General features: G+C 71.2%; 103 protein-coding genes, 1 tRNA gene and 5 pseudogenes (1 of these 109 cut by a window edge). 37 read left to right on the top strand and 72 right to left on the bottom strand.

Features of this window, described 5'->3' with window-relative positions:
* The 4 genes from ACFYMM_RS11640 to ACFYMM_RS11625 form a co-directional block, all read left to right on the top strand.
* Positions 1-1,349 carry the 3' portion of an aspartate aminotransferase family protein gene (locus tag ACFYMM_RS11640; RefSeq protein WP_388385644.1) on the top strand. The gene continues 7 nt to the left of window position 1, outside the view, so the window shows 1,349 of its 1,356 coding nt (coding positions 8-1,356); its start codon lies beyond the left edge, outside the window; it ends in the stop codon at positions 1,347-1,349.
* Between the two features lie 111 nt (positions 1,350-1,460).
* Positions 1,461-2,153, top strand: coding sequence for a GntR family transcriptional regulator (locus ACFYMM_RS11635; protein WP_388385643.1), 693 nt, complete (start codon positions 1,461-1,463; stop codon positions 2,151-2,153).
* 52 nt (positions 2,154-2,205) lie between these two features.
* Positions 2,206-4,668 (top strand): dolichyl-phosphate beta-glucosyltransferase, encoded by a 2,463-nt coding sequence (locus tag ACFYMM_RS11630; protein ID WP_388385642.1) that lies wholly within the window; start codon positions 2,206-2,208, stop codon positions 4,666-4,668.
* Between the two features lie 79 nt (positions 4,669-4,747).
* Entirely contained in the window at positions 4,748-5,398 is a 651-nt protein-coding gene (locus ACFYMM_RS11625; RefSeq protein WP_388385641.1) for a hypothetical protein, read from the top strand.
* Positions 5,399-5,504: 106 nt separating this feature from the next.
* Here ACFYMM_RS11625 and ACFYMM_RS11620 read toward each other — a convergent pair whose 3' ends face one another.
* The 3 genes from ACFYMM_RS11620 to ACFYMM_RS11610 all read right to left on the bottom strand — a co-directional run bounded on the left by ACFYMM_RS11620 (position 5,505) and on the right by ACFYMM_RS11610 (position 9,148).
* A complete protein-coding gene (locus ACFYMM_RS11620) occupies positions 5,505-7,328 on the bottom strand; it encodes a bifunctional metallophosphatase/5'-nucleotidase (protein WP_388385640.1) in 1,824 nt (607 codons plus the stop codon).
* 173 nt (positions 7,329-7,501) lie between these two features.
* Entirely contained in the window at positions 7,502-7,711 is a 210-nt protein-coding gene (locus ACFYMM_RS11615) for a hypothetical protein (RefSeq protein ID WP_388385639.1), read from the bottom strand.
* Positions 7,712-7,864: 153 nt separating this feature from the next.
* Positions 7,865-9,148, bottom strand: a complete 1,284-nt coding sequence (locus tag ACFYMM_RS11610) for an adenylosuccinate synthase (RefSeq protein ID WP_388385638.1) — start codon at positions 9,146-9,148, stop codon at positions 7,865-7,867.
* A gap of 197 nt (positions 9,149-9,345) precedes the next feature.
* On the opposite strand from ACFYMM_RS11610, the gene ACFYMM_RS11605 reads away from it, so the two are divergent.
* The gene (locus ACFYMM_RS11605; RefSeq protein ID WP_388385637.1) at positions 9,346-10,188 is read left to right on the top strand and encodes a diacylglycerol kinase; all 843 of its coding nucleotides are present in this window, start codon (positions 9,346-9,348) and stop codon (positions 10,186-10,188) included.
* On the opposite strand, the gene ACFYMM_RS11600 is transcribed toward ACFYMM_RS11605, so the two are convergent.
* Positions 10,169-10,768, bottom strand: coding sequence for a Uma2 family endonuclease (locus ACFYMM_RS11600; RefSeq protein WP_388385636.1), 600 nt, complete (start codon positions 10,766-10,768; stop codon positions 10,169-10,171). The two genes, ACFYMM_RS11605 and ACFYMM_RS11600, sit on opposite strands and share 20 nt — an antisense overlap.
* A 222-nt stretch (positions 10,769-10,990) precedes the next feature.
* Here ACFYMM_RS11600 and ACFYMM_RS11595 point away from each other — a divergent pair, with 222 nt between their 5' ends.
* Positions 10,991-12,502, top strand: coding sequence for an APC family permease (locus tag ACFYMM_RS11595; RefSeq protein ID WP_388385635.1), 1,512 nt, complete (start codon positions 10,991-10,993; stop codon positions 12,500-12,502).
* A gap of 36 nt (positions 12,503-12,538) precedes the next feature.
* On the opposite strand, the gene ACFYMM_RS11590 is transcribed toward ACFYMM_RS11595, so the two are convergent.
* Positions 12,539-13,759: a cytochrome P450 gene (locus ACFYMM_RS11590; protein WP_388385634.1), complete on the bottom strand. Its 1,221-nt coding sequence runs from the start codon at positions 13,757-13,759 to the stop codon at positions 12,539-12,541.
* A 160-nt stretch (positions 13,760-13,919) separates the two neighbouring features.
* Between ACFYMM_RS11590 and ACFYMM_RS11585 the strand changes: the two genes are divergently transcribed.
* Positions 13,920-14,240: a hypothetical protein gene (locus ACFYMM_RS11585; protein WP_388385633.1), complete on the top strand. Its 321-nt coding sequence runs from the start codon at positions 13,920-13,922 to the stop codon at positions 14,238-14,240.
* A 12-nt stretch (positions 14,241-14,252) separates the two neighbouring features.
* On the opposite strand, the gene ACFYMM_RS11580 is transcribed toward ACFYMM_RS11585, so the two are convergent.
* The 18 genes from ACFYMM_RS11580 to ACFYMM_RS11495 form a co-directional block, all read right to left on the bottom strand.
* Positions 14,253-14,918 carry a response regulator gene (locus ACFYMM_RS11580; protein ID WP_388385632.1) on the bottom strand — a complete coding sequence of 222 codons (666 nt, stop codon included), beginning with the start codon at positions 14,916-14,918 and terminating at the stop codon, positions 14,253-14,255.
* A complete protein-coding gene (locus ACFYMM_RS11575; RefSeq protein WP_388385631.1) occupies positions 14,915-16,264 on the bottom strand; it encodes a sensor histidine kinase in 1,350 nt (449 codons plus the stop codon). Before ACFYMM_RS11575 ends, ACFYMM_RS11580 begins: the two co-directional genes overlap by 4 nt.
* Positions 16,265-16,414: 150 nt before the next feature.
* Positions 16,415-17,095: a response regulator gene (locus tag ACFYMM_RS11570; RefSeq protein ID WP_388385630.1), complete on the bottom strand. Its 681-nt coding sequence runs from the start codon at positions 17,093-17,095 to the stop codon at positions 16,415-16,417.
* The gene (locus tag ACFYMM_RS11565) at positions 17,092-18,447 is read right to left on the bottom strand and encodes a sensor histidine kinase (protein ID WP_388385629.1); all 1,356 of its coding nucleotides are present in this window, start codon (positions 18,445-18,447) and stop codon (positions 17,092-17,094) included. The genes ACFYMM_RS11570 and ACFYMM_RS11565 overlap by 4 nt, the downstream gene beginning before the upstream one ends.
* A 10-nt stretch (positions 18,448-18,457) precedes the next feature.
* Complete coding sequence (locus ACFYMM_RS11560) at positions 18,458-19,684, bottom strand: acyltransferase (protein ID WP_388385794.1); 1,227 nt, start codon at positions 19,682-19,684, stop codon at positions 18,458-18,460.
* Between the two features lie 46 nt (positions 19,685-19,730).
* Positions 19,731-20,801: an alpha/beta hydrolase gene (locus ACFYMM_RS11555; protein ID WP_388385628.1), complete on the bottom strand. Its 1,071-nt coding sequence runs from the start codon at positions 20,799-20,801 to the stop codon at positions 19,731-19,733.
* Between the two features lie 222 nt (positions 20,802-21,023).
* Positions 21,024-21,935, bottom strand: coding sequence for an alpha/beta hydrolase (locus ACFYMM_RS11550; protein ID WP_388385627.1), 912 nt, complete (start codon positions 21,933-21,935; stop codon positions 21,024-21,026).
* A gap of 129 nt (positions 21,936-22,064) precedes the next feature.
* Positions 22,065-23,249: a kynureninase gene (kynU, locus tag ACFYMM_RS11545; RefSeq protein ID WP_388385626.1), complete on the bottom strand. Its 1,185-nt coding sequence runs from the start codon at positions 23,247-23,249 to the stop codon at positions 22,065-22,067.
* Positions 23,242-24,081: a tryptophan 2,3-dioxygenase family protein gene (locus ACFYMM_RS11540; protein WP_388385625.1), complete on the bottom strand. Its 840-nt coding sequence runs from the start codon at positions 24,079-24,081 to the stop codon at positions 23,242-23,244. The genes kynU and ACFYMM_RS11540 overlap by 8 nt, the downstream gene beginning before the upstream one ends.
* A 161-nt stretch (positions 24,082-24,242) precedes the next feature.
* Positions 24,243-24,656: a DUF3151 domain-containing protein gene (locus ACFYMM_RS11535; protein ID WP_388385624.1), complete on the bottom strand. Its 414-nt coding sequence runs from the start codon at positions 24,654-24,656 to the stop codon at positions 24,243-24,245.
* 890 nt (positions 24,657-25,546) lie between these two features.
* Positions 25,547-27,007: an MFS transporter gene (locus ACFYMM_RS11530; RefSeq protein WP_388385793.1), complete on the bottom strand. Its 1,461-nt coding sequence runs from the start codon at positions 27,005-27,007 to the stop codon at positions 25,547-25,549.
* 83 nt (positions 27,008-27,090) lie between these two features.
* Positions 27,091-28,113: a class II fructose-bisphosphate aldolase gene (gene fbaA / locus ACFYMM_RS11525; RefSeq protein WP_388385623.1), complete on the bottom strand. Its 1,023-nt coding sequence runs from the start codon at positions 28,111-28,113 to the stop codon at positions 27,091-27,093.
* A gap of 160 nt (positions 28,114-28,273) precedes the next feature.
* The gene (gene pyrE / locus ACFYMM_RS11520) at positions 28,274-28,846 is read right to left on the bottom strand and encodes an orotate phosphoribosyltransferase (protein ID WP_388385622.1); all 573 of its coding nucleotides are present in this window, start codon (positions 28,844-28,846) and stop codon (positions 28,274-28,276) included.
* A 10-nt stretch (positions 28,847-28,856) separates the two neighbouring features.
* Positions 28,857-29,645: an aldose 1-epimerase gene (locus ACFYMM_RS11515; protein ID WP_388385621.1), complete on the bottom strand. Its 789-nt coding sequence runs from the start codon at positions 29,643-29,645 to the stop codon at positions 28,857-28,859.
* 62 nt (positions 29,646-29,707) lie between these two features.
* Positions 29,708-30,496 (bottom strand): SRPBCC domain-containing protein, encoded by a 789-nt coding sequence (locus ACFYMM_RS11510; RefSeq protein ID WP_388385620.1) that lies wholly within the window; start codon positions 30,494-30,496, stop codon positions 29,708-29,710.
* A gap of 502 nt (positions 30,497-30,998) precedes the next feature.
* Positions 30,999-32,639, bottom strand: a complete 1,641-nt coding sequence (locus ACFYMM_RS11505; protein WP_388385619.1) for a polyamine aminopropyltransferase — start codon at positions 32,637-32,639, stop codon at positions 30,999-31,001.
* Between the two features lie 35 nt (positions 32,640-32,674).
* Entirely contained in the window at positions 32,675-33,229 is a 555-nt protein-coding gene (locus ACFYMM_RS11500; RefSeq protein WP_388385618.1) for a DUF2617 family protein, read from the bottom strand.
* Between the two features lie 371 nt (positions 33,230-33,600).
* Positions 33,601-33,897: a hypothetical protein gene (locus ACFYMM_RS11495; RefSeq protein WP_388385617.1), complete on the bottom strand. Its 297-nt coding sequence runs from the start codon at positions 33,895-33,897 to the stop codon at positions 33,601-33,603.
* A 177-nt stretch (positions 33,898-34,074) separates the two neighbouring features.
* Between ACFYMM_RS11495 and ACFYMM_RS11490 the strand changes: the two genes are divergently transcribed.
* Positions 34,075-35,241, top strand: coding sequence for a pyridoxal phosphate-dependent aminotransferase (locus ACFYMM_RS11490; RefSeq protein WP_388385616.1), 1,167 nt, complete (start codon positions 34,075-34,077; stop codon positions 35,239-35,241).
* A gap of 270 nt (positions 35,242-35,511) precedes the next feature.
* Here ACFYMM_RS11490 and ACFYMM_RS11485 read toward each other — a convergent pair whose 3' ends face one another.
* Both ACFYMM_RS11485 and ACFYMM_RS11480 read right to left on the bottom strand, forming a co-directional pair.
* Positions 35,512-35,775, bottom strand: a complete 264-nt coding sequence (locus tag ACFYMM_RS11485) for a type II toxin-antitoxin system RelE/ParE family toxin (protein ID WP_388385615.1) — start codon at positions 35,773-35,775, stop codon at positions 35,512-35,514.
* The gene (locus ACFYMM_RS11480) at positions 35,768-36,037 is read right to left on the bottom strand and encodes a type II toxin-antitoxin system Phd/YefM family antitoxin (RefSeq protein ID WP_107466709.1); all 270 of its coding nucleotides are present in this window, start codon (positions 36,035-36,037) and stop codon (positions 35,768-35,770) included. The genes ACFYMM_RS11485 and ACFYMM_RS11480 overlap by 8 nt, the downstream gene beginning before the upstream one ends.
* 101 nt (positions 36,038-36,138) lie before the next feature.
* Here ACFYMM_RS11480 and ACFYMM_RS11475 point away from each other — a divergent pair.
* A pseudogene (locus ACFYMM_RS11475) lies at positions 36,139-36,579 on the top strand (aminotransferase class I/II-fold pyridoxal phosphate-dependent enzyme); the annotation flags it as partial.
* A 322-nt stretch (positions 36,580-36,901) separates the two neighbouring features.
* Here the strand turns inward: ACFYMM_RS11475 and ACFYMM_RS11470 are convergent.
* From ACFYMM_RS11470 to ACFYMM_RS11460, 3 genes are all read right to left on the bottom strand, one after another.
* Positions 36,902-37,030, bottom strand: coding sequence for a hypothetical protein (locus ACFYMM_RS11470; protein WP_388385614.1), 129 nt, complete (start codon positions 37,028-37,030; stop codon positions 36,902-36,904).
* Between the two features lie 118 nt (positions 37,031-37,148).
* Positions 37,149-39,233, bottom strand: coding sequence for a hypothetical protein (locus ACFYMM_RS11465; protein WP_388385613.1), 2,085 nt, complete (start codon positions 39,231-39,233; stop codon positions 37,149-37,151).
* A 332-nt stretch (positions 39,234-39,565) separates the two neighbouring features.
* Positions 39,566-40,120 carry a Uma2 family endonuclease gene (locus tag ACFYMM_RS11460; RefSeq protein ID WP_388385612.1) on the bottom strand — a complete coding sequence of 185 codons (555 nt, stop codon included), beginning with the start codon at positions 40,118-40,120 and terminating at the stop codon, positions 39,566-39,568.
* Positions 40,121-40,292: 172 nt separating this feature from the next.
* On the opposite strand from ACFYMM_RS11460, the pseudogene ACFYMM_RS11455 reads away from it, so the two are divergent.
* Positions 40,293-40,751: pseudogene (locus tag ACFYMM_RS11455) on the top strand (aminotransferase class I/II-fold pyridoxal phosphate-dependent enzyme); the annotation flags it as partial.
* A gap of 169 nt (positions 40,752-40,920) precedes the next feature.
* Here ACFYMM_RS11455 and ACFYMM_RS11450 read toward each other — a convergent pair.
* Positions 40,921-41,463 carry a YbjN domain-containing protein gene (locus ACFYMM_RS11450; protein WP_388385611.1) on the bottom strand — a complete coding sequence of 181 codons (543 nt, stop codon included), beginning with the start codon at positions 41,461-41,463 and terminating at the stop codon, positions 40,921-40,923.
* Positions 41,464-41,634: 171 nt separating this feature from the next.
* A complete protein-coding gene (gene clpB / locus ACFYMM_RS11445) occupies positions 41,635-44,232 on the bottom strand; it encodes an ATP-dependent chaperone ClpB (protein ID WP_388385610.1) in 2,598 nt (865 codons plus the stop codon).
* Positions 44,233-44,362: 130 nt separating this feature from the next.
* Here clpB and ACFYMM_RS11440 point away from each other — a divergent pair, with 130 nt between their 5' ends.
* A complete protein-coding gene (locus tag ACFYMM_RS11440; RefSeq protein WP_388385609.1) occupies positions 44,363-44,776 on the top strand; it encodes a pyridoxamine 5'-phosphate oxidase family protein in 414 nt (137 codons plus the stop codon).
* A 149-nt stretch (positions 44,777-44,925) separates the two neighbouring features.
* Here the strand turns inward: ACFYMM_RS11440 and ACFYMM_RS11435 are convergent, their stop codons facing one another.
* Both ACFYMM_RS11435 and ACFYMM_RS11430 read right to left on the bottom strand, forming a co-directional pair.
* The gene (locus ACFYMM_RS11435; RefSeq protein ID WP_388385792.1) at positions 44,926-45,222 is read right to left on the bottom strand and encodes a (2Fe-2S)-binding protein; all 297 of its coding nucleotides are present in this window, start codon (positions 45,220-45,222) and stop codon (positions 44,926-44,928) included.
* A 40-nt stretch (positions 45,223-45,262) separates the two neighbouring features.
* Positions 45,263-45,427: a hypothetical protein gene (locus ACFYMM_RS11430; RefSeq protein ID WP_388385608.1), complete on the bottom strand. Its 165-nt coding sequence runs from the start codon at positions 45,425-45,427 to the stop codon at positions 45,263-45,265.
* A gap of 104 nt (positions 45,428-45,531) precedes the next feature.
* Here ACFYMM_RS11430 and ACFYMM_RS11425 point away from each other — a divergent pair, with 104 nt between their 5' ends.
* A complete protein-coding gene (locus tag ACFYMM_RS11425; protein ID WP_388385607.1) occupies positions 45,532-46,569 on the top strand; it encodes a helix-turn-helix transcriptional regulator in 1,038 nt (345 codons plus the stop codon).
* A gap of 44 nt (positions 46,570-46,613) precedes the next feature.
* Here ACFYMM_RS11425 and ACFYMM_RS11420 read toward each other — a convergent pair whose 3' ends face one another.
* From ACFYMM_RS11420 to ACFYMM_RS11390, 7 genes are all read right to left on the bottom strand, one after another.
* Positions 46,614-47,654 carry a LuxR C-terminal-related transcriptional regulator gene (locus ACFYMM_RS11420; RefSeq protein WP_388385606.1) on the bottom strand — a complete coding sequence of 347 codons (1,041 nt, stop codon included), beginning with the start codon at positions 47,652-47,654 and terminating at the stop codon, positions 46,614-46,616.
* Between the two features lie 228 nt (positions 47,655-47,882).
* Entirely contained in the window at positions 47,883-49,001 is a 1,119-nt protein-coding gene (locus ACFYMM_RS11415) for a substrate-binding domain-containing protein (protein ID WP_388385605.1), read from the bottom strand.
* A gap of 312 nt (positions 49,002-49,313) precedes the next feature.
* The gene (locus ACFYMM_RS11410; RefSeq protein ID WP_388385791.1) at positions 49,314-49,778 is read right to left on the bottom strand and encodes a heat shock protein transcriptional repressor HspR; all 465 of its coding nucleotides are present in this window, start codon (positions 49,776-49,778) and stop codon (positions 49,314-49,316) included.
* Positions 49,779-49,783: 5 nt separating this feature from the next.
* A complete protein-coding gene (dnaJ, locus tag ACFYMM_RS11405) occupies positions 49,784-50,956 on the bottom strand; it encodes a molecular chaperone DnaJ (protein WP_388385604.1) in 1,173 nt (390 codons plus the stop codon).
* Between the two features lie 33 nt (positions 50,957-50,989).
* Positions 50,990-51,655 carry a nucleotide exchange factor GrpE gene (gene grpE, locus ACFYMM_RS11400; RefSeq protein ID WP_388385603.1) on the bottom strand — a complete coding sequence of 222 codons (666 nt, stop codon included), beginning with the start codon at positions 51,653-51,655 and terminating at the stop codon, positions 50,990-50,992.
* The gene (gene dnaK / locus ACFYMM_RS11395; RefSeq protein ID WP_388385602.1) at positions 51,652-53,493 is read right to left on the bottom strand and encodes a molecular chaperone DnaK; all 1,842 of its coding nucleotides are present in this window, start codon (positions 53,491-53,493) and stop codon (positions 51,652-51,654) included. Before dnaK ends, grpE begins: the two co-directional genes overlap by 4 nt.
* A gap of 94 nt (positions 53,494-53,587) precedes the next feature.
* Positions 53,588-54,619, bottom strand: a complete 1,032-nt coding sequence (locus ACFYMM_RS11390) for an MraY family glycosyltransferase (RefSeq protein ID WP_388385601.1) — start codon at positions 54,617-54,619, stop codon at positions 53,588-53,590.
* A gap of 341 nt (positions 54,620-54,960) precedes the next feature.
* Here ACFYMM_RS11390 and ACFYMM_RS11385 point away from each other — a divergent pair, with 341 nt between their 5' ends.
* Positions 54,961-57,243, top strand: a complete 2,283-nt coding sequence (locus tag ACFYMM_RS11385; protein WP_388385600.1) for a (Fe-S)-binding protein — start codon at positions 54,961-54,963, stop codon at positions 57,241-57,243.
* A 60-nt stretch (positions 57,244-57,303) separates the two neighbouring features.
* Here the strand turns inward: ACFYMM_RS11385 and ACFYMM_RS11380 are convergent, their stop codons facing one another.
* Together ACFYMM_RS11380 and ACFYMM_RS11375 are read right to left on the bottom strand one after the other, a co-directional pair.
* Complete coding sequence (locus ACFYMM_RS11380) at positions 57,304-57,630, bottom strand: antibiotic biosynthesis monooxygenase family protein (protein WP_388385599.1); 327 nt, start codon at positions 57,628-57,630, stop codon at positions 57,304-57,306.
* Positions 57,631-57,682: 52 nt separating this feature from the next.
* Positions 57,683-58,108, bottom strand: coding sequence for a VOC family protein (locus ACFYMM_RS11375; RefSeq protein WP_388385790.1), 426 nt, complete (start codon positions 58,106-58,108; stop codon positions 57,683-57,685).
* Positions 58,109-58,437: 329 nt separating this feature from the next.
* On the opposite strand from ACFYMM_RS11375, the gene ACFYMM_RS11370 reads away from it, so the two are divergent.
* Positions 58,438-59,463 carry a YIP1 family protein gene (locus ACFYMM_RS11370; protein ID WP_388385598.1) on the top strand — a complete coding sequence of 342 codons (1,026 nt, stop codon included), beginning with the start codon at positions 58,438-58,440 and terminating at the stop codon, positions 59,461-59,463.
* A 163-nt stretch (positions 59,464-59,626) separates the two neighbouring features.
* Here ACFYMM_RS11370 and ACFYMM_RS11365 read toward each other — a convergent pair whose 3' ends face one another.
* Both ACFYMM_RS11365 and dcd read right to left on the bottom strand, forming a co-directional pair.
* Positions 59,627-60,139: a phosphoribosyltransferase gene (locus ACFYMM_RS11365; protein ID WP_388385597.1), complete on the bottom strand. Its 513-nt coding sequence runs from the start codon at positions 60,137-60,139 to the stop codon at positions 59,627-59,629.
* 13 nt (positions 60,140-60,152) lie between these two features.
* Positions 60,153-60,728, bottom strand: coding sequence for a dCTP deaminase (gene dcd / locus ACFYMM_RS11360; RefSeq protein WP_188287732.1), 576 nt, complete (start codon positions 60,726-60,728; stop codon positions 60,153-60,155).
* A 560-nt stretch (positions 60,729-61,288) separates the two neighbouring features.
* Between dcd and ACFYMM_RS11355 the strand changes: the two genes are divergently transcribed.
* Positions 61,289-61,362 (top strand) — tRNA-Gly (locus ACFYMM_RS11355).
* On the opposite strand, the gene ACFYMM_RS11350 is transcribed toward ACFYMM_RS11355, so the two are convergent.
* The 4 genes and pseudogenes from ACFYMM_RS11350 to ACFYMM_RS11335 all read right to left on the bottom strand — a co-directional run bounded on the left by ACFYMM_RS11350 (position 61,351) and on the right by ACFYMM_RS11335 (position 66,701).
* A complete protein-coding gene (locus ACFYMM_RS11350; protein ID WP_388385596.1) occupies positions 61,351-61,737 on the bottom strand; it encodes a type II toxin-antitoxin system VapC family toxin in 387 nt (128 codons plus the stop codon). The genes ACFYMM_RS11355 and ACFYMM_RS11350 overlap by 12 nt on opposite strands.
* A pseudogene (locus ACFYMM_RS11345) lies at positions 61,734-61,949 on the bottom strand (hypothetical protein); the annotation flags it as partial. The gene ACFYMM_RS11350 and the pseudogene ACFYMM_RS11345, both read right to left, overlap by 4 nt.
* 344 nt (positions 61,950-62,293) lie before the next feature.
* Positions 62,294-63,973, bottom strand: coding sequence for an RICIN domain-containing protein (locus ACFYMM_RS11340; RefSeq protein ID WP_388385595.1), 1,680 nt, complete (start codon positions 63,971-63,973; stop codon positions 62,294-62,296).
* Positions 63,974-64,292: 319 nt separating this feature from the next.
* On the bottom strand, positions 64,293-66,701 hold the full coding sequence (locus tag ACFYMM_RS11335; RefSeq protein WP_388385594.1) for a non-reducing end alpha-L-arabinofuranosidase family hydrolase: 2,409 nt from the start codon (positions 66,699-66,701) through the stop codon (positions 64,293-64,295).
* A gap of 76 nt (positions 66,702-66,777) precedes the next feature.
* Between ACFYMM_RS11335 and ACFYMM_RS11330 the strand changes: the two genes are divergently transcribed.
* On the top strand, positions 66,778-67,029 hold the full coding sequence (locus ACFYMM_RS11330) for a hypothetical protein (protein WP_388385789.1): 252 nt from the start codon (positions 66,778-66,780) through the stop codon (positions 67,027-67,029).
* A gap of 194 nt (positions 67,030-67,223) precedes the next feature.
* Here ACFYMM_RS11330 and ACFYMM_RS11325 read toward each other — a convergent pair whose 3' ends face one another.
* Positions 67,224-68,009, bottom strand: coding sequence for a hypothetical protein (locus tag ACFYMM_RS11325; protein WP_388385593.1), 786 nt, complete (start codon positions 68,007-68,009; stop codon positions 67,224-67,226).
* A complete protein-coding gene (locus tag ACFYMM_RS11320; protein ID WP_388385592.1) occupies positions 68,006-68,536 on the bottom strand; it encodes a SigE family RNA polymerase sigma factor in 531 nt (176 codons plus the stop codon). Before ACFYMM_RS11320 ends, ACFYMM_RS11325 begins: the two co-directional genes overlap by 4 nt.
* Positions 68,537-68,915: 379 nt before the next feature.
* Between ACFYMM_RS11320 and ACFYMM_RS11315 the strand changes: the two genes are divergently transcribed.
* Entirely contained in the window at positions 68,916-70,694 is a 1,779-nt protein-coding gene (locus ACFYMM_RS11315; RefSeq protein ID WP_388385591.1) for an LPXTG cell wall anchor domain-containing protein, read from the top strand.
* 824 nt (positions 70,695-71,518) lie between these two features.
* Here the strand turns inward: ACFYMM_RS11315 and ACFYMM_RS11310 are convergent.
* Positions 71,519-71,728 (bottom strand): hypothetical protein, encoded by a 210-nt coding sequence (locus ACFYMM_RS11310; RefSeq protein ID WP_388385788.1) that lies wholly within the window; start codon positions 71,726-71,728, stop codon positions 71,519-71,521.
* Positions 71,729-72,094: 366 nt separating this feature from the next.
* Positions 72,095-72,232, bottom strand: a pseudogene (locus tag ACFYMM_RS11305) (DUF2000 family protein); the annotation flags it as partial.
* A gap of 224 nt (positions 72,233-72,456) precedes the next feature.
* Here ACFYMM_RS11305 and ACFYMM_RS11300 point away from each other — a divergent pair.
* A pseudogene (locus tag ACFYMM_RS11300) lies at positions 72,457-72,606 on the top strand (transposase); the annotation flags it as partial.
* A gap of 12 nt (positions 72,607-72,618) precedes the next feature.
* On the opposite strand, the gene ACFYMM_RS11295 reads toward ACFYMM_RS11300, so the two are convergent.
* The 3 genes from ACFYMM_RS11295 to ACFYMM_RS11285 all read right to left on the bottom strand — a co-directional run bounded on the left by ACFYMM_RS11295 (position 72,619) and on the right by ACFYMM_RS11285 (position 75,483).
* The gene (locus tag ACFYMM_RS11295) at positions 72,619-74,631 is read right to left on the bottom strand and encodes an alpha/beta fold hydrolase (RefSeq protein ID WP_388385590.1); all 2,013 of its coding nucleotides are present in this window, start codon (positions 74,629-74,631) and stop codon (positions 72,619-72,621) included.
* Positions 74,632-74,806: 175 nt separating this feature from the next.
* On the bottom strand, positions 74,807-75,205 hold the full coding sequence (locus ACFYMM_RS11290; protein WP_388385589.1) for a type II toxin-antitoxin system VapC family toxin: 399 nt from the start codon (positions 75,203-75,205) through the stop codon (positions 74,807-74,809).
* Positions 75,202-75,483 carry a hypothetical protein gene (locus ACFYMM_RS11285; RefSeq protein ID WP_388385588.1) on the bottom strand — a complete coding sequence of 94 codons (282 nt, stop codon included), beginning with the start codon at positions 75,481-75,483 and terminating at the stop codon, positions 75,202-75,204. Before ACFYMM_RS11285 ends, ACFYMM_RS11290 begins: the two co-directional genes overlap by 4 nt.
* 707 nt (positions 75,484-76,190) lie before the next feature.
* Between ACFYMM_RS11285 and ACFYMM_RS11280 the strand changes: the two genes are divergently transcribed.
* Entirely contained in the window at positions 76,191-76,718 is a 528-nt protein-coding gene (locus ACFYMM_RS11280; RefSeq protein ID WP_388385587.1) for a hypothetical protein, read from the top strand.
* Positions 76,719-76,829: 111 nt separating this feature from the next.
* Here the strand turns inward: ACFYMM_RS11280 and ACFYMM_RS11275 are convergent, their stop codons facing one another.
* A complete protein-coding gene (locus ACFYMM_RS11275) occupies positions 76,830-77,447 on the bottom strand; it encodes a TetR/AcrR family transcriptional regulator (RefSeq protein WP_388385586.1) in 618 nt (205 codons plus the stop codon).
* A 68-nt stretch (positions 77,448-77,515) separates the two neighbouring features.
* Here ACFYMM_RS11275 and ACFYMM_RS11270 point away from each other — a divergent pair, with 68 nt between their 5' ends.
* The 3 genes from ACFYMM_RS11270 to ACFYMM_RS11260 all read left to right on the top strand — a co-directional run bounded on the left by ACFYMM_RS11270 (position 77,516) and on the right by ACFYMM_RS11260 (position 80,157).
* The gene (locus tag ACFYMM_RS11270) at positions 77,516-78,850 is read left to right on the top strand and encodes an alpha/beta fold hydrolase (RefSeq protein WP_388385585.1); all 1,335 of its coding nucleotides are present in this window, start codon (positions 77,516-77,518) and stop codon (positions 78,848-78,850) included.
* A 112-nt stretch (positions 78,851-78,962) separates the two neighbouring features.
* Positions 78,963-79,280: a hypothetical protein gene (locus ACFYMM_RS11265; RefSeq protein WP_388385584.1), complete on the top strand. Its 318-nt coding sequence runs from the start codon at positions 78,963-78,965 to the stop codon at positions 79,278-79,280.
* 151 nt (positions 79,281-79,431) lie between these two features.
* A complete protein-coding gene (locus ACFYMM_RS11260) occupies positions 79,432-80,157 on the top strand; it encodes a family 16 glycosylhydrolase (protein WP_388385583.1) in 726 nt (241 codons plus the stop codon).
* Positions 80,158-80,267: 110 nt separating this feature from the next.
* Here ACFYMM_RS11260 and ACFYMM_RS11255 read toward each other — a convergent pair whose 3' ends face one another.
* The 8 genes from ACFYMM_RS11255 to ACFYMM_RS11220 form a co-directional block, all read right to left on the bottom strand.
* Positions 80,268-81,470, bottom strand: coding sequence for an acyl-CoA dehydrogenase family protein (locus ACFYMM_RS11255; RefSeq protein WP_388385582.1), 1,203 nt, complete (start codon positions 81,468-81,470; stop codon positions 80,268-80,270).
* A 1-nt stretch (position 81,471) separates the two neighbouring features.
* Complete coding sequence (locus ACFYMM_RS11250) at positions 81,472-82,431, bottom strand: 3-hydroxyacyl-CoA dehydrogenase NAD-binding domain-containing protein (RefSeq protein WP_388385581.1); 960 nt, start codon at positions 82,429-82,431, stop codon at positions 81,472-81,474.
* Positions 82,428-83,174, bottom strand: coding sequence for an acetoacetate decarboxylase (locus ACFYMM_RS11245; RefSeq protein ID WP_388385580.1), 747 nt, complete (start codon positions 83,172-83,174; stop codon positions 82,428-82,430). Before ACFYMM_RS11245 ends, ACFYMM_RS11250 begins: the two co-directional genes overlap by 4 nt.
* Before the next feature lie 7 nt (positions 83,175-83,181).
* Entirely contained in the window at positions 83,182-83,958 is a 777-nt protein-coding gene (locus tag ACFYMM_RS11240; protein ID WP_388385579.1) for a crotonase/enoyl-CoA hydratase family protein, read from the bottom strand.
* 22 nt (positions 83,959-83,980) lie between these two features.
* Positions 83,981-85,159 (bottom strand): CaiB/BaiF CoA transferase family protein, encoded by a 1,179-nt coding sequence (locus ACFYMM_RS11235; RefSeq protein ID WP_388385578.1) that lies wholly within the window; start codon positions 85,157-85,159, stop codon positions 83,981-83,983.
* A gap of 143 nt (positions 85,160-85,302) precedes the next feature.
* A complete protein-coding gene (locus ACFYMM_RS11230; protein WP_388385577.1) occupies positions 85,303-86,214 on the bottom strand; it encodes a LysR family transcriptional regulator in 912 nt (303 codons plus the stop codon).
* A gap of 72 nt (positions 86,215-86,286) precedes the next feature.
* A complete protein-coding gene (locus ACFYMM_RS11225; RefSeq protein ID WP_388385576.1) occupies positions 86,287-87,810 on the bottom strand; it encodes an SDR family oxidoreductase in 1,524 nt (507 codons plus the stop codon).
* A 495-nt stretch (positions 87,811-88,305) separates the two neighbouring features.
* On the bottom strand, positions 88,306-89,214 hold the full coding sequence (locus ACFYMM_RS11220; protein ID WP_388385575.1) for a serine/threonine-protein kinase: 909 nt from the start codon (positions 89,212-89,214) through the stop codon (positions 88,306-88,308).
* Between the two features lie 131 nt (positions 89,215-89,345).
* Between ACFYMM_RS11220 and ACFYMM_RS11215 the strand changes: the two genes are divergently transcribed.
* The 3 genes from ACFYMM_RS11215 to ACFYMM_RS11205 all read left to right on the top strand — a co-directional run bounded on the left by ACFYMM_RS11215 (position 89,346) and on the right by ACFYMM_RS11205 (position 91,496).
* Positions 89,346-89,891, top strand: a complete 546-nt coding sequence (locus ACFYMM_RS11215; RefSeq protein WP_388385574.1) for an RNA polymerase sigma factor — start codon at positions 89,346-89,348, stop codon at positions 89,889-89,891.
* 10 nt (positions 89,892-89,901) lie between these two features.
* Positions 89,902-90,675: a hypothetical protein gene (locus ACFYMM_RS11210; RefSeq protein ID WP_388385573.1), complete on the top strand. Its 774-nt coding sequence runs from the start codon at positions 89,902-89,904 to the stop codon at positions 90,673-90,675.
* Positions 90,676-90,815: 140 nt separating this feature from the next.
* Positions 90,816-91,496 carry a hypothetical protein gene (locus ACFYMM_RS11205; RefSeq protein WP_388385572.1) on the top strand — a complete coding sequence of 227 codons (681 nt, stop codon included), beginning with the start codon at positions 90,816-90,818 and terminating at the stop codon, positions 91,494-91,496.
* Between the two features lie 133 nt (positions 91,497-91,629).
* On the opposite strand, the gene ACFYMM_RS11200 is transcribed toward ACFYMM_RS11205, so the two are convergent.
* Positions 91,630-92,580, bottom strand: a complete 951-nt coding sequence (locus tag ACFYMM_RS11200; protein WP_388385571.1) for a LysR family transcriptional regulator — start codon at positions 92,578-92,580, stop codon at positions 91,630-91,632.
* A 151-nt stretch (positions 92,581-92,731) separates the two neighbouring features.
* On the opposite strand from ACFYMM_RS11200, the gene ACFYMM_RS11195 reads away from it, so the two are divergent.
* Complete coding sequence (locus ACFYMM_RS11195) at positions 92,732-93,649, top strand: zinc-binding dehydrogenase (RefSeq protein ID WP_388385570.1); 918 nt, start codon at positions 92,732-92,734, stop codon at positions 93,647-93,649.
* A gap of 31 nt (positions 93,650-93,680) precedes the next feature.
* On the top strand, positions 93,681-94,109 hold the full coding sequence (locus tag ACFYMM_RS11190) for a nuclear transport factor 2 family protein (RefSeq protein WP_388385569.1): 429 nt from the start codon (positions 93,681-93,683) through the stop codon (positions 94,107-94,109).
* 99 nt (positions 94,110-94,208) lie between these two features.
* On the opposite strand, the gene ACFYMM_RS11185 is transcribed toward ACFYMM_RS11190, so the two are convergent.
* Positions 94,209-96,800 carry an alpha-L-arabinofuranosidase C-terminal domain-containing protein gene (locus ACFYMM_RS11185; protein ID WP_388385568.1) on the bottom strand — a complete coding sequence of 864 codons (2,592 nt, stop codon included), beginning with the start codon at positions 96,798-96,800 and terminating at the stop codon, positions 94,209-94,211.
* A 268-nt stretch (positions 96,801-97,068) separates the two neighbouring features.
* On the opposite strand from ACFYMM_RS11185, the gene ACFYMM_RS11180 reads away from it, so the two are divergent.
* The 3 genes from ACFYMM_RS11180 to ACFYMM_RS11170 all read left to right on the top strand — a co-directional run bounded on the left by ACFYMM_RS11180 (position 97,069) and on the right by ACFYMM_RS11170 (position 98,686).
* On the top strand, positions 97,069-97,527 hold the full coding sequence (locus tag ACFYMM_RS11180) for a cupin domain-containing protein (protein WP_388385567.1): 459 nt from the start codon (positions 97,069-97,071) through the stop codon (positions 97,525-97,527).
* 30 nt (positions 97,528-97,557) lie between these two features.
* Positions 97,558-98,364 carry an alpha/beta fold hydrolase gene (locus tag ACFYMM_RS11175; protein ID WP_388385566.1) on the top strand — a complete coding sequence of 269 codons (807 nt, stop codon included), beginning with the start codon at positions 97,558-97,560 and terminating at the stop codon, positions 98,362-98,364.
* Between the two features lie 112 nt (positions 98,365-98,476).
* Positions 98,477-98,686: a hypothetical protein gene (locus ACFYMM_RS11170; protein WP_388385565.1), complete on the top strand. Its 210-nt coding sequence runs from the start codon at positions 98,477-98,479 to the stop codon at positions 98,684-98,686.
* 112 nt (positions 98,687-98,798) lie between these two features.
* Here the strand turns inward: ACFYMM_RS11170 and ACFYMM_RS11165 are convergent, their stop codons facing one another.
* From ACFYMM_RS11165 to ACFYMM_RS11145, 5 genes are all read right to left on the bottom strand, one after another.
* Positions 98,799-100,073, bottom strand: coding sequence for a serine hydrolase domain-containing protein (locus ACFYMM_RS11165; RefSeq protein WP_388385564.1), 1,275 nt, complete (start codon positions 100,071-100,073; stop codon positions 98,799-98,801).
* A gap of 185 nt (positions 100,074-100,258) precedes the next feature.
* Entirely contained in the window at positions 100,259-101,467 is a 1,209-nt protein-coding gene (locus tag ACFYMM_RS11160) for an NAD(P)/FAD-dependent oxidoreductase (RefSeq protein ID WP_388385563.1), read from the bottom strand.
* A gap of 163 nt (positions 101,468-101,630) precedes the next feature.
* Positions 101,631-102,605, bottom strand: coding sequence for a sigma-70 family RNA polymerase sigma factor (locus tag ACFYMM_RS11155; protein WP_388385562.1), 975 nt, complete (start codon positions 102,603-102,605; stop codon positions 101,631-101,633).
* A gap of 77 nt (positions 102,606-102,682) precedes the next feature.
* A complete protein-coding gene (locus ACFYMM_RS11150; RefSeq protein ID WP_388385561.1) occupies positions 102,683-103,120 on the bottom strand; it encodes a malic enzyme-like NAD(P)-binding protein in 438 nt (145 codons plus the stop codon).
* Positions 103,121-103,130: 10 nt separating this feature from the next.
* The gene (locus tag ACFYMM_RS11145) at positions 103,131-103,667 is read right to left on the bottom strand and encodes a hypothetical protein (protein ID WP_388385560.1); all 537 of its coding nucleotides are present in this window, start codon (positions 103,665-103,667) and stop codon (positions 103,131-103,133) included.
* Positions 103,668-104,083: 416 nt separating this feature from the next.
* Here ACFYMM_RS11145 and ACFYMM_RS11140 point away from each other — a divergent pair, with 416 nt between their 5' ends.
* The 4 genes from ACFYMM_RS11140 (at position 104,084) to ACFYMM_RS11125 (ending at position 107,526) form a co-directional block, all read left to right on the top strand.
* The gene (locus tag ACFYMM_RS11140) at positions 104,084-104,287 is read left to right on the top strand and encodes a cold-shock protein (protein ID WP_388385559.1); all 204 of its coding nucleotides are present in this window, start codon (positions 104,084-104,086) and stop codon (positions 104,285-104,287) included.
* A gap of 178 nt (positions 104,288-104,465) precedes the next feature.
* The gene (locus ACFYMM_RS11135; RefSeq protein WP_388385558.1) at positions 104,466-105,971 is read left to right on the top strand and encodes a DEAD/DEAH box helicase; all 1,506 of its coding nucleotides are present in this window, start codon (positions 104,466-104,468) and stop codon (positions 105,969-105,971) included.
* 130 nt (positions 105,972-106,101) lie between these two features.
* Positions 106,102-106,425 carry an SCO5918 family protein gene (locus ACFYMM_RS11130; protein ID WP_388385557.1) on the top strand — a complete coding sequence of 108 codons (324 nt, stop codon included), beginning with the start codon at positions 106,102-106,104 and terminating at the stop codon, positions 106,423-106,425.
* A 96-nt stretch (positions 106,426-106,521) separates the two neighbouring features.
* A complete protein-coding gene (locus ACFYMM_RS11125) occupies positions 106,522-107,526 on the top strand; it encodes an NAD-dependent epimerase/dehydratase family protein (RefSeq protein WP_388385556.1) in 1,005 nt (334 codons plus the stop codon).
* On the opposite strand, the gene ACFYMM_RS11120 is transcribed toward ACFYMM_RS11125, so the two are convergent.
* Positions 107,523-108,629: a sensor histidine kinase gene (locus ACFYMM_RS11120; RefSeq protein ID WP_388385555.1), complete on the bottom strand. Its 1,107-nt coding sequence runs from the start codon at positions 108,627-108,629 to the stop codon at positions 107,523-107,525. The genes ACFYMM_RS11125 and ACFYMM_RS11120 overlap by 4 nt on opposite strands.
* Positions 108,630-108,631: 2 nt before the next feature.
* Entirely contained in the window at positions 108,632-109,366 is a 735-nt protein-coding gene (locus tag ACFYMM_RS11115; RefSeq protein ID WP_388385554.1) for a response regulator transcription factor, read from the bottom strand.
* Between the two features lie 122 nt (positions 109,367-109,488).
* Here ACFYMM_RS11115 and ACFYMM_RS11110 point away from each other — a divergent pair, with 122 nt between their 5' ends.
* The 3 genes from ACFYMM_RS11110 to ACFYMM_RS11100 are packed head-to-tail and all read left to right on the top strand — an operon-like array spanning position 109,489 to position 111,586.
* Complete coding sequence (locus tag ACFYMM_RS11110) at positions 109,489-110,211, top strand: glycosyltransferase family 2 protein (RefSeq protein WP_388385553.1); 723 nt, start codon at positions 109,489-109,491, stop codon at positions 110,209-110,211.
* Positions 110,208-110,843, top strand: a complete 636-nt coding sequence (locus ACFYMM_RS11105) for a DUF2064 domain-containing protein (protein WP_388385552.1) — start codon at positions 110,208-110,210, stop codon at positions 110,841-110,843. The genes ACFYMM_RS11110 and ACFYMM_RS11105 overlap by 4 nt, the downstream gene beginning before the upstream one ends.
* Positions 110,840-111,586 (top strand): class I SAM-dependent methyltransferase, encoded by a 747-nt coding sequence (locus ACFYMM_RS11100; protein ID WP_388385551.1) that lies wholly within the window; start codon positions 110,840-110,842, stop codon positions 111,584-111,586. Before ACFYMM_RS11105 ends, ACFYMM_RS11100 begins: the two co-directional genes overlap by 4 nt.
* Positions 111,587-111,623: the final 37 nt, after the last annotated feature.

Raw genomic sequence — 111,623 nt, 5'->3', positions numbered from 1 at the left:
CTCAGCCCAACCCTCAGGCGGGCGCCGCCGTGAAGGCCGCGGACCGCGCGCACGTGTTCCACTCCTGGTCCGCGCAGGACCTCATCGACCCGCTCGCCGTCGCCGGCGCCGAGGGGTCGTACTTCTGGGACTACGACGGCAAGCGGTACCTGGACTTCACCAGCGGGCTCGTCTTCACCAACATCGGTTACCAGCACCCGAAGGTCGTCGCGGCGATCCAGGAGCAGGCCGCGAAGATGACGACCTTCGCACCCGCGTTCGCCGTCGAGGCGCGCTCGGAGGCGGCCCGGCTGATCGCCGAACGGACGCCGGGCGACCTGGACAAGATCTTCTTCACCAACGGCGGTGCCGACGCCGTCGAGCACGCTGTGCGCATGGCCCGGCTGCACACGGGCCGGCCGAAGGTGCTGTCCGCGTACCGCTCGTACCACGGCGGCACCCAGCAGGCGATCAACATCACCGGCGACCCGCGCCGCTGGGCCTCCGACGGCGCCGCCGCCGGTGTCGTGCACTTCTGGGCGCCCTACCCGTACCGCTCCCGCTTCTACGCCGAGACCGAGGAGCAGGAGTGCGCGCGGGCCCTCGAGCACCTGGAGACGACCATCGCCTTCGAGGGGCCGGGGACGATCGCCGCGATCATCCTGGAGACCATCCCGGGCACGGCCGGGATCATGGTCCCGCCGCCCGGCTACCTGGCCGGTGTGCGCGAGCTGTGCGACAAGTACGGGATCGTCTTCGTGCTGGACGAGGTCATGGCCGGCTTCGGGCGCACCGGTGAGTGGTTCGCGGCCGACCTGTTCGGTGTCGTACCGGACCTGATGACCTTCGCCAAGGGCGTGAACAGCGGTTATGTGCCGCTGGGCGGCGTGGCCGTCTCCGGTGAGATCGCCGAGACCTTCGGGAAGCGGCCGTACCCGGGAGGGCTGACGTATTCCGGCCATCCACTGGCCTGTGCCGCCGCCGTGGCCACGATCGGCGTGATGGCGCAGGAGGGTGTCGTCGACAACGCCAGGAAGCTGGGCGCCGACGTCGTGGAGCCGGCGCTGCGGGCGCTGGCCGAGCGGCACCCGAGCGTCGGCGAGGTGCGCGGCGTGGGCATGTTCTGGGCCCTGGAGCTGGTGAAGAACAAGGAGACCAGGGAGCCGCTGGTGCCGTACAACGCGGTCGGCGAGGCGAACGCCCCCATGGCCGCGTTCGCGGCGGCCGCCAAGAAGCAGGGGCTGTGGCCGTTCGTCAACATGAACCGGACCCATGTCGTCCCGCCGTGCAACGTGAGCGAGGCCGAGCTGAAGGAGGGTCTGGCGGCCCTCGACACCGCGCTGACCGTGGCCGACGAGCACACGGAGTAATTCGGCGCGAGATTCGGGGGCGGAACCCGAACGCGTAAGGTGGCGTGCTCGTAGACATAGGCGAGTACGTGCGAGTACGTCACCCATACGCGTGAGGAGAGAGTCCCGACGATGCCCGGCAACGGCGCCGTGACCCGCAGCACCCTGCGCCAGCAGATCGCGGACGCGCTTCGCGACGAGGTGCTGGCCGGGCGGCTCCAGCCGGGCCGCGAGTTCACCGTCAAGGAGATCGCCGAGCAGTACGGGGTGTCGGCCACGCCGGTCCGCGAGGCGCTGGTCGACCTGTCCGCGCAGGGCATCCTCGACGCCGACCAGCACCGCGGCTTCCGGGTCCCCGAGTACTCGCTCGCCGACTACCGGGACATGATCGAGGCACGCAGCCTGGTCACCGACGGCATGTTCCAGGCCCTCAACGCGGGCCACCGCGCCTTCCGGGACCCGCACGACGCGCGCACGGCGGCGGCCCTCGCCACGGTCCGCCGACGCGGCGAGGAGGCCCGGCGCGCCGCCACGGCCGGGGACCTCACCATACTGATCGGTTACGACCTGCGTTTCTGGCGCGAGCTGGGCGTCCTGTTCGGCAACCCCTACCTCGGCGACTTCCTGCACCGGCTGCGGGTGCAGTCCTGGGTCTGCGCGGTCCAGCACCTGCGCCGCCTGACCGATCTGCGCGGCCACCTCTGGAACGACCACACGGCGCTGGTCGACGCCCTGACCAGGCGCGACGCTCCCGCCGCCCACGCGGTCGTGGCCGCCTACAACGCGCACTCGCTCGCGCTGATCGAGCGACTGGCCACCGGATGATCGAGCGACTGGCCACCGGATGAAGGCGATGGCGGACGGGGGGCGGAACACGATGACCGACGGGGACGGCCGGAACGGGACGACGGACGAGGTCCGGGCGGCGGAGGTGCCGGATCTCTCCGTCGTCATCCCCGCCTACAACGAGGAGCGGCGGCTCGGCCCCACCCTGGAGGCGATCACCGGCTATCTCACGGAGAACCAGGGACGCTGGGGCGAGTGGGAGGTGGTCGTCGCCGACGACGGCTCCGAGGACGGCACCCGTGAGGTCGTCACCGGCTTGGAGCATCCACGGGTCCGCCTGGTCGCCGCCCCGCGCAACCTCGGCAAGGGCCACGCCCTGCGCCTGGGGGTCGCCGCCGCCGGGGGCCGCCGGGTGCTGGTCACCGACGCCGACCTGGCCACGCCGATCGAGGAGCTGGAGCAGCTCGACAAGGCGCTCAGCGAGGGGAACACGGCCGCCATCGGCTCGCGCTCGGTACCGGGCGCCGACATAGCCGTCCGGCAGCACCGGCTGCGCGAACTGCTCGGCCGGGCCGGAAACTTCCTCATACGACGGGTCGCCGTGCCCGGTATCCGGGACACCCAGTGCGGCTTCAAGCTCTTCGAGGGCGACCGCGCCCGCGAGGCCTTCGGCGCCGCCCGGCTGAACGGCTGGGGCATCGACGTGGAGGTGCTGCGGCACTTCCACCGCCTGGGCCTGCCCGTCGCCGAGGTCCCGGTCCGCTGGAGCCACCAGCCCGGCTCCAAGGTCGGCCCGCTGGACTACGCCCGTGTGCTCACCGACCTCGCCCGGCTGCGCGCCCGCGCGCTGCGCCCCGCCGACCTCCTGGTCGCCGTCCTCTTCGTGGTCCTGTCGGTGGCCCTGTACTCGGGCCGCTTCTTCGACCCGAACCACCGCTATCTGCCCGACTCCCTCCAGGACCAGAACCAGTGGGAGTGGTTCTTCGCCGTCACCGCCGACAACGTCGCCCATCTGCGCGACCCGCTCTTCACCGACCTGCAGGGCTTCCCCGACGGCGTGAACCTGATGGCCAACACGGTGATGCTGGGCCTGACCGTGCCCCTCGCGCCGCTGACCTGGCTCGCGGGACCGGCGGTGTCGCTGAGCGTCTGCATGGCGCTGGGCCTGGCGGCCACCGCCGGCGCCTGGTACTGGCTGATCGTGAAACGGGTCGTACGGCAACGGGCCGCGGCCTTCGTCGGGGCGCTGCTGGCAGCCTTCGCCCCGCCGATGGTCAGCCACGCCAACGCGCACCCGAACTTCGTCATCCTCTTCATGATCCCGCTGATCATCGACCGGGCCCTGCGCCTGTGCACGGGCGCCCGGGTCCGCCGGGACGGGATCGTGCTCGGCCTGATGGCGACGTACCAGATCCTCCTCGGCGAGGAACCGCTGCTGCTGGCCGCGCTCGGCATGACGCTCTTCGCCGCCGCCTACAGCCTGGTGCGCCGGGATGTGGCGAAGGCGGCCTGGCGCCCGCTGGCGAAGGGCCTGCTGCTGGCCGGGGCGGTCTGTCTGCCCCTCGTCGCCTATCCGCTGTACTTCCAGTTCACGGGCCCGCAGAGCTACCACAGCGTGCTGCACGGCGACAACGCCGGCAACAGCCCCCTGTCCCTGCTCGCCTTCGCCGAACGCTCCCTGATCGCGGGCAACGCCGACACCGCGAACGCCCTCTCCCTCAACCCCACCGAGCAGAACGCGTTCTACGGCTGGCCGCTGGTCGCCGTGGCCTTCGCCATCGTCGTACGGCTGTGGGAGAACACCCTGGTCAAGGCGCTCGCCTGTACGGCGGTGGGGGCGGCGCTGCTCTCCCTGGGCTCCAGGTTCCGCCTCCCGCTCTCACAGACGGTCTACCCCGGCCCCTGGGCGCTGCTCGCCCACCAGCCGTTGTTCGAGTCGGTCATCGAGGGCCGGGTGGCGATGATCTGCGCCCCCGCGCTCGGCATGCTCATCGCCCTCGCGCTGGACCGGCTGGCGGCCACCCGGAACCTGGGCACCCAGTACATCGGGCTGCTGGGCGTGACCCTCGCGCTGCTGCCGCTGGTACCGGCGCCGCTGAAGTCGACGGAGCGGGTCCCGGTGCCGGCGTTCTTCACCGACGGGACCTGGAAGTCGTACGTCCGGCCCGGCGAGTCGCTGGTGCCGGTGCCGCTGCCGGACTCCGGCGCGGCCGAGGCGCTGCACTGGCAGACGGCGGCCGGCCTCGGCTTCCGGATCCCCGGCGGCTACTTCAACGGTCCGTACGGCGAGGAGCGTGCCGGGATCTACGGCGCCTCCCCGCGCTACACCTCCGACCTGCTGCGGGACGTCCGCTACACCGGCTCCCTCCCGGTGATCGGGAAGAACTGGCGGGCGCAGGCCAGGCTGGACCTCGCCTACTGGAAGGCGGGGGTGCTGGTGGTCGTCCCGCAGCCCAACGACGGCGCCCTGCGCACGGCGGTGACGCAGCTGACCGGGCGGCCGGGCAAGTGGACCGACGGGGTGTGGGTATGGGACCTGCACGGGAGGAGCTGAGCGACGCCGTACCGACTACTCTTCCCTGACCACCGTGCCACGCGCGCGCGTGCTGGCGTGCTGATGCGAGGAGCCTTCTTTGGCCTGTGACCTCTGGCTGGTACCACTCGTCGACGTGTTGTGCCACACCCCCGACAACCCGTTCGCCGAGGAACTCGCGCAATACAACAAGGCGCTGGCCGAGGCCGGTCTTCCGCCGGTGCCGGTGTACCAGTACATGCCGGGCCTGTCGGGTGACGTGGCGCCGGTGGCCGGTTTCGACTACGACGCGCTGCACTTCCTGCGCCGCGCGTATCTGCTGCAGGTGTGCGGTCTGCCGGTGACGCCGGTGGACGAGCTGGGCGGCGACTACGAACAGCTCCTGGAGATGTTCGAGTCGACGGCCCAGCAGTCGCATCTGGTGTGGCACTACGACCACGCGGGGGCGTACGTCCCGGTCGACTTCCCCCACCCGCTGTCGAACGACGATCTGCTGGCGGGCGGCGGCCCGCTCGGCTCCTCGCAGAGCCTGCTGCGGGAGCTGGAGCTGGTGGCGCCGACGATCGGCATCGACCCGGCGAACCCCCCGGCGCCGCCTCAGCCGCCGTCGGCCCCCACGGAGTTGGAGGAGCCGGCCGTTCCGGCGCCTTACGATCCCAGCCCCTTCGCCCGGGAACGCCATGTGTGGCTGGGCCTGCACGCGGCGGCGACGCGGAGTCTGGCGCAGGGGTCGATGATCGTGTTCAGCTGAGCCGTCCGCGGCGCCCGGCCCGGCCGCCGGGACACCGCGGACGGCTGGGACCCCGGGACAGGTCTGAGCGGACCTGTCCCAGCGCGTCTGTCCCGGCGGGACCGGCTCAGAACACCGGCGTCCCGTCCTGCGTCAGCTTCCAGTTGGTGACCGCGAAGTCGGCCGGGTCGAGCGACTTCTTCGCGGTCACGTAGTCGATCATCAGCTGGCGGATCTCGTTGGTCGAGCTGTAGGCGATCGGCGCGGCGGCGATGTGCGGGTAGCCCGAGCCGCCGTTGGCGCGGTAGTTGTTGACGGCGACCACGAAGACCTGGTCGTCGGCGACGGCGGCCCCGTTGTAGGTGAGGTTCTTGATCCTCGACCCCTCCGGCTGCGCGATGTCGATGTCGTACGAGACGCCCGACGCCGTGTCGTACATGTAGTCCCAGAAGTTGTTGGCGTTGGTGAGCGTCGCGGTGTCCACCTTGGTGCCCGCCGGCACCTGGTGGTAGTACTTCGCCGCGTACTCCAGGTAGTCCTTGAGCTGGGCGCCCGTCAGCTTCTTGCCGTAGAGGGTGTTGTCGTAGATGTAGAGGCCGGCGATGTCCTTGATGGTGACGCTGCCCTGCGGGATGTCCGCCGTGCGGCTGAAGGGCGCGGCCACCGAGATCAGCGGGAGCGCGGCGTCCGCCGCCGAGAGGCCCGCCTTCACCGTGTCGGCCTGCACCTTGTGGATGAAGTCCATGATCGGCACGTCCTTCCAGCAGGAGTCGGCGGCCGAGAGGTCCTCGGTGCAGGTGCCGACCGCCGTGTTGACGTACTTCACGACCAGTTCGTGGTCCGCCTGGAGGAGCTTCTTGATCTCCGGGTCCTCGTCCACCGTGTTGGGGTTGAGGGTCTGGGCCTTCTTGCTCGTCACCTTCCACTGGCCGTGGTGCAGTTCGAGTTCGAAGTCGAAGACGCTGAGGCGGTAGCCCCAGCAGTACGGCTCGGAGAGCAGGACGTCCTCGCCGGTCTCCGCGTTCTTCACCGTGTAGGACGGGACCTCGACGTGGGTGTGGCCGACCAGGATCGCGTCGATGCCCGGCACCTGCTCGGCGACGAGGTTCGACGCGTTCTCCACATAGGGGAGTTCGTCGCCGTAGGACGAGGAGCCGTCCAGGCCGGAGTGGTCGGTCAGGAAGACGACGTCACAGCCGAGGGCGCGCAGCCGCGGCACGTACTTCTTGGCCTGCTCGACGAGCCCCGGGAAGACCATCTTCCCGCTGACGTTGTCCTTGTCCCACAACGCGATACCGGGGTTGGTGAGGCCGAGGATGCCGACCTTGATGTCCGGGGCGCCGGGCACGCAGATGCGCTTGACGGTGTACGGGTGGAAGGCGGGCCGCAGGGTCTTGGCGTCCAGGGCGTTGGCGCCGAGCAGCGGGAAGTGACACTGCCGCTCGAACTTCCTCAGCACCTCGATGCCGTAGTTGAACTCGTGGTTGCCGAGGGCGGCGGCGTCGTAGCGCATGTGGTTCATGGCGACGGCCATCGGGTGTCTCGGGCCCTTCTTGCCGCCGGTTCCCGTGATCGGGTCGACGCGGGCGAAGTAGTAGGCGAGCGAGGTGCCCTGGATGATGTCGCCGGCGTCGACGAGCAGCACGCGCTCCTCGCCCTTGGCCTCGCGCTGCTGCTTGATGAGGGTGGCGACCCGCGCGACGCCCACGGAGTTGCCGGCCTTGTCGGTGTAGGCGGCGTCCTTGTAGTAGTCCCAGTCGAAGACGTGGCTGTGCAGGTCGGTGGTGCCGAGGATGGAGAACGACCAGGTGCGGGGCGTCTTCTGGGGCCGGTGCGAGGCGTCGGCCGCCTCCGCGGTGCCGCCGGTGACCGCTCCCGCGGCGGCGACGGCGGCACCGGTGACGGCCGACTTCTTCACGAACTCCCGGCGGTTCATGGGACTGAAGGGCATTCGAGGCTCCTGGAAAGGGTGGAGTTGACGCGAGCGGATGAACGGACCGTGCGGGGGCTACCCGCGTAGATCGTGCTCGTGCCCACTCTGCGCCGAAAACCAGGAAAAGACCATGTCCAGGTCAAGGATGGGTCAGCGGACCGCCCGGGAGAACAGTGGGAGAACAGCCGGGGTCACAGGCGGCCGACGAGCCGGATCTCCGGCGGCCACAGCACCCCGCTCGCCATCAGCAGGGACGGCCCCAGATGTATGGGGCACACCCTGAGCGGAGGCATGCCGTAGCGGGCCACCTCGAAGACGGCGGGATCGGAGCAGTCCGTACCGCCGCCGGGCCCTTCACCGCCGTACGGTCCCCGGCACCGCACGTTCCGGGGGACGCTCATACGTCCATTGTCCACCGGACACGGACACGGGGGCGGGGGCGGCCACGGGCTTGGGCACGGCCACGGCCACGGCCACGGCGAAGGACGGTCCGCCGGTCGCGCCCGGGAGCGGGCCGGCGGACTGTCCGGGCGGGCGGCGGCTGCCGCCCGCGGCTACAGGAACGAGTTGATCTCGATCGTCTCGTCCCGGCCCGGGCCCACGCCGATCGCGGAGATCGGGGCGCCGGACATCTCCTCCAGCGCCTTGACGTAATCCTGGGCGTTCTTCGGCAGATCGGAGAACGACTTCGCCTTGGTGATGTCCTCGGACCAGCCCGGCAGGGTCTCGTAGACCGGCTTCGCGTGGTGGAAGTCGGACTGTGAGTACGGGAGTTCCTCGACGCGCCGGCCGTCGATCTCGTACGCCACGCAGACCGGGATCTCCTCCCAGCCGGTCAGCACGTCGAGCTTGGTGAGGAAGAAGTCGGTCAGGCCGTTCACCCGGGTCGCGTAGCGGGCGATCACCGCGTCGAACCAGCCGCAGCGCCGGTCACGGCCCGTGGTCACGCCCCGCTCACCGCCGATGCGGCGCAGCGCCTGCCCGTCCTCGTCGAAGAGTTCGGTGGGGAAGGGCCCCGCGCCGACCCGGGTGGTGTACGCCTTCAGGATGCCGATGACCCGGCTGATCTTCGTCGGGCCGACGCCGGCGCCGGTGCAGGCACCGCCCGCCGTCGGGTTCGAGGAGGTGACGAAGGGGTACGTGCCGTGGTCGATGTCCAGCAGCGTGCCCTGGCCGCCCTCGAACAGGACGACCTTGTCGTCCTCCAGGGCCTGGTTGAGCACCAGGACCGTGTCGGCGACGAACGGCGCCAGCTTGTCGGCGTAGCCCAGCAGTTCCTCGACCACCTGGTCGACGGCGATGGCGCGCCGGTTGTAGAGCTTGGTGAGGATCTGGTTCTTGACGTCGAGGGCCGCCTCGACCTTCTGGGTCAGGATCGACTCGTCGTAGAGGTCCTGGACCCGGATGCCGACGCGGTTGATCTTGTCCGCGTACGTCGGTCCGATCCCGCGCCCGGTCGTACCGATCTTCCGCTTCCCGAGGAAGCGTTCCGTCACCTTGTCCACGGTGACGTTGTACGGCGTGATGATGTGCGCGTTACCGCTGAGCAGGAGCTTCGACGTGTCGACGCCTCGCTCGTTCAGACCGCTCAGCTCGGAGAGCAGGACCGACGGGTCGACGACGACGCCGTTTCCGATGACCGGCGTACAGCCGGGAGAGAGGATTCCGGAAGGGAGAAGGTGGAGTGCGTACTTCTGGTCACCGACCACCACCGTGTGGCCGGCGTTGTTGCCGCCCTGGTAGCGGACGACATAATCCACCGAGCCACCGAGCAGGTCGGTGGCCTTCCCCTTGCCTTCGTCACCCCACTGAGCACCGAGCAGCACAAGTGCGGGCACGCGCGTACACCCCTTCCGGGCGGGGCATGTCCAAGGTCAGGGGCGTGGGCGTAAGGTTCACCGCCGCGTGCCACCGCGACCGTCGTTGGCCGCACAACCGTCGGACCGGATGCCCCGGAATAGACGAAGCCCCTGGCGCAATAGCGCAAGGGGCTCTTGCACAAAGATGCTACCCGAGGAAGCGAGGCAGGACCGAGGTGGCGACTTTCGCGACGTCCGATCAGCTGCTGGTGATCATCGATCCGACGGCACGGCAGGCGGACGGGGAGTCCGTACGGATCGCGAAAGACGTGCTCAGCGCGGGTGCGGCGGCGAAACTGTGTCTGCCGGACGACGACGAGGAATTCGCCCGCGCGCTGCGTCGGCGGGGCTCGCGCCGGCCGGTGGTGATCGGCGACGACCGGGCGCTGGTCCGTGCCGTGACCCTGCTGCACCGGCAGCGGGAGCTTTCCGGATGCGCGCTGTCGGTGGTCCCGGTCGGTGACAGCGCCCTGGCGCGGTCCCTCGGCGTGCCCGGCGGGGCGGTGGCGGCGGCGCGGGCCGTGCTGGACGGGGCGGAGCGGCGTCTGGACCTGCTGGTCGACGACAGCGACGGGGTGGTGCTGGGGACGCTGGGGATTCCGCCGGCGTCGGCGCGGGAGGCTACCGTCGAGCCGCTGGGCGCCCCTGCGGGACACCCCTGGCTGCGTACGACGTACCGCTCCCTGGTCCGCACCCTGTCCCCCCGCCCGGCCCCTGCGGTGAGCGGCCCGGGCCCTTCCCGGCTGCGGGTGCAGGTCGACGGGGAGACGGTCGTGGACCTGGACCAGCCCGTGGAGACGGTGTCGGTGACGCCCGGGGGCCTCGGGGTGGCGGAGGTCGAGGTACGGCCCCTGTCGGTGGGCGCGGCGGCGGCACCGCTGCGCGCCTCCGGCCGCGCGGTGACGGTCACCGGCGCGGACTTCCGCTACCGGGCGGACGCGGTGGTGTCGGGACCGGTACGGAGGCGGACCTGGCGGGTGGTGGAGGGGGCCTGGGGGCTCACGTTGCCTTCAGCGTGAAGCCGGTGGTGTCCAGGATGCAGCCGAAAGGGTCGGGGATTTCCATCTTCTCGCCGAAGGACCTGCTCAGGCGTGCCTGATAGCCACGGTCCGAGGGCAGCCAGAAGACGGTGGTCCGTTCCTCCTGCATGTCGAGGAGCAAATAGACCGGGACACCCGACCTTCCGTACATCTGGGCCTTGTCCGCCAGGTCGACGTCCCTGGTCGAGTGGGAGGTCAGCTCGCCCACCAGGGAGAGGCCCTCCCCGTCCAGGCGAATGCTGTCCGTTTCGTATGTCCGTGCGTGCGCGGCATGGATGTCCGGCCCATAGGCGCGCTCGACGCCCGGGAAGACGAACAGGTCGGGGCTCCGCTCGATGATGTGGCCCTCGGGAAGGTGCGGCTCCAACTGGGCGCACACCGACCTCATGACGCGGGTGTAGTACCCCTTCGACAACGGCGACAAGATGATGTTCCGATTGATGATCTCGGCCTTGTAGCCGGCGGGCACCTTCAACTCGTCGAGGACGTCCAGCATCTCGTCGAAGCCCTCGCGGGGCTTGGGATCGCTCATCACCGGTCGCTCTGCCATCAACGTCATGATGCGCCCTCCCTCCTCCGCCGACCAGCCGGCACGTAGCGTAGCCGATCACACACGGAACGGTATCAAAATCTGCAAATCAGAGACTCCAATGGTCTGGTGACAAATATTTAACCGCCCCGACCCCTTCCCCGACCCCTCCCGCGTCCACCATCCTGCTCCATCAGGACCCACGCAGGACCCACGCAGGACCCACGGACAGGACACGGAAGGGGCCACCCGATGGCAGTGGACGAGGGCGTCGCCCCGGCGGCGGACACAGGCGACGAGGGAACGGTTCACCGGCTGAAACCCAATGCGGTCGGCCTACTGGGCGTGGTCTTCATGGCCGTCGCCACCGCCGCCCCGATCACCGCCATGACCGGGAACGTGCCCTTCATGGTGTCGTCCGGCAACGGGATCGGCGCCCCCGCCAGCTACCTCGTCGCAATGGTCGTGCTGGCAATCTTTTCCGTTGGTTTCACATCGATGGCGAAGCACATCACCTCCACCGGCGCCTTCTACGGCTTCATCTCCTACGGCCTGGGCCGAACCGCCGGACTCGCCTCCGGCCTCCTCGCGACCTTCGCGTACGTCGTGTTCGAACCGGCCCTCATCGGCATCTTCTCGACCTTCGCGACGACCACGCTGAAGGACCAGACGGGGCTCCACGTGCCCTGGTGGGCCTTCGCCTTCCTGATGCTCGCCGTCAACGCCTCCGGCACCTGGTTCGGCGTCAGCGTCGCCGAGAAGCTGCTCGTCGTCCTGCTCGGCACCGAGGTGACCGTCCTCGCCGCGATGGCGGTCTCGGTCGCCCTGCACGGCGGCGGCCCGCACGGCTTCACCTTCGCACCGGTCGACCCGGTCAACGCCTTCAAGGGCACGTCCGCCGGACTCGGCCTCTTCTTCGCCTTCTGGTCATGGGTCGGCTTCGAGTCGACGGCGATGTACGGCGAGGAGTCCCGCGACCCGAAGAAGATCATCCCCAAGGCGACGATGATCAGCGTCCTCGGTGTCGGCGTCTTCTACGTCTTCGTCTCCTGGATGGCCATCACCGGCAACGGCGAGGCGGAGGCGGTGAAGGCGGCCTCGTCCGCCAACCCGCTGGCGCTGTTCTTCAACCCGACCGAGCGCTACGTCGGCCACTGGGCCGTCGACGTCATGCAGTGGCTGATGATCACCGGCTCGCTGGCCTGCGGCATGGCCTTCCACAACTGCGCCGCCCGCTACATGTACGCCCTGGGCCGCGAGGGCGTGCTCCCCTCCCTGAAGAACACCGTCGGCCGCACCCACGCCCGGCACGGCTCCCCGCACATCGCCGGCCTGGTGCAGACGGTGGTGAGCGCCGTGCTGATCGGGGCGTTCTGGATCGCGGGCAAGGACCCGTACAACGCCCTCTACGTCCTGCTGGCCATCCTCGGCACCATGGCGATCCTGGTCGTGCAGGCCGTCTGCTCCTTCGCGGTGCTGGTGTACTTCCGCTCCCACCACCCCGAGAGCCGCCACTGGTTCCGGACCTTCACCGCACCGCTCATCGGCGGCGTCGCGATGCTCGCCGTGGTAGTGCTGCTGGTGTCGAACATGGGCGTCGCGGCCGGCACGGAGTCCGGCTCGCTGGTGCTGAAGGCGACCCCCTGGCTGGTCGCCCTGGTCGCGGCCACCGGCGTCGGGTACGCGCAGTACCTCAAACGGCGCTCCCCCCAGCGCTACGCGCTGCTCGGACGGACCGTCCTCGAGGAGACGAAGGAACGTTAGCGGCGCAGGGGCCGGGGGCCTGCGCGGGAGGGATGATCACCGCACCTCGACCCGCAGGCCCTCCAGTCCCCGGATGACGAAGTTGGGCTTGCGCTCAGGCGCTGCCGCCAGGCTCAGCGTCGGCGCCTTCTCCAGCAGGGCCGACATGGAGGCCGCCAGCTCGATACGGGCCAGCGGTGCGCCGATGCAGTAGTGGATGCCGGCGCTGAAGGAGATGTGCGGGTTCTCCGGGCGGGCCAGGTCGAGACGGTCGGGGTGGGAGAAGACAGCCGGGTCGTGGTTGGCCGAGCCGAAGAGCATGGCGATCTCCGCGCCCCGGGGGATCGTCGTGCCGTCGATCTCGATCTCGTCCAGGACCCAGCGTTCGAAGAGCTGGAGCGGGGTGTCGTAGCGCATCAGCTCCTCGACGGCGGACGGGACCAGGGAGTGGTCGGCGCGCAGGGCGGCCAGCTGGCCGGGGTTGCGGAACAGCGCCCACCAGCCGTTGACCGTGGCGTTCACGGTGGCCTCGTGACCCGCGTTCAGGAGCAGGACGCAGGTCGAGATCATCTCCTGCTCCGTCAGCCGGTCACCCTCGTCGTGTGCCGCGATCAGGCCGGAGATCAGATCCTCGCCCGGCTCCTCGCGGCGGGCCGCGATCAGCTCCCGGAGATAGTCCGAGAACTCGACCGACGCCCGCACCGCGTTCCGCGCCGCCTCCTCGGACGGGTTCAGCTCGTACATCCCGCAGATGTCCGCCGACCAGGGCCGCAGCTGCGCCCGGTCCACCTGCGGAATGCCGAGCATCTCGGCGATCACGGCCACGGGCAGCGGCTCGGCCACATCCGTCAGCAGGTCACCGCCGCCCGCCGCCACCAGCCCGGCCACCAGCTCGCCCGCCAGCCCTTCCACGTACGGCTTCAGCCGCTCCACCGTGCGGGGCGTGAACGCCTTCGAGACGAGGCGCCGGATGCGGGTGTGGTCCGGCGGCTCCAGGTCGAGCATCCCGTGGTCGTTGAGGACGTGGAACGGCTCGTGTTCCGCCGGAGGCGCCGTACGCCCGAACTCCTCGTGGCCGAAGCGGTGCTGATACGTCCGCCCCAGCCGCCGGTCCCTCAGCAGCGCCGAGACGTCCGCGTGGTGCGGGACCAGCCACTGCCCGGTGGGCTCGTAGTAGGTCACGCGCCCCGCCGCCCGCAGCTGGGCATAGGCCGGGTACGGGTCGGCGACGAATGCCGGGTCCCAGGGGTCGAACACGAGGTCGTCAAGAGCTGCCATGGACGGACGCTAGCCCGCGAGACGCCCTCCTGACCAGGGGGGTTGCCCTTGTCCTCCACCCGCCGACACGACACCCGGCCCGAGAACACCACCCATCACCCAGCGTGCCCATATGATCACAAACTCGTCATGTTGTGTGCACTCGCACGAAAGGCCTCCCATGCGCACGTTCCACCGCGCTGCCACCGTCGCCGCAGCGGTCGCAGTGCTGTCCGCCCTCGGCGCCGGCGCCGGCTTCGCCGACGACAACGATCCCCCGCAACCGGTCACCGCCGTGGCTTCCCCCCAGGTCAACGCCGTGGTCGTCTGGGTCGCCCCGCACCATGAGCCGCGCTCCGACCCGCACCGCACCCACCACCGGAAGTCGCACCACGGCCGCAAGCACGACGACCACAAGCACGGTGGCGGCAAGCACGACGACCACAAGCACGACGGCGGCAAGCACGCCAAGAAGCGCCACGGCCACAGGCACGGAGGCTGAGCCGGACGGCTCTCAGGCCGGTGTGACCAACCGTGCCTCGTAGGCGAACACCGCCGCCTGGGTCCTGTCCCGCAGGCCCAGCTTCACCAGGATCCGGCTGACGTGGGTCTTGATCGTCGACTCGGCCACCACCAGGCGCTCGGCGATCTCCGCGTTCGACAGGCCCTGGGCGATCAGGACCAGCACCTCCGTCTCCCGTTCCGTCAGATCGCCGTAGGCCGCCTGCGCCGTCGCCGTCATACGGGGGCCCTCGGCCAGCCGGGAGAACTCCGTGATCAGGCGTTTGGTCACCGAGGGAGCCAACAGCGCCTCCCCCGCCGCCACCACCCGGACCCCGTCCGCCAGTTGGCGTGCCGAGGCATCCTTCAGCAGGAATCCCGAGGCTCCCGCCCGCAGCGCCTGGTACACGTACTCGTCCAGATCGAACGTGGTCAGGACCAGCACCTTCGCCGCGCCGTCCGCCGCCACGATCTCCCGGGTCGCCTCGATGCCGTTCAGCTCGGGCATGCGGATGTCCATCAGGACGACGTCCGGGGCCAGTTCACGGACCCGGTCCACCGCCTCGCGGCCGTTGACCGCCTCACCGACGACCTCGATGTCCGGCATCGCGTTCAGCAGGACCGAGAAGCCCTCACGCACCATCATCTGGTCGTCCGCGATCAGTACGCGGATCGTCATGCCTCACCTTCACTCACGGAGGCGGCCGGCAGGAACACCGTCACCTCGTAGCCCCCGTCCTCCTGCGGGCCCGCCGTCATCTCGCCGCCGAGCATGGAGACCCGCTCCCGCATCCCCGTGATGCCGTGCCCGGCACCGGGCGAGGGTTTCACCAGGGCCGGCGCGGGCGGCGGACCGTTCACTATGCGCAGCCCCAGCCCGCCGAGGACATAGCCGATCTCCACCCGCGCGCTCGCCCCCGGCGCGTGCCGCAGCGTGTTGCTCAGAGCCTCCTGGACGATCCGGTACGCCGACAGTTCGACACCCTGGGGAAGCTCGCGCACCGCGCCCGTCACCACCTTCTCGACGTCCGGGCCCGCCTCGCGGACATTGGTGAGCAGCCCCTCCAGGTCGGCGAGCGTGGGCTGCGGGGCGTCCGGGGCCTCGTAGTCCTCCGCGCGGACGACACCGAGGACGCGGCGCAGTTCGGTCAGTGCCGCCACCGCGTTCTCCCGGATGGTGACGAAGGCCTTCTCCAGCTCCGGCGGCGGGTTCTCCACCCGGTAGGGCGCGGCCTCCGCCTGGATGGCGACCACCGACATGTGGTGGGCGACCACGTCGTGCAGCTCGCGGGCGATGGTGGTGCGCTCCTCCAGCAGCGTGCGCCGGGAACGCTCGTGCGCGGTCACCGTCTGCTGGGCGGTCACCTCCTGCTCGGCGCTGCGGCGTATGTGGTAGACGGTGACGACCAGCAGCGTTATCGCGGAGACGACCAGCATGGGACCGATGTCGGTGTTGTAGCGGTCCGCGCCGAAGAGGGAGTCGACGACCAGGCCGTACGCCGCGGTGAGCACCCACATCCAGGCCGCCGTGCGCGGACGGGTCCGGATGGCGACCACCGTGAGGACCACCAGGTGGGAGAGGAAGGTGGCGGGCAGCCACGGCCAGTTGTCCCAGGAACTGCCGCTCAGGACGGTGACGGCCGACGTGGCCGCGCAGGACAGCCAGAAGGCGCCGACCGGGCGGACCAGCGTGAGCAGGACCGGGATCAGGGCGAACAGACCGCACAGCAGGTTCCCCGGGCTGCCGGTGTTGTCGTCCGTCGCGGCTATCAGTAGCGCCGCCCCGCCGAGCGCGGTCACCGCCGCGTGCGGGATCCACGCCGCGTACTCCCGCGACCGGCCGGTGAGCTTGCCGGTCAGCGGGCCGTCGACGCTCATCCGGGGCAGCGGACGATAGGCGAAGGCGTCCTCGAACAGGTCCTGCCGCAGCCCTCGCAGGGCGTCCGCGGCCAGCCGGAACTCCGGGCTGCGCGGCCTGGCTGCCGCGCCCGGCGGTGTGGTCTGCGTGTGCGTCGTCTCGGTCACGTCCAAAACGGTAGGCGGGCGGAGGTGCCCTGGTCGTCACCACGGAGAGGGTTCTTCACGGTCCCCCTCAGGTACTACGGGTACAGGGTGGGGGAAAGACGGGGGCAAGGGTGGGGGAAAGGCCGGGGTAACGGCGGCGTGGGCGCCGGTTCAGCGGCCGCCCGGGCGGACCAGGCCCGACTCATAGGCGAAGATCGCCGCCTGGGTGCGGTCACGCAGGCCCAGCTTGACCAGGATCCGGCCCACGTGGGTCTTCACGGTCTGTTCGGCCACGACCAGGCGTTCGGCGATCTCCGCGTTGGTCAGACCCTGCGCGATCAGGGCCAGCACCTCGGTCTCGCGTTCCGTCAGGTCGCCGACGCGCTGCTTGAGCGGGGCGCGACGGGTGCCGTCCAGCCGGGAGAACTCGGCGATCAGCCGACGGGTGATGCCCGGGGCGAGCAGGGCGTCGCCGGCGGCCACCACGCGCACCGCCTCGGCGAGCTTGTCCGCGGAGGCGTCCTTGAGGAGGAACCCGGATGCTCCGGCCCGCAGGGCCTCGTACACGTACTCGTCCAGGTCGAAGGTGGTCAGCACCAGCACCTTGATGGCCGGATGGTCGACGGTGATGCGGCGGGTGGCGTCGATGCCGCCGAGTTCGGGCATGCGGATGTCCATCAGGACGACGTCCGGCGTCAGTTCGCCGACCTTCGCGATCGCGTCCAGCCCGTCCACCGCCTGCCCGATCACAGTGATGTCCGGCTGGGTGTTGAGCAGCACGGTGAAGCCCTGCCGGACCATCTGCTGGTCGTCGGCGATGAGTACGCGGATGGTGCCGGCGCCGCTCGTCATGGGGTGTGGTCTCCTGTCGGGGCCTCGGTGGTCTTCGGAACGCGGGGTGGCGGGGGCGTGACCGGTGCGCCTGCCCGGGGGAGGAACGCCGTGACCATGAAGCCGCCGTGCAGGGTCGGGGTCGCCGTGACGTGGCCGCCCAGCATCGTCGCCCGTTCCCGCATGCCCAGCAGGCCGTGGCCGCTGCCGGGGGACGGCTGGACGGGCCCCTGGGGGCGGGAGTTGACGATGCCCAGGTGGAGGCCCTCGGAGAAGTGGCTGACCTCCACCCGGACCGTGGAGCCCGGAGCGTGGCGCAGGGCGTTGCTCAGGCCCTCCTGGACGATCCGGTAGGCGGACAGTTCCACGCCGGGCGAATAGGTGCGTGGCTCGCCCTGGATGTCGGTGACGACCTCCAGGCCGGCCGCCCGGGTGTTCTCTATGAGCGCGTCCAGACGGGCGAGGTTGGGCTGCGGGGCGTCCGGGGCGGCTCCGGTGCCGGGCGCGGGCAGGGTGTACGGGGCTCCGGGACCGTCGGGATCGTCGATGTCGTCGGGGTGTTCGGAGCGCAGGACGCCCAGGACTCGGCGCAGTTCGGTCAGTGCCTCCAGGGCGTTGTTGCGGATGCCGGCGAGGTTCTCCGTCAACTCCTCGGAGGGGTTCTCCACCAGGTGGGGGGCGACCTGGGCCTGGATGGAGATCACCGACATGTGGTGGGCGACCACGTCGTGCAGCTCACGGGCGATACGGCTGCGCTCCTCCAGGAGGGTGCGGCGAGCCCGCTCCTCCGCCGTGATCGTCTCCTGCTCGACCAGTCGCGTGCGCGCCTCGCGCCGGCCGCGCAGGGTTATGCCCACCAGAACGGCCATGGAGAAGACGAAGAGGGCGATCACGCCGTTCGGGTTGTACTTGGGCGCCCCCACCGTGTTTTCGAGGGCGACGGTCGTCGCGACGGACAGGGCCACGGCGCCCACGGCTCGCTGGGTGGGGACGCGGAGAGCCAGCAGCAGCAGGACGAAGGCCTGGGCGATGACTTGGGGAGTGGCCCAGGGCCAGTCGGCACCGGGTGTGTGCGGGACGGCGAGATGGGGGCGGACGGCGAGCGCGGTGACGGTGGTGGCGCCGAGGGACAGGGCCCAGGCGGGGGCGGGGCGCCACAGGGCGAGGACGACCGCAGCGCCCTGGGCGCAACCGGCGAGGAAGGACTGGGCGCCGGCCAGGGCGTAGCCCCTGCCCATGCTGTTGCCGCCCGCCAGGGTGATGCCGAGGGCGAGCCAGCCGGTGACGAGGTAGGTGAGCAGGCGGAGCCAACGGTGCTGGAACAGCGGTTCCGTCGTGGCGCGTTGGGGCTTCTCACCGGTGGCGGCTTTCACGAGGTCAACCCTAGGCACCGCGCGAGGCCTTCGCTCGGGTCCGATGCGGACGGCGGTGGAGGTGGGCGGGTAGGTGGGGGTGGAGGCGGATCACCCGGGACGGGCGGTTGCGGGGGCGGCGGGGGCCCTGTTCGTGGTGCCGGAAGGCCGCCCAGCACAGGGCGAGGACCAGGGCGAACAGGGGCAGCCAGGCCAGCCGGGCCGCCACCCAGGTCAGGGAGTCGGGCGCGGTGTGCAGACCGGGCAGGCGGCCGTACAGGAGCAGGCCGGCCGTGGTGGTCATCAGGGCCGTCTGGTGCCACAGGAAGACGGTCATCGCCGAGAGGTTGACCAGCGCCACTCCTGCCCAGACCAGGGGGCGGCGCATCACTCGGCGCAGTCGGTCCCGCAGCAGCAGGGCCAGGCCGCACTGGGCCAGGCCGAAGGTGACGGCCGCCAGGGTCGGCGGGTCGAGGTTGGAGACGGCGGTGCCCGGGACGCCGACCATCGACGCCGGGTAGCCCGCCCAGGCGACGAGCCCGGCCGTGGCCGCCGTACCGCCGAGGAGGAGCACCCAGCCCGCGCGGCCCTCCAGTTCGCCGCGGGTCCAGGCCGCGCCGAGGGTGTACGGGACCAGCCAGCCCGCCGCCACGTTCACCCAGCCGACCCCGGAGGGGACACCGCCCAGGCCGAACCTGAGGAGGTCCACGTGCAGCACGACCGCGAGCGGCCACAGGGGGTTGAGGCGGGCGAGGAGCGGGGTGGCCGCCGTCAGGGCCGCGAAGACCAGCAGGAACCACATCGGGGACAGCGCCAGTTTCACCAGGGTGTGGACGGTCGGGAAGGAGGCGCCGGACAGCAGCAGGGCGGTCGCCGCCACCGTCCACAGCGCGAGCACCGCGACGACCGGGCGGAACAGCCGGGACAGCCGGCCGCGCAGCCACTGGCCGTACGTGGTGCCACGCGCGCGTGCCGAGGCGTAGCCACGGGTCGCCACATGGCCGCCCACCAGGAAGAACACCGCCAAGGTCTGGAACACCCAGGAGATCGGGGCCAGCCAGGGCATGGACCGCAGCGGGCTCGCCGTGTGCAGCCCGTCGTCCTGCGCGACCAGGGCCGTGACCAGCCAGTGGCCGAGAACGACGCCGAGGATCGCGAAGGCGCGCAGGGCGTCGACCGCGCGGTCCCGGGACGCGGGGGTGGCGGCGTCGACCCGGTGGGCGCCCCTGCGGATCGCCAGGGGAACCGTGCGAACGATCGCCCGAGGGAATGTGCGGGGGACGGCGTGAAGCGGTGCCGGCAGCTCAGGCACGGGTCACCTCCGAGGTCTCGCCGAGGGTGATCCGGGCCAGGTTGGCGAGGGAGGCCGAGCCAGGGGTGAAGTAGCCGCTGTGGTCGGCGTCGCCGGCGTCGAACACGCGGGCCCCGAAGGCGGGGGTGACCGGATCGGTGCCGAAGCCGACGGTGGTGCCGAAGAGGTCGACGCTGACGTGCGGGACGTGCGCCACCCAGTCGTCGCCGCCCCGGGCCGCCCAGATCCGGGCGCGGGTGTGCAGCGCGGTGGCGGAGTCGGCACCCGTGCCGGGGCTGCCGACGAGGGCGAGGTCGTCGACGGGCAGGCGGTCGGCGGCGCGCCCGCAGACGACCGAGCCGTAGGAGTGGCACAGCAGGGCGACGCGCGCCCGGCGGGGCGTCGTGGCGCGCAGCTGCCGCAGGAAGGTGCGCAGGCCGGGGGCCGCCTGTTCGGCGCGGCCCGTCGTCGTGACCGTGGTGCTGACCGTGCCCGGGGTGTCGTAGCCGAGCCATGCGACGACGGCCGGTCGGGTGCCCGGCGGGGCGCGGTGGGTGAGGTCGGAGTACAGGGCCGCCGCGGCCGTGTGGAAGCGGGCGTAGGTGTCTATCGACGTGTCGGAGCCGGGGACCAGGACGGCGATGCGGTCGGCGCGGGCCAGGTCGCCGAGGACCTCGACGGCCCGGCCGCCGCCACGGCCGTCGAAGGTCAGGAACTGACGGGAGGGGGCGGCTATCGCACGGTCCGCCGCGGCTCGGTGCGGGTCGCCGTGGGCGGCGGCCATCCGGGCGGCCTCGGCGGCGTCGGCGCGGTTCGCCGCGTAAGCCGTGCGCAGCGTGGCCGGTGTCACCGGGCCGAGTGCGGCGGGTGGCGGGGCGGGGATCTCGGGGCGGGCGGCGCCGGAGAGGGGGACCACGACGGCCGCGGTGAGGAGGGCGGCGAGGAGGGCCCGGCGCCAATGACGTCGTCGACCAGGCTGCGGCTCTGTCGTGGCCGTCGTGACCGTCGTGGCCGTCGCGGCCGTGCCCGTCGCGACCGTGCCCGTCGTGGCTGTCGCGGCCGTCGTTCCCGGCGCATGCCCCATGGTCGGCTTCCTTTCGGTCCGCCCGGCCATCGGGCTTGTCCGACAAGGAAGTTAGAAATCGGGGTGTGTCGCTCGCGTCCCGCCAGAGAGCTGTTCTTCGCCGTGGCTCTCAGGTACTACGGGTATGACCAGGGGCGCCGCAGGGGAATTCCCCAGGGGTGTTCTCGGGGGTGTTCTCAGGGGAATGCTCAGGGGAACTCTCAGGGGCGCGAACGGGCCCCTTCACCAGGCCAGTTGCGCGATCTCCTCCGCCACCACCGCGCACGCGTCCGCCGCCGGGTCGATCAGCGGGAAGTGGCCGACGCCCTCCAGCAGCGTCAGACCCACCACCTCACCGGCCTTCGCCGCCGCGTCCGCATACGCCTCGGCGACCGCCTGCGGGACGACCAGGTCGGAGCGGCCCTGCACCAGGGTGGTCGCGATGCCGGTGGGCAGCAGCAGGGCGGGGTCGGCGTACGGCCGCCGCTCGGCGAACCCGTCGTGACCGCCGAGGAGTTGCAGCGAGGCGTTGCCGCACACGTCCAGTTTCTCCGCGACCTCGAAGTCCGCGATCGGGGCGAGGGCGACCACACCGCGCAGGGGGGCCGGGCGGCCGGTGCGCCACGGGGCGTCGGCGGGCAGGACGTGCCGGGCCGCGGCCCACAGGGCGAGGTGGCCGCCCGCGGAGTGGCCGGTCAGGACGGTACGACGGGCATCGGCCTGCGGGAGCGCCGCGGCGGCCAGGGCGGGGAGGGCGTCCAGGGCGGCGGCGATGTCGTCGAAGGTGTCGGGCCAGCGGCCGGCGAGCGGGACGGCACCGTCGTCGGTCCCGTCTGCGGCCCCGTCGTCGGTACCGTCACCGACCGCGCCACCCCGGCGGTACTCCACGTTCGCCACGGCGAAGCCCCGGCCGGCGAGGTAGTCGGCGAACGGGGTGACATGCCGGCGGTCGTACCGGGCGCGCCAGGCACCGCCGTGCAGCAGCACCACCAGGGGCACGGAGGGGTGGGCCTCCGGTCCCCTGGGGGCGTAGAAGTCGATCACCTGGTCGGGGTGGTCGCCGTAGGGAGCGGTGGCGTCGGGGTCGACGGGCGGGTGCGAGAAGGCCGACGCCTCCTCGGCGGCGGCCCGGGCGGCTGCGGCCTCGTCCGGCATGCTCCAACCTCTCTACTGCACAACGGGTTTGGGGACGGTATCAGGACCGTGACGTGGGCCGACCCCACCCCGGCCGTCCGGTCCGTCCACCCCGGTCCAGCCCGGTCCACCCCGGCCCCCAAGGGGCCCCTAGCCGAGCACCTCCCCCAGCACCCGAGCCGCCCGCTCCACGTCACCGAACCCCACGTACAGCGGCGTGAACCCGAAACGCAGCACGTCGGGATGGCGGAAGTCCCCGACCACACCCCGCTCGATCAGCCGCTTCATCACGTCGCCGGCGTCCGGGCAGCGCAGGGCGACCTGGCTGCCGCGCTCCGCATGGGGCACCGGGGTCACGGACTCCACCCGGCCCTCGGGGGCGTACGCGGTCACGCACTCCAGGAAGAAGTCCGTCAGGGCCAGGGACTTGGCGCGGACGGACTCGACGGGAACTCCGTCCCAGACCTCCAGCGCCGCCTCCAGGGCCAGCATGGAGAGGATGTCGGGGGTTCCCACCCGGCCGCGCGGGGCGCCCGGCGCCGGTTCGTAGGACGGGCGCATGCCGAAGGGTTCGGCATGGGAGTTCCAGCCCGGCAGCGGGGAGTCGAAGCGGTGCTGCAGCTCCCGCCGCACGTACAGGTACGCCGGTGAACCGGGTCCGCCGTTCAGGTACTTGTAGGTGCAGCCGACCGCCAGGTCGACACCGTGCTCGTCCAGCCCCACCGGCAGCGCGCCCGCGCTGTGGCACAGGTCCCAGACCGCGAGCGCGCCGGACGCGTGGACCGCGGCGGTGAGGGAGGGCAGGTCGTGCAGGCGGCCGGTGCGGTAGTCGACGTGGTTGAGCAGGACCGCGGCCGTACGGGCGCCGAGCGCGTCCGGCACCCGCGCGGGGGTGACCGGACGTAGCGTGCGGCCGGTCAGCCGGGCCGCCGACTCGGCGATGTAGCCGTCGGTCGGGAAGGTCGTCGCGTCGACCAGGATCTCGTCGCGCTCCTCGCCCGCCATCCGCACCGCCGCCACCAGGGCCTTGAACACGTTGACACTCGTGGAGTCGCCCACCACGATCTGGCCCGGCGCCGCGCCGACGAGCGGAGCGATCCGGTCGCCGATCCGCTCGGGCGCCGTCCACCAGCCGCTCTCCTCCCAGGAGCGGATGCGCAGTTCACCCCACTGGCGGCGTACGACGTCCTCGACGCGGCCGGGGACGTTCGCGGGGAGCGCGCCGAGTGAGTTCCCGTCCAGGTAGACCACGTCGTCGAGGACGAAGTGGGCGCGCAGGGAAGCGAGCTCGTCGGCCGCGTCCAGCTTCTCCGCCGTTGCGGCCAGTTCAGACATGAGCCCTCGCCGTCCACAGCTCCGGGAAGACGTTGTTGCGGGCGCGCTTCTCCAGCCAGGCCACCCCGGCGGACCCGCCCGTGCCGGGCTTGGCGCCCATCGCGCGGCGGGTGGCGACCAGGTGGTCGTTGCGCCATCGCCAGACGAGTTCGGCGACGTCGGTCAACGCCTCGCCCAGGCGGGCGAGTTCGGCGCTCTCGTCGCCGGAGTAGATCTGCGCCCAGACGTTCTCCACGGCGTCCGAGGGGGCGTAGCGCAGGGAGACGTCGCGGTGCAGGACGGAGGCGGGGATCGCGTGGCCGCGGCGCGCGAGGAGCCGTAGCACCTCGTCGTACAGGCTCGGCTCGTGCAGCGCCTTCTCCAGCTCCGCGTGGACGCGCGGGGCGCCCCGGTGCGGGACGAGCATGGACGCGGACTTCTCGCCGAGCAGGAACTCCATGCGGCGGTACATCGCCGACTGGAAGCCGGAGCCCTCGCCGAGGGCGGACCGGTACGAGTTGAACTGGGCCGGGGTCAGCTGCGCGAGCGGCGTCCAGGAGGCGTTGAGTGCCTCCAGCTCCCGCACGGAGCGCTTCAGCGCGGCGACCGCCACCGGCACGCGGTCCTCGCGCAGCGCCTTGGCCGCGGTCTCCCACTCGTGGACGATGACCGTGAACCACAGCTCCATCACCTGGGTCGTGACCAGGAAGACCATCTCTCCGGGGTCGTCGGAGAGGGTGTGCTGGAGGTGGGTGAGCACGTCCGCCTTGACGTAGTCCTCGTACGGCGTGGTGCCCTGGAAGTCGAGATGCGGAGTCGACGGCTCTTCTGTCTCGTGAGCCTCGTGGGACATCGCTGTCTCCTGTGTAACTCTGGGTAGCGGTCCGCCCCTGCCGATGCCGGCACGGGGGCCCCGGTCCCCACGGGCATCCTCCGTATCGGGGCGGTAGATCGCAAGGCCCGTCTGCTCACAGACGGGCCTCGGCGGCAGCCCCGCGGGAGCGGCGCGGAGCGTCAGCCCAGCGTCTGGGCCGCCGTCGGCGAGGAGTCCCTCAGGAACTGCGTACAGCGCTCGAACTCCTCCTGCTCGCCGATCGCCTGTGCGGCGCGGGCGAGGCCGTGCAGGGCGCGCAGGAACCCGCGGTTCGGTTCGTGCTCCCAGGGCACCGGGCCATGGCCCTTCCAGCCACTGCGGCGCAGGGCGTCCAGGCCGCGGTGGTAGCCCGTACGGGCATAGGCGTACGACTCCACGACCGAGCCCCGCTCGAACGCCTCGTCGGCCAGCTGGGCCCAGGCGAGGGAGGAGGTCGGGTACTTGGCGGCTACGTCCGCCGGCGCGGTCCCCTGGGCGAGCAGCTCGCGGGGCTCCGGGTCGTCGGGGAGGTGAGTCGGGGGCGGGCCCCCGAGGAGGTTCTCGTGAATCGTCATGACATCCAGTCTCCTGCACGGGGCCCTCCGGGGGCTCGGCAGGCTGGAGTACGGGGCCCTCCGGGGGCTGAGCAGCGCTCGACACGAGGCCCACCGGAGGCTGAGCAGGGCTCGACACGAGACCCACCGGAGGCTGACCAGCGCTCGACACGAGACCCACCGGGGGCTCGGCAGGCTGGAGTACGGGGCCCTCCGGGGGCTGAGCAGCGCTCAACACGAGACCCACCGGAGGCTGACCAGCGCTCAACACGAGACCCACCGGAGGCTGACCAGCGCTCAACACGAGACCCACCGGAGGCTGAGCAGCACTCGGGACGGGCGTCGACGAAGGCCCGGCAGAGACCGAGGCCCCTCGGCGAGGGCCCGGCGGGGCTGGATACGGGCCCGAGGGAGGCCCCGCAGGCTGGGTGCGAGGACTCTTCGCGGGCTGGGCGCTGGGGGCGGGGGCGGGGCCAGCGGGCTGGATGCGAGGTCTACAAGAAGCCGGGCAGGCTGGATGCGCAGCCCTCGGAGCCCCGCCCAGACGGCTGCACGCCCGTGCCGCCGTCTGGGCTGACCCCACCCCCGTCGGGCCTGGTCCGCCCCCTCAGGCCTGCTCCCACCCCCGTCGGGCCTGGTCCCGCCACCCCGGCCCGATCCTTACCCCTCAGGCCTGCTCCCGACCCCGCCCGATCCCGACCCCTCAGGCCTGCTCCCGACCCCGCCCGATCCCGACCCCTCGGACCTGACCCCAACCTTCGGACCTGACCCCACCCCTCGGGCCCACTCCCACCCCTCGGGCCCACTCCCACCCCTCGGGCCCACTCCCACCCCTCGGGCCCACTCCCACCCCTCGGGCCTATTCCGACTCCCCGGGCCCGGGCCCGGGCCCGGGTCTGCCTCCCCCCGCCCTACCCCGTACGCCTTCCCTCCCCCTCCAGTGGCGGGGCCGTTACCGCGCCGTGGGTTCGGCACTCCGGGTGGCGGCAGTCGGGGGGTGGGCGGCGGATCGTCGAGGCGGCGAGGGCGGCGCCCGCCACCAGTACCGCCGCAAGGATCGGCATCGCCCGGTCGAACGCCGTGTCGAAGGCGGCGGCCGAGCGGTAGGAGTCCGGGCCCATCCCCGTCAGCAGGGGCAGCGCCGCCACCGCGACCAGGCCCGCCGCCCGGGCCGCCGCGTTGTTGATGCCGCTGGCCAGGCCCGCACGGGCGGTGTCGACGGAGGCGAGGACGGTCGCGGTCAGCGGGGCCACCAGGGTGACCATGCCGGCACCCATGACCAGCAGGGCCGGCAGCACGTCGGACAGGTAGTCGGCGTCCCGGCCCACCCTCAGCATCAGCAGCATCGCGGCCGCACACAGCAAAGGACCCACCGTGAGCGGCAGGCGCGGGCCGATCCGGTCGGCGAGGGCGCCGGAGCGGGCCGAGAACAGCAGCATCAGGGCGGTGGTGGGCAGCAGGGCCGTACCGGCCTGCAGTGGCGAGTAGCCCGCCACCACCTGGAGCTGGAGCGCCACCAGGAAGAAGAAGCCGCCGAAGGCCGCGTACACGCACAGCGTCACCAGGTTCACAGCCGTGAACTGGCGGGAGGCGAAGATGTCCGGCGGCAGCATGGGGTCGGGGCGGTGCCTCTCGACGCGGACGAACGCCACCGCCGCGGCCACCCCCGCCGACGCCGTCACGGCGACCGCCCAGGAGGCCTCCCGCGCCTCGATCAGCGCGTAGGTGAGCAGGGCCAGGGAGACGGCGCCGAGCGCGGCGCCGAGGACGTCGAAGCGGCCGTGGCTGCGGCGGTCGGCGGACTCGGGTACGTGGCGCACCGCGACCGGTACGCACAGCAGCGCGACGGGGATGTTGAGCAGGAACACCCAGCGCCAGCCGGGGCCCGCCACCAGCCAGCCGCCCAGGAACGGCCCCACGGCCGCGCCGATGCCGCCGAAGCCCGACCACAGGCCCACCGCTCGGCCCCGGTCGTCGGGGTGGAAGGAGGCCTGGATGAGGGCGAGCGAACCGGGGGTGAGCAGGGCTCCGCCGACGCCCTGCAGCGCGCGGGCGGCGACCAGGACGCCGGAGGTGGGGGCGAGCCCGCACAGCAGGGAGGCGGAGGCGAACCAGATCACGCCGAGGACGAAGATCCGGCGGCGGCCGTAGCGGTCGCCGAGCGAGCCGCCCAGCAGGATCAGACCGGCCAGCGTCAGCATGTACGCGTTCACGGTCCACTGGAGGGCGGCGAGGCTCGCGTCCAGGTCGTGGCCGATGCGTGGGAGCGCCACGTTGACGACCGTAGAGTCGAGCAGGGCCATGCTGGAGCCGAGGACCGTGGTCAGCAGGATCCACCTGCCGCGGGGCGAGGCCAGTCGGACGTCGGGCACGCTCCGGGTGTCGGGCATGCTCCAGGTATACAGCGGGCCCGGTGCCGTGGCACCGGGCCCGCCGAAATCGCCTCCCAGGAGGCTTACTTGATCTTGTTGCCCGCCGAGCGCAGGTTCTGCGTCGCCTCGACGACCCGCTCGGCCATGCCCGCCTCGGCCAGCTTGCCCCAGGTGCGCGGGTCGTAGGTCTTCTTGGAGCCGACCTCGCCGTCGACCTTCAGGACGCCGTCGTAGTTGCGGAACATGTGGTCGGCGACCGGGCGGGTGAAGGCGTACTGGGTGTCGGTGTCGAGGTTCATCTTCACGACGCCGTTGTCCAGCGCAGTGGCGATCTCCTCGGCGGTCGAGCCGGAGCCGCCGTGGAAGACGAAGTCGAACGGCGACTCCTTGCCGAACCGTGCGGCCACGCCCTCGTTCAGCTCCTTGAGGAGCTCGGGACGGAGCACGACGTTGCCGGGCTTGTACACGCCGTGGACGTTGCCGAAGGACGCGGCCAGCAGGTAGCGGCCCTTCTCGCCCAGACCCAGGGCCTCGGCGGTGCGGATCGCGTCGTCGACCGTGGTGTAGAGGGAGTCGTTGATCTCGTGGGAGACGCCGTCCTCCTCGCCGCCGGTCGGGGTGATCTCGACCTCAAGGATGATCTTGGCGGCGCGGGCCTGCTCCAGCAGCTCCCGGGCGATGTCCAGGTTGTCGGCGAGGGTCTCGGCCGAGCCGTCCCACATGTGCGACTGGAACAGCGGGGTGAGACCGGCCTCGACGCGCTTCTTCGACAGGGCGAGCAGCGGACGGACGTACCCGTCGAGCTTGTCCTTCGGGCAGTGGTCGGTGTGCAGCGCGATGTTGACGGGGTACTTCTCGGCGACGATGTGCGCGAACTCGGCGAGCGCGACGGCGCCGGTCACCATCTCCTTGCTGTACTGGCCGCCCAGGAACTCGGCGCCGCCCGTGGAGATCTGGACGATGCCGTCGCTCTCCGCCTCCGCGAAGCCGCGCAGGGCGGCGTGCAGGGTCTGGGTCGAGGTGACGTTGATGGCCGGGTAGGCGAACTTGCCTGCCTTCGCCCGGTCGAGCATCTCGTTGTAGACCTCGGGGGTTGCGATGGGCATCTGTCCGCTCCTTGAGTGTGCGGGTTGGCGTTCTGCGTACTACGGCCCTGACCTAGACCTTGGGGGTGACGTCGTCGTCGGGCCCATCTTTCCAGACGTGGCCGGGTGCTTTGCCCGCCCTGTCCAGCTTGTGGATAACACGGACGACTCGGCGGGGATCTCAGTCGAGGCCCAGGTCGTCCTTGGAGTAGGCGAAGAGGTACGGCACACCGGCGCCCTCCTGGATCTTCTCCGCGGCACCGGTCGCCCGGTCCACGATCGTGGCCACCGCGACGACCTCCGCGCCCGCCTCGCGCACCGCCTCGACGGCGGTCAGCGGAGAGCCGCCGGTGGTGGAGGTGTCCTCGACGACGAGGACCCGGCGGCCCGCGATGTCCGGTCCCTCGACGCGCCGCTGCAGCCCGTGCGCCTTGGCCGCCTTGCGGACGACGAAGGCGTCGACGCGCCTGCCCCGGGCGGCGGCCGCGTGCAGGATCGAGGCGGCGACCGGGTCGGCGCCCATGGTCAGCCCGCCCACCGCGTCGTAGTCGAGGTCGGCGGTCAGGTCGAGGAGCACCTGCCCGACGAGCGGCGCGGCCTCCCCGTCCAGGGTGATGCGGCGCAGGTCGACGTAGTAGTCGGCTTCCAGACCCGACGACAGGGTCACCTTGCCGTGCACCACGGCCTTGTCCTTGATCTGCCGCAGCAGCTCGCCACGTGTGGCCGCCCGCACTGCTTCGTTGCCATCCGTCATGGCAGCCAGCTTAGAGGCGGCGCCAGCTCCAGGTGGTGCCGGCCTCCAGCGGCTCCAGGGGCGTGACCAGGCGCGGCAGGGTGTTCAGGCCGTTGGGCGGGCCGGTCTGCGGCTCCACGCACACGGCCGCCTCCTGCTCGTCGTAGACGACGACCCACTCCTGGCGGCTGGCCACCTTCAGCTCCAGCTGCCCGGGCCAGGTGAGGATGACGTCGACGCCGTCGGGCATGCCGAAGCAGTCGTCCCAGGGACCGGGTTTCGGGGCGATCCGGTTGCCGGTGGGCAGGTGGTCGTCCCCGCGCTCCTCCTGCCAGGCGGGCGTGAAGTCGAGTCGTACGTCGTCGCCGCCCAGGTTCCGGTTGAACCACGGGTGCCAGCCGATCTGCGCCGGGAAGGAGGAGTCGTACGTCTCCACGGACATCGTCAGCGTCAGGGAGTCCTCGGTCAGCGCGACGACGTGGGTGACGCGGCCGGGATGCGGCCACGGATCGCCCAGGTCGCAGGTGATGACCGCCTCGTTGGCGCTGGTGCGGGCGGTGCGCCAGGCGCCGTCGCGGACGGTGCCGTGGATGGCGTGGGGCGGGGAGTTGAGCGGCATCTGCCGGACGGTGCCGCCGTCCAGGAAGCGGCCGTCCCTGATCCGGCCGCACCAGGGCACCATCGGGAAGCAGCCGAACCGCTCGCCCTGCCGCAGCAGTTCGACGCCACCGATCCGGAGCCCGCCGATACGGCCGCCGTTGCCCGGCCGCACCGTCGCTTCCGCGTCACCCGCGCTCAACGTGATGTCTTCGTTACTCACGGGACGACCCTACTGGGGCGATCAAGAGGGCGTCGCCCGCCGCCCACCCGCCCGCTCGCTCCTCAGCGGCGCCTGCGCAGTGCCCTGCCCACCACGATCGCCGACGCCAGGGCCAGCGCGGCGGCCGGGGCCGCCCAGCGCAGGGCGAGGCCCGCGGTGCCGGTCTGGGGGGCGGGGACGGGGGCGTACCTGCCGCGGGGCGGGGCGTGGTCGACCTCCTCCGCGCTCCGGCCGATCATCGTCCGGCGGGCGTGCGCCGCCTCTGCGGGGGGCTCACCGGTCCCGGAGAAGTCCTCGGGGCCGGGCTCGGGGCCGGGCTCGGGGAGGTCGCCGGTGGTGGCTCCGGACACGTCGGCGGTGGTCTCGGGGTCGAGGGAGGGCGGTGGGGCCTCGGTGTCGAGGACGGGAGCGTGTCGTTCCGGGGGCGCCTCGGCGGGCGTACCCAGTGCCGCCACGAAACGGTTCAGCAGGCGGGCGGCCGCCGAGGTCACCGCCTCCGTCGGCAGTTCGGCGATACGGCCGTCGGCCGAGACCGTGCCGTCGACGGTCACCGTGGTGCCGCCGTCGGCGTCCGCGAGGCGGAGGGTGAGGGCGAGTTCGACGGTGCCGGCGCCCCGGGCCTCGGCGGCCTCCCCCTCGACGGCGTACGCGCCGTCCTCGCGGGCCGTGACGCGCACCCTCCCCCGGTAGGTGACGGAGTGGCTGCCGACGCGGACCTTCAGCCGCCCGGCGACGGGTGCGGCACCGGCATCCTGCTGGAGGCCGGGGACCGCCCGGGCGACCCGCGCGGGATCGGCCAGCGCCTCTCTGAGCCGCTCGGCCGGAACCGGGACGAAGACCTGGTGCTCCATGTCGGCTGAGCCTACCCAGGAGTGGCGCGAAGGTACCCTCCCCACGGTCGAGTGGCTCCGCACGCCGATTGGCTGCGCCGCCGAGTGACTCCATTCCCGAGTGACTCCGCCGCCGAGTGGCTCCGCCGCCGAGTGACTCCGCCGCCCAGTGGCTCCCGGCCGAGTGGCCCCGCCGCCCAGTGGCTCCCGGCCGAGCGGCTCCGCCCCCGAGTGACTCCGCGCCCAGTGCCTCCGCCCCCGAGCGGATCCCGGCCGAGTGGCTCCACCGTCGAGTGGCTGCGCCGCCGAGCGCTACGCGGCCGGGTGGCTCCATCCCCGAATGACTCCACCGCCGAGTGGCTGCGCCGCCCAGTGGCTCCCGGCCGAGCGGCTCCGCCCCCGAGTGGCTTCGCGCCCAGTGCCTCCGCCGCCGAGTGGATCCCGGCCGAGTGGCCCCGCCGCCCAGTGGCTCCCCCCGTGACTCCGCCCCCGGGCGGCCCGTCCGCTCGCGCCGCCGGCCGGTTCAGTAGCGCGGATGCACCAGCGTCGACGCCGGCAGTCCCGCGATCCGGGTGCGGGCCGCCGTGCGGGCGTCCACCGACAGGGCCGACGGGGTCAGGGTGCGGGGGCGGGGGGCGCGCGGGTCCAGGCGCAGGGGTGGTGCGTGGGGGCCGGGTGCGGCCAGCAGGAAGCCCCAGTCGTGGGGGGCGCGGGAGGTGCCGGCGGCGCGGTCGGGGCCCGCCGCGAAGCCGGGGCCGTGGCCCGGGACGCGGTAGGGGGTGACGGCGAGGCCGGCCGCGCGCAGCGTGGCGGCGACGGTCCAGAAGACGCGCGGGCGGCCGGAGAGGGGCCCGGCGTGCACCACCAGCCGGCCGCCGGGGGCCAGCACCCGTCGGGCCAGGCCGTAGAACTCCTGCGAGTACAGCTTCGTGCTGGCGGTGATGCCGGGGTCGGGCAGGTCCGCGACCACCACGTCGTACGCCGCCGGAGGCGCCCCGCGCAGCCAGCGGAAGGCGTCCGCCGTGGTGACGTGGACGCGGGGGTCGTCGAACGCGTGTCCGTTCAGCGTGGACAGCCCTGGGTCGTGGCGGGCCAGCCCGACCAGTTGTGCGTCGAGTTCGACGACCTGGACCCGGCGCACGCCCCGGTGGCGCAGCACCTCGCGCGCCGCCAGCCCGTCCCCGCCGCCGAGGATCAGCACGCGCGCGTGGGGGCCGCTCAGCGCGGGGTGGACCAGCGCCTCGTGGTACCGGCGTTCGTCGCGTCCGCCGACCCGCAGCCGGCCGTCCAGGAAGAGGTCCAGGGGGCGGCCGTGCGTGCCGCCGGTGAGGACCACCTCCTGCACGTCCGTCTGCAGGGCCACCCGGACGTGGCCGCCGTAGACCGCGTGCCGCGCCGCCCGTTCGAAGTCGCCGACGAGGACGGCGGCGGAGGCGAGGACCCCGAGGACGGTGAGGCTCGCGGCGAGCAGCGTCCAGCGCGCCCGGCGCGTCAGGTCGCGGCGGAACAGGCCGAGCACCAGCGCGCCCCCCGCCACCACGTTCACCGTGCCGGTGAGCAGCGCTCCGGTCAGCTGGCCCAGGCACGGCAGGAGGAGGAACGGAAAGGCCAGGCCGCCGGCGAGGGCGCCCACGTAGTCGGCGGCGAACAGGTCGGCCACCGCGCCGCCGGCGTCCTGGCGGCGGATGCGCTGGATCAGCTCCATCAACAGCGGGACCTCGGCGCCGATGAGCAGCCCGATGGCGAGGGAGAAGCCGACCAGCAGACAGCGGGGGCCGCTGGCCCACAGGCCGCCCCAGTCGCCGGTCCACGCGAAGACCGCGTACAGCGCCATCGCGCTGCAGCCGCCGACCAGGGCGAGGACGGCCTCGACCGCGCCGAAGGCGGCCGCCGCGTGCCAGCGCAGCCGCTTGGCGGCCAGCGAGCCGATGCCCATCGCGAACACCATGACGGACAGCACGACGGAGGCCTGGGTGACCGAGTCACCGATCAAGTACGAGGCCAGTGCGACGAGTTCGAGTTCGTACACCAGACCGCAGGCCGCGCAGACGAAGACGCACGCGAGGACCAGGAACCGGCCGGTTCCGGGCCGGACGGGCAGCCGCGGGGACGCGCCCCACTGCGGCGGTGTGCCGGGCGGGGCGGGCGCGTGCGACTCAATCACGGTGCGACGTTACGTCACTGCTGGGGCACGCCTTGTCACCCACACGTGTGGAACTCCATGGCCTTTGCGGCCTCGGGGGTTTGTGCGGTCCGCGCCCCCACCCGGGTCCGTGTGGCCACCAACTGGCCGTCCTGCGGGTAGGCGTGCCAGGTGCGCCAGTGCACCTGGCCCTCCTGCCGCTGGGCGAGCATCGCCGTGAAGGCGTGCGGGCTGCCGGGGAAGACGCCGGCCAGGCCGTGGGGGTGGTCGGAGACGAGGGCCAGCAACTCCTGGGCGCGGCCCGCGAAGGAGCCCGGGGAGAGCACTTCGACGCGGGCCGCGAACTCGTACTCCCAGTCGCCGACCCGCTTGGCGACGCCGAGCGGAAGCGGGGTGCTGGATCCCGCGATGCACGCCACCGTCTCGGAGCAACGGCCCCGCTCCTCCTCCAGGAGCACCTGGTGGGACGCGCCGAGGAGTCTCAACTGCAGCTTGGCCCCGTGGAGTTCGAGATCGAGGGTGGCCAGGGCGGGGAGCGGTTCGCGTCCCAGGGCCCAGGCGAGGTCGGCCGCGCGCGTATCGGTGTAGGAGGTGTTCAGGGTCGTGAGCATGGATCGGCTCCGCTAGCACGCAAAGGAGGAGAGTGTGGTCCGGCGCACCTCGGTCGACACCGGGAGATCGGCCGTTCAGCCCGGTCGGCCCAGCCGGTCCCCGGGCCGGGGTGTGGGTGTCTGCGAGGGCGTCGGAGGGGCTGCGTTGGTGAACTAGAGGGAATCATGAACGGTGGCGCCGCCACAGCGTTTTTACCCAACTTCGTGGGGTTTCCATCCCTCAGAGGGCTCCACAGCTCAACTGTTCAAGTGCGGCGCACGCCTGGCGCACACCGGGGCGCCCACCGGATGCCACTTCCGGCGGGCGCCCGGTGGTTTCCCGGATGCGGTTTCCCCCGTTCCCCCGTCGCTGGGGGCTCAGCCGCCCCGCGTCAGCCGTGTCCCCCGCATCCGCCCCCGCCGCCACAGGACGAGTGGCCGCCGCAGGAGTGGCCGCCCCCGCAGGAGTGGTGACCGCCGGAGTGGTGGCCACCGGAGTGGTGACCGCCGGAGGACGACCCGCTCCCTCCCCCGTCCGCCGCCCACCAACTGCCGTCGGCACCCGCGCCGTACGCCCCGCTCCTGCCGCGCCCGCCGGCCCGCTTGGCGCCGCCGCCCTTGCTCGCCGCGGACGCGACGACCGCGACGCAGACGATCGCGACCGCCGCCACGATGAAGACCATGTCCATGGCGTCACCTTCTTTCCGTTCCCCCGAAGCGGCCCCCCGTGGGCGCCTCGCTCGGTGCGTGACACTTGCGTGACCGGGGGATGCCCGGCCGTCTCGCCGGCCAAAGCAGAGTTGAGGAACTCCAGAGCTTGAGCGCAGGATGGCGGCGGACGGACCGAGTGAGGAGATGGTGGAGCGATGAGCGGCAGGCCGGTGCTGAACCGCAGGCTGGACGGACTCGGGACGACGATCTTCGCGGAGATGTCGGCACTGGCCACCGCGACCGGCGCGATCAACCTGGGCCAGGGCTTCCCCGACACGGACGGCCCCGAGTCCGTACGGGAAGCGGCCGTACGGGCGCTGCGCGAGGGCCGCGGCAACCAGTACCCGCCCGGCCCGGGCATCCCGGAGCTGCGCACCGCCGTCAGCGACCACCAGCGCCGCTTCTACGGCCTGGACCTCGACCCCGACACGGAGGTCCTGGTCACCGCCGGGGCGACCGAGGCGATCGCGGCGGCCATGCTGGCACTGCTGGAGCCCGGTGACGAGGTCATCGCCTTCGAACCCTTCTACGACTCCTACGCCGCCTGCATCGCGATGGCGGGCGCCAGGCGCGTACCGCTCACCCTGCGCGCCCCGTCCTTCCGCCCGGACCTGGACGAGTTGCGCGCCAAGATCACCCCGCGCACCCGTCTCCTGCTCCTCAACACCCCGCACAACCCCACCGGGACGGTCCTGACCGCCGAGGAACAGGGCGCCATCGCCGCACTGGCCGTCGAACACGATCTGCTCGTCGTCACCGACGAGGTGTACGAGCACCTGGTCTACGAGGGCGCGCACCGCCCCATCGCGGCCCTGCCCGGCATGCGCGAGCGCACGGTCTCCATCTCCTCCGCCGGCAAGACCTTCTCCTTCACCGGCTGGAAGGTCGGCTGGGTCACGGCGGCCGCCCCGCTCGTCTCGGCCGTCCGCACGGCCAAGCAGTTCCTGACGTATGTCGCCTCCGGGCCCTTCCAATACGCCGTGGCCGAGGCCCTGCGCCTGCCCGACTCGTACTTCGCGGACTTCCGCGCGGACATGCTGGCCAAACGGGACCTGCTCGCGGGCGGCCTGGAGCAGGCGGGCTTCGAGGTCTTCCGCCCGGCCGGCACGTATTTCATCACCACCGACATCCGGCCGCTCGGCGAGAGCGACGGCTCTGCCTTCTGCCGCGCCCTGCCGGAACGCTGCGGGGTGGTCGCCATCCCGAACGAGGTCTTCTACGACCACCGCGAGCAAGGCGCACCCTTTGTTCGATTTGCTTTCTGTAAACGGACAAACGTGCTGGAGGAGGCGGTATCCCGGCTCAAGTCGCTGGCCGCGTAACAGCCGTACGGTCTGGGCTCCTCCGTGGACCTCAGCCCCGCACCGGAGGAGTCACGTGTCGGCAGACACCATCGCGACGCATGGCCACGATGTCGGCGAGCGCTTCGGCGACGCGAAACCGCACGTCGCCTTCCTGCGGAACGGTCTCCCCTCCCACTCCGGCCGGCCTGGCGCCTGCATCGTCTGCGGTGCAGGCTGTTACGGGCCCGGCCTCTTCGTTGATCCCGTGCCGGATCGGTGCTGCATATTCTGACCCGACGTCAGGAGTGCTCAGGTGTCGTAGGCGGTGGAGCGATGCCCGACGTGTACGACCCACACCACCAGCTCGCCGTTGTCGATTGTGTAGATCACGCGGTAGTCGCCTACCCGTAGGCGGCGCCGGTCGGGCTGGGAGACGAGGGCCGTGGTGTTGAACCCCATCGGGTCGCTCTCCAGCTCGGTCAGCTTGGCCAAAATCCGGAGGGCCATGTCTCGCGGCACCTTGCGGAGTTCGGCCTGCGCCTCGGCTCGGAAGACGGTGCGGTACTCACTCACTGCGCGCCAGCGTCTCCCTCATGATGTCCTCGATCGGGATGCCGGGTGCCGGGTTGGCCATACGCTCGTCGATGATCCGGTTGATCTCGCGCTCTTCCCACTCCTGATATTTGCGCAGCACCTCGATGGACACTACGGCGGCGACCTGCTTGCCGCGCCGGGTGATGACGGTAGGTACGTCGTCACGGTCGGCCCGCTCCACCACCTCGGCCAGGTGTGCCCGGACATCGCGGATCGACTCTATGGGCATGGGCTGTGTCATGCGCCCAAGAGTACCGAGTGTCCCATGTGTACACAACAGCTCACTGCCGCTCGGGGGTGTAGCCCTGTGGGCCCTCATGCGAATGAGTGCGCGAACGAGGCGTGGCCTGGGTCACGGCGGCCGCCCCGCTCGTCTCGGCCGTCCGCACGGCCAAGCAGTTCCTGACGTATGTCGCCTCCGGGCCCTTCCAATACGCCGTGGCCGAGGCCCTGCGCCTGCCCGACTCGTACTTCGCGGACTTCCGCGCGGACATGCTGGCCAAACGGGACCTGCTCGCGGGCGGCCTGGAGCAGGCGGGCTTCGAGGTCTTCCGCCCGGCCGGCACGTACTTCATCACCACCGACATCCGGCCGCTCGGCGAGAGCGACGGTTTCGCCTTCTGCCGCGCCTTGCCCGAGTGGGCGGCTGTCGTCGCCATCCCGAACGCGGTCTTCTACGACCACAAAGAGACGGGGGCACCCTACGTCCGGTTCGCATTCTGTAAGCGCATCGAGGTGCTGGCGGACGCGACGGAACGGCTCCGCAAGGCACTCGAGCACTGACCACCGTCAGAGGAGGCCGGTCGTCTTTGGCCTTCTCTTCGGCTCCGGTCGGCCCAGCACCTGCACCGTCTGCCGAGCCGGCGCGCACGCAACCCGCGCACCGGCTCCACCGTCGGCAAGTGCGAAGCGCCGGAGGCTATTCGGTGTCCTTCGGGTGTCGCGGGGAGACGTACACCAGGATCCCGGTCGAGGTGTCCGGGCTGCGGTGATCGGAAGTCATGTCACGCGCCTGTCGGCGGACACGCTTCCATCAGCGATCAACCGGCGCCACCAGGCCCGGCGACAGCGCCCCCGGATCATGCAGGACAGGGGCAGCAAGGAGTCATACCGGCCCCGGCGCGGACCCGGCCGCGCTGTCGCTCATCGCGGAACCGGTGGTACCGGCTCCGTCCTGCGCGTGGAGCGCGCCACGCAGGGCCCGCAGCCCGTCCTCGCCCCATCCCTCGACCACGACCCCGACGGTAGCGCGCCACCGAGGACGTACGACGCCGGGACCCATCGGTTTCCCTCCGTCCGGCTCCGTAACAGTGCCGGAGCACCCGGCGCCGGGGGCAGGCGGTGTTGCCCGGTCAGCGGCGCCGCTTGCGGCCGCTCTTGCCTGAGGAGCGCCGAGCCTTCCGGGCGCGCACGCCGTGGGTACCCAGTGCCCGGGCCGCCAGCTGCCTGAGCTCGTCGAGTCCGGCCCGGTCCGGGTGTGCGGAGTCCAACGCGGCGGCAACCGCGTCCCTGGCCTGGGAGCCCTGGGCGCGCAGCGTCTCCTCGGCGCCGTCCCTACCGCCCGCCAACTCCACGAGCTGAAGCAAACTCTCGGCGAGCACCAGCAGCGACTCCGCATCGGTCATGTCCTCTGGGGACAGCAACTCACGGTGCGCCAGCGCGTTCAGCGCCAGCGGCGCCAGCTGTGTGTCCCGCCGCAGCGTGCCAAGCAGCCGCTCGCCCTCACCGTCCGGCAACGCCGCCAGCAGCACGTCGAGCATCGCCTGCGCACGCGTGCGGAAGGTCATGGTCCTCACGGCGTCGGTCAGTTGCCGCAGGGCACCTTCCCGCTCGCCGCGGGCCGTGATCCAGCCGGCCAGCTCCGTGCGGGCGGCGTCCGGGTCGTACTCCTCGGCCAGCACCCCCAGCAGGCCGGCCGCCGGCGCCTGGGCCAGTTCACCGACCAACGGGGCGTCCCTGCCGGCCGCCAGCAGCCGCTGTCGTACGGCCCGGGTACCGAGCTCGGTGAGACGGATGAGCTCGACCGGCCCGGCGGTCAGCTCCTCCCGCCGGGCATCGGCACGCTCCCGCGCCGCCGGGTCCGTTGCCGCCCCCGCGACGCCCAGCAGCTCCGCGAGCTCCGGCGGCATGTCCGCGAGCAGTTCGGGACCGGCATCGGAGGGGTCGATGTCGAGGAACACCGGATCGGCCATCCCACGGTCACGCTCGATCGCGCCCAGGTCGTCCAGCAGGTCGAGCACCGCGTGCAGGTCCCGGTCGGCGTGCTCGAACCACATCCGGTGCTGAAGGTCCGACCCGGCGTCGAGCTGGAAGGAGGTCCGGTAGGCCAGGTGTACCGTGTCGCGCAGCCGCGGCCAGGGCATCGGGTACGGCAGGCTGTAGAGCGTGTTCAGCACATCCTCCAGGACGTCCTCGTAGACGTCGAAGAGCATCGACTCGACATGCCAGCCGCTGCGTGCCCCGATCAGGGCCTGCCGCAGCTCGAAGCACGCCTCGAAGGCGCGCAGCCACAGCCGGAGCGGGTCGGCCAGCACCGGCCGGGCCTTGGCCACCGCGTACAACCGCCCCTTGACCACCCTGACCAGCCGTGCCTTCTTCGCCCACTCCATCAGCAGTCCCAGCCGCGGCAGGTCGGCCGAAGAGCGCACCCCCTCAATCCTGTCGCCGGTGCCGAGTACGTCCACCAGCTCGCGGGCCTCCGCCATCCGCAGCCGTCCCGTCGCCGTCACCGGGCGGCCGTCCTGCCCCGCCCATTCGGCGAGTCCGCGCAACTGTGCCACGGCCGTCGACGCCTCGGCCCGTCGGCGCAGTTCGTCGTCCGGGGGAAGCATCACGGGCAGCTGCGGCTCGGCCCGGGCCACGCCGGACAGCGCGCGGCCGGTCAGCCGCCGTTCCATGATCGCGGCGAGAGCCTGCTGATCGTAGGCGACCTCCCCGCGCTGCGCTCGGTCCGCGAAGCGCTGAAACGCCGCCCCGTCCTGGACGTCCACGCCCTGCTCCGCGGCCGTCATCGCCCAGAACTTCGCCAGTCCCCAGCGAGTGCGGTCCGTCATCGCCGCCAGATGCTGTTCCGCGACCCTGTCGACCGCGGCAAGGGAATCCTGGAGTGAGGGGCCGCGCGGGTCCGCCAACTGCGCGGCGTGCAGATAGCGCAGCAGCGTGCGCAGTGTGCCCGGGGCGTCGGCGCGTTCCTCCTCGGGACCCTCGGTGACCTGCTGGGGAAGCCAGGAGAGCAGTAGCTCCTCCACATGGCGCGACTCCCACAGCCCCAGTCGGCCGTCGGCTGTCGCCAGGTGCCGGTAGTCCAGCGCCGCCTCGGCCAGGAACCCGTCCACCGGCAGCCCCTGCTCCCCGGCCCACCGAACCAGGCGGTCGACCAGCAGCCCACGCGCCGCCTCGAACTCCTCCTCGGCCTCGGGTTCGAACCGCATCCGCATGAAATCTCGTCCACCTGTCTGCAGCAGTCGTTGCCGTGCCACGCTATCGCCGAACCGGGGCCGACAACTCGGCCGAGGGCCGAGGACGAGCGGGCCCGCTGCCTCAGGGCAGCACGTGGTGGTTGCCGCCCGCAGCAGACACGGCTTCGAACCTTCTTGCGTCGAACCGGACTTCGTCGCGCGGACTCACGGCACAGAACGGCACGCCCCCTGGCCGATCCCGATCGACGAAAGACCAGGCCATCCCAGCCGGCTGCTGCCCCGACCAGGAGCGACCACGTCCGGCGACGGCGGTGCCGACGGCACGGGCCTGGCCGGCGGGGAGTCCCTCGTCAGCGGGCGTCCGCCTCGGGCTCCGGGCGCGGGAGTTCGTCGAGGTCGAGCGTGAAGGTGCGGCCGTCGGCCAGGGGGATGGGGAGCTTGCCCGTGCCGTACTTGTGGGTGTGTGCGGCGATGTAACCGGTGGCGGTCGGCTGGGTGTGGAGGACGACTTCCTGGGCGTAGGGGTCCACGACCAGGTAGATCGGGATTCCGTAGCGGCCGTACTTCGCGGTGCAGTCGTCGTAGTCCTTGCGTGCGGAAGAGGTCGAGACGACCTCGGAGATCAGCAGGACGTCCTCGAAGCTGTAGCGCTTGCCTTCCTTGCGTGCGTCCTCGCGCAGGATCGCGAGGTCGGGGGCGGAGTTCTCGTCGGCGGGGAAGTCGATGTAGACATCTGAGGTGACCTTCGCGTGACGGCCGAGGGCGAGAGCGGAGTCGATCTGCATCGACCTGATGGTGCTGGAGTGCTCTTCGCTCTGCGGGGTGATGATCACCTTTCCGTCGGCCCCGAACAGGACCGTGTACCCCTTGGGGAACTCGGTGTGCACGATCGCGTCGACGCTCATGGACGGCTCCTTCCCGTGTGTGGTCAGGATACGACGGACAGTGCCGCGCCACCGAGTCCGTCGGTACGGCCGGCAGACCGGTCCGGACAGGTTGTGCGGCCCGCTCACCACCGGTGCCGGAGATCCGCAGCGGGGCCTGTCGCAGGACAGGGAATAGGTAGGCCAACGAGGAGTCGCCTGGGTCACGGCGACCGCCCCGCTCGTCTCGGCCGTCCGCACGGCCAAGCAGTACCTGACCCATGTCAGCGCGGGCCCGTTCCAGTACGCGATCGCCGAGGCGCTGCGCCTGCCGGACTCGCACTTCGAGGGCTTCCGCGCCGACTTCGAGGGCTTCCGCGCCGATCTGCGCCGCAAGCGCGACCTGCTCGGCGACGGCCTGCGCGCGGCCGGGTTCGAGGTCCACCGGCCTCAGGGGACGTACTTCATCACCACCGACATCACCCCCTTCGGCGAGAAGGACGCCTACGCCTTCTGCCGCGCGCTCCCCGGACGCTGCGGGGTCGTCGCCATCCCCGACTCCGTCTTCTACGACGATCCCGACGCCGGCCGCAGCCAGGTCCGCTTCACCTTCTGCAAGAAGGACGACGTCCTCGCCGAGGCGAGCGCCCGGCTGCGCGGGTCGGCGTCCTGACCCGAGCCGTCCGCACCGGCCCGGTCCGGGAACCAGGCCTCGGCCGTCCGGCACCGGGTTTCCACAGACTGTGGACGGGCGCCGGCGCACACGGCGAGAGCCCGGCCCGGGAACGCGACCGTGGTGGTCGGCGTCCCGGCCGGGCTCTGGTGTCCGGCGGGCGGGAGTCCTACTCCTCGCCCTCCTCCTCGTCGCCCTCGGGCTTGTCGGCCTCGTTGACCTCCTGCTCCAGGCCGAGCTGCTCGACCAGCCACTTGTCGAACTCGATCGCGGCCCGCACCCAGCTGACCGTGGAGGAGACGAAGTGGTTGATGTCGACGCCGGTGCCGATCAGCATCTGCGCCTCACCGATGAGGCGGACGGTGCCGTCGTCGTGGACGTGGCTGTACACCTTGGGCCACAGGGTGCGCCGGTTCCAGTCGTCGATGGACTCCAGCAGCTGCGGCTTCTCGTCGATCTTGTGGGGCCGGTCGTAGAACGTCCGCACCGAGAAGACCGCCTGTTCGGCCTCGCCGCGGAACATGAAGTACGTACGGAACTGCTCCCACGGCGCCGCGAGGTCGCCCTCGTCGTCGACGACGTACTTGAGCTCCATCTGGTCGAGGAGCTGCTTCACGAGATCCTGATCCGGGACGACGGGGCCCGCCGGTCCTTGCGGCTGCGGCTCGGGCTGGCCCCCGAAGTTCGGAATCGAGGACGGGTCGATGGTCACCGTGATTTTCCCTTCGTACGGATCCCGCCATCCTCCCCCATCCGGGGAGGGGCGTGGCAAGCCCCGACACCGGCTGTCAGCCCACGGCTGACACGTTCCGGACATCGTGCCTGGCGCCCTTCCGAGTACCCGGAAAGGCGCGTGTCACGGCGGGTCCGCCCGGCGGACCGGTCAGAGGGTCTTTCCGGTGGCCGGCCCCACCAGCAGGCCCTCGCCGAAGCGGTCCACCCGGACCGTGTCGCCGTCCTTGATCTCGCCGGAGAGGATCTCCTTGGCGAGCCGGTCGCCGATCGCGGTCTGGACGAGCCGGCGCAGCGGACGGGCGCCGTAGGCCGGGTCCATGCCCTCGTCGGCCAGCCAGGCCAGGGCCTCGTCGGTGATCTCCAGGGTGAGCCGGCGCTCCGCCAGCCGCTGGGCGAGGCGGTCGATCTGCAACCGGGCGATCCGGGCCAGCTCCTCCTTGCTGAGCGCGGAGAAGACCACCAGGTCGTCGAGGCGGTTGAGGAACTCGGGCTTGAAGGAGGTGCGGACCACCTTCAGCACCTGCTCCTTCTTCTCCTGCTCGCCGAGGACCGGGTCGACCAGGTACTGGCTGCCCAGGTTGGAGGTGAGCACCAGGATGGTGTTGCGGAAGTCGACCGTACGGCCCTGGCCGTCCGTCAGGCGGCCGTCGTCGAGCACCTGGAGCAGGATGTCGAAGACCTCCGGATGCGCCTTCTCCACCTCGTCCAGCAGCACCACCGTGTACGGGCGGCGGCGGACGGCCTCGGTGAGCTGGCCACCCTCCTCGTAACCGACGTAGCCGGGCGGGGCGCCGACCAGGCGGGCCACGCTGTGCTTCTCGCTGTACTCGGACATGTCGATGCGGACCATGGCCCGCTCGTCGTCGAAGAGGAAGTCGGCGAGCGCCTTGGCCAGTTCGGTCTTGCCGACGCCGGTGGGGCCGAGGAAGAGGAAGGAACCGGTGGGGCGGTCCGGGTCGGCGATGCCGGCCCGGCTGCGGCGCACGGCGTCCGACACGGCCCGAACGGCCTCGCCCTGGCCGATGAGCCGCTTGCCCAGCTCGTCCTCCATGCGCAGCAGCTTCTGCGTCTCGCCCTCCAGCAGACGACCGGCGGGGATGCCGGTCCAGGCGGCGACGACGTCCGCGATGTCGTCGGAGCCGACCTCCTCCTTGACCATGGTGTCCCGGGCGGCCTCCTCCTCGGCCGCGGAAGCGGCCTCCAGCTCCTTCTCCAGCTCGGGGATCTCGCCGTACAGCAGCTTGGAGGCGGAGTCGAAGTCGCCGTCGCGCTGGGCGCGTTCGGCCTGTCCGCGCAGGTCGTCGAGGCGTTCCTTCAGCTCGCCGACCCGGTTCAGGGACTGCTTCTCCTTCTCCCAGCGGGCGGTCAGGCCGCGCAGCTCCTCCTCCTTGTCGGCGAGATCGCGGCGCAGCTTCTCCAGGCGTTCGCGGGAGGCCGGGTCGGTCTCCTTGCCGATCGCCAGCTCCTCCATCTTCAACCGGTCGACGCCGCGCTGGAGTTCGTCGATCTCGACGGGGGACGAGTCGATCTCCATGCGCAGCCGGGAGGCCGCCTCGTCGACCAGGTCGATGGCCTTGTCGGGCAGGAAGCGGGAGGTGATGTACCGGTCGGAGAGGGTGGCCGCCGCGACCAGCGCGCTGTCGGCGATCTGCACCTTGTGGTGGGCCTCGTACCGGCCCTTGAGGCCGCGCAGGATGGCGATGGTGTCCTCGACGGTCGGCTCGGCGACCAGCACCTGCTGGAAGCGCCGCTCCAGGGCCGGGTCCTTCTCGATCCGCTCGCGGTACTCGTCCAGCGTGGTCGCGCCGACCATGCGCAGCTCGCCGCGGGCCAGCATCGGCTTGAGCATGTTGCCGGCGTCCATGGCGGAGTCGCCGCCGGCGCCCGCGCCCACGACGGTGTGCAGTTCGTCGATGAAGGTGATGACCTGGCCCTCGGAGTCCTTGATCTCGGCCAGGACGGTCTTCAGCCGCTCCTCGAACTCGCCCCGGTACTTGGCCCCGGCCACCATCGCGCCGAGGTCCAGCGCGACCAGCCGCTTGTCCTTGAGGGACTCGGGCACGTCACCCTTGACGATCCGCTGGGCGAGTCCCTCGACGACGGCGGTCTTGCCGACGCCCGGCTCGCCGATGAGGACGGGGTTGTTCTTCGTACGGCGGGACAGCACCTGGACGACGCGGCGGATCTCCTGGTCCCGTCCGATGACCGGGTCCAGCTTGCCGTCGCGCGCGGCGGCGGTGAAGTCGGTGCCGAACTTCTCCAGGGCCTTGTACTGGCCCTCGGGGTCGGCGGTGGTCACCCGGCGGCCGCCCCTGGCCTTCTGGAAGGCGTCCAGCAGCTTCTTCGCGCTCGCGCCGTTGCGGGTCAGCACCTCGCCGGCCGCGCCACCCTTGGCGGCGATGCCGATGAGCAGGTGCTCGGTGGAGAGGTACTCGTCGCCGAGGTCCTTGGCGCGCTCGGTGGCGTCCGCGATGACGGCGAGCAGCTCGCGGTTGGGCTGCGGGGGCGCGACGGTGGAGCCGGTCACGCTGGGCAGCCCGGCGAGCACGCGCTCGACGCCGGACCGTACGGCCGCCTGGTCGGCGTCGACGGCGGCGAGCAGGTCGGTGATGTTCTCGTTCTCCTGCCCCGCGAGCAGAGCTAGGAGCAGATGGGCGGGTGTGAGGTCCGCGTGCCCCTCGGTCACGGCCCGGTTGCTGGCCGCGTTGATCGCGTCCCGGCTCCTGTTGGTCAGCTCGGCGTCCACGTTCGGTTCTCCTCCTAGCGTCGGCCTGTCTGCCGCGTCTTCCCACTGCTGACTTAACCAACGTACACAAAGTTGAGTCTATTCCACTCAAGGGCGGAAAGGGGAGCGGGTTCGGCTAGCTTGTTCGGACATGTCGACCTACTCCGTAGACCCGGGTTCCCCCGACGAGCCGTACCTCGCCTTCTGGCGCGAGCGGCACCTGTGCACCCTGACCACGCTCCGCGCCGACGGCAGCCCGCACGTCGTACCGGTCGGAGTGACCTACGACCCCGAGGCGCGGCTGGCCCGGGTGATCACGAACAGGACGAGCAGGAAGGTGTCCCATGTGCTCGCGGCCGGCCCCGAGGGCGCCCGGGTGGCGGTCTGCCAGGTCGACGGCCGCCGCTGGGCGACCCTGGAGGGCCGGGCCCGGGTCAGCGCCGTGCCGGAACGCGTCCGGGAGGCCGAAAACCGGTATGCCGAGCGGTACCGGAGGATGCCCGCGGAGAACCCGTCACGGGTGGTGATCGAGATCGAGGTAGAGCGGGCCCTGGGGCGCGGCTGATCGCTTTTTGGCCACCATGAGGCGCTGCCGAATACCGTCGATACGCCGAAATGTCCCCCAAAACTGCAGCGGCGTCACCGTGTTCAGGTCACGGTGACGCCGCTGCGGGGGGAAGTACCTGAGCGATCTTTTACGACGGGGGAATCGCGTCAGGCACTGCGGGGGGTGGCCGAGATGGTCCTTACGTCGGAGACCTCCGGTTCCGCGAGCCGATGGTCTCGTTGGTCCAGATTCACAAAGATCATGCCGTACCGGATGGCACACCGTACGGGCTGCGGCGCCCCGCGGGGCTTGCGCAGGCACCGATACGCCCGTACGTCCTCGTCCTCGTCCCGCGTGACGACGACCGGCTCTCCGAAGACGGTCACCATCAGCGAGTCGCCGCTGTGGGGGATGGCGGTGACCAGGTCGATGAAGTGCCAGCCGGAGCGATAGGCGGTGGCCATCTCGCGGCGGAAGGAACGGTCGTCGGGCGGAGTCGTCACGTCAGCTCCCGGCTCCGCCTGTCGCGCCGGACTTCACAGCCACCGACGGCCACTCGGTGACCGCCAGGTCGTGGCTCTTCGCGCCGGAGACGCCGCTCAGCACCCCCAGAGCCACTAGGGCGGAGAAGGCGGCGGCGACCGCCGAGCGAAGCAGTCTGTTACGCATAGTCGGCTTCATCCTCACTTGAAGGTCCCCTTTTCCCCCGTCAGGTACGACGATGGCTCATTCGGGCACGTGGTGGCCACACAATCGGTGCATCATGTTCCTGCATGTTCAGGACCCTGGGGGGTGGAGATTTGGCAACGAATCGGGCGAAAGGGACACATCCTCATGCGGTCACCGAGCTGTGCGACGAAGGCAACCGTCTGTACGCCACCGCTCTTCGCGTGGGGCGCATAGCCCGCGCGGACGCGGAGAACGCCCCCTGCCTGATGGAATTCGCCCTGCTCCACCCGGATCCCGACGATCCGGACTGGTTGCGCCCGGTCCCGCCGGCCGCCGCGCTCGCCCGGCGGCTCAATCCGATCGAACGCGAGATCACCGAACGCAGGAAGTTGTCCATCGAACTCGCCCAGATTTTTGAGCCGTTCATGGCGCTCGGGGCGGAGGCGAACACACCGAGCGACTCCATCACCGTCCTGGAGGGCGGCGAGCGGATCAACGCGGCGCTCAACCTCGCCACCTCCCAGTGCCAGACGGAACTCGTCACCGTACAGCCCACCGACCGCATCTCGGAGAGCAGTCTGCTGCAGGGTCTGGAACGCGACCGGCCGCTCACCGAACGCGGTGTGAAGATCCGGAGCCTGTACCAGCACACGGCCCGCTACAACCCGGAGAAACTGGCGTACGCCGCCCAGTTGTCCGAGGGCAAGATCGAGTACCGCACCATCGACGAACTGGTCGAGCGGCTGATCATCTGCGACGGCGAGGTCGCGTTCATCCCGGCCCGCGACGACCAGCGCATCGCCCTGGAGCTGCGCCACCCCGGCCTGGTCCGCTACCTCATGAAGGTCTTCGAGTACCTGTGGGACCGGGCCGTGCCGATGAGCGCCGGCGGCCCCTACGAGGTCGACTCCGACGGCATCACCGAGATCCAGCACTCCATCGCCAAGCTGCTGGTGGAGGGCCACGTCGACGAGGCCATCGCGCGCCGGCTCGGGATGAACGTGCGTACCTGCCGGGCGCACATCGCCAAGCTGGCCCAGGCCCTGGGCAGCGGCAGCCGGGCCCAGCTCGGCTATCTCATCGCCCAGTCCGGAATGCTGAACCAGGACGCCCCGGCCGTCCGCCCCGACGCCCGGACCTGACCCGTAAGCCGGGCCCTGCCCCCGCCCGCGCCCGCCGGGCCGCCTCAGCGCACGCTCCGGGGCTCCTGGTCCGGAATGCCGGGCGCGCCCGGCCCGCTGGCGCTCGGCGGGCCGTCCAGCCCGGCCTGGGCGATCCGGACGCCGAGCTGGGTACGGCTGGCCGCCCCGAGCGTCTCCGACAGGCGGGCGATGTGCGCCCGGCAGGTCCGCACGCTGATGCCGAGGCGCTCGGCGATCACCGCGTCCTGGTGGCCCTCCGCGAGCAGGGCCGCGATGGACTGCTCGCGGTGCGAGATGCCCTCGATGCCGGTGGCCGGGAGCGGGGCGGTCAGCGGGATCGCCAGCCGCCACAGCCGCTCGAAGACCGTCACCAGGTACTCCACCAGCGCCGGGTGGCGCAGTTCCAGGGCCATCGTGCGGTCGGAGTTGGCCGGGATGAACGCCACCGTGCGGTCGAAGAGGATCAGCCGGTCGATGACCTCGTCCAGTGTGCGGGCCTCCACCGTGTCGCCCATCAGCTCCAGGTAGTTGAGCAGCCCCTGTCCGTGCCGGGCGACATGGGTGTACAGGTCGCGCATGCGCACGCCACGGCCGCGCAGGGCCAGCGCCCGGTGCAGGCCCTCGGTCAGCTCGGCCTCGCGGCGGATGCCGCCGGGCTGCACGGTCAGCACCTCGGTGGTGCACGCCTCGGTCGCCTCGTCCATCGCGGCCTGGATCCGGGACAGCCCGTCCAGGACCCGGAGCGCCGTGCCCTCCGAGGCCGAGGCGGCCTGCAGCCGACGTCCCAGCCCCGCGTACCACTCGAAGGCGGCCACCGCCGAGCCCACCCGCCGCTGGCTCTCCCTGACCTCGTCGTGGACACCGCGCAGCAGGCGGGTCATCACCTCCTGCGGGGAGGTCGGCACCAGCCAGTCCATGTCGTCCGGATCGGGGTGCAGCAGGGCGAGTTCCAGCAGACAGGGCACCGGTTCGGCGTCCGTGCGCGCCACCCGTCCCCGACGTACGGCCCGGGAATACACGCGATCCCCGGCCTCGCACAGTCGGTCGGCACCGTGGGGGTGCTCCTCCGTCCCGTGCCCGGCCATCGCCGATCCCACCCCCGGTTTGCCGCCACTTCCGCAGCGCAACTATGCGCGGCCAAGTCCGGCTCCGCAACACGGCTCTCCGCGCCGGGACCGTCGCAAACCGGGGCTATGACCCGTTTTGGTCCGCCCTCCGCCCCTCCCCTGGCAACAGGCTGACGCTGCCGGGCCGCCCGCCGCCACCCGCGCGGGTGAACGCGGGGCACCGTGCCGCATTGACCTGCCGGACGCCTACTTCAGGCCGATCGCCGTGCAGGCCGCCTTGTACTTGCCGACGCAGATGTCGGAGACCTTGTAGAACCCGTCCGCGATGACCGTGTCCTCGATCTTGCTCTTGCTCCGGGTCAGCGCGCTGACCTGCATCAGCTGGGCGGGGATGGCCTTGGTGGTGGGGCTGTCGACCCTGTCCTGGGTGAGGGCGTCGAACTGGATGCCCTTGCCCTGGATCTTGGCGACGGCCATCTCGGCGGCGGCCTCGGCCTCGTCCGGGTAGGACTTGTAGACGCTCATGTACTGCTCACCGTCGATGACCCGCTGCACCGCCTCCAGCTGGGCGTCCTGGCCGGTGATGGGCGGCACGTTCGCGGCGCTGACGCCGGCCGCCTCGAAGGCCTTGATGATGCCGCCCGCCATGCCGTCGTTGGCGGAGTACACGGCGGCGATGTTGTTCTTGCCGATCGCGTTGATCGCCTTGGTCATGTTGGCCTCGGCGTTCTCCGGCTTCCAGTCCTTGGTGTCGTAGCTCGCCGCGATCTGCACCTTGCCGTTCAGCTCGGAGAGCGCGCCCTGCTTGAACTGCTTGGCGTTCGGGTCGGTGAGCGCGCCGTTCATCATGACGATCTTGCTGGAACTGTCGACGTTCGGCCCCAGGGCCTCCAGCAGGGAACGGCCCTGCACCTCGCCGACCAGTTCGTTGTCGAACGAGATGTAGGCGTCGATCGGGCCCTCGGCGAGCCGGTCGTAGGCGATGACCGGAATGCCCGCGTCCTTGGCCTTCTTCACCTCGCCGGCGATGCCGTGCGAGTCCACCGCGTCGAGCAGGATGATGTCGACCTTGTCGTCGATCATCTTCTGCATCTGGCTCACCTGCTTCGGCGCGCTCGCCTCGGCGTTCGCGTACTCGACCTTGCCCTGCTTGTGCGTCAGGTCCGCGACCTTCGCCTTGAGGATGGGGTAGTCGAACTTCTCGTACCGCGTGTTCGCCGTCTCCGGCAGCAGCAGACCCACCGTGAGGTCGTCGCCCTTCGTCGGGGTCGCCGTGCTGGAGCTGCCCGTCGCGTTGAACACGCCGCAGCCGGCGAGCGAGAGGGTCATCGTGGAGGCGGCCACGGATATGGCGATACGACGCATTCGAGGGGCTCACTTCAGGTGTGTTCCAGGTGTCTGAAAAGCCAACGCGGCTGCCACACCCGCAGTCAAGCGGAACTACTTAACGAGTGCGCAACGCCACGCTCCGCTGACCCTGTGAAGGCCGCGCGGAATCCCCTCCAAACACCCTTTACGGACCCTCCACCCAAAGGAAGTTCACGGGCCGGCAAAGAGCCGGGCAACCCGCTGTTTTCAGCCATGCCCAGCAGGCGCGTGCGCGAGCACGCAAAAGGGGCCGGAGACGGTCATCCCGTCTCCGGCCCCTCACGCGGTCGCCGCGCCCGGTCGCCGCGCTCAGTCCTGCTGCTGCCGCTTGGGCCGCCACACCACCAGCGCGCTGGTCTGCTGGACCTCCTGGTACGGCACCAGGTCGCGCCGGTAGGAGGCGTGCACCGCGGCCTCGCGCTGCTGCATCGCCGCCGCCGCGCCGTCCAGGGCCGCCTGCATCTCCGCGACACGGGACTGCAGGGCGGCGACCTGGTTCTCCAGTTCGATGATGCGCTTGATACCGGCCAGGTTGATGCCCTCGTCCTGCGACAACTGCTGCACGGTACGCAGCAGTTCGATGTCACGGGCCGAGTAACGCCGGCCCCGGCCGGCGGTGCGGTCCGGGGAGACCAGACCCAGACGGTCGTACTGGCGCAGCGTCTGCGGGTGCAGGCCGGAGAGCTGGGCCGCCACCGAGATGACGTAGACCGGGGTCTCCTCGGTCAGCTCGTATGGCCCACGGAAATTGTCACTGCGCCGACGGCCGTCCATCACGCTCAAGCTCCCTTCGCGGCCTCGAACAGCTCCGCCCGCGGATCCTCGCCCGCGGTCGCCTCGCGATACGACTCCAGTGCGTCACGAGCCTTCCCCGACAGGTCCTTCGGGACACTCACCTCGACGGTGACCAACAGGTCGCCGCGCGTGCCGTCCTTGCGGACCGCGCCCTTGCCCCGGGCCCGCATCGTACGGCCGTTCGGCGTGCCGGGGGGCAGCTTCAGGGTGACGGGGGGACCGCCGAGGGTCGGGACCCGGACCTCGCCGCCGAGAGCGGCCTCGGTGAACGTCACCGGGACGGTCACCGTGAGGTTGTCGCCCTTGCGGCCGAACACCGGGTGCTCGCCCACGTGGACGACGACGTAGAGGTCACCGGCCGGGCCGCCCCGCTCGCCGGGCGCGCCCTTGCCGCGCAGCCGGATGCGCTGGCCGTCGGTCACCCCGGCGGGGATGCGGACCTGCATGGTCCTCGACGACTTGGCGCGCCCGCTGCCCTTGCACTCCAGGCAGGGGTGCTCGGCGATCAGACCGCGGCCCTTGCAGTCGGGGCAGGGGTCGGTGAGCGAGAAGCCGCCGCCCGAACCCCGGGCCACCTGGCCGGTGCCGACACAGGTCGGGCACACCCGTGGGGTGCCGTTCTTGTCGCCGGTGCCCGAACAGGCCTTGCACGGGGACTGGGAGGACATCCGCAGCGGAACCGTGGCGCCTTCGATGGCCTCCGTGAAACTCAGCGTGACCTCGGACTCGATGTCCTGGCCGCGCCGGGGCTGGGTACGCGTGGTGCCCGTACCGCCCCGGTTGAACAGGCCCCCGAAGACGTCGCCGAGTCCGCCGCCGAAGCCGCCGCCCCCGCTCTGGGCTCCGCCTCCGAAGAGGTCACCCAGGTCGAAGTTGAAGTTGCCGCCGCCCGCGCCCGGCCCCGGACGGAACCCGCCGTTGCCGAAGAGGGCGCGCGCGTCGTCGTACTCCTTGCGCTTCTTGGGGTCACCGAGGATGTCGTTCGCCTCGGAGATCTCCTTGAAGCGCTCCTCGGCCTTGGCGTTGCCCTTGTTGGCGTCCGGGTGGTACTCGCGGGCGAGCTTGCGGTACGCCTTCTTGATCTCGGCCTCGGTGGCGTCCTTGGGGACGCCGAGAACCTTGTAGTAGTCCTTCTCGATGAAGTCCTTGGTGCTCATCCTCGACGCCCCTCCTTCCCTGTCGGTTCAAGCTCAGCCCTCGTCCGGGCCACCGCTCTCCTTGTCGTCGGCCGCCGCGTTCTCCTCGGCGCCCTCGGCCTTGACGCCCTGCGCGCCCGGCTGCGGTTCGGCCACGGCCACCCGCGCGGGGCGGATGGTGCGTTCGCCGATGCGGTACCCGGGCTGCAGAATCGCCACGCACATGGTCTCGGTGACGTCCGGCGCGTAGCTGTGCATCAGGGCTTCGTGGATGGTCGGGTCGAAGGGCTCGCCCTCCTTGCCGAACTGCTGGAGGCCCATCTTGGCCGCGACGGTCTCCAGCGACTCGGCGACGGACTTGAACCCGCCGACCAGCTCGCCGTGTTCCCGCGCGCGTCCGATGTCGTCGAGCACCGGCAGGAGTTCGGTCAGGAGGTTCGCGATGGCGATCTCCCGGACCGCGACCCGGTCGCGCTCGACGCGGCGGCGGTAGTTCTGGTACTCGGCCTGGAGTCGCTGGAGGTCCGCCGTGCGCTCGCCGAGCGCCGTACGCACCTGGTCCAGCTGGGCGACCAGACCGGCGTTCTGTGCACTTGCGTCCCCGGCCGGGGCCGCCCCCTCCCCCGAAGAGGAGGAGGCGGCCTTCGACTCGGCGTCTTCGGGGGTGGCGCCGGAGGGGACGTCGGGCTTCTCCTCGAAGCCCGGAGTCTCCTCCGTCACGCGGCACCGTCCTTGCGCTCGTCGTCCACGATCTCGGCGTCCACCACGTCGTCCTCGGCCTTGGGAGCCTCGGCGCCGGCCTCGCCGCCCGCGGCCTGGGCGGCCTGGGCGTCCGCGTACATGGCCTGGCCCAGCTTCTGGGAGACGGCCGCGACCTTCTCGGTGGCGGTGCGGATCTCGGCGGTGTCCTCGCCCTTGAGCGCGGCCTTCAGCTCCTCGACGGACGCCTCGACCTCGGTCTTGATCTCGGCCGGGACCTTGTCCTCGTTGTCCTTGAGGAACTTCTCCGTCTGGTAGACGAGCTGCTCGCCCTGGTTGCGGGTCTCGGCGGCCTCGCGGCGGCGGTGGTCCTCCTCCGCGTACTGCTCGGCCTCCTGGCGCATGCGGTCGACCTCGTCCTTCGGCAGCGAGGAGCCACCGGTGACGGTCATCTTCTGCTCCTTGCCCGTGCCCAGGTCCTTCGCGGTCACGTGCATGATGCCGTTGGCGTCGATGTCGAAGGAGACCTCGATCTGCGGGACGCCGCGGGGCGCCGGCGGCAGACCGGTCAGCTCGAACATGCCGAGCTTCTTGTTGTACGCCGCGATCTCGCGCTCGCCCTGGTAGACCTGGATCTGCACGGAGGGCTGGTTGTCCTCGGCGGTGGTGAAGATCTCGGACCGCTTGGTCGGGATCGTCGTGTTCCGCTCGATGAGCTTGGTCATGATGCCGCCCTTGGTCTCGATGCCGAGGGACAGCGGGGTCACGTCGAGGAGCAGGACGTCCTTGACCTCACCCTTGAGGACGCCGGCCTGGAGCGAGGCGCCGATGGCGACGACCTCGTCCGGGTTCACACCCTTGTTGGCCTCCTTGCCGCCGGTCAGCTCCTTGACCAGTTCGGCGACGGCGGGCATACGGGTGGAGCCGCCGACCAGGACGACGTGGTCGATCTCGTTGATCGAGATGCCGGCGTCCTTGATGACGTTGTGGAACGGCGTCTTGCAGCGCTCCAGCAGGTCGGCCGTCAGCTGCTGGAACTGGGCCCGGGTGAGCTTCTCGTCCAGGTGCAGCGGGCCCTCGGCGGACGCGGTGATGTAGGGCAGGTTGATCGAGGTCTCGGTGGACGAGGACAGCTCGATCTTGGCCTTCTCGGCGGCCTCACGCAGACGCTGCAGGGCCATCTTGTCCTTGCCGAGGTCCACACCGTGACCGCTGGCGAACTGCTTGACCAGGTAGTCGACGACGCGCTGGTCCCAGTCGTCACCACCGAGGTGGTTGTCACCGTTGGTGGCCTTCACCTCGACGACGCCGTCGCCGATCTCCAGCAGGGACACGTCGAAGGTGCCGCCACCGAGGTCGAAGACGAGGATCGTCTGGTCGTCCTTGTCGAGGCCGTACGCCAGCGCGGCGGCGGTCGGCTCGTTGACGATGCGCAGGACGTTCAGACCGGCGATCTCGCCGGCCTCCTTCGTCGCCTGGCGCTCGGAGTCGTTGAAGTACGCCGGGACGGTGATGACCGCGTCGGTCACCTTCTCGCCCAGATAGGACTCGGCGTCACGCTTGAGCTTCTGCAGGATGAACGCGCTCATCTGCTGCGGGTTGAACTGCTTCCCGTCCAGCTCGATCTTCCAGTCCGTGCCCATGTGGCGCTTCACGGAGCGGATGGTCCGGTCCACGTTCGTGACCGCCTGGCGCTTGGCGACCTCGCCGACGAGCACCTCACCGTTCTTCGCGAAGGCGACGACGGACGGCGTGGTCCTGGCACCCTCGGCGTTGGTGATGACGGTGGGCTCGCCGCCCTCCAGAACGCTGACGACGGAGTTAGTCGTGCCCAGGTCGATGCCGACCGCACGTGCCATGGTGAATTCCTCCAGCTGACTTGAGTGGAACAGGCTCAAGTGTGCATGAGGACGCCGCCCCGGTCAACAGACCTGAGCCAAACAGACTCAAGTCTTATCCGTTCCTTACGCGCAACTGGGCTCTGACCTGCGGCGACGTAGGGGGTGGCATCCTCCGTCGAGGGCCGTAGGCAGGCACCCGAAAGAGTCCCAGGACGACCACCAGCACCCCGCCCCCCACCCACAGCACCGCCCCTTCGCCGGTCCAGCCGCCGTCCACGAGTACCCCGACCGACACCGAACAGAAGGCCAGGATCCCCAGCAGCACACAGGCGCCCGGCGCCCGCAGCCCGAGCCGCCGCAGCCGGTGCGCGAGGTGGTCGGGCCCCGAGCGCAGCAGCGAGCGCCCGGCCACCCGCCGCGAGAGGACCACCAGGAGGACGTCCGCGGTGGCGACGGCGGTGAGCGGGAACAGCACTCCCACGCTCGTCCCGATGGCGTACCCGGCCCGGGTGAACACGGCGGCGTTGGCGAGCAGGAAGCCGGTGAACAGCGACCCGCAGGCGCCGAGCCCGATCCGCGCGGGCGGCCAGTTGTGCATGAGGAACCCGGTGAGGGCGGCGGCGAGCACGCTCAGCAGCACCGCCAGCCCGTCCATCACCTCGGCGGCGGCACAGGCCCCCGCCCCGAAGGCGGTGAGCACCCCGACCGTGCCGGCCACCCCGTCGGCGTGGTCGAGCGCCCGGAAGGCGAGGGAGACGAACACGATCCAGAGCACGGCGAGGATCCCGGCGGCCACCCCGGTCTCCTCGTACGGCACCACACAGGCCGCCGCCACCGCCGTACCGGCGACCAGGACCCGGGCCCGCAGCCGCCACACGTCCGCGACCAGCCCGAGTGCGGCGACGCAGGCCGCCGCGACCAGCAGCTGCGCCACTCCCTCCCCGAGGGGCGCGACCCGGGTCCACTCCCCCGCCCAGGCGACCAGGCAGGTGACGACCACGACGGCCGCCCCGCCGAGCAGCGGCAGGGGCCGCTGGCGCCGCCGCTCGACGATCCCGGCCCGCAGGGCGGGCACCCGCAGCAGCGCCGCGAACAACGCGGCGAGGAGAAGGGCGGCGGTGGCGGCGGCGATCCCGTAGAGCACGGGCTCTAAGTTAGGCGCGAATGTAGCAATTCGGTACGAATAACACGATCGGATTGCCTGTCTTCGCGAAGGAGGCGCAGGTCCCCTCGCGAAGGAGGCGTACGCCTCACCGTGAAGGAGTTGCCCGCCTCACCGCGCAGGAGGTGCTCACCCCGGTCCCGGTCGATCGCGCGACCTCGCGCTCGAACCCCTCCCCACCACCCCTTAACCTCACACTGAGGCCCCCCTCAGCGACCCACATCACTCCGCGCCCGGCTGCATCGGGACGGAAGATGGGGGTAGTCTCAGACCGACTGCATAAGTTACCGCTTAGTAATTTCGAGGCCGCCTCAGGAGCCCCAATGCAACTCGCCGCGATCATCGTGTCGCTGGTGCTGACCGTGGTCGGCGTTGCGCTGCTCGCCCGCGCCATCGGCCAGTTCGTCCGGTACTTCAAACTGGGCCAACCGGTACCCGCCGGAAGCCGGACCGACAACCCCTACCAGCGCAGTGTGACGCTGGTGAAGGAGTTCCTCGGGCACACCCGGATGAACCGCTGGGGCATCGTGGGCTTCGCCCACTGGTTCGTGGCGGTCGGCTTCCTGACGCTGCCGCCGACCCTGGCGCAGGCCTTCGGCCAGCTCTTCAAGGCCGACTGGACGCTGCCGCTGATCGGCGACTTCGTACCGTTCGAGATGTACACCGAGTTCATCGGCGTGATGACCACGATCGGCATCCTCGTCCTGATCGCGATCCGGCTGCTGAACCTGCCCTCGCGCCCCGGCCGCAAGTCCCGCTTCGCGGGCTCCAAGTCCGGTCAGGCGTACTTCGTCGAGTACGTCATCCTCACCATCGGCCTCGCGATCTACGTGCTGCGCGGCCTGGAGGGCGCGATCCACCACGTCGGCGGCTACGAGGCCTCGTACTTCGCGTCGTACCCGCTGGTCCTGGCCTTCAAGGGCCTGAGCGTGACGGCGCTGCAGAACCTGATCTACCTGGTCGCGACCATCAAGATCGGCACCTCGTTCGTCTGGATGATCGTCGTCTCGCTGAACACCAACATGGGTGTGGCCTGGCACCGCTTCCTCGCGTTCCCGAACATCTGGTTCAAGCGCGAGTCCGACGGCGGTACGGCCCTGGGCGCGCTGCGGCCGATGACGAGTGGCGGCAAGCCGATCGACTTCACCGACCCCGGCGACGACGACGTCTTCGGCGTCTCCCAGGTCGAGCAGTTCTCCTGGAAGGGCCTGCTCGACTTCTCCACCTGCACCGAGTGCGGCCGCTGCCAGTCGCAGTGCCCGGCCTGGAACACCGGCAAGCCCCTCTCCCCGAAGCTGCTGATCATGTCGCTTCGGGACCACGCCCACGCCAAGGCCCCCTATCTGCTGGCCGGCGGCGGCAAGACGATGGAGGGCGAGGAGAAGGCGTCCGAGGAGCAGCTGGCCGACGTCCCGGCGGCGGCGCTGGCGGAGGCCGAGCGCCCGCTCATCGGCACCGCCGAGGAGAACGGCGTCATCGACCCGGACGTCCTGTGGTCCTGCACCACCTGCGGCGCCTGCGTCGAGCAGTGCCCGGTGGACATCGAGCACGTCGACCACATCGTCGACATGCGCCGCTACCAGGTGATGATCGAGAGCGCCTTCCCCTCCGAGGCGGGCACGATGCTCAAGAACCTGGAGAAGAAGGGCAACCCCTGGGGGCTGGCCAAGAAGCAGCGCCTGGAGTGGACCAAGGAGGTCGACTTCGAGGTCCCGGTCGTCGGCAAGGACATCGAGGACCTCAGCGAGGTCGAGTACCTCTACTGGGTCGGCTGCGCCGGAGCCCTGGAGGACCGCGCCAAGAAGACCACGAAGGCCTTCGCGGAGCTCCTCCACATCGCGGGCGTCAAGTTCGCGATCATGGGCGGCGACGAGAAGTGCACGGGCGACTCCGCCCGCCGCCTGGGCAACGAGCCGTTGTTCCAGGAGCTCGGCATGGAGAACGTCATGGCTCTGAACGCGGCGTTCGGCGAGGAGATGGACGACGACGGCAAGGTCGTCCCCGAGTCGGCGAAGCCGAAGTCGGCCAAGAAGATCGTCGCCACCTGCCCGCACTGCCTCAACACGATCGGCAACGAGTACCCGCAGCTCGGCGGCGACTACGAGGTCATCCACCACACGCAGCTGCTCCAGCACCTGGTGGACGAGGGCAAGCTGATCCCGGTCACCCCGGTCGAGGGCATCATCACCTACCACGACCCCTGCTACCTGGGCCGCCACAACAAGATCTACACGCCTCCGCGCGAGATCATCGGCAAGGTGCCCGGCCTGCGCAACGAGGAGATGCACCGGCACAAGGAGCGCGGCTTCTGCTGCGGCGCCGGCGGTGCGCGGATGTGGATGGAGGAGCGGATCGGCAAGCGCATCAACAACGAGCGCGTCGACGAGGCTCTTTCGCTGAACCCGGACATCGTCTCCACGGCCTGCCCGTTCTGCCTCGTCATGCTCACGGACTCCGTGAACGGCAAGAAGAACGACGGCAAGGCGAAGGAGTCCATCCAGGTCGTCGACGTCGCCCAGCTGCTGCTGGACTCCGTCAGGACGCCGGCCGACCCGGCGGGCGACGAGGAGACGGAGAGCGCGCCGGAGCCGGAGCCGGTGAAGTAGTCCTACGCACGGCGCGGCGCCCCCTGTCTCCTACGAGGCAGGGGGCGCCGTCGTCTGTGTCTACGGGCCCTTCGGGGCCGCCTGCTGCACGACCTCGAACGACCACAGCGTGGAACCGGAGGCCGCCGGCTTCGGCCGCTCCCCGCCCTCGCCGCCGCCCTGGTGGGCGGACTTCATCGGCCCCTCCATCCAGGCCTGGAAGGACTCCTCGTCACGCCAGCGGGTGTACACGAGGTACTGATCGGTCCCCTCGACCGGCCGCAGCAGCTCGAACCACTCGAACCCGTCGGAGCCCTCCACGGCGTGGGCCCGCGAGGCGAACCGCTTCTCCAGCACCTCCCGCTGCTCGGTCGGCACGGTCAGTACGTTGATCTTGACTACACTCATGGGTCCATCCTGTCCCAACCGCTCCGGTTCCGGGCGGGCGCCCCGGCTCCCGTCACACGACCGGCTCCCCGATCGCCAGCAGGTTGCCCTCGCTGTCGCGGAACCAGGCTCCACGCTCGCCCCGGCAGCCCTTGCTCGGATAGTTCCCCTCGACCTCGGCGATCCCGCCCGCGGTCCTCAGCCCGGGCACGTCCACCTCCTCGAACTCCACGCCCCGGCGCCGGAGTTCGGCGACGACCGCCTCGATGTCCGCCACCTCCCAGGCCATCTGCGTGAAGGTGCCGGGCGAGGCGCCGGTGGACCGGAAGACCACGAAGTCCACACCCCCGCACCGGTACAGCAGCCCACCGGGCCGCTCGTCCACCGGTTCGAGACCCAGCACCTCGGCGTAGAAGCGCCGGGCCCGGTCCAGGTCGCGCGCGGGGAGCCGGGTGGCCACCTTCCCCCGGGCCAGAAACGTCCGTCCGTCCGTGTCCATGCCTCCACTGTGCCGCTTCCGCGCGCCTCCCCCGAGCAAACGAAGGCCGACTTCAACGGCGACGGCATCGGTGACGTCGTGACCTCGGCCGGCGCCGCCGAGGACGGTGAGGAGTTCGGCGGCGAACCGGCGTACGCCGACTTCAACGACGACGACGAGAAGAACGACCGCTTCGGCGCCGACGACAAGCTCGACGACGTCACCGACGACGGCCGGGCCGACCTGGTCCTGGGCCCGTACGAGGACGGCGGCTACGGCGCGATGACCTACCTGCCCTTCCGGGGAGCCCCGAAGGAGCCCCGAAGGAGCCCCGAGAAGTCCCTTAGGGGATGTCACAGCTCAGCAGCAAAGCCGGGCCCGGAGCGCCGGGCCCGGCACACGACCGCCCGGGAGCAGGTACGTTCGAAGACGTGGCTGGATTCAGGATCGGACGCGGGGGCCGGGACAACCGAGCCCCGCAAGGACAGCAGGCCCCGCAGGCGCCGCACACCCCGCAGGGACCGCCGTACGGCGGCGGCCGGACGCCGCAGGGACCGTCGTACGGCTATCCCCCGGCGCCGCAGCCGTACCCGCAGCAGCGGCCGCGCTACGGCGCAGGCGGGGGCGCCGCCCCGTGGCCGCGGGCCGACGGCGGCTACCCCGGCCAGGGTCAGGTTCCGGTCGGGGACGGTCCCGAGTACTTCGGGGACTACCCCCAGGACCCCTACGCGGCCGACCAGCCGGGCCACACCCAGGCGTTCTCGGTGGATGAGGCCGGCTACGCCCGGAGCGGCACCTACAGCGCCGGCTCGACCGCCGCGCCGGGCCCGACCGGCCCGTCGCTGCGCTGGAAGGAACTGCTGCGCGGGATCGTCCTCGCCCCGGACCAGACGTTCCTGCGGATGCGGGACTACACGATGTGGGGCCCGGCCCTCATCGTCACGTTCCTCTACGGCCTGCTCGCCGTCTTCGGCTTCGACGGCGCCCGCAAGGACGCGATCAACGCCACGCTCGCCAACGCGGTGCCGATCGTCCTGATCACGGCCGTGGCGATGGCGGTCTCGACCTTCGTCCTGGGCGTGGTCACCCACACCCTGGCCCGCCAGCTCGGCGGCGACGGCGCCTGGCAGCCCACGGTCGGCCTGTCCATGCTGATCACGTCCCTCACGGACGCGCCCCGCCTGGTCTTCGCCATGTTCTTCGGCGGCAACGCGGGCTTCGTCCAGCTCCTGGGCTGGGCGACCTGGATCGCGGCCGGCGCCCTGCTGACCCTGATGGTCAGCCGCTCCCACGACCTGCCCTGGCCGAAGGCGCTGGGCGCCTGCGCGATCCAGCTGGTCGCGCTGCTGTCGATAGTGAAGCTCGGCACGTTCTAGCAGTCCGCACGGCATGAGGAAGGGCCCTGGCACCGCAGCCAGGGCCCTTCGTCCTTCCTCTTTCCTGCTGTTCTTGCTGTTCTTGCTGTTCTTGCTGTTCTTGCTGTTCTTGCTGTTCTTGCTGTTCTTGCTGTTCTTGCTGCTTCTGCCGTTGCTGCCGCTCTCAGGCGTCGAGGACCTGTCCCGCCCGCTTGACGACCGGCGGTCGCACGCTCCACGGGAAGTTGATCCACTCATCGGTCCGCTTCCACACGTACTCGCACTTCACGAGCGAGTGGGACTTCTCATAGATCACGGCGGAGCGCACCTCGGCCACCGCGTCGAGGCAGAAGTCGCGCACCAGCTTGAGCGTCTTGCCGGTGTCGGCGACGTCGTCGGTGATCAGGACCTTCTTGTCGGAGAAGTCGATGGCGTTGGGGACCGGCGCGAGCATGACGGGCATCTCCAGGGTGGTGCCCACCCCGGTGTAGAACTCGACGTTCACGAGGTGGATGTTCTTGCAGTCGAGGGCATAGGCGAGCCCGCCGGCCACGAAGACGCCCCCGCGCGCGATGCTGAGCACGATGTCGGGCTCGTACCCGTCGTCGGCGATGGTCTGCGCCAGCTCACGCACGGCGTCGCCGAACGCCTCGTAGGTCAGGTTCTCCCGGACCTCGTCCTCCCGTCCCCCGCTCATGCCGCCGTCGCCCTCACACCTGGGTCCGATGGAAATTGAGGAAGGACCGCGAGGCGGTGGGCCCGCGCTGCCCCTGGTACCGGGAGCCGTACCGCTCGCTGCCGTAGGGGAACTCGGCCGGCGAGGACAGCCGGAACATGCACAGCTGCCCGATCTTCATGCCGGGCCACAGCTTGATCGGCAGGGTGGCCAGGTTGGACAGCTCCAGGGTGACGTGCCCGGAGAACCCGGGGTCGATGAACCCGGCGGTGGAGTGCGTGACGAGCCCGAGCCGCCCGAGCGAGGACTTGCCCTCCAGCCGCGAGGCCAGATCGTCGGGCAGGCTGATCACCTCGTAGGTCGAGGCGAGCACGAACTCCCCGGGGTGCAGGATGAACGGCTCGTCGCCCTCGGGCTCCACGAGCCGAGTGAGGTCGGCCTGCTCGATCGAGGGGTCGATGTGCGGGTACCGGTGGTTCTCGAACACCCGGAAGTAGCGGTCCAGCCGTACGTCGATGCTCGACGGCTGAACCATGGATTCGTCATAGGGATCGATCCGTACCCGCCCGGCGTCGATCTCGGCCCGGATGTCCTTGTCTGAGAGAAGCACGTCCCGAGGATACGCAAGGCGCGCGGAGCCGTGACAATCGTGACGACTCCGCGCGCCCAGAGGTACCGCTGGCTGCTACTGCTGTACTGCGACTGGCTTGCTCTTGCTACCGCTACTGCCTAGTGCTTCTGAAGAGCCACCGGCACCACACTGCGGAGCCGGGCACACCGTGGACACCTCACGAGCCGACCGGGGCCGAGCCGCTCGGCCTGCTGCATCGGGAACGAAGCGGTGCTGAACACGTGCCCTTCGGCACAACGGACGACGGTGCGTTCCATCAAGTCCCCTAAGTCCCTTCCCCAAGAGCCGCGTCGGGCTACTGCCTGCCTGACGACAAAAGCCACATTACGGGATTGAAGAGACGACTCTCCAGGCGGCACTCCGACCCCGCCCGGACCCTCTCCCACCCCTCCACCGTACGCCCCAACTCCGTTCCCCCGCAGCCGGATCCCACGCCCCGAAACGCACCGAGGCCCCACGGTCCGAGCATCGGGGGCCTGGCATGGGGTACAGTGAGCGAGCGTCCGGACACCGAGATCAACGAGGTCCGTTCGTCTTACGCGGGTGTAGTTTAATGGTAGAACATCAGCTTCCCAAGCTGAGAGCGCGAGTTCGATTCTCGTCACCCGCTCCATGAGAAACCCCAGGTCAGCGGCCTGGGGTTTGCTTGTCGTCTAGACCAATTCGGGGGCGGCGTACCCTCCGCGCGCCCCCAGTCGCACCACTTGGCGTCGATGGCGTACTTGTGGCCGCGCAGCCCCGCGGCCCACAGCAGGGTGGCGGCAGCCTGCGCCAAGCCTTGTGTGACCGGCTCGACGCGGATCCGGGACAGCGTCCACTTCAGCGCGGCTTCGTTGATCTTCGGGTGGATGACTTCGACAAGGACGGCTGCGGAGGTGACGACCGGCAGGTCGGCGTCGCGGGCGGCCGTCAGCCACTCGTGAACCTCCCGGTCTCGCCGGACGGCCTTCGCCAGACCCTCGCTGTCCAGGACCAGGGCACCGCTCACGCGGCCGCCCCCGCATTCGAGGCGCCGCCAGTGAGCCGTGCCCGCTTGGCCGCCACCGCCTCCGGGTCGGCCGGACCGTGCACCTTGTCGAAGTCGGCGATCAGCTCGTCAAGGTTGTCCCGCTCGATCTGCCGCTGCGCCGCCCTCTCCAGGTACGCCGAGACGCCCCGCTTGCCGACCCGCTCACGGATCGCCTGCAGGGTGCCGGCGGTGGGCCGCGTCGATCGGCGCCCGCACCGACGGCAGCATGCCCGGCACCAGCCGAGAAGTCCTCAGCATGTCGACGGTCATGCAATTCCCCAGACCCGCTCCGTCCTCCCCGATCGTCCGTGCGGTGCGGATGAGCGGTGAGGAGTCGGGCCGCCCGGGTGTGAAGTATCCGGTCCAAGGCGGCCCGAGAAGAGCGCCGTCCGTGGCCGTCGCGGAGCAACTCCGCGATCCCCCATGGGGACGGCCATGAACCTCTGCCTGGGGAATCGCGCGACGTTCCACATCACCGCGCCGAAGAGGACAAACCCGACCCCATCGAGGGATGGGGTCGGGTTAGCGCCTTCGCCTACTTGAGCGCTGTACCGCCCGAGTTGTGGTAAGCGATGGTCTTGCCGATCAGGTTTCCGCCGTCGGTCTCGACCGATGTCTGTTCCTGCTGCCCCGGGCCGAACAGCAGGCCGGCGACATGCGCGTTCGCCACCTGGTCCATGTGCGCGAAGAACCAGTCCACCTTGTCGTCCTTGTAATGGTTCAGGGTGTTGTTCTGCGCCATGTTGCCCACGGGGATCTGCCACAGGACCACCGGCTTGCCCACGGACTCGGCCATCGTCTTGTAGAACCTCAGCGAGTCAGCGGCCTTCTGGTCGGTCCAAAAGGTGTCACGGCCGCCGTGGGCCGGCTGTGCGTACCAGCCTGCGTCGCGGTCCGACACGTCGGTGACCAGGAGATCGGCGTTCTGTGCCCCGAGGCTCGCGTAGTCCTTGACGCATCCCTGGGTGTTGTTCTGCCAGTCCCAGCAGGTGAGGTGGAGCCCCACGGCGGTGTGCGGCGCGTACTTGTGCGCCATCGAGATCAGGCAGCGGGAGAGTCCGGCGGCGCTGTTCTCCTGCGATCCGCAATCCGTCGGATTTGCGGCCGAGACCTGCGCGGCAACCTTGTGCGGATCGCCGAGCGACCGGACGTAGCCCCAGAAATCGGGTTCAAGGTCGATCATGTCGTTCGAGTTACCGATCTTCTGGAGGAAGAAACGGTAGTCGTTCATGTACCGGGTGAGCAGGTCCGCCCGGTTGATGGCCACGACCTCGCCCGGACCGTCGCCCTGGCCTGCCGCATCCCCGAGGTCGCGCAACGAGTACCACGTCCAGAGCATCTTCTGCGGGCGCGGGCGGCCCTTGTACGTCGCGTGGGCCGCCACGGTGTCCCGCCAGGTCACGTAAGTGCCAGGCGCCGTGGTGCTGCCGTTCCAGCAGCCCCACCAGCTCGACCACGCGGCCTGGCAGAGCGATGCCGAGTAGTAAGCCGACGAGGGCGCGGGCTGGCTGTGCACATAGGCGTACCGCACATCGAACGGCGCGGCGTTCGCCGAGGCGTCGGACATCGAGCCGCCGATGAGCACCGTGCCACTGCCCATGAAGCGTTTCGTCGAGCTGCCGTCACCGGCCGCGGGAGACGACGGTGACGACGGGCGCGTGCCGCTCGGAGCCTGGCTTGTGGAAACGCTGCCCCCCGGCGCGGTGGGCGTGCCGGCGCTGTCGACGCTCCCGGCCGGGACGAGTTGCCATTGTTGATTGGCGCCGCCCCAGTCTCGGTACTGGACGACCTGGCCGCCGTCGGCCCTGGAGGAGTTCTGGACCTCGACGGCCATGCCACTGAAGCGATTGATCAGACGCATGTAGCCGTCCGAAGACTCCGCCAGTTTGAACTGCTGGTTGCTGCCGTTCCGGTCACTCCACTGCACGAGGTCGGAGCCGGCGGTCTTCGACCAGCCGAGGTCGTCGAGCACCTTGCCGGAGTTCCGGTTCTGCAGCCGGTAGTACCCGTCGCCCGCGTCGATGAACCGCCACTGCTGGTTGGCCCCGCCGTGGCGCGCCCACTGCACCGCCGCCGCGCCGTCGTTCGTGGCGTAGGCGCGGTCATCCAGCACCTTGCCGCTGTTGCGGTTGACCAGCACATACCAAGTCTTCGGATCCACGGTTTGCGCTGAGGCGGTGCTGACCACAACGGCGGAGCCGGCCACGACAGCCATGACGACGGCCGCCCAGAAGCCCCGACGCGCGAACAACCGACGGGCGCGATGCATCGGGCGACCGCCGCGGGCGTGGCCGCCGGCACGGCGGCCACCGGCCCGGGACGCCACCGATGACGTGGGTGGGCCAGCGACATGTCTGTGCTCTCGCTCTGGGAACAACTCTGTGCTCTCTTTCAGCCGTTGCATCTGACCGGACCACCTGCCCGGACACCACTGAGTGGTCCGAGCAGGCCGAAAAGGTTGCCGCGAAGCCCACAGGTTTTTTCGCCTTGCCCGCTTCCCCTTCACCGCGAAGCGCGACACGGCGACAGGCAGGTCAGCGCTGCAGGGTGAGGAGGCCCGGCCGCCACGGCAGTTGGTCGTAGGGGCCGCTCGCGGTGGGGGACTTGCCCTGGTAGAGGAACTGCAGGTTGCAGGGGTCGATGGTCATGGTCTGGTCGGGGTTGTCGCGGACCAGGTCACCGTGGCTGATGTCGTTGGTCCAGGTGGCACCGCTGTTGGCCTTGCCCGCGAAGGGGTTGCTCTCGCTGGCGGCCTGCGGGGTCCACGGACCGTTCAGGCTGGTGGCGGTGAAGGAGCGGAAGTAGCGCTGCTCGTTCGCCCCCCGTGCCTCGACGATCACGAGGTACTGGTTCTGCCCCTGGACCTTGTAGACCTGCGGCGCCTCGAACAGGTTCTTCGTCGAGTCGCTCATGACCGTCGTGTAGGACGAGCCGAAGTTGCCCGGGAAGTTCCCGATCGGCATGCTCGCCCGGTAGATCTTGCCGTTGTCACCGGCGAAGAACAGGTACATGTTCTGGCCGTCGGCGATCAGGGTCTGGTCGATCGGGTTGGAGCCCGGGATGCTGCCGGTGAACAGCGGCTGCGGCGCGGACCAGCCGTTGGGGTTGGTGGGGTCGCTGGAGGTGCGGTAGACGAAGGGCGAGGCGCCCCACTGGGACGCCAGTACCCAGATCTTCTTGGGTGCGAAGTAGAACAGTGTGGGCGCCACCGCGGTGTGGCTCATGCCGGTCTGGCCGGCCGAGGCCATGTCCGACCAGTTCGTGAAGGGCCTGAACATCATCGAGCCGTACGACGATCCCGACACGCTCGACGCGTAGACGAGGTGCTTGCCGTTGTACACCACGTCGGTGAAGTCCTTCACCGCGGCCCACCCGTTCGCCGGCTGCGCCAACGCACCCGTCGACGTCCACCGGTACGTCGACGGGAGAGCGCACGTGGCGGGCGTCGACGCGGCCGACCTGAGGTTCCAGTGCTGGTTGGCGCCGCCGCCGCTGGGGTCCCAGATCTGGACGGGAGTGCCGTTGGCGGTCCGGCCGCCGGGGATCTCCAGCGCCCGGCCGCTGGCGACGTTGGTCAGTGTGTAGGAGCCGTCGCTGTTCCGGCCGGCCCGCCAGTGCTGGTTGGCGCCGCCATTGGAGTCCCAGACCTGCATCCTCGTCCCGTTGCCCGTCTGGTTGCCCTGCTCGTCCAGTACCCGGCCGCTGGCGACGTCGGTCAGCGTGTAGGAGCCGTCGCTGTTCCGGCCGGCCCGCCACTGCTGGTTGGAGGCACCGCTGGCGTCCCACACCTGGAGCGGGATGCCGTTGCCGTTCTGCCCCGCGGGCTCGTCGAGAACGCGTCCCGCGGACACGTTCGAGAGCGTGTAGACGGTGCCGGAGGCGATGCCCCCGTCCGGCGTGCCGCCGCTGCCCAGAGCGGTGAGTACCGCGCTGTAGGCGGGCTTCTTGTTGCCGGCCGCGTCGAACAGCAGCGGGTTCTCACCGGTGCGCCAGGAGTCGCTGTCACGGATGCCCCACACCGTGATGCCCGTGCAGCGGGCGACGTTCATGCACGCCTTGACGGTGTTGGTGTACGCCGTCGGCGACGCCTGGGCTATGTCGAGCTCGGTGGTCTGGACGTCCACGCCGAGCGCGGCAAAATTGGACAAAGTGGTCTGCAAGCTCGCCGGCGGACCGCCTGCGCCGAAGTGGCTCTGGAAACCGACGCAGTCGATGGGCACACCACGGGACTTGAAGTCCTTGACCATCGCGTAGACGCCCTGCGTCTTGGCATCGGTCCAGTTCTCGATGTTGTAGTCGTTGTAGCAGAGCTTGGCCGAGGGGTCGGCGGCCCGCGCGGTGCGGAACGCCTCCTCGATGAAGCCGTTGCCCAGCACGTCCTGGAACACCGAGCTTCGGTGCCGGCCGCTGCCGCCGTCGGCAAACGCCTCGTTGACCACGTCCCAGGCGTAGATCTTGCCCTTGAAGTGGCTCATCTCGGTGGTGATGTGGTTGTCCATCACACTACGCAGGGTGTTGGCGTCGGTGATGGAGCGGACCCAGCCGGGCAGCTGCGAGTGCCACACCAGGGTGTGGCCGCGCACCCGCTGCCCGTGCGCGGAGGCGTGGCCGACGATCGAGTCGGCGGGGGCGAAGTTGAACAACCCGCGGGAGGATTCGGTGGTGTCCCACTTCATCTCGTTCTCCGGGGTAATCATGTTGAACTCCCGGTCGAGAATGGTGGAGTACGCCGAGTCGCCGAGCCTGCCCGAGGACACCGCCGTACCGAAGTAGCGACCGCTGCTGGCCGCTGCGGCGGCCAGCGTGCGGGCATTCGGCGTGTGTGCGGCCAGAGCGACCAGGGGTACGGCGGCACCCGCTGCGGCGAGGACCACGGCGGCGGCGAGCACGCGGCGGGTCGCCGGACGGCGGCGATGAGAGCGGTTCTGATCTGACAACGGCATGTCCTTCTGGCACAGCGGGCCTTGATCCGGCCGCGGTTACCCGCCAGTTGCCGCCACGTACACAAAGGTTGCCGCGATCGAGGGAAGATTTTTCACGGCCGCCCTCACCCTCCCCACCCAGTTCCACGGCGACCTGCTGGCCACCGTGGAGGCCACCTACGTCGATGGGGCCAGCGCCGGCCCTGCCGGCTGGACCCCGTCAGCGGCTGACGTGACCTCTCCGCGACCCTCCCGGCGACCACCGGCACCACCCCGGACGTACGCCACCTGCACGTGGTCCACAACTGGAGCTGGTCGCCCACCCAGGTCCAGTCCCCCGTGGAGCTGACCGGCGTCCTCAACGGCACGCCGGTCCGCACGGGTGCGCCGGCGCGCCTGGGACGCGCGGGTCTTCGCCACGGGACGGCAGCCAGCCCGGCAACACCTGCTTCGCGGGTACTCGACCGGGGGCGCCCCACCCGGATCTGCTCGACCATCGGGCTGTGCGGCAAGGGGACTCGTCCCCTTGCCGCACAGCGGCGTTCACCGGGTCGGGACGAACCCTCCCCGGACCGACGCGGAGCCGCCCGAACCCTGCGCGTCGACGCGGTAGCCGTCGCCCGCGGCACTGCGCACGCCGGGGCCGTTGTTGAACTGGGCGGCGAACTCGTGGCTCCCCGCCGGCACGGTCAGGCCCGGCTTGAGGACCCAGCGGTAGACCAGCGCGCCGCCGGCCTCCTGAGCGGTGACGGTGAAGTCATCGCTCGGCAGGGTCTGCCAGGTGCCGGTGTTCTTCACCCCGCCGGTCTGCACGATCCGGATCTCGATCGTGAGCGAGGTGAGCGGCTGGGTCGTCTTGAGGACGAGGTTGCTCTGCGTCCAGTAGACGGTGCTCTTCGGATCCAGCGAGCCGGCCGACCACAGCGGACCGTTCCGGCTCTCGCCGGCGGTCGGCGGGGGACTGGTGGCCGGCGGAGTCGGGCGCGAGCTGCCCGGGGTGGTGACCGGGGCCGGCGCGACAGGAGTGGGGCGGGCCGATGTCGGTTGCCGGGAGGTGGCGTCCGGGGACGGGGTGGCCGGTGTGGTCACGGTGGCCGACGGCGACGAGTGCGTGGCGATGGCGGCGACGGCGAGGCCGCCGGTCGCCAGGATGCCGGCGGCGGCGAGCCCGGCGAGCGCGACCCTGGTACCGGACCTCGCGAACGGCCGCGCGCGGTGACGTACGGTGGGGCCGGCCATCCCGCGTTCCACCCGGGCCAGCATCCTCGCGCGGTCGGGCCGGTGGGCCTCGGCGGCCTCGCGCAGCCGACGGGCGATCTCCTCGTTCACCGGTTCCTCCTCCCTGCCACCAGGTCCCCGACCGCTCGGGCGCCAAGTATCCTTTCCAGCTCTGCCATTCCCTTCGAGGTCTGGCTCTTCACCGTTCCGACCGAGATGCCCAGCGCCTCCGCCGTGTCCTTCTCCGACAGGTCGAGGGCGTGCCGCAGCACCACGCAGGCGCGCTTGCGGAACGGCAGCCGGGCGAGCGCCGCGCGGACGTCCAGCACGGCCGCCACGTCCGGCCCCTCCACCTGCTCGGGGCCGCGGGACCAGAACAGCGTGATCCGGCGTCGCTCGCGCACCGCGCTGCGGATGCGTCCCCGCGCCAGGTTGGCCACCACACCGCGGGCGTAGGCGAGCGGGTGGTCGGCCTGCCGCAACCGGTCCCAGCGCTGCCACAGGGCGACCAGGGCATCCGCCGCGAGGTCGTCCGCCGCGTCGGCCTCACCGGTCAGGAGATGGGCCATACGTGCGAGTTCGGCATAGTGGCGTTCGAAGAATTCGTGGAACTCCGCGGACGCGTCGTCGAGGAGCATCCCCCGGTCGCCCTCTCCTGGCAATGATGTGCGCGTTGGTTGCGCGTTCAACAACAGGGGCGCAGCCTAACAGTGCCAGCCCGGGATCCACCGCGCCTGCGCCACGGTTGCGGCGCGGCGTGCTTCGTTGTCCTCATGCCCGTCCATCCGGTAGTTCCATCGGCCTTCCGGCTCCCAGTTGCCGCAGGGGACGAGAAGGTTGCCGCCCCGACGCCGATTCCTCGGCGACCGGTGCACGGCACGAAAGGGATCTGAAGAACATCGGATACGGCGGCAACCTTTCCATCCCGAGCGGCCACCTAGGGGTGCACCAACCACGGCGAGCGGAGTCAGCTGCGCTACGCCACCCGTATCCACGCACTCCGATCGGGAGCCACACGTGCCATCTGACGACCCGACAACCGTCGAGCAGCCGATGCCTCGGGGCCGTACGCACCGCCGTAGCCGAACGCGCCGCCGCATCATGGCGGGCACGGTGGCGGCCCTGCTGGCCGGGGCCGGCGCGGGCGTCCTGGCGCTCAGCGCGAACGCCGCGCCGACCGTCGCCGTCACCGTCGACGCCGGCACCTCGCTGGGCACGGTGCCCAGCACCGGCGTCGGCCTCAACACCGCGGTCTACGACTCACACCTGAACGACGCCACGGCGTCAGCGCTGATGAAGGCCGCCGGAGTCCGGCAGCTGCGCTACCCCGGTGGCTCCTACGCGGACGCCTACCACTGGAAGACCCACACCCTCGAAGACGGCGGCTGGGTCGCGCCCGGTACCGACTTCGACCACTTCATGGCCACCGCGAAGAGGGTCGGTGCCCAGCCGATCATCACCGCCAACTACGGTTCCGGCACGCCCCAGGAGGCCGCCGACTGGGTCAAGTACGCCAACGTCGACAAGGGCTACGGCGTGAAGTACTGGGAGATCGGCAACGAGGTCTCCGGCAACGGGTACTACGGCAGCAAATGGGAGGTCGACAAGCACGCGGACAAAAGCCCCAGGGAGTACGCGAAGAACCTCCTCGCCTACGCGAAGGCGATGAAGGCCGTGGACCCGAAGGTGAAGATCGGGGCGGTGCTCAACACTCCGGGATCCTGGCCGGACGGGGCGAAGGCCCCCGGCGACACCGCCGACTGGAACCACACCGTGCTCGCCATCGCCGGCAAGTCGATCGACTTCGCGATCATCCACTGGTACCCGAGCGCTTCCAGCACGGCGGACCTGCTGCACTCCCCCGCCCAGATCGCGGGCCTCACCTCCGCGGTGCGCTCGCTGCTCACCACCTACGCGGGTGCGCACGCCGCCTCGGTCCAGATCGCGGTCACCGAGACCGACAGCACCCAGTCGCCGGCCCTCACCAGCCAGGCCGCGGCCCTGTTCGCGTCGGACACGTACATGAACTGGCTCGAACACGGCGCCGTCAACGTCGACTGGTGGGACCTGCACAACGGCATGGGCAAGGCACCCACCACCGTGGGCGGCGAGACCGACTACCTGGACCAGGGCGTGCTCTCCGACGGAAGTTGCGCCGGCGGGCACTGCGAACCGGCGCGTGAGACGCCCTTCCCCACCTACTGGGGCATCCGATCGCTGACCGCGCTCGCGCAGCCCGGCGACACCATGGTCAAGGCGTCCTCGGCCAACCCGTCGGTCGCCGTGCACGCGGTGCGCGCCCGCAACGGCGGCCTGAACGTCATGCTGATCAACAAGAACCCGCAGAACTCGGCACAGGTGTCGATCTCGTACACCGGCTACACCCCGGCGCCGGGAACGGTCAGGACCGTTTCGTACACCAAGGGCGGAAAGGCCCTGACCACGGCGACGCGGGGAACAGCGCCCGCACAGACGCTGCCCCCGTACTCGATCACGACTCTCCAGCTGAGGCCCGCGTCGGCGGCCTCCCCCGCCGAGGCCCCGTCTCCCGCACCCACGCCGACCGCCGCTGCGAAGGTTGCCTCCGCCTCAGGCACGATCGGCACCCGAGCGCAGGCCTCGGCGGCCGGCGTACCCGTGGGCCGGCCGGACCGGAGCGACACGGCCGGCGACCTGGCTTCCACCGGGATGGGCAGCACCGTCACCTACAGCGCCCTCGCTGGCCTGCTGGCCGTAGCCGCCGGTTCCGTGCTGGTGCTTCGCAGGCGCCGCAGCAGGGGTTCGCACGCCAGGTGAGCCCCTGCCGCGCCGACGGCCGACGGCCCGGCAGCACCGCCGCCCACCAGCGGCGTGTCCCCCCGGGCCGTCGGCCCCCGGCTCGGCCTCCGAGCCGCCGGTCGTCCGGCTGCGGTCACCTGCCCGTCATGCGCAGGCAACCCGGATGTCGTCCTGCTGTCCGTATGGTCGTCGTTACGCTCTCGTAGGAGCGTGCGGACGGGTTGAGGGTCAGCAGGACCGTCCCGTCGCCGGAGGCGTAGCTGCACGAGTCCTCAGCCGTGCCCTTGCTGGGTGCCACCCGCGGAGCTTGCTTCGGGGCGGTGAGCACCAGCCCGGCGGCGGCCAGCATCGGTAAACAGCGGGGCGAGGCCAGCGCTCGAAGCCACCCTGGAGGCGACGTATCCCCAGGTCAGAGCCGATACGGCCTGCCAAGCGCCGTCGCTTCCCAAGCTGAGAGCGCGAGTTCGATTCTCGTCACCCGCTCCATGTGAAACCCCCAGGTCAGTGGCCTGGGGGTTGTTTGTTGTCTAGTCCAATCCAGGGTGGGCGTCCCTCTGCATGTCCTAGGTTCAGGCATGTGGGCCGCCCGAGGGGTGCTCAGGTGGCACTCCAAGCCGCTCAAGGACGACCATCAGGCGCAAGGGCCTACCCCCTGCCGAGCAGGGGAGCGCAGGTCACCAAGATTCCCGACAAGACCCGGAACAAGAAGAAGCAACCCCTGATGATCAAGCTCCCTACCCGCGAGGACCCGCGGGTAGGGGGCTTGTCGCCGTGGACGCCGATCGGCGGTCAGGCTGCCGGTATCGGCGATCCCGCGATGAGGAAATCCCGCGATCTGACGATCAGAAGGAGACGGCGACGCCGACCTGGTGGTACTGGCCGACGGTGTCCAGGACCCCGTCCTTGACCGCGCCGAACTGAGCCACGAGGTCCGAGCTGCTGATCGCCGTGGGGCCGGCGGCGATGCCGATCTGCGGGCTCAGACCGCCGGAAACGGTGTCGAGTTCGGCGTCAGAGATTTCAAGGGTCTGAACCTGGGGAGCGGAGTTCATGATGAAACTGCCCTTCGTATGGATGTTCCACAAGGGGGAGCGGCCAAGCTGGGGATAGCCGGTGGGCCGCGACCGCAGACCCGCGCCATCCGTTTCCGGACACCTTGGCGTGATCCCGGCGGCGCGAAGGATCAAATCACGGAGCGTGCCCGGCATCCAGTCGCTCACTGCTCCCAGCAGGGCAGTTGAAACAGTCGACTACTCATCCATGCGCGCATGCACACGAATTGAGGGCAGCTTCTCTACATGTAGCCCCGCATAGGAAACCGGCAGCTATTGCCACGGCAGTTCCGACCAGGACAACTCCGCACCAATCGAACGCACCCGTGCCGCAGTTGCGCATTCGCTGTGGAGATTCAGCCACGCATGCACCCGTGCGCCCTTCAGTACCTTGTCCACCGCGTTCCGCGGCCCGTACACCGCCAGCCCCATCAGGTCCAGCTTCTCCGTCGGCACGGCCCGGACGGCGGCACAGTTGACGCGGTCGTTTCCGGTCGCGAAGAGTGCGACACGATGCCAGCGGCGAGCAGTGCCACGGGGCGAGAACCCAGAAACGCAGAGATCCCGCCCGATCGAAATGATCGGACGGGTACAACTGCCGGACTCTGGAAGCCCGCTGCTCGCGGCCCCGCCGGACCGAGCGCCGACGACAGCAGCCGCCCCACGCCCCGCCGACCACACGTTCGTCGGGTGGAACCGTCCCACCACTCCGTCGACATCGCACCCGCGTGCCCCGGCAGTACACCGGCGTCGCAGGCGAGGTCACCAACTGCCGGGCCGGGGTGTCGCTGCACCTGGCGTCCGCCAACGCGTCGGCCGCGGTGAACCGGCGTCCGTTCCTGCCCAAAAGCGGGGATCCCGCCTCGTCGAAGGCCGACGCCCGCCCGCGGTCACAGCAGTCCGGGCCGCTGCCACTCGGCACCGAGGACGTGGTGGTCGAGGAAGTTGAGGAACGCCTCGTACCAGACCTGGATGTGGCCCGGGGAGAGGATCCAGTGGTTCTCGTCCGGGAAGTACAGGTACTTCGCAGGCACCTCGAACCGCTGCAGATCCTGGAAGAGCGCGGCGCCCTGGCCGACCGGCACGCGGTAGTCCTTAGCGCCGTGGATGACCAGCATCGGCGTACGGATCTTCGCGGCGTCCAGGTACGGGGAGTGCGCCTCGTACCGCTCGGGCCGGGTCACCGGGTCCCCGAAGATGCACTGGAAGTACCAGGGCGCGTCGGTGTCGCCCTGGAAGGACCGCAGGTCCCACAGGCCCGCGTGACTCACGATCGCCTTGAACCGATCGGTCCTCGTGGCGACCCGGTTGGCCATGTAGCCGCCGTAGGAGCCGCCCCCGAGCGCGGTGCGCGCGGCATCGATGTCGTCACGGGCCTCGGTTGCGTCGGTCAGCGCCATCACGTCCGTGTACGGGACCCCGCCCCACTGCCCCCAGCCGCGCCGGTGGCCCTGCTGGCCGTAGCCGGTCGACAGGGCCGGGTCGGGCAGCAGCACCGCGTAGCCGCGGGCCGCGAACGGCCACGGGTTCCACCGCCAGGTCCAGCCGTTCCAGCTGCCCTGCGGCCCGCCGTGCACGGCGACGAGCAGCGGCGCGGGGTTCTCGGCCGACGCGCCCTCGGGCAGCACGAGCCAGCCGCGCAGCCGGTACCCGTCCACCGCGTTGGCGTGCACCTCGGTGAGGGTGCCCGGCAGCGCGTCGAACGCACCGGGGGCGGGCAGCTCGACCGGCGTCTGGTCGGCGACGCCGGCCTCGAACCTGACCGGCCGCGGCGGCGAGTCGATCGCGTTGCGCAACGCGTACAGCGTCCGCCCGTCGGGGGCCACGCAGAGCGAGCCGTACGCGCCCGAGGCGGTGAGCCGGGTCACGGTGCCGTCCGCGTCCCGCATGAAGACGGGCGCGTGCCCCTCCACATCGGCCACGAAGAAGAGGGCGTCGTCGACCGGCGAACAGACGGCGCCGACGGGCCAGTTGTCGAACCCGGGCAGCAGCTCGACGGCCTCGCCGCCGTCCGCGCCGACCCGGACGAGCGTCATGTCCATCGGCTCGTCGTAAGTCGGCCACGTCATCCGCGAGCACACGACCGCCGAGCCGTCGTGCGTGAACACCGGCGCCTCGTAGAGGTGCTCCACATCGCCCAGGACGAAGACCTCCTCGCCGGTGGCCGCGTCTGCCACCACCACGGCGGTGCGGTTCTCGGCGGGCACCCGGCCGGGTACGAACCGGGTGTAGGCCACTCGCGTCCCGTCGGGCGACAGCGCCACGTCCCCGGGGTGCTCGAGGCCGACGCCCTGCCCGCCGGCGTCGACCACGGCGCCCTCGGCCCCCGCGCGCACGAAGGTGTGCTGTTCCTCGGGGCCGAGATCGCGGTCCCAGGCGCGGGTCGGCCCGGCCTCGTACAGGATCGCGGTGACCTTGGCGTCCTTGCGCGCCGTGCGCAGCTTGCCGTGCGCATCGGCGTCGGCGGCCCCGGGCAGCAGCCCGGCGGTGTGGGCCAGCGCGCCGGATTCCCGGGCGACGGTGAACGCGGTGATCCCCCCCGGGTGCCGGGCCACGACGGCGGCCTCACCACGCCCGGGCAGCGCCCACAGCGCGGCACCCTCGTGCTTGTCCTCCTCACTGTCGTCCTCGCGTTCCGACAGGAAGTACAGCACCCCGTCCGGGCCGAACGCGGGCCCGGACTCGCCCTTCCCCGACCGGGTCAGGCGCCGCGCCTCGCGCTCCCCGGCCGGATCGATCTCCCACAGCCCGGACACGAACCTGGTCCGGTCCTCCGACAGCGTCTGCACGGCGGCGACGAGACGGCCACCGTCGGCGGACAGCGCAAGGGAGTTGACGCGAGGCTGGGCGAGGAACGCGGGCAGGTCGTGGAAGGCGGTCGTGCCACCGGGGATCGCAGACATGCGGACGATTCTTGCTCGCGAAGGAGGCGGTGAACAGCGGATTGCGGGCGCCGCCCGCCAGGGGTGCCTGCCGCCCGTCCGGCGAAACGCAGAGATCCCGCCCGATGCCCACATCGACGCCCCAGCCATGAGACAGTCGCGTGATCGGCCGGACAGGTCCTTCAAGCGCCTCGGCTCAGACCTTCTCCGCACTCACGCGTGGGTGCTCGGCGGTGAGCAGCCCGATGTCCGCCACATCGGAAGTCAGGATCGTCACCCGGCCGGGATGCTGCAGGGCGGTCGCGCACAACATGGCGTCGATGGCGTACTTGTGGCCGTGCAGCCCCGCTGCGCGCAGCAAAGCGCCGGCGGATTGCGCGACGGCCTGGGTCACCGGCTCGACACTCAGGCGGGACAGGGTCCACTTCAGTGCGGCATCGTTGATCTTCGGGTGGATCACCTCGACCAGCACGGCGGCTGAGGTGATCACTGGCAGGTCCGCGTCGCGAGCCGCCGTCAGCCACTCGTGGATTTCCCGATCACGCTGTACGGCCTTCGCCAGGCCCTCGCTGTCCAGGACCAGGGCACCGCTCACGCGCCCGCTCCGGCATGTGGAGCGCCACCGGTCAGCCGGGCACGCTTGGCCGCCACGGCCTCGGGGTCGGCCGGCCCGTGAACCTTGTCGAAGTCCGCGATCAGCTCGTCCAGGTTGTCCCGCTCGATCTGCCGCTGGGCCGCCTTCTCCAGGTAGGCCGAGACGCCCCGCTTGCCGACCCGCTCACGGATCGCCTGCAGAGTTCCGGCGGTCAGGGTGACGGAGATACCACTGGTGGGGCCGTCGCCGGGCAGGAAGTCCACGTCCTCATCAGCCATGCTTCGAGTATGCCATTAAAAATGGCATAGCACAGGGCGAATGCGCGGGATTGCGACCATCGCGGAGAAATCCAGCGCCGGCCAGACCGATCCGTGGTCAGGCCCGTCATTGTCTTCGTCCGGCGGCCTCTACAACCGTCGCAACCCGCGTGACACACGTGAGCCGGCAAGCCCAACGCTGTTGTCAGTGCCTGCTGTCAGGATCAGCATCGCCCTACATCGTCGCCCGGAGGACACCGGACACCCCATGACTGCCGAGCTTGGTCCGGTGGCCGTCACACGCCGCAACAGCAGTGAGCCGATACGGGCGGGGGCGAAACGGTGGGTGGACTCGGCGACTTCTGGAGCTGGGCCTGCTGCGCCAACGACAACACCATGTTCTGAAGTCCGTCCGGCAGGGCACAGCACTCGCGCACCACACGGGTGATGTGCTGCTCCACCACCGCGGTCCCGGGTCCAGCAGGCGGATCGGGAAAATTCGTCACCGAACCGCTCCCAGGCCGGATGCGGCCAAGCCTGCGGACGGAGTTCAACCGAGTGGTTGAACTCAGGTTCCACCTTCTTGAGCGCCTTCCATCCCCCTGGAGAGCCCTGCCGCCCTTGAACTGCTCCACCGATTCCGCTCCTGCCTGCCGGACCGATGTTCCTGAAGCGGGTGTCACAAGGCGCCCTCGACAGCGGCCGGGAGCTCGTCGACACTGACCGGCATGGGGGACAGCGCGGTGTGGGTCGCGGCCTTTACCGGCGGTACGGCCGTGTTCGCGAGCTGGGTGACCAACCTGGGGAACGTGCGGGCCGCCCGCGTCCAGGCCGAGGCCTCGGCACAGGCCCAGCACCGGGGACAGGTACGCGAGTTGCGGCGGACCGCGTATCTGGAGCTGATGGGACACGCCCACATCGTCGGTGAGTTGTACCGGAGGGTCCTGGACGCGTTCCACCAGATCTCCGATCCGGACCAGCAGCTGTCGCGCTTCGAGGAGTTGCGTTCGGAACTGCGTGAGGCCTACGACCCTCTCATGCACAGCGTCCGTGTCGTTGTCCTGGAAGGGCCGTCCGCCACGGCGGTGGCGGCCCAAGCCGTCCTGAACGCGGCGCGGGAGACCAGCGGGTGCCTGTGGCGCATCACCTGCGACGACGCGGACGCACGTGTCCGCTTCCACGAGGTACAGGGGGCGTATCTGCGGTGCCTGGGACGGTTCGTCGACGCGGCACGCGCGGCGATGGAAGCGTCATGATCGGATGCCGGCGCCCGGTGTACGGGTGAAAGCGGCCGCGCCCGCCGGGACGGCTCCCCGTCGCCTTCGGACGCGGTGGCTCTCCGGTGGCCCTGCAGGGAGCTGATCCTGTCAGGGAGCGATCTCGGCTTCGCGCAGGCGACGGAACACCGCGGGAGTCGCCCATCCGCGTAGCGTGGCGTGGATCGTCGAGCGGAAGGCGACCTCGGCCGTGGTGGTGTCGAGGGCCCCGGCGAGTTCGAGGGTCACGAGCCCGTGCAGGGTTCCCCAGATCGACAGGGCGATCGACGTTGCCTCGCCGGTGAGCACGGACGCCGTCAAGGCGCGGTCGATCGCCGCGAGGAGCGGACGGATCGGGTCGCCGGCACCGGCCTCCCCCGACGGGTCGAAGGACTGCACGCCACCGAACAGCACCGTGTACAGGTGGCTGTGTCCGCGCCCCCAACGACGGTAGGCGACGGCCAGCGCGTAGAGGTCGGCGAGGGGGTCCGCGGAGGTCTGCACCGCCGACAGGTCCTGGAAGAGGCCGGCGACGGCTCTGTCGCGCACCGCACCGATCAGCCCGTCCTTACCACCGAACAACGAGTACACCGCCGTCGTCGACGCCTCGGCGGCGGCGGCCACGGCGCGGACCGTGACCGACTCTCGCGGACCGGTGGCGAGCATCTCGGTCGCGCACTCCACGAGCCGCTCTTTGACGGCCTCGTCGTTTGTTCTGGGCCTACCCACGGACAGCAGCCTACCTTCTTTGATAACGTCGTTTTGGAACAGCGTTCTGAAACTCTCGGAGGTCTGCCGTGCCCACGTCCGTCATACGTCTCGTCCGCTTCACCGGACGCTTACTGCCGCACCTCGCCGCCGTCGCGACGCTGGTCTCCGTCTTTCTCGTACTGATCGTCCTCACGGACGGGGCAGCCTCGGGGCTCGCCGCATGGCTGACGATCCTTGGAGTCGGGGCCGCGCTCGCCATGTGGTGGGGACGGCGCCGCACCTGGCCGGCGCGGCTCGTGCCGTTCCTGCCGGTGATCGTCACGGCGGCGTTGACGGCGACGGTCTGCGTCCCCACCGTGCCGACGGCCCGGCACTACCCGCGCGCCCTGCCCTTCGTGACCACACAGCACTGGAGTCTGGCCACAGGCAGCCGGGTAGCGGTGTATCACTACCCGCCCGCGACTCCCGGCGCCCGGCACCCCGTCCCGCTCGTGTACCTCAACGGCGGACCGGTCCGTGGCATCTCGGTGCTCGACCACCGGTTCCTGCAACTCCTGGCGCGGCAGGGCTACGACGTCTACACCTACGAACAGGCCGGTGGCGGACGAAGCGACCTGCTCCCCATGGGCCAGTACACGATCTCCCGGTCGGTCCGCGACCTCGGCGCCTTCATCGACCGCGTGGACAAGGGAAAGGTCGACGTCCTCGGATTCTCCTCGGGCGGGGCCGTGCTCACCCGGGCGCTGGCCGACCCGGGCGTCGCCGCACGCGTGCACCGGGCGATCATCGCCGAGCCCGGCCCCATGGACGGCCCCACCGCGCGCATCACCGGGCACAAGGGTCGAAGTTCCGCGCGCGGCCTGGCGCCGGCCATGACCGGACCGCGGTCGACACACGTCCCCCGGTACGCCGTGGCGTTCGGCCTCATGCGCCTCGGGCTCCTCACCCCCGACACCGGACTGGTCGGGCAGGCCGAAGGTGACAACGCCTTCACCGCCGCCGACCTCGGCGGCGACACCGCATCCGCCTACTGCGCCCGCGACGCGCACCGCATTCCCGTCGAGGACAGCGCGAACAACTTCTCCTTCAGCCCCGCCGCCAGTCTCCGCATCCAGCAGACGGTCAAGGACTCACCCTCCATCGCCGGGCAACTGAGGCGCTCCCGGACCCCTGCGATGCTGATGATCGCCGAGTGCTCCTCCCAGGTCCGCCAATGGGAGACCACCGTCCTCGCGGACGACCCCGCCATCCGGCGCACGCAGTACATGCCCGGAGTCGGGCACCACATGTGGAACGGCCTCGACGGCAACGACGACCGAGCCGCCGCCGTCATCACCGCGTTCCTCCAGGGCGGACCGGCACCCCTGCCGAACTACCCGAGCCGCGACGAGATCCCTGCCTTCCTGCACGACCGCAAATGAAGACGTTCCAGCGCGCCACCGCCGACGGCCGTCTGCTGAGCAGCCTGCCCCCGGTGAACGTGCCGGTCTCCCGGGACCCGTCCTTCCCCGTCGTCCCCAGGACACGCTCGCCGTGCTGGCGTCCAGCCCGGACGGCACGGCACTCGCGTACGGCGTCTCGGCACCCGGCCGGGAGGCGGCGGTGGCCGCGCGGCCGGTCACGGTCTGGGACACCGCCCGCCGCCGCTCCCGCGCCATGCTCGACCTGCCCGGGGACCCGCTGCTGGAGGCCGCCCTCGGCCCCGGCGGGCGCACCCTGTACGCCTTCTGTCTCCCGCACCCCGGCCGTCGGAGACCCGTACAGCGAGGCGTGGGACACGGCGGCCCACCGCAGGACGGCGGCGCTTGCCCGACCGGAGGTCGCGGACCACGACCTCGTGCGGATGGGTGACCCTCCGGCGGATGGGGGCAGGTGCGTTCACGTCCAGAATCCAGGGATCGATCCGGGCCGCACATCTTGTCAACCATTGAACGGACTCCTACAGTCCGGCTGATGGTGGGACCGCTCCCACGCCCCATGTCAGCCGAGCGACGGAGTCGCGATGTCAGCCGCACTTCTCAAGCCTGGACGCCTGATGGTCGCCGCCCTGGCGGCACTGTCACCGCTCTTCCTGGGACAGCCGCAAGCCCACGCGGCGTCCTGGGGAACCCCCCAGACCGTCAACTCGTGGAACACCGTCAGCGGACGGTGGACCCCCAACAACGAGCTGGAGACCTACACCCCCGCCTGCGTCTGGTACGAGGGCGGCACCCTCGTCATCAAGACCTACAAATCGGGCAACACGTACTACTCCGGCCGCGTGGAGTCCAAGGCGCTCTACGGTTACGGCACTTACAGCTTCACCGCGAACATGCCCAACGGCCAGGGCCTCCTGCCCGCGGTGTGGGCGGCCTACCTGAATCCGTGGCTGCCCGAGTTCGACGCCGCCGAGATCGTCGGCCAGAACCCGAACACCGTCTACCAGACCTCCCACGACACCAACAACGCCCAGACCCAGTTCTCGAAGACGAATCCCGCCGGCTGGACCAACGCGTTCCACCGGTACTCGTTCACCTGGTGGCCCGATCACATCGACTTCGCCGTGGACGGCGCCGTCACCGGCACCAAGTGGTACACCACTCCCCCGGGGGTCGGGATGCGCTTCATCGTCAACACCGCGGTCGGCGGCGACTGGCCGGGCAACCCGAACGACTCGACATGGGCCACGGCGGACGGCGCCAGGTACCTGAAGGTCTCCTCCATCACCTACACGCCGTACCACCCGTGAGGTCCGTCCCCATCGCGTCCCGAGGCCGGGCACCCGCAGCGCGCCCGCCGTAGCGGCCGCCGGTCCTTGGGTGCCCGGCCCTGTCGGGGCTCCGGGTGCGGAGCGGTCCGTCACACGAAGGCGCTCTCGCCCGTGATCGACTTGCCGACGATCAGGGTGTTCATCTCCCGCGTGCCCTCGAAGGAGTAGATCGCCTCGGCGTCGACGAAGAACCGCGCGATGTCGTGGTCCAGCACGATGCCGTTGCCGCCGAAGATCTCCCGGCTCCGGGCGACGACCTCCCGCATGCGCGAGGTGACGAACGCCTTGGCCAGCGAGGAGTGTTCGTCGCGGAAGATCCCGGCGTCCTGCAACCGGGCGAGCTGCACCAGCATGCCCCACGAGGCGGTGATGTCGCCCAGGCTCTTCACGAGCAGGTCCTGCACCATCTGGAACCGGGCGATCGGGCGGCCGAACTGCTCGCGCTCCCTGGCGTAGTCCAGCGCGAGTTCGTAGGCGCCGACCATCACGCCCAGCGCCTGCCAGGCGACTCCACCGCGGGTGGCGCGCAGGATCTCCGCGACGTCGCGGAAGGAGTTGATGTTCTGCAGGCGGTTGGCCTCCGGGACCCGGACGTCGGTGAGGGTGATCTCGGCGTTCTCGACGATCCGGAAGGCGATCTTCCCCTGGATCTTGACCGGTTCGAAGCCGGGTGTGCCCTTCTCGACGACGAAGCCCTTGACGTGGTTGTCGTCGACGTCCCGGGCCCATACGACGACGTAGTCGGCGAAGGTCGCGTTGCCGATCCACTTCTTGGCGCCGTTCAGGACCCAGGTGTCGCCCTCGCGCCGGGCGGTGGTGCGCATCCCGCCGGCGACGTCGGAGCCGCCGAGGGGCTCGGTCATCGCGAACGCGCCGATCTTGTCCATCGCGGCCATCGCCGGCAGCCAGCGGTCGCGCTGCTCCTGGTCGCCGCCGGAGTGGACGGAGTACATCGCCAGTCCGTTGTGGACGCCGAAGAAGGTGGCCACCGAGGCGTCCGTGCGGGTCAGCTCCATCGCCAGCATGCCGCTGAGCAGGTTGCTGACGGCGGGGCGGTGTTCGCCGTAGCCCTCGTAGGGGAGCCCGGCCAGCCCGCTCTCGCGGAAGAGGGTGATGAGTTCCGTGGGGAACTCGCCCTTGGCCCAGTTCTCGTTCACCAGCGGCTTGACCTGGTCGCGCATGAGGGCGCGGGCCTTGAGGAGGATCTTGCGTTCGTCGTCCGGCAGCAGCGCCTCGTAGCCGTAGAAGTCGGCGGTCAGCTGGTCCTGGAGCGGTTCGGTGGTGGTGGTCATCTCAGTTCTCCTCCTTGTCCGACGTGCCGGCGCTGTCCAGGGCGGAAAGGACGGCCAGCTGCCTGCGGTCGCGCGTCTCGGCGAGTTCCGGGTACGTGGAGGTGCCGTAGGCCTTCTCGACGGCTTCGATGAGCCGTTCCTGGTCCTCGGGGGTCTGCGCGGGGCGGCCGAGGCCGTCCCACATGGCCTGCATCGAGGTGCCGATGTGTTCGACGAGGTGCCGGTAGCCGCCGGGGCCGCCGCCGAGGTGCGAGCCGAGGAACGGACCGACGGTGGCCCAGCGCAGGCCCAGTGAGTTGGTCACGACCCTGTCGAGGTCCTCGGGGGTCACCACGCCCTGCTCGACGAGGTACACCGCCTCGCGGCTGAGCGCGTTCTGCAGGCGGTTGCCGACGAAGCCGGGGATCTCCTTGCGTTCGACGACCGGGGTGCGGCCGAGCGAGGTGTAGAGGTCGAGCGCGGCCTGGACCGCGTCCTCGCCGGTGCGTTCACCGGGGACGACCTCGACGAGGGGGACGAGGTGCGGCGGGTTGAAGGGGTGGCCGATCAGGACGCGGGCGGCGGCCCGGTCCGGCAGTTCCCGGGTGAACGCGCTCGACGGGATCGCCGACGACGAGCTGAGCAGCAGGGCGTGGGCGGGTGCCTCGCGGGCCAGGGCGGTGAACAGGTCCTGCTTGAACTCCAGCCGTTCCGGGCCGTTCTCCTGTACGACGTCGGCGTCCCGGACCGCCTCGGTGACGTCGGCGGCGATGTGCACCCGCTCGGCGAGACCGGTCGTGTCCAGGCCGCGGGCGGCCAGATGGGGGGCGTACTGGGCGAGGGCCTCCGCGACGGCCTCGGCGAGGTCAGGGCGGGGGTCGCTGACCCGGACGGTCAGGCCGTGCGCGGCGAACAGCGCCGTCCAGGACAGTCCGATGGTTCCGGCGCCGATGACGGCGGCCGTACGGAAGGGGCGGGTCATGACGCGACCTCCTTCAGGTAGTCGTGGACCGGCCACGCGCCCGCGAGCGTCAGGTCGGTCAGGATGTGGCTGGCGGAGACGACCTCCAGCACGGGCAGGTCGGCCAGCGGTGCGAGCGCGTGCTGGAAGAGCTGGAGCCGGGCAGGCCCGGTCCAGGCGCCCTTGACGGTGACGTCGGTGATGCGGGTGCGGACGAGTTCCTGGAGGCGCGGCGAACCGTCGTAGCCGGGAACGGTCTTGAGCATGAAGGTCGGCACGGTGATCTGTGCCTCGGCCTCGCGCCGGTCCAGTTCGTGGTGCTTGTAGCCCATCGTGGCGGTGGCGACTCGCAACGTGCCGTGGTCGAGGGTCCCGACGAGCGCGCCGGAGTCGACGTAGAGCGCCGGGGAGCCGATGACCTTCGGGTAGGCGGAGACCTCGCGTCCGGAGGCGGTCGCCGGGAAGTTGTCGAGGTACATCGCGTGCAGGTACTCGCCCCGCTCGCCCTCGAAGGAGACGGGGACGGCCTGGCCGGCCTCCGTGTAGGGGCCGTAGCCGGTGACGTCGCCCATCCTCATGACCTCGAAGCGGACCAGCGGCTCGTCGATCCGCAGGGGTTCGGGGACGACGGCGCGCAGGGCCTCGGGGTCGGTGCGGTAGACGATGTTGAGGTACTCGCGGTCGGTGAACCGCGGGACCATCGGCGCGAACGCCGGGCTGGTGAGGGGGGTGGTGACGTGCTGTCGTACGTCCTCGGCCTTCATGTCCGCCTCACCGTCCCGTCCACCGCGCGGGGCGGCGCTCGGCGAAGGCGGTCATGCCCTCGCGTACGTCGGCCGAGGCCATCAGGGTCGTCATCTGCGTGCGCTGGAACGCGAAGGCCTCGGCGTCCGGTGCGCCGTCGGCGGCGCGGACGACGCGCTTGACGGCGGCCAGCGCGAGCGGGGCGTTGTGCGCGACTCGCTCGGCGAGCCGGAGGGCCTCGGGTACGGCCTGGCCGGTGGCGGTGACGCGGTTGGCGAGGCCCAGTTCACCGGCGCGGCGGCCGTCGACGGGCTCGCCGGTCAGCAGGAACTCCATGGCCAGGTGGTGCGGGATGCGCTTGGGCAGCCGGATGACGCCGCCGCCCGCCGCGATCAGCCCGCGCTTGACCTCGGGCAGGCCGAACCGGGCGTCCTCGGCCGCGACGATCAGGTCGCAGGCGAGGGCGAGTTCGAAGCCGCCGCCCATGGCGAAGCCCTCGACGGCGGCGATCAGGGGCTTGGCCGGCTCGGCCTCGGTCAGGCCGCCGAACCCGCGGCCCTCGACCTCGGGCGACTCGCCGCGCAGCGCCGCCTTGAGGTCCATGCCGGCGCTGAACGTGCCCCCCTCGCCGGTCAGGACGCCGGCCCGCAGGGCGGGGTCGGCCTCCAACTCGTCGAGAGCGGCCGCGAGTCCGGCGGCGACGGCGGCGTTGACGGCGTTGCGGGCCTCGGGGCGGTCGAGGGTGATGAGGAGGGTGGGGCCGATGCGTTCGGTGCGGACGACGGGTGACGCCGGGGTGCTCATGGTGCTTGTCCTCCTGTACGGGTCAGCGGGCGGTGGCTTCGAGTTCGGCGAGGACGGCCTCGGTGTCCTGGCCCGCGACCGGTGCCAGCCGGCGGATCGAGCCGGGTGTGGCGGAGAACCGGACCGGGATGCCGACGGTGCGGACCGTGCCCTCGGTGGGGTGCTCGACGGTGTCGAGGAGGTGACCGTCGCGGACGTACGGGTCCTCGTGCGCGCGGTCCAGTTCCAGCACCGGCGCCATCGGGATGCTGTGCTTGGCGCACACCTCCGCCCATTCCTCGGTGGTCAGGAGCGGGGCGCAGGCGTCGACGAGCGCGGCCAGCGCCTCGTGGTCGGCGCTGTCGATGGCGTCCGCGTTGACGCGCGGGTCCTCGGCGAGGTCCGGGCGCCCGGCGGCGGTGAAGAAGTCCCGGTAGTTCTGCGGGTTGTAGGGGATGACGCAGGCCAGACCGTCCTTGGTGCGTACGGCCTTGTGGCCCTTGAGCATCGACAGCGGGAAGCCGGTGGGGCCGCTCTCGGGCACGTGCGTGTGCCCGGCCAGGTGCTCGACCAGGTTGAAGGCGATCATCGTGTCCGTCATCGGGATCTCGACGAGCTGGCCCCGGCCGGTGCGGTCCCGGTGCAGCAGGGCGGCGAGCACGCTGTAGGCGATGGTCAGGGAGGAGACCTTGTCGCCGATGATGGTCGGCAGGTAGACCGGCTCGCCCAGCGCCCGGTCGGCGATGTCGACGAGGCCGGAGGCGGCCTGCACGCTCTCGTCGTAGGCGGCGTTGCCGGCCCGGTCGGAGTCGCCGCGGAAGCCCTGGGCGTGGGCGTAGACGAGGCCGGGGTTGCGGGCGGCGATGTCGTCGTAGGACAGGCCGAGGCGGTGCAGTGCGCCGGGCCGCATGTTGGTGATCAGCACGTCGGCGGTGTCGATGAGCCGCAGTGCCCGCTCGCGGTCGGTGTCGTCCTTGAGGTTGAGGGCGACGCTGCGCTTGTTGCGGTTGACGTTGAGGTTCAACGGGGTCATGCCCGGGGTGGTGCGGTAGTGACCGACGCGGACGGTGTCGGCGGGCGACTCGATCTTGATCACGTCGGCGCCGAGGTCTCCGAGGATCTGGGCGGCGTAGGGGCCCATGACCACGGTCGACAGGTCGATCACCCGCACGCCCTCCAGCGGGCCGGCGACGGTGTCCGTGCTCTCCTTGAGGTCCGTCATCGCTTTTCCTTCCATTCCGCGATTCACCAAATTCGTGTATCTGGAAACTAAGTTAGCAAGACGGATCGTGGAACGGAATGACCAAATAACGAAAGGCGGTATGACCGCTGTGGTCACACCGCCTTGTGAAGTATTTATGGAGTTTATGCGCGGAGCGGCTCGGTGAAGATCTCGCGGGCGACTGCCACCAATTCCTCCAGGTCACCGCCGTGCGCCCGGTCCTTGCGCCACAACAGGCCGGTCTCCAGGAGCGGCTGGAAATCCGAGAAGGGAAGGACGGCCACGTTGTCGAGACGGTAATTCTGGACGGGACTCCGGGGATCGAGCATGGAAATGGAGAATGCGAGACCACTGGACACTATTTCGGCGACTCCGTCGAAAGTGGCACTGCTCAGTTCGATACGTTTCCGGATGCCGAGTTCGTACAGTTGCTGGTCGAGTCCGCGGAAGTACGCGTTGGTCACGGTCGACGGGGAGCCCGCGTAGGCGAGTTCGGACAGTTCCGCCAGGGCGATCGACTCGCGTCCCGGGAAACGGTCCCGGGGCACCACCGCGCCGAGCCGTTCCGACATCACCGGCAGCTGTTCCAGCGCCGGGTCGGCGTCGACCGGGAGACGGGCCAGGGTCAGCGCCAGCCTGCCGTCGCACACCGCGTCGACCAGTCGCTCCGTGCCGCCGGGCCAGCGTTTGACCTCGAACCGGTCGCCGACCCGCCCGGCCAGGGCGTCCACGCGTTCCCGCAGGTCCGGGTGGATGCCGGTGGGGACACCGAGCAGCACGGTGGCGCGCCGGGGCCGGGTCGCCTCGTCCAGTCGCCAGCGGATCGAGTCCACCTGCTCCAGGACACCGCGCGCGATCGGCAACAGCGCGCTGCCGGCCGCGGTGAGCGTCACATGGTGGGTGTCACGGTCGAAGAGGCGGTGCCCCAGCTCCTCTTCGAAATCCTTGATTCTCCGGCTCAACGGGGAGGCGGCCATGTGCAGTTTGCGGGCCGCGGCGGAAAAGTTGAGTTCTTGGGCAACGGCGACGAAATAGCGCAGGTGCAGGAGATCCACGTCTCTCACCCTAACCACGGTCACCGGCTCGGCCGGGTGAGGCGACCGGGCCACGGGGCGACCGGGGCACCCTCAGTGCCGTCGGGCCGGTTCCTCGGCGGCGGACTCGGCCGCGGACTCGGCCGCGGCGGCGATGTTGCGGATCATGCCGCCGAAGACCGCGGCATGGAAGGGCGCCACGCCCCACCAGTACGCATGCCCGGCCAGTCCGTGCGGATGGAACAGCGCGCGCTGCCGGTACACCGTGCGCCCCCGCGGATCCAGGTCGACGGCCATCTCCAGCCAGGCCAGGCCCGGCAGCCGCATCTCCGCCCGCAGACGCAGCAGCCGGCCCGGCTCGATCTCCTCCACGCGCCAGAAGTCCAGGCTGTCGCCGACCCTCAGCCGGGTCGCGTCCCGGCGGCCCCGGTGCAGGCCCACCCCGCCCACCAGCGTGTCCAGCCACCCCCTCAGGGACCAGGCCAGCGGCGAGGAGTACCAGCCGTTCTCGCCGCCGATCGTCTCGACCACCCGCCACAGCGCCTGCGGCGACGCGGCGACCGTGCGCTCACGGCAGTCCGTGTAGAGGCTCCCGCCCGCCCAGCCGGGGTCGGTCGGCAGCGGGTCGCTGGGGGCGCGGGGAGTCGATGCCGACGACCACCTGGTGGCCACGTCCGCGTCCTGCACCCGCCGCAGGGCCAGCCGGATCGCCCGGTCGAGGGTGACGGGCCCCTCCGGCGGGTCGGGTACGTGACGCACGATGTCCCGCTCGGTGCAGATCACCTCGTGCCTCAGCGACTCGACCAACGGGCGGGCGAGGGCACCCGGCACCGGTGTGACCAGGCCGACCCACAGACTGGACAGCCGGGGGCTGAGCAGCGGCACGGGCAGGATGACACGCCTGGGCAGGCCGGCGACGGCCGCGTACCGCCGCATCATCTCCTGGTACGTGAGGATGTCCGGCCCGCCGATGTCGAAGGTGCGGTTGACGTCGTACGGCAGCCGCGCGCACCCCACGAGCAGGCGGAGCACGTCGCGGACGGCGATCGGCTGGATGCGGGTGCGTACCCAGCTCGGGGTCACCATGACCGGGAGCCGCTCGGTCAGATACCGCAGCATCTCGAACGAGGCCGAACCCGAACCGATGATCACGGCTGCCCGCAGTACGGCGGTCGGCACCCCCGAGTCCAGGAGGATGCGGCCCACCTCGGTGCGCGAGCGCAGGTGGGGCGACAGCTCGTGCTCGGGTACTCCGGACGGGGTCAGCCCGCCGAGGTAGACGATCCGCCGCACCCCGGCGGCGCGCGCCTGCTCGGCGAAGATCCTGGCCGCGCGCCGGTCGCTCTCCTCGAAACCCCGTCCCGTCCCCAGGGCGTGGACCAGGTAGTAGGCGACGTCCACGCCCTCCATCGCGGCGCGCACGGACACCTCGTCGGTCACGTCCCCGCGTACGGCCTCCACCCGCCCGGCCCAGGTGTGGTCGCGCAGCTTGCCCGGCGAGCGGGCCAGGCAGCGCACCCCGTGCCCGGCGGCCAGCAGCTCCGGCACCAGCCTGCCGCCGAGGTAACCGGTGGCGCCCGTGACCAGACACCGCAGCGGCCTGTCCACGTCGGTCATGACACTCCGTCTCCCGGGACTCGGCCCCTCCTCGGGGCTCCGTCGCTGTCCACCTGAGCCCATGCTTGGAGCTGGGGAGCGCCACCGCAACCGCACCTCACCGTTTCCCGGCGGGCGCGGCTCACCGGCGGGCGCGGTTCACCGGCAGGCACGGTTCACCGGCAGGCACGGTTCACCGGCAGGCACGATTCACCGGCAGGCACGATTCACCGGCAGGCACGGTTCACCGGCAGGCGCGATTCACCGGCAGGCACGATTCACCGGCAGGCACGATTCACCGGCAGGCACGGTTCACCGGCAGGCGCGATTCACCGGCAGGCACGGTTCACCGGCAGGCGCGATTCACCGGCAGGCGCGATTCACCGGCAGGCACGGTTCACCGGCAGGCACGGTTCACCGGCAGGCACGGTTCACCGGCAGGCGCGATTCACCGGCAGGCACGGTTCACCGGCAGGCACGGTTCACCGGCGGGCGCGATTCACCGGCAGGCGCGGTTCAGCGGACCATCCAGGTCAGCAGCGTTGTCACCAGGAACACGACAACCGCGGCGAGCCAGACCGTCAGGGCTGTCGGCCTCGAGGACCCGGCCGGCACCACCTCCTCGTCCCCTTGGGACAGCAGCGCGTCCGCGAACGCCCGCGCGGTTCGCGGCCGGTCCTCGGGCGACACGGACAGCGCGGCACGGAGAAGGGTGTCGATGCCGTTCGGCACCCCCAGTTCCCGGGGGATCGACGGCAGCGTCGGCGGCGACGCTTGCACCGTCGCCAGGGTGGCGCGACCGCCCGAACCGAACGGCTTGCACCCGGTCAGCAGTTCGTACGCGACGACACCGAGGGCGTACACATCGGCTCGCCCGTCGAACCCGCCGGTCTGGAAGGCCTGCTCGGGCGCCATGTACGCGGGGGTGCCCGTGGTCACGGTCAGCCCCGACGCGTCAGCCAGCTGCTTCGCGCTGCCGAGGTCCGCGACGAGTACGGCGGCGGGGGTGCTCGCGGTGTCGAGCAGGAGGTTCGACGGCTTGACGTCGCGGTGGACGACGCCCGCGTCGTGGAGGACCTGGACGGCGTACCCGGCCTCGGCCGCCAGCTGGAGCGCCTCGGCGGGCCCGCACTGCCCGACCTTCTCCGCCAGGGTGCCGCCCCGGACGTAGTCCATGACGAAGTAGGGCCGGTCGTCCTGGACACCGACGTCGTGAACCCGTACGACACGGGGGTCGGAGATCCTGCGGAGCAGCCTCGCCTCCGCCAGGAACCGTTGGCGCACATCGGCGTTCGACGCCCAGTTGTCGGCCAGCACCTTGACCGCGACGACCGTGTCGAGTTCAGGATCGTATGCTTTCCAGACGGTCGCGAACGAACCGGCTCCCAGTCTGTCCTCAAGGAGGTAACGACCTAGCTTCCGCATGCGGCAACATTCTGCCCGAGGCGAGGAGGCTGGGAGATCCGGGGCGGCCGGGGACATCCCGGGGCGGGCACGAGCGGCCCGGGGTCGGACGCGAACGGTCCGTCGTCGGACCGCGAACGGGGGACAGCACGGTGATCGAAGAGCAGGAGCTGGCACAGCTCGTGGCGTCCGCGCAGGCGGGTGACCGGGCGTCCCTGGACCGCCTCCTCGTCAGGCTTCGGCCCACGGTCATGCGCCGCTGCTCCCGGTTCCTTCCGCACCACGCCGACGCCGAGGAGGCCGCGCAGGACGCTCTGCTGTCCATCAGCACCCATCTGCACGAGTACGGCGGCCGAGGCTCGTTCCTCGGGTGGGTGACCGTGATCGCCTCCAACGCCGCCAGGGCCACGTACCGCTCGATGCGCCGGCGCGCGGAGGACAGCCACGCGGTCCTTCCCGAGGGGGTCGACCCTCGGACGACGAGCGTCATCGCGGGGACCCGGCTGGACCTGATGGAGTCGCTGGCCGCGCTCGAGGAGAGGCATCCGGCCCTGGTGGAATCCTTCGTGCTCCGCGACCTGGGAGACCTGACCTACCTTCAGGTCGCTGAGATCACCAACGCTCCGCTGGGGACGGTCAAGGACCGTATCCACCAGGCTCGTCGCTTCATGCGCGACCGCCTCGGCAGTGGCTGCTGAGGCATCCGCCGTGCGAACTCGGACGATCGCCGTCATCCTGACGGCAGCCATCGGACTCGGCCTGCTGACCGGCCGGTTCGTCCTGCCCGGTCGCTCCGCCCGCGCCACCCCGTCGGCGAAGCCGGGCACCACGGCGTCCTCGCCGTCCTCGTCGTCCTCGCCGTCCTGGCCAGGTACCCGCTCCCCGGCGCCGAAGCCCGCCGGCGGTCCTGTGAAGGACGGGAACCTGCTGGCAGCGGCCGAGTTCAGGACGGTCGGCTTCGGCAAGCCCCTCTACGTGGTGGACCGGATCGGGGACGGCAGGTACGCCAACGCGGCCTGTGCCGGGGAGAAGACCCTCGGTGAGACCGTGGGGGGTCCCGGCGCGTACTTCCGCGGGTTCGTGACGGCCAGGGACACCGACCGCGACGACCCCACGCTGGCGGTGGACGTCAAGGATCAGGCCGCCCGCGAAGTCGTCGCCGACGCCGGAGTCCCGACACTGGCCCAGAACTACGCCGAGCGGCTGCTGTTGGAGGAGGTGGCGTGCCAGACGGAACCGGCCGGCCACTGGGTCTACGGGCCGACGCACACGATCGAGGTCGCCCCGGGCATCGCCGCGAGCTGGATGGGGTCCTACCGCGGTGACCTGAACACCACGGGCGCCGCACCACGGGGCAAGGAGCCGTGCGGAGGCATCGCCCTGCTCCACAGCGGCTCCCACTACGGGGTCCTGGAGATCGACGCCTGCCTGGACACGGCCGCGATGACGCGGATCGCCCGCGCGGCCGTGACACGGCTCTGAGACCAACCATCCGGGCCCACCGACAGATGTGATGTGGCTCACATCATTCTGGGCGGATCACCATCCAACATCTTCCCCACCCGCCGCATCTCCTGTGTGTACGACGACGCGACCCGCGTCGCCACCAGACAGGAGATGAGATGTACGACCACCAAGCAGCCGGCAGGAAGTCCTCGCGTCGCGGTCGTACCGCGGGAGTGGTTGCCACCGCCGGTGCCGCCCTGATCGCGATCGTCATCGGCACGCATCCCGCCGCCGCCGGCACGGGCACCCCGCCGGCGCGGGAGCACCTCCAGGCCGCCCCCGGCCTGGGCTCGGGCAACCTGATGCAGAGCGAGGACTTCTTCCAGCAGGGTCTGGGCCCGGTCGGCGCGACTGTGGACCTGACCGGGAAGCAGGCTCTCTCGGCGTGCTCCGGCGAGGAGACGATGCGCACGCTGACCAAGGGGAAGGCCGCCGCCTACGCCGACGTGACCTGGTCCTTCGACACCGGCGCCACCTCGCTGACCGAGTCCGTCGCGGACGGTTCCACCATCACGTCGGCGACGTCGTACGAGGGGCAGCTCAACAAGATGGTGCGCGGCTGCCAGAACGAGCCGGCGGGCCACTGGCGCTACGGCCAGGCGCACGCGATCACCGTCAAGGCCGGCGAGGGCAGTTGGTACCCGTCCTTCAACGGCGACGGCAAGGTCGCCGGCGGTGTCGCCGTGATCCGCAGTGGCCACCGGTTCGGGCTGGTCGAACTCACCGGACAGCCCAGCGACGACGCCGGCTACATGCAGGGCATCGCCGCCGCCGCCATCAACCGGCTGGCCGGCTGACGCGAGGAGCGGTGGGCGACGGCCGGCTCGGCCAGTTCGTCGTCCACGCCTCCAGGAGCACGGGTGCCGTGCCCGGGACCCGTGATGCCGTCACGGCCCCACTCCCGAAGCCGAGGACGACCGGCGACCGGGCCTAGCCGGCGGTGAGCTTCGGATGGTCGGTGTCGGGAAGCCAGTCGCGCCGCGGGTCGTACTCCAGCCAGCGCCGGGCACGGCCGGCTTCGGTGAAGCCCCGCAGCAGGGTGCCGAGCAGAGGATGGCGGGACGACTCCGGCCAGGCCAACGACCACGCGTACAGCGGTGTCGGCTCCACGAGCGGGATACAGCGCAGGCCCAGGTGGTCCGGCAGCGGCGCGTCGGCGGGGAAGACGGTGAAGGCCTCGGGGTCGGCGCGCAGGTGCTGGAGGAGGTGGTCAAGGCCCAGGTTGGGGCCGTCGTGCCGCCGCGCGATCCGGAATTCGTCGGCGAAGCGGCGCAGGAAGTCCAGGCGGTCCAGTTCGGCCGGGCACCACAGGACGCTGTCGCGCAGATCGGCCGGCCGCAGGGCATCGGCGCCGGCCGACGGGTGGGAGGGGCCGACCACCACGTCGACGGGCTCCAGCCGTACCAGACGCTGGGTGAGTCCCGCGTCCCGGCCGTCGGGCAGCGGGTGCACCCGTCCGAAGCCCAGGTCCGTCTCGCCACGCAGCAGCGCCCCCGCGACCGACGGCCAGTCACGTCCCGGGCCCGGCTCCCACCGCACCGCGCCGAGTGCCTGGACCGCCTCGGCGACCGTGCGCATCGGCGCGTACAGATGACCCCAGGTGTCGATCCGTACGACCGGTCCGGCACCCGTCACCGCCGCGATCGCCCGCTCGCCCGCCGCAAGCGCCTCGCGCGCGGCCGGCAGGAACCGCTCGCCCGCCTCGCTCAGCCGGATGCCGCCCTGGCGCTCGAAGAGCCGCGATCCCAGCGACTCCTCCAGCCGCGCCACACGCTTGGACAGCGCCTGCTGGCTGGTGTTCAGCTCCTCGGCGGCCCGCCCGAAGTGCAGTGTCCCGGCGGTCGCGACGAAGGCGCGGACCAGGGCGAGGTCGAGGTCCATGCCGCTGACCCTATGCGACAACCAGTCGTTGTCGGCCGGGCGGATCGGTTGTTGGCCCGGGCGCCGCACCGCGCGGTCGGATGGTCCCCGAAGCCGCACCGTCAAAGGCCGCGCCGGGGAACAGCCCCGGGCCGGCGAGGAGTTGACCACGATGAAAGCCTTCGTACCCACCGGAGATCCCGCCGAGCCGGTCGTGCTCGCCGACGTCGCCGAGCCGACGCCGCGCCCCGACGAGGCGCTGGTGAAGGTCGAGGCGTTCTCGGTGAACCGGGGGGAGACGTTCAAGCTGGAGAGGCCCGTGCCCGGCGAGCGCCCCGGCAAGGACATCGCGGGCCTGGTGGTGCAGTCGGCCGCCGACGGCAGCGGACCGTCCGGAATCACGCGGGTCGTCGGCCACCCCATGTCGGGCGGCTGGGCGGAGTACGTGGCGGTGCCGACCGACGCGCTCGCCGAGCTGCCGGACAGCGTGTCCGTGCTGCAGGGCGCGGCGCTGCCGCTGGCCGGTCTCACCGCGCTGCGGCTGCTGCGCGCCGCCGGTCCCGTGCTGGGCCGGCGGGTGCTGCTGACCGGTGCCTCCGGAGGCGTGGGCCACTTCGTCACCGAACTCGCCGTCGCCGCCGGGGCCCAGGTCACCGCCGTGACCAGGAACGCGGCACGCGGCGCCCGGCTTGCCGAGCTCGGTGCCGACGTGGTCCACGACGTCGGCGACGCCCGGGGCCCGTACGACATCGTGCTGGAGTCGACCGGTGGCGGGGCCCTTCCACTCGCCCTCGCGCGGCTCGCCAGGCGCGGCACGCTGATCTGGTTCGGGCAGGCCGGCCGCGCCCCGGCGACGCTCGACTTCTTCGACTTCTTCGCCGGCCCGGAGTCGGCCGTCATCCGCCACTTCCACTACCTCGACGCCGACACCCGCCTCGACGACGACCTCGCGGCACTCGTCCGGCTGACCGCCGAGGGCCGCCTGCGTCCCGAGATCGGCCGTGTCACGGACTGGGCCGACACCGCGACCACCCTCACCGACCTGCGCGACCGCCGCATCCGCGGCAAGGCCGTCCTCACCCTCTCCTGATCCACCGCGACAACGACCGAAGGAGCACGCCATGACCACGAGTGACGCGAGGGCCGTCGTCGTCCGCTACGTCGAGGCCGTCCGCGACGGTGACGCCGACGTCATCCACGACAGCTTCGCCGAGGACGCGACCTGGCACTACCCGGGCAGCCTGCCCGTCTCCAAGGTGTGGCACGGCCGCGCCGAGATCATCGACGAGTTCCTCGGCGGCATGGGAACCGTCTTCGTCCCGGGCACCGTGGAGATCGAACTGGTCGGCACGATCGCCGAGGGCGACCGCGTGGTGGCCGAATGGACCTCCAAGGCGACGACCGTGTACGGCGGCAGCTACGGCAACCGCTGCGTCGGCATCTACACGGTCCGCGACGGCAAGATCGTCTCCGTCGTCGAATACGCCGACACGCAGCACGTGGCCGCGACTCTCTTCCCCGGCCCTGCCGCCCACGACGATCAGGGGTGACCGGCGGCCTGCCGCACAGCGGTCCGGCGGTCGGACGCACCACGTCCCCCGGCACCGCCCTCGCCGGGGTGTGCGGCGGGGCGGTGCCGGGCTGGTGGGTCAGGCCGGGTGCAGTTCCAGCACGGTCACCGAGTAGGGCGGGAACGTGCGGGTGAAGGCCGCGCCGAGGCCCGTGGCCCGCCGGGTGGCCGGGGCTACGGCGTTCGGGGCGTCGAGGGTGTTGGTCGCCGTCGGCGATGTCCCGGACAGCACCGTGGAGCGGCCGGTGCGCGCGATGTGGCCGGCGCCGGTGACGGTCACCCGGGTGGCGCGGGCGGTGCCGCCGGTGTTGACGACCGCGACGTGGATGCGTCCGGTGCGGCTGTCCCGGGTGGTGACGACGTTCAGGCCCGGCAGGGCCCGTACGGTGGTCGGCAGGACCACGTCGCCGCGCTGGGTGCGCAGGATCTGCTGCGCGTAGTAGCTGGGCGAGTTGTAGCTGGTCAACGCGTCGTAGGCGATCAGGTTCGTGGCCCAGGCGTTGTCGTGGACGTTGCTGAACAGCGGGGCGTAGCACTCCATCAGCACCTGGTCGGAGTTGCGGATGAGGCCGGTGAGCCAGGAGGCGTCGCCCAGTGCGGCGTTCAGGTCGGGGGTGGGGCGGCCCTCCTGGGAGGCCCACTCGCCGACGAAGACCTTGGGGCTGGTGCGGTCACGCTGGTCGTACTTGTGCGCGCCGTGCTGGAAGGCGGACGGCGACTGGTAGTAGTGCTCGTCGATGACGTCGTAGGGGCGGCTCTTGACCGGGGTGGTGGCGATCAGCTTCAGGTGCGGGTGGCGGGCCTTGATGGCGTCGTAGAAGACGGCGTACCGCTCCTCGTACGAGCCGGACCCGTCCAACCAGTCCTCGTTGCCGATCTCGACGTACTTCAGCCGGTACGGCTTCGGGTGGCCGTCGGCCGCGCGCCGCGCGCCCCACGGGGAACTGACGGGACCGGTGATGTACTCGATCTCGTCGAGGGCGTCCTGCACGAAGGGCTTCAGGGCGTCGCCCGTCACGCGGTCGCCCTTCAGGGAGTACCCGGCGTACACGCACAGCAGCGGCATGCAGCGGAGGTCCTCGGTCATCTGGAGGTACTCGGGCAGGCCGAGGCCGTCGGTGGACCAGTAGCCCCAGGCGGAGTTGTAGTGGCCGGGCCGGCGCTCGACGGGACCGATGGTCTTCTTCCAGTCGAAGCGGTCGGCGATGACGTTGCCCTCGAGGTAGTTCCCGCCGGGGAAGCGCAGGAACTTCGGCTCCAGGGCGGCGAGTTTCTCCATCAGGTCGACGCGCAGGCCGTTCTTCCGGTCCTTGAAGGTGGGCGGGAAGAGGGAGACCTGGCTGAACCAGATGGTGCCCGAGGACGCGGCGGTGGTGAGGGTGAGCTTGGCGTTCGCGGTCACCGGGGCGCCGGCGGAGGTGCGCAGCCGCAGCTCGTGCTTGGTCCAGTGCCCGGTGAGGCGGCGGACGGTGCCGGAGGCGTAGACCTTGCCGTCGGTACCCGTGAGGGCGACGGTCAGCGGGCCGGTCGCGCCGTCGGCCTTGGCGTACAGGGAGGCCCGGTAGGTGGTGGAAGGCTTGACGGGTATGCCCCAGAAGCCCTCGTTGGCGACGCCGTCACCGGCCGCTGCGACGGTCAGCCGCAGGGACTGGGTGAGGGCGGAGTTCAGCGGCTCGCTCTTGTCGATGGCGATGGTGCCACCGCCGACCGGGGACCAGTGCAGGGGGGTGCTCGCGGCCATGAAGCTGCGGTTGTTGACGAGTTCGGCGTACAGGCCGCCCTCGCCGGAGTGGTTGATGTCCTCGAAGAAGATGCCGCCGAGTTCGGGGCTGACGGCGGGGCCGGGGTGGCCGGCGTCGACGGACAGCAGCGGCTGGGTGTCCTGGACCGGTACGCCGGCCAGGGTCGCGGCCTGGGCCCCCGTGAGCGCGGTGTCGAAGGTGTAGACGTCGTCGATGAGACCGTGCACCTGGTCGACCTGGGAACCTCCCCACAGGCCGCGGCCGACGGCGGTGGCGCCGGTGCCCTTCCAGCCGGTGGTGTAGGAGGTTTCGCCCTCCAGGACGCCGTTGACGTAGAGGCGTACGACCCCGTCCGCCGGGTCGTGCACGCCGGTGAGGTGGTACCAGGTGCCGGCCACGGGGGCGAAGGAGGCACCGGCCACCGCCGCGGCGCCGTTGGCGTCGGTGGAGTCGTACGGCAGGCGGGTGAAGGAGAACGCCCCGGTGTCGTCACGGAGCTGGAGGTAGAAGGCGCTCACGGCCGAGCCGTCGACGCTGACGAAGGTCTGGTAGCCGGTGACGGTGGTCAGCCGCACCCAGGCGGAGACGGAGAAGGGTGCCGAGGTGTCCACGACCGGCCCCGCCGTCCCGGCGAAGCCGCCGGCGGTGACGTCGAGGCTGTGGGCGCCGACCTTCCCCTCACCCCATCCGGCGGACCCCGTCAGGGTCAGGCCTCGGCCGTGCCCCGAGGAGTCGGCGGCGGTGGTACCGGTGCCCTCGTCGAAGGCCCAGTGGCTGACCGGATCGGGAAGGGCGGTGTCGGCGGCGGCTCGGGTCAGGCCCGTCCCGGTGGCGACCCGCAGGCCCTCGACGAGGGGCACGGCGCCCAGGGCCGCGATGACAGCCCGACGGCTGACGCCGGAACGCACTTGTCTTTCGTGTTCTGCCACGTCTTGCTCCAGTGCTCCAGATCTCGTTCGAGATTTCGGACTTGGTACGACATCGCGACCGCTGGAGCATGGCGACTCTCTGATCACGGCGTCAACGGCTCGGTAACAAGCCATTAACACCTCGAAACCAGCCCATTACCTTCCCTTTGCCGACCCGCAGTCGAAGTGGGTTCTCTTCATGAGAGTTCACTTGCACAATGCGTGGTACCTCTCTAAGCTCACGACAGTCAACTCTCGCGAAGAGGGAACCCGGATGGAGGAGTGGGCGATGAACGAGGTTTCCGTGGTCGGCCCCGACGGCGGCGAGACCATCCGTCTCGGACCGGCCCGGATACGCGTCCTGGAGGACGGGAGCACCACCGGACACCGGATCGGCATCGCCGAGATCACCCTCGCCCCGCACACCGAGGGACCCCCGCAGCACCGACACGCCCAGCACGACGAGGGCTTCTACGTCGTCTCCGGCACCGTGCACTTCACCATCGGGGACACCACGCACGTCGCCCCGGCCGGCACGCTCGCGATGATCCCGCCCGGCGCCCCGCACACCTTCGCCAACCCCGGCGCCGAGCCGGCGGTGATGCTCAACACCTTCACGCCGGACCTGTACGTGCAGTACTTCCGCGATCTGCGGGACATGATCGCCGGCGGCCGGGAGCTGACCGCCGAGTCGACCGTCGAGGTCATGAGCCGCTACGCCACCGTTCCCGCCACCGACTTCGCCTGACCGGCTTCTCCCCCTTCCCCAGAGGACACGATGACCTCCGCAGTCCACACCCTTTCCCTCCCTTCCGGAGACCTCGAGGTCACCGTCGACGACCGGGGCCCGAGCCAGGGCCGTCCCTTCCTCCTGCTGCACGGCGGCGGCGGCCCGCAGACGGTCGCCACGTTCGCCGGACTGCTCGCCGGACGGCGGCCCGCCAGGGTCGTCACCCCGGTCCACCCCGGCTTCGGCGGCACCGCCCGGCCCGACCGGCTGACCGACATCACCGCCCTCGCCCAGGCCTACGTCCAACTGCTCGACGAACTCGGCCTCAAGGACGTCACCGTCGTCGGCAACTCCCTGGGCGGCTGGATCGCCGCCGAACTGGCCCTGCTCGGCAGCCACCGGGTCAGCGGCGTCGTCCTGGTCAACGCCGTCGGCATCGACGTCCCCGGTCACCCCATCGCCGAGACCTCCTCCATCACGCCCGCCGAACTGTCCCGCCTCGCCTTCCACGACCCCGCGAGGTTCGCCGTCGACCCGGCCACCCTCCCGGAGGCCGCCCGGGCGGTCATGGCCACCAACCGTGCCGCCCTGGCGGTCTACTCCGGGCCGCACGCCATGGCCGACCCCGGCCTCCGCGAGCGCCTGGCCAAGGTCACGCATCCGGCCCTCGTGGTGTGGGGCGAGAGCGACGAGGTCGTCGACGCCGAGTACGGGCGTGCCTACGCGGCGGCCATTCCCGAGGCCCGGTTCCAGCTGCTCCACGGCACCGGCCACATGCCCCAGATCGAGACCCCCGACCAACTCCTCACCGCGATCTGGGACTTCGCCGACTCCCCCACCGCGGTCCGGCCCTGAAGGGAAGCGCCCCGTACCCCGGCCTCATGGCGGCCGACGGACGCCCGCCCTGGCCGTCTGCTGTCCGAGCGTCCTGCTCGTCAGCCTCGACGCCACCGTCCTCAATGCCGCCATGCCCGCCGTCCAGCGTGACCTCGGTTCCCCGGTCTCCGGGCTGCAGTGGACGCTGGACGCCCACACCATCGTGCCGGCCTCGCTGCTGACGGCGGCCGGCTCCACGGCCGACCGGGTCGGACGGCGGCGGGCCTTCCGGCTCGGACTGGTGCTTTCACGGGCGCCTCGGCGCTGTGCAGCCCGGCACCGGCCACCGGGTGACTGGTGACCTTCCGCATGGTGCAGGTGGTGGGCGGGGCCCGGTGGCGCCGGTCGTGTCGCCGCCGACGTCCACTCCGCTCCCTCCCTGCCCCCTCTCTGGCTGAAGGACCGGGTGGGGGTCAGTTCGAGGCCGGGACCAGGGTGCCGAAGGAGGCGGCGGCTATCTGCAGGATGTAGCGCATCTCCCTGCCGTCGAGGTTGGTCGGGTTGACGGAGTAGACGATCTTGCGGGAGAGGTCGCGGGTGGCGAAGACACCGCTGGTGTAACCGGGGCGGGAGCCGGTCTTGCCCCACACGGTGACCCCGTTGGAGGCCTTCACCCTCATGATGCCCATGGTCATGCAGGCACGGCCGGCGTCGGCCTGGGTACGGCACTGGCTGCTGTGGAAGCTGGGGACGTCCGGGACGGTGAAGAGCTGTGCCTGCTGGGCCGGCGGGAGGAGCCGGCCGCGGAAGAGGGCGGTCATGAAACGGTCGAGGTCGGCGGGGGTGGAGATCATGCCGCCCTCGGCCCAGGGCCACGGGCTCTGTTCGGTGACGTCGACCGGGCGGGTGGTGCCGTCCGGGGACGTGACGGTCAGATAGCCGTGGGAGTGCGGGCCGGGCAGGCGCGGGTCGTCGGCGTCGGGGACGTAGGTGTCGTGCAGTCCGAGGGGCCGGGTGATCCGGGACCGCACCTCGTGGGCGAACGTACGCCCGGTGATCTTCTCCACCAGCAGGCCCGCGACGTAGTAGTTCATCCCGTTGTACTGCTGCGCGGTGCCCGGCGCGAACTGCATCGGCTGCCCCGCCATCAGGTCGATCACCTGCTGCGGGGTGAAGCTCTTGAGACGGTTGGCGGCGAACCACTCGGGGCTGCCGTCGCCGAAGTCCGGGGTGTCGGCGCCCCGTGGCAGACCGCTGGTGTGGTTCAGCAACTGACCGACCTTCACCGGCGGCAGGCCGGCGGGCAGCACCCCCGGCAGGTACTGCTGGACCGGCCTGTCCAGGTCGATCCGGTGCTCGGCGGCGAGTTGGAGGACGAGGGTGGCGGTGAAGACCTTGGAGATGCTGCCGATCCGGATGTGCGCGTCGGACGGCACGCCCTGTCCGGTCTCCAGATCACCCACGCCCGAGGTGCCCGACCAGTGGCCCGCACGACCGGTGATCCGCAGCAGCGCTCCGGTGACGTCCGCGTTCGGCAGGCCGCCGATGGCCGCCTGGAGCTTGGCCGGATCGAGCCCCGGCAGCGGCGCGGCGGCGGTGGCGGCGGCCGCCGGTGCAGGTGAAGGTGAAGGTGAAGGGGCCGGGGTGGTGGCGGAGGCCGGAGAGACCATGCCCGCGGCCAGGGCGACCAGCACAGCGCCGGACGCGGCCACGGTGGACCAACGGGTGCGGACGACGGAGGAGTTCACAGCGAGGCTCTCCAAACTGGTTGCGGTCGGACCGGCGGTCAACGGCCCGACCACGAGTCTCTTCCGACCCGGCGTCCCGGCTCATCAGGGAACGGCCCCGAGTCGACCCTGATCGCACCCCGACAACTGACTGCGGGTCAGACCGTCGTCCTGCCGCCGGTCCCAGGCGACCGTCCAGCCGCCGGTCAGGCCGCCGTACCCATCGCCGAGTCGGCGCGGCTCGGCTCGCGCACGACGGCGCGGCGCCGGGTCGGGATGCCGAGCGTCGGGTTGGCGACGCCCCAGGCCGCTCCCTTGCAGACCAGTTCCTTGTAGACGGCGGCGAGCCGGCCCGTCAGCGCCGCCCGGACGGGCCGGTCGTCGGCGGTGACGTACTGGATCAGGCCTTCCTTGCGCCCCAGCGAGACGCACTGGTTGAAGTAGCGGAGCGGAACGTTCGGGAGCTTCCCGCCGGTCAGGCGTGCCGCGATGGCGTCGGCGGCCTGCCATGCGCTGGGGGTGCCGGAGGCGCAGGACATCCGCAGCGGCTTGCCGCCGGGGCCCGTCGCCACGGCCGCGTCGCCGATGGCGTACACGTCCGGGTGCGAGAGCGAGCGCATGGTCCCGTCGACCACGATCCGGCCGGCGCCGGTGACCTCCAGGGTGGTGGCCCTCGCGATCGGGTGGACGGCGAAGCCGGTGCTCCACACGGTGACCGCGGCCGGGATGCGCCCGCCGTCGGCGGTGGTGACGTGGTCGGCGTCGACGGCGGTGACGGTGGTGTGCTCGTGCACGGTGACACCGAGCCCGTCGACGACCTTCCGCAGATGCCGGCGGCCCTTGGGCGAGAGCCAGTCGCCGAGGCCGTCGCGGGCCACGAGGGCGACGTCGAGATCCGGGCGGGCCTCGGCGATCTCGGTCGCGGCCTCCAGACCGGTGAGACCGCCGCCGACCACGACCACGGGCTGTCCGGCGGCCAGCCGGGACAGCCGTGCGCGCAGCCGGAGCGCTCCGGGACGGCCGGCGATCTCGTGGGCGTGCTCGGCGACGCCGGGGACCCCCTGGTCGCTCCAGCCGCTGCCGAGGGCGTACACGAGGGTGTCGTACGACAGCTCGCGCGCCCGCTCCTCGGGGCCGTTCACGTCGAGGACGGCGACGGTCCGGCGGTCCACGTCGACGGCGGTGACCTTCGCGAGCCTCAGTTCGACGCCGGTGCCCGCGAACATCTCGGCGAGGGGCCGGGGCGGGAGGTCCTGGCCGACGGCGAGCTGGTGCATCCGGACGCGCTCGACGAAGTCGGGTTCGGCGTTGACGAGGGTGATGGAGACATCCGCGCGGCGAAGCCTCTTCGCGAGGCGCCCGGCGGCGATGGCTCCGGTGTAACCGGCTCCGAGGACGATGATGCGGTGCTGCATGTCGCGCTCCTGTCTTCAGCCCTGTCTTCGGCGGGTTCGCCCCTTGAACCGGACGGCCCGCCGTTTCCTGACAGGAACGCGATGTGAAGCACCTCACACCGGAGCGCCTGACACTGAAGCACCTCACACCGAAGCGCCTCACATCACTTCGGATCCCCTCGGATCAGAAGGCGAGGAGCAGGGGTTCCCCGTGGTCCGTCGCCGCCCACCGCTCAGTCGCGCGTTCGAGCTTGTCGGGGTTGACCTGGTTGCGGAACGCGGCGATGCCCTCGGCGGTGATCTCCAGGCACATGACGCCGACGACCCGGCCGTCGACGACCGCCACCAGGGCGGGGCCCCCGTTGGCGGTCGTGGCGTAGACCTCGGGCGAGCCGCCGACGTGGGCCTGCTTGGCCTTGCTCGGTTTGAACAGGCCCCGCATGAACTTCGCGACCGCGACGGCGCCCTCGAACGCCTTGGCGCGGGCCGGAACCTTCCCGCCGCCGTCGCCGATCGCGACGGCGTCCTGGGTGAGCAGTCGCACCAACGGCTCGGTCCGGCCGCTGGTGGCGGCCGCGAGGAACTCGTCGACGATCCGCCGGGCGGCGGCCTCGTCGATCTCCGTGCGGCCCGTGCCGTCCGCGCCCCTGCCGCCCGCGACCCGCCCCTCGGCCACATGCTTCTTCGCACGGTGGAAGATCTGCTGGCTGGCGGCCTCGGTGAGGTCGAGGATCTCGGCGATCTCCCGGTGCGGGTAGTCGAAGGCCTCCCGCAGGACGTACACCGCCCGCTCCTTGGCGGAGAGCCGCTCCAGCAGGGTGAGGACCGCGTACGAGACCGATTCGCGCTGTTCGGCGGTGTCGGCCGGGCCGAGCATCGGGTCGCCGGCGAGCAGCGGCTCGGGGAGCCACTGGCCCACATAGGTCTCGCGCCGCGCGCGGGCCGAGGTGAGCTGGTTGAGGCACAGGTTGGTGAGCGCCTTCGTCAGCCACGCCTCGGGGACCTCGATGCGGTCGACGTCCGCGGCCTGCCAGCGCAGGAACGTCTCCTGCACGGCGTCCTCGGCCTCGCTCGCGGAGCCGAGGAGGCGGTAGGCGATGGCCTCCAGACGGGCCCTGGAGGCCTCGAACCGGTCCACGTCCTTCATGGTCAGGGCCATGACCAGGATCCTAGACCTGTCCGGCGTCCGGACCTGTCCGGCGTCCGGACCTGCCCGGTGTCCGGACCTGCCCGGTCTCAGCTGTACTCGGGCTGCCACATGGCGTCCTGGACCTGCTGGATCACGTCGTCCAGGGCGGTCCGGGCGACGCCCTCCTCGGCGGCGCGGCGGGCGACGGCCGCCGCGACCACGGCCGACGAGGCGCGCAGGTTCTCCACCTCCGGCAGCAGGGCGGCGCCGGGCTCCGACAGGTCGGCGAGGCCGGCGACGGCTTCCGCCGCGGCCCGGAGCATGCCGTCGGTGATCCGCGCGGCGCGGGCCACCACCGCCCCGAGCCCCAGTCCCGGGTAGACGAGGGCGTTGTTGGCCTGGCCGATGACGTACGTGGTGCCGTCCAGCTCCACCGGGGGCACCGGGATGCCGACGGCGACCAGGGCCTTGCCCCCGGTCCACCGGAGCACGTCCTCCGGGCTGGCCTCTTCGGGGGAGTCCGCCGATATGTGGACCGTGGTCACCTCGACCGGGTCACCGTCGCCGAGGTTCGAACGGGACCGGCGGGTCCAGGTGGATCCTGACGTTGACCGAGCCGCCGACCGAGCAGGCGACGGCCGTGGGGTCGTCGGGTACGCGTCGCAGCCCCCTGCCCTCGATGGTCCGCATGCCCCTGGACGCCGACCCCACCGATTCCCGGGGCAGCACGACCTCCCCGAGGAACCCGGTGCGCAGCGCGACGACGGAGGACGAGATCACGTGGGGGTGCCGAGCCATGGCCGCCAGGACGCTGAAGCCCAGCTGGATCGGCCCCACCTCCAGGACCGCGTGGTAGGGCCGCGCGGGCGGCGGGACGATGTCGGAGACGAGGAAGGCCAGGGGGACCTCCGTCAGCGTCAGGACCACGACCATCTGACGGACCTCGGCGGAGTGCCTGATCCGTACCGCGTGGTCCGCGCCGTACCTCAGGGGCCGCCGCAGGATCCACGCCCCGAGGGACCCGGACAGCAGCACCGCCCGGTCCCGCAGGGGCGGTTTCGGTGTGACCGCGACTTCAACTCCCGTACCCACCAAGGACTCCCCCCTTTTTTTCCATGCGTCTAAGCAGCGGTGTCCCGGGCGCCGGACGCCGTGCGGTGATCCTCCGGTCGATGTGGCCTTCGTCTCGGCGGGGGCGGCCGACGCGTGCGCCGGGCCTGCGTGCGCCGGGCGGCGCGCTTCGGTCGGGGGGCCGTACCGGCAGGTCACGACGGTGCGGCCGGGAAAATCGAACGGGAGGAAATCGGCACGGGAAACCGGGAATATTCCCACTTCCCCCGGCGGAAACAAGTTATTTCGCCGCACCCGGCCGAGCACGCCGTGCTACTGTCGAAGCAAGTTGCAGTTGTGGTTGCCAAAAGGTTCATTTTCCGACGGGCAGATCATCGCGGCGACACGGGGCCCGCACAGGGCGGACTCCGAGCACCGTTTTCCGAAGGAGAAATGACATGGCTACTGGCGTAGTGAAGTGGTTCAACGCCGAAAAGGGCTTCGGCTTCATCGCGCAGGACGGCGGCGGCCCCGACGTCTTCGCCCACTACTCCAACATCGCCACCCAGGGCTTCCGCGAGCTGCAGGAAGGCCAGAAGGTGTCGTTCGACATCGGCCAGGGCCAGAAGGGCCCGACCGCCGAGAACATCGTCCCCGCCTGACACCGGCGCTGACGCGTACTTCGCAGCTGGGGCCCGCACCTTGGGGTGCGGGCCCCAGCTCGCTGCATTTTCAGGGCACTTCGACCCTGACATATCCGGCTCGTTCTCGCGATTCTCTGCGCCGTTCCTCCTGCTGCGGAAATTCCTTGATACGCGCCCGCATCAAGGAAGGTTCCACATGAACCGCGCACGCACCCCACGCGCCGCACGCACGGCACGCACAAACCGCACATACGATCGCTTCGCGGGTTCCGCCGCCAACCGTTCCGGCGCTTCCGGCCGTTCCAGGAGTAACACAGGCCGCCGGGCCGCGCCGCAGGGCGAGTTCACCCTCCCCGAGACGATCGCGCCCGCCCTGCCGGCCGTCGACTCGTTCGCCGACCTCGCCCTGCCGGCCCCGCTGCTGGCCGCGCTCGCCCACGAGGGCCTGACCGTGCCGTTCCCCATCCAGGGGGCGACGCTGCCGAACTCCCTGGCCGGCCGTGACGTCCTCGGCCGGGGCCGCACCGGTTCCGGCAAGACCCTCGCCTTCGGCCTCGCCGTGCTGGCCCGTACGACGGGACGGCGGGCCGAGCCCCGGCGGCCGCTGGCCCTGGTCCTCGTGCCCACCCGGGAACTCGCCCAGCAGGTCACCGACGCGCTCACCCCCTACGCCCGCGCCGTACGGCTGCGCCTGGCCACCGTGGTCGGCGGGATGTCGATCGGCAGGCAGGCGAACGCGCTGCGGAGCGGGGCCGAGGTCGTCATCGCGACACCGGGGCGGCTCAAGGACCTCATCGACCGGGGCAGTTGCCTGCTGGACGACGTGGGCATCGCCGTCCTCGACGAGGCCGACCAGATGACCGACATGGGCTTCATGCCCCAGGTCACCGCGCTGCTCGACCAGATGCGCGGCGACGGCCAGCGGATGCTCTTCTCGGCCACCCTGGACCGCAACGTCGACCTGCTGGTCCGCCGCTACCTGTCCGACCCGGTGGTCCACTCGGTCGACCCGTCGACGGCCGCGGTCAGCACGATGGAGCACCACGTGCTGCACGTGCACGACGCGGACAAGCAGCGCACGACCACCGAGATCGCGGCCCGCGACGGCCGCGTGATCATGTTCCTGGACACCAGGCACGCGGTGGACCAGCTGACCCGGCACCTGCTGGGCAGCGGCGTCCGGGCCGCCGCCCTGCACAGCGGCAAGTCCCAGCCGCAGCGCACCCGGACCCTCACGCAGTTCAAGAGCGGGCAGGTGACGGTGCTGGTCGCGACGAACGTCGCGGCGCGCGGGATCCACGTCGACAACCTCGACCTGGTCGTCAACGTGGATCCGCCCGGTGACCACAAGGACTACCTGCACCGGGGCGGCCGTACCGCCCGGGCCGGCGAGTCCGGCAGCGTCGTCACCCTGGTGACCCCCGGCCAGCGCCGCTCCATGAACCGGCTGATGGCCACGGCCGGCATCACTCCGCAGGTCACTCCGGTCCGTTCGGGCGAGGAGACGCTGAGCCGTATCACCGGCGCGCAGGCGCCGTCCGGCGTCCCCGTCGTCATCGCCGCGCCCCCCGCGGAACGTTCCCGCCGCGCCGGGGCCCCCGCGTCCCGGCGCGGTCGCGGCCGGACCGGTGCGGGCCAGACCGGTGGGGAGGCGGCGCGGCGCGGATCGCGACGGCAGTCCGCCTCCGGTGCGGCGGCCTGAGGCCGTGCGCCCGGCCACAGCCCGCGGCTGTCCGTGACAGCCCCCTGTACCCGGACCAGGTCCCCTGTACCCGGACCAGGTCCGGCTGCGGGACGTCAGCCCGCTGCTCCCCCTCCCCCTGTGAGGCATCATGCGCTGTGTCATCGCCCGGTACCCGTTCGAGCTGACCAAGAACGGGGTGCTGGACTCCATGAAGGGCGTCACGCCCGAACCGATCACGGGTGAGTCCGTGACCATCGGCCGCCGCCGCTACCCCGTCAAACAGGTGGGCGAGGTCGTCACCCGGCAGGACCGCCGCGACTTCACCAGCGGCGAGGTCACCCGGGCCATGATCCGTCTCGGTTTCACCTGCCACGCCCAGCCCGGGCCGGAGCCGGAGCCCCGGGCCGCCGCCTCCGCCGACTTCTGGTCCCGGCCGGAACCACTCGACGCGGTCGCCCAGCCGGAGGTGTGAGGACACCCGCGGGTCTGCCGGGTCCGGTCCTTACGGAGTCGTGACGTGCGGGCGCGGCCGCGTCCGCCGGCGCCGTCGCGGGCCTAGCGTGACGGCATGCGTGTACTGGTCACCGGCGGTGCCGGGTTCATCGGGTCCCATGTCGTCGAGGCGCTGGCGGCGAGCGGGCACGAGCCGCTCGTGTACGACGTACGGGCCGATCCGGGTGACGACGTGCGCAACCCGCCGGCGGTCGGCCGGGCACTGGCCGGTGTCGACGCCGTCTGCCACCAGGCCGCGATGGTCGGGCTCGGCAACGGGGTCGCCGACGCCGCCGAGTACGTCTCCCGCAACGACCTCGGTACGGCGGTCCTGCTCGCCGCCATGGCGGAGGCGGGCGTACGGCACCTGGTGCTGGCCGGGTCGATGGTCGTCTACGGCGAGGGCCGGTACGAGTGCGCACGGCACGGGGTGGTGCGGCCGGGACCGCGCGCGGTCGCCGACCTGGACACCGGCCGGTTCGAACCGGCCTGCCCGGTGTGCGGACGGGACCTCCTGCCGGGGCTGGTCGGCGAGGACGCGCCCGTCGACCCCCGCAACGTGTACGCCGCGACCAAACTCGCCCAGGAGCACCTGGCCGCCGCCTGGGCCCGCGCCACGGGCGGTTCGGCGGTGTCGCTGCGCTACCACAACGTGTACGGCCCCCGCATGCCCCGCGACACCCCCTACGCCGGGGTCGCCTCCTTCTTCCGCTCGGCGCTCGCCCGCGGTGAGGCGCCCCGCGTGTTCGAGGACGGGCGGCAGCGGCGCGACTTCGTGCACGTGCGGGACGTGGCGGCGGCCAACGTCGCCGCCCTGGAGGCGACGGCGGGCCCCGGCGCCCTCACGGTCTACAACACCGGCAGCGGTGAGCCGCACACGGTCGGCGAGATGGCGCGGGCGCTGGCCGCCGCGTACGGCGGACCCGAGCCCGTCGTCACCGGCGAGTACCGGCTGGGCGACGTACGGCACATCACCGCGGACTCCGCGCGCCTGCGCGGAGCGCTGGGCTGGCGGCCCGAGGTCGGCTTCGAGGCGGGCATGCGCGAGTTCGCCCGTTCCGAACTGCGGGAACTCGCCTAGGCGACGGGCAGCGTCACCTCGAAGCGGCAGCCGCCGGGGATGTTGCGTACGGTCGTCCGGCCTTCGTGCGCCTCCACGATGCCCCGGACGATGGCGAGGCCGAGGCCCGCGCCCGCCGGGGGCGTACGGGCGTCGGTGCCGCGCCAGCCGGTGTCGAAGACCCGCGGCAGGTCCTCCTCCGGGATGCCGCCGCAGCCGTCGGTGACCGACAGGACCACGCCGTCGGCGGACCGTTCGGCGGCGACGGCGACCGTGCCGTCGGCGGGCGTCCGGCGGATCGCGTTGACCAGCAGGTTCCCGAGGACACGGGTCATCTCGCGGCCGTCCACCTCGACCGGTACGGGTTCGACGTGGTCGCCGACCAGCCGCACCCCGTGCTCCCGGGCGAGCGGGTCCGCGCCCGCGAGGGCGTCGCCCACCAGGTCGTACAGGGAGATGCGGGAGGGGCTCAGCGCGAGGGTGCCGGCGTGGATGCGGGAGAGTTCGAACAGGTCGCCGACCATGTCGTTGAGCCGCTCGACCTCGGTGCGGATCTGCTTGAAGTAGCGGTCGGGGTCGGCGGCCACGCCGTCCTCCAGGGCCTCCGCCATGGCGCGCAGGCCGGCCAGCGGGGTGCGCAGATCGTGCGAGATCCAGGCGACCAGCTCCCGCCGGGACGTCTCCAACGCCCGCTCCCGCTCCCGGGATTCGGCCAGCCGGGCACTGGTGGCCGCCAGCTCGCGGCTGAGCGCGGCCAGTTCGGCGGTGGCCGGTTCGGTCGGTGCCGTGAAGTCGCCGCCGTCACCGAACGAGCGGGCCGCCACGGTCAGTTCACGGCTGCGGGCCACGACCCAGCGGCCCAGCAGCAGCGCGGTCGCCAGGGACACCACGGCCGCCATGGCGACCACCGTCGTGACGACACTCAGGTCGTGCGGCGAGAGGAACATGGCCCACGCGACGGCCAGCGTGCCCGCGAGCATCGCGAGGACCCCGACGGCCGCCACCACGGTGAGCGAGGCGGTCAGCGAGCGGCGCCGGATCAGCCGGAGCGCGCCCGCTCCGGCCAGGCCGGTGGCCACCGCGCCCGTGAAGGCGTAGAGGGCGATGAGGAAGATGTCGCGCATGGTCAGCCCTCCCCGGTGGCGTCCGGCTCGAAGCGGTAGCCCACGCCCCACACCGTCTGGATCAGGCGCGGCCGGGCCGGATCGTCCTCGACCTTGCCGCGCAGCCGGCGGATGTGGACGGTGACGGTCGACAGGTCGCCGAAGTCCCAGCCCCACACCTCGCGCATCAGGTCCTCGCGGCTGTACGCCCGTCCCGGGTGCCGCAGGAAGAAGGAGAGCAGGTCGAACTCGCGCAGGGTCAGGGCGAGCGCGGTGCCGTTCCTGGTGGCCCGCCGGGCGGCGGGGTCCAGCGTCAGGCCGCCCGCGCTCAGCGGCCGGGCCGCGCCGGCCGGGCGGGTGCGGCGCAGCACCGACTCCACGCGCAGCACCAGTTCGCGGGGGCTGAAGGGCTTGGTGACGTAGTCGTCGGCACCGACCTCCAGGCCCAGGATGCGGTCGTCCTCGTCACCGCGGGCGGTGAGCATGATCACCGGTACGGGACCGCGGGCGCGCAGCCGGCGGCACACCTCCAGGCCGTCCATGCCGGGCAGCATCAGGTCGAGGACCACCAGGTCGGGCCGGTGTTCCACGGCGCGGGCGAGGGCCGCCCGGCCGTCGTCGGCCCGGTCGACGACATAGCCGGCGCGGTCGAGGTATCCGGCGACGACCTCGGCGACGGTCGGATCGTCGTCGACGACGAGGACCCGGGCGGACCGCTCGGCCCGTCCCGCCGGTTCGGGCTCGTGGAGCTGCTGCATGTCTCCAGCCTGGCACCACGGCGCCGTGGAAACCGTCGCCGGGCGCCGTGCGGGCCCCGACGTCCGCGTTTCGTAAGGAACCGAAGTCCGGTATGCGGCATTCGCGTTCGTAGGGTGAGACCGTGACCGTCTCACCATCACCGCAGGACGTCGACGTCGTACTCCCCTGTCTGAACGAAGCCGGGGCACTGCCCTGGGTTCTCGAACGGATTCCGGCCGGATGGCGCGCCATCGTCGTCGACAACGGATCCACCGACGGCTCGGCCGAGGTCGCCCGCGCGCTCGGCGCGACCGTCGTGCACGAGCCGCGCCGGGGGTTCGGCGCCGCCTGCCACGCCGGGCTGACCGCGTCCGACGCCGACATCGTCTGCTTCTGCGACTGCGACGCCTCCCTCGACCCCTCGCTCCTCGCCCCCTTCGTGCGCGAGGTGCGCGAGGGCGGTGCCGACCTGGTACTGGGCCGGCGCCGGCCGCGCGGCCGGGGCGCGTGGCCGCTGCACGCCCGGGCGGGCAACCTCGCGCTCGCCCGGATGCTGCGCCGCCGAACCGGGCTGCGGCTGCACGACCTCGGTCCGCTGCGCGCGGCCCGCCGCGAACCGCTGCTCGCCCTCGGCCTCACCGACCGGCGCAGCGGTTACCCCCTGGAGATGGTGGTACGGGCCGCCGACGCCGGCTGGCGGATCGCCGAGCACGACGTGCCGTACCTGCCGCGCACCGGCGCCTCCAAGGTGACCGGCACCTGGCGCGGTACCTGGCAGGCGGTACGGGACATGAGCCACGTGCTCGCCGAACCACCGGCCGGTTCCCCGGCCGGGCCGCCGGCCGCCGGGAGGGCCGTACGGTGACCTCGACGACCTCGACCACCCTGCTCGTCATCGCCAAGGAACCCAGGGCCGGGCGGGTCAAGACACGGCTGACCCCGCCGTTCACACCCCGGCAGGCGGCGGAACTCGCCGAGGCCGCGCTCGTCGACACCCTGCGCGCGGTGGCCGCCACGCCCGCCGTACGGCGGGTTCTCGTGCTGGACGGGGCGCCCGGCCGCTGGCTGCCGCCCGGGTTCGAGGTGGTGCCCCAGTGCGCGGGCGGCCTGGACGAGCGGCTGGCGGACGCATTCGCCCGGTGTGCCGGCCCGGCCCTGCTCATCGGCATGGACACCCCGCAGGTGACTCCGGACCTGCTCACCGTGGACTTCACCGGCCACGACGCGTACTTCGGCGCGGCCGAGGACGGCGGGTTCTGGGCGCTCGGGCTCGCCGAGCCCGATCCGGCCCTGCTCCTGGGCGTCCCGATGTCGACGCCGGTGACCGGCGAGGTGCAGCGGCGGCGGCTCGTCGCGGCGGGCCTGCGGGTGCGGGACCTGCCCCGGCTGCGGGACGTCGACACGGCGGCGGACGCCCACGCCGTGGCCGCACTCGCCCCGGGCGGCCGGTTCGCCGCCCGGCTGGCCGAGTGCGCGGCGACGGGGACCGGCCGGTGAGCACCACGGTGCCCCCGTGGGCCGCCGCCGGCCCCTACGCGGCCGCCCTGCACGCCGGGCGGGGTCCGCTGTTCCTGCGCCGGGACGACGGCTGGCTGCTGCCGCTGGAGGTGGAGCGCTGGTGCGCCCGGCCCGACGCGGCCGACCTGGACGTCCTGGACCGCAGCGAGGGCACCGTGCTGGACGTCGGCTGCGGTCCGGGCCGGCTGGTGGCGGAACTCGCCGCCCGGGGCCGTACCGTCCTCGGCATCGACGTCAGCGAGGCCGCCGTGGAGCACACCGTACGGCTGGGCGGACAGGCGCTGCGCCGCTCGGTCTTCGAGCCGCTGCCCGGCGAGGGACGCTGGGACACCGTGCTGCTCATGGACGGCAACATCGGCATCGGCGGCGACCCGCTCGCGCTCCTGGACCGGGCCGCCGGGCTGCTGCGCCCGGGCGGTCTGCTGATCGCCGAGACCGCCCCGGTGGACGTCGACGAACGCGCCCGGGTGGAGGTCGTCGACGTCCTCCACACCGGTGGCTCCGGGGGCGGCTTCCCGTGGGCCCGGCTCGGCACCCCCGCGCTGCTCCGCTACGCGCGGGGGTGGGCGGGGGCCGGTCAGTGGACGGCGGGCGGGCGCCGCTTCGTCGCCCTGCGCACCCGCAGCGCCAGCAGCAGCGCCGAGCCGCCGAAGAGTACGGCGGTGATCAGCAGCCAGCGGGTGAGGAACCCGTCCGCCGACAGCCCCGTGGCGATCCGGTAGCGCTCGTCGACCATCCCGCCGATCAGCGGGAACCACA

The organism is Streptomyces sp. NPDC006739, assembly GCF_042869815.1.
Classification (GTDB): Bacteria; Actinomycetota; Actinomycetes; order Streptomycetales; family Streptomycetaceae; genus Streptomyces.
Note: the sequence above shows the minus strand (reverse complement) of the source record. Positions and strands in the feature narration are given on the sequence as shown.

What these genes read in the sequence shown, in the direction of transcription:
- ACFYMM_RS11375 (WP_388385790.1), bottom strand. Translation starts at nt 58,108, where the DNA reads ATGGACACGGACGGACGGACGTTTCTGGCCCGGGGGAAGGTGGCCACC.
- ACFYMM_RS11320 (WP_388385592.1), bottom strand. Translation starts at nt 68,536, where the DNA reads ATGCTCCTCGACGACGCGTCCGCGGAGTTCCACGAATTCTTCGAACGC.
- ACFYMM_RS11260 (WP_388385583.1), top strand. Translation starts at nt 79,432, where the DNA reads ATGTCAGCCGCACTTCTCAAGCCTGGACGCCTGATGGTCGCCGCCCTG.
- pyrE (WP_388385622.1), bottom strand. Translation starts at nt 28,846, where the DNA reads ATGACGGATGGCAACGAAGCAGTGCGGGCGGCCACACGTGGCGAGCTG.
- ACFYMM_RS11365 (WP_388385597.1), bottom strand. Translation starts at nt 60,139, where the DNA reads ATGAGCGGGGGACGGGAGGACGAGGTCCGGGAGAACCTGACCTACGAG.
- ACFYMM_RS11280 (WP_388385587.1), top strand. Translation starts at nt 76,191, where the DNA reads ATGGGGGACAGCGCGGTGTGGGTCGCGGCCTTTACCGGCGGTACGGCC.
- ACFYMM_RS11550 (WP_388385627.1), bottom strand. Translation starts at nt 21,935, where the DNA reads ATGCCGGACGAGGCCGCAGCCGCCCGGGCCGCCGCCGAGGAGGCGTCG.
- ACFYMM_RS11200 (WP_388385571.1), bottom strand. Translation starts at nt 92,580, where the DNA reads ATGGACCTCGACCTCGCCCTGGTCCGCGCCTTCGTCGCGACCGCCGGG.
- ACFYMM_RS11415 (WP_388385605.1), bottom strand. Translation starts at nt 49,001, where the DNA reads ATGCGTCGTATCGCCATATCCGTGGCCGCCTCCACGATGACCCTCTCG.
- ACFYMM_RS11595 (WP_388385635.1), top strand. Translation starts at nt 10,991, where the DNA reads ATGGCAGTGGACGAGGGCGTCGCCCCGGCGGCGGACACAGGCGACGAG.
- ACFYMM_RS11460 (WP_388385612.1), bottom strand. Translation starts at nt 40,120, where the DNA reads ATGAGCGTCGACGCGATCGTGCACACCGAGTTCCCCAAGGGGTACACG.
- ACFYMM_RS11425 (WP_388385607.1), top strand. Translation starts at nt 45,532, where the DNA reads ATGTTCAGGACCCTGGGGGGTGGAGATTTGGCAACGAATCGGGCGAAA.
- ACFYMM_RS11130 (WP_388385557.1), top strand. Translation starts at nt 106,102, where the DNA reads ATGCGCTGTGTCATCGCCCGGTACCCGTTCGAGCTGACCAAGAACGGG.
- ACFYMM_RS11615 (WP_388385639.1), bottom strand. Translation starts at nt 7,711, where the DNA reads ATGAGCGTCCCCCGGAACGTGCGGTGCCGGGGACCGTACGGCGGTGAA.
- ACFYMM_RS11190 (WP_388385569.1), top strand. Translation starts at nt 93,681, where the DNA reads ATGACCACGAGTGACGCGAGGGCCGTCGTCGTCCGCTACGTCGAGGCC.
- ACFYMM_RS11340 (WP_388385595.1), bottom strand. Translation starts at nt 63,973, where the DNA reads ATGGCTGTCGTGGCCGGCTCCGCCGTTGTGGTCAGCACCGCCTCAGCG.
- ACFYMM_RS11510 (WP_388385620.1), bottom strand. Translation starts at nt 30,496, where the DNA reads ATGGAGCACCAGGTCTTCGTCCCGGTTCCGGCCGAGCGGCTCAGAGAG.
- ACFYMM_RS11540 (WP_388385625.1), bottom strand. Translation starts at nt 24,081, where the DNA reads ATGTCCCACGAGGCTCACGAGACAGAAGAGCCGTCGACTCCGCATCTC.
- ACFYMM_RS11620 (WP_388385640.1), bottom strand. Translation starts at nt 7,328, where the DNA reads ATGCCCTTCAGTCCCATGAACCGCCGGGAGTTCGTGAAGAAGTCGGCC.
- ACFYMM_RS11160 (WP_388385563.1), bottom strand. Translation starts at nt 101,467, where the DNA reads ATGCAGCACCGCATCATCGTCCTCGGAGCCGGTTACACCGGAGCCATC.
- ACFYMM_RS11490 (WP_388385616.1), top strand. Translation starts at nt 34,075, where the DNA reads ATGAGCGGCAGGCCGGTGCTGAACCGCAGGCTGGACGGACTCGGGACG.
- fbaA (WP_388385623.1), bottom strand. Translation starts at nt 28,113, where the DNA reads ATGCCCATCGCAACCCCCGAGGTCTACAACGAGATGCTCGACCGGGCG.
- kynU (WP_388385626.1), bottom strand. Translation starts at nt 23,249, where the DNA reads ATGTCTGAACTGGCCGCAACGGCGGAGAAGCTGGACGCGGCCGACGAG.
- ACFYMM_RS11120 (WP_388385555.1), bottom strand. Translation starts at nt 108,629, where the DNA reads ATGCGCGACATCTTCCTCATCGCCCTCTACGCCTTCACGGGCGCGGTG.
- ACFYMM_RS11465 (WP_388385613.1), bottom strand. Translation starts at nt 39,233, where the DNA reads ATGCGGATGCGGTTCGAACCCGAGGCCGAGGAGGAGTTCGAGGCGGCG.
- ACFYMM_RS11385 (WP_388385600.1), top strand. Translation starts at nt 54,961, where the DNA reads ATGCAACTCGCCGCGATCATCGTGTCGCTGGTGCTGACCGTGGTCGGC.
- ACFYMM_RS11175 (WP_388385566.1), top strand. Translation starts at nt 97,558, where the DNA reads ATGACCTCCGCAGTCCACACCCTTTCCCTCCCTTCCGGAGACCTCGAG.
- ACFYMM_RS11140 (WP_388385559.1), top strand. Translation starts at nt 104,084, where the DNA reads ATGGCTACTGGCGTAGTGAAGTGGTTCAACGCCGAAAAGGGCTTCGGC.
- ACFYMM_RS11630 (WP_388385642.1), top strand. Translation starts at nt 2,206, where the DNA reads ATGACCGACGGGGACGGCCGGAACGGGACGACGGACGAGGTCCGGGCG.
- ACFYMM_RS11380 (WP_388385599.1), bottom strand. Translation starts at nt 57,630, where the DNA reads ATGAGTGTAGTCAAGATCAACGTACTGACCGTGCCGACCGAGCAGCGG.
- ACFYMM_RS11125 (WP_388385556.1), top strand. Translation starts at nt 106,522, where the DNA reads ATGCGTGTACTGGTCACCGGCGGTGCCGGGTTCATCGGGTCCCATGTC.
- ACFYMM_RS11170 (WP_388385565.1), top strand. Translation starts at nt 98,477, where the DNA reads ATGCCCGCCGTCCAGCGTGACCTCGGTTCCCCGGTCTCCGGGCTGCAG.
- ACFYMM_RS11635 (WP_388385643.1), top strand. Translation starts at nt 1,461, where the DNA reads ATGCCCGGCAACGGCGCCGTGACCCGCAGCACCCTGCGCCAGCAGATC.
- ACFYMM_RS11590 (WP_388385634.1), bottom strand. Translation starts at nt 13,759, where the DNA reads ATGGCAGCTCTTGACGACCTCGTGTTCGACCCCTGGGACCCGGCATTC.
- ACFYMM_RS11555 (WP_388385628.1), bottom strand. Translation starts at nt 20,801, where the DNA reads ATGGGGCATGCGCCGGGAACGACGGCCGCGACAGCCACGACGGGCACG.
- ACFYMM_RS11195 (WP_388385570.1), top strand. Translation starts at nt 92,732, where the DNA reads ATGAAAGCCTTCGTACCCACCGGAGATCCCGCCGAGCCGGTCGTGCTC.
- ACFYMM_RS11250 (WP_388385581.1), bottom strand. Translation starts at nt 82,431, where the DNA reads ATGACCCGCCCCTTCCGTACGGCCGCCGTCATCGGCGCCGGAACCATC.
- ACFYMM_RS11220 (WP_388385575.1), bottom strand. Translation starts at nt 89,214, where the DNA reads ATGCGGAAGCTAGGTCGTTACCTCCTTGAGGACAGACTGGGAGCCGGT.
- dnaK (WP_388385602.1), bottom strand. Translation starts at nt 53,493, where the DNA reads ATGGCACGTGCGGTCGGCATCGACCTGGGCACGACTAACTCCGTCGTC.
- ACFYMM_RS11430 (WP_388385608.1), bottom strand. Translation starts at nt 45,427, where the DNA reads ATGCGTAACAGACTGCTTCGCTCGGCGGTCGCCGCCGCCTTCTCCGCC.
- ACFYMM_RS11500 (WP_388385618.1), bottom strand. Translation starts at nt 33,229, where the DNA reads ATGCTCACGACCCTGAACACCTCCTACACCGATACGCGCGCGGCCGAC.
- ACFYMM_RS11115 (WP_388385554.1), bottom strand. Translation starts at nt 109,366, where the DNA reads ATGCAGCAGCTCCACGAGCCCGAACCGGCGGGACGGGCCGAGCGGTCC.
- ACFYMM_RS11295 (WP_388385590.1), bottom strand. Translation starts at nt 74,631, where the DNA reads ATGTCTGCGATCCCCGGTGGCACGACCGCCTTCCACGACCTGCCCGCG.
- ACFYMM_RS11495 (WP_388385617.1), bottom strand. Translation starts at nt 33,897, where the DNA reads ATGGACATGGTCTTCATCGTGGCGGCGGTCGCGATCGTCTGCGTCGCG.
- ACFYMM_RS11235 (WP_388385578.1), bottom strand. Translation starts at nt 85,159, where the DNA reads ATGACGGACCTCAAGGAGAGCACGGACACCGTCGCCGGCCCGCTGGAG.
- ACFYMM_RS11225 (WP_388385576.1), bottom strand. Translation starts at nt 87,810, where the DNA reads ATGACCGACGTGGACAGGCCGCTGCGGTGTCTGGTCACGGGCGCCACC.
- ACFYMM_RS11240 (WP_388385579.1), bottom strand. Translation starts at nt 83,958, where the DNA reads ATGAGCACCCCGGCGTCACCCGTCGTCCGCACCGAACGCATCGGCCCC.
- ACFYMM_RS11135 (WP_388385558.1), top strand. Translation starts at nt 104,466, where the DNA reads ATGAACCGCGCACGCACCCCACGCGCCGCACGCACGGCACGCACAAAC.
- ACFYMM_RS11580 (WP_388385632.1), bottom strand. Translation starts at nt 14,918, where the DNA reads ATGACGATCCGCGTACTGATCGCGGACGACCAGATGATGGTGCGTGAG.
- ACFYMM_RS11370 (WP_388385598.1), top strand. Translation starts at nt 58,438, where the DNA reads ATGTCACAGCTCAGCAGCAAAGCCGGGCCCGGAGCGCCGGGCCCGGCA.
- ACFYMM_RS11205 (WP_388385572.1), top strand. Translation starts at nt 90,816, where the DNA reads ATGTACGACCACCAAGCAGCCGGCAGGAAGTCCTCGCGTCGCGGTCGT.
- ACFYMM_RS11570 (WP_388385630.1), bottom strand. Translation starts at nt 17,095, where the DNA reads ATGACGAGCGGCGCCGGCACCATCCGCGTACTCATCGCCGACGACCAG.
- dnaJ (WP_388385604.1), bottom strand. Translation starts at nt 50,956, where the DNA reads ATGAGCACCAAGGACTTCATCGAGAAGGACTACTACAAGGTTCTCGGC.
- ACFYMM_RS11155 (WP_388385562.1), bottom strand. Translation starts at nt 102,605, where the DNA reads ATGGCCCTGACCATGAAGGACGTGGACCGGTTCGAGGCCTCCAGGGCC.
- ACFYMM_RS11245 (WP_388385580.1), bottom strand. Translation starts at nt 83,174, where the DNA reads ATGAAGGCCGAGGACGTACGACAGCACGTCACCACCCCCCTCACCAGC.
- ACFYMM_RS11285 (WP_388385588.1), bottom strand. Translation starts at nt 75,483, where the DNA reads ATGGCTGATGAGGACGTGGACTTCCTGCCCGGCGACGGCCCCACCAGT.
- ACFYMM_RS11440 (WP_388385609.1), top strand. Translation starts at nt 44,363, where the DNA reads ATGTCGACCTACTCCGTAGACCCGGGTTCCCCCGACGAGCCGTACCTC.
- ACFYMM_RS11480 (WP_107466709.1), bottom strand. Translation starts at nt 36,037, where the DNA reads ATGACACAGCCCATGCCCATAGAGTCGATCCGCGATGTCCGGGCACAC.
- ACFYMM_RS11535 (WP_388385624.1), bottom strand. Translation starts at nt 24,656, where the DNA reads ATGACGATTCACGAGAACCTCCTCGGGGGCCCGCCCCCGACTCACCTC.
- ACFYMM_RS11180 (WP_388385567.1), top strand. Translation starts at nt 97,069, where the DNA reads ATGAACGAGGTTTCCGTGGTCGGCCCCGACGGCGGCGAGACCATCCGT.
- ACFYMM_RS11410 (WP_388385791.1), bottom strand. Translation starts at nt 49,778, where the DNA reads ATGGACGGCCGTCGGCGCAGTGACAATTTCCGTGGGCCATACGAGCTG.
- ACFYMM_RS11585 (WP_388385633.1), top strand. Translation starts at nt 13,920, where the DNA reads ATGCGCACGTTCCACCGCGCTGCCACCGTCGCCGCAGCGGTCGCAGTG.
- ACFYMM_RS11420 (WP_388385606.1), bottom strand. Translation starts at nt 47,654, where the DNA reads ATGGCCGGGCACGGGACGGAGGAGCACCCCCACGGTGCCGACCGACTG.
- ACFYMM_RS11335 (WP_388385594.1), bottom strand. Translation starts at nt 66,701, where the DNA reads ATGCCGTTGTCAGATCAGAACCGCTCTCATCGCCGCCGTCCGGCGACC.
- ACFYMM_RS11255 (WP_388385582.1), bottom strand. Translation starts at nt 81,470, where the DNA reads ATGACCACCACCACCGAACCGCTCCAGGACCAGCTGACCGCCGACTTC.
- ACFYMM_RS11435 (WP_388385792.1), bottom strand. Translation starts at nt 45,222, where the DNA reads ATGGCCACCGCCTATCGCTCCGGCTGGCACTTCATCGACCTGGTCACC.
- ACFYMM_RS11310 (WP_388385788.1), bottom strand. Translation starts at nt 71,728, where the DNA reads ATGAACTCCGCTCCCCAGGTTCAGACCCTTGAAATCTCTGACGCCGAA.
- ACFYMM_RS11600 (WP_388385636.1), bottom strand. Translation starts at nt 10,768, where the DNA reads ATGACGTTGATGGCAGAGCGACCGGTGATGAGCGATCCCAAGCCCCGC.